117 protein-coding genes and 4 tRNA genes (1 of these 121 running past the window's edge) are annotated in these 115,343 nt (G+C 35.4%); 70 read left to right on the forward strand and 51 right to left on the reverse strand.

Annotated elements, in window-relative coordinates:
* The first annotated feature begins 344 nt into the window (after positions 1-344).
* The 6 genes from thrS to ACFEMA_RS09590 all read left to right on the forward strand — a co-directional run bounded on the left by thrS (position 345) and on the right by ACFEMA_RS09590 (position 7,697).
* Positions 345-2,285, forward strand: coding sequence for a threonine--tRNA ligase (thrS, locus tag ACFEMA_RS09565; RefSeq protein WP_411767927.1), 1,941 nt, complete (start codon positions 345-347; stop codon positions 2,283-2,285).
* Positions 2,286-2,320: 35 nt separating this feature from the next.
* Positions 2,321-2,869, forward strand: coding sequence for a translation initiation factor IF-3 (gene infC, locus ACFEMA_RS09570; RefSeq protein WP_411768208.1), 549 nt, complete (start codon positions 2,321-2,323; stop codon positions 2,867-2,869).
* A gap of 120 nt (positions 2,870-2,989) precedes the next feature.
* On the forward strand, positions 2,990-3,187 hold the full coding sequence (gene rpmI, locus ACFEMA_RS09575; protein WP_411767928.1) for a 50S ribosomal protein L35: 198 nt from the start codon (positions 2,990-2,992) through the stop codon (positions 3,185-3,187).
* A 103-nt stretch (positions 3,188-3,290) separates the two neighbouring features.
* Entirely contained in the window at positions 3,291-3,635 is a 345-nt protein-coding gene (rplT, locus tag ACFEMA_RS09580; protein WP_411767929.1) for a 50S ribosomal protein L20, read from the forward strand.
* A 156-nt stretch (positions 3,636-3,791) separates the two neighbouring features.
* Complete coding sequence (locus ACFEMA_RS09585) at positions 3,792-7,046, forward strand: amidohydrolase family protein (RefSeq protein WP_411767930.1); 3,255 nt, start codon at positions 3,792-3,794, stop codon at positions 7,044-7,046.
* A gap of 18 nt (positions 7,047-7,064) precedes the next feature.
* A complete protein-coding gene (locus ACFEMA_RS09590; protein ID WP_411767931.1) occupies positions 7,065-7,697 on the forward strand; it encodes a hypothetical protein in 633 nt (210 codons plus the stop codon).
* 72 nt (positions 7,698-7,769) lie between these two features.
* On the opposite strand, the gene ACFEMA_RS09595 is transcribed toward ACFEMA_RS09590, so the two are convergent.
* From ACFEMA_RS09595 to tgt, 10 genes are all read right to left on the reverse strand, one after another.
* A complete protein-coding gene (locus tag ACFEMA_RS09595) occupies positions 7,770-8,192 on the reverse strand; it encodes a secondary thiamine-phosphate synthase enzyme YjbQ (protein ID WP_411767932.1) in 423 nt (140 codons plus the stop codon).
* An 11-nt stretch (positions 8,193-8,203) separates the two neighbouring features.
* Complete coding sequence (locus ACFEMA_RS09600) at positions 8,204-9,388, reverse strand: asparagine synthetase B (RefSeq protein ID WP_411768209.1); 1,185 nt, start codon at positions 9,386-9,388, stop codon at positions 8,204-8,206.
* A 147-nt stretch (positions 9,389-9,535) separates the two neighbouring features.
* Complete coding sequence (locus ACFEMA_RS09605; RefSeq protein WP_411767933.1) at positions 9,536-10,270, reverse strand: sulfotransferase family protein; 735 nt, start codon at positions 10,268-10,270, stop codon at positions 9,536-9,538.
* Positions 10,254-11,171, reverse strand: coding sequence for an aminotransferase class IV (locus ACFEMA_RS09610; protein ID WP_411767934.1), 918 nt, complete (start codon positions 11,169-11,171; stop codon positions 10,254-10,256). The genes ACFEMA_RS09605 and ACFEMA_RS09610 overlap by 17 nt, the downstream gene beginning before the upstream one ends.
* A gap of 42 nt (positions 11,172-11,213) precedes the next feature.
* Positions 11,214-12,254, reverse strand: a complete 1,041-nt coding sequence (locus ACFEMA_RS09615) for an AI-2E family transporter (protein ID WP_411767935.1) — start codon at positions 12,252-12,254, stop codon at positions 11,214-11,216.
* A gap of 36 nt (positions 12,255-12,290) precedes the next feature.
* A complete protein-coding gene (dnaB, locus tag ACFEMA_RS09620; RefSeq protein WP_411767936.1) occupies positions 12,291-13,823 on the reverse strand; it encodes a replicative DNA helicase in 1,533 nt (510 codons plus the stop codon).
* Between the two features lie 158 nt (positions 13,824-13,981).
* Positions 13,982-14,935 carry an acetyl-CoA carboxylase carboxyltransferase subunit alpha gene (locus tag ACFEMA_RS09625; protein WP_411767937.1) on the reverse strand — a complete coding sequence of 318 codons (954 nt, stop codon included), beginning with the start codon at positions 14,933-14,935 and terminating at the stop codon, positions 13,982-13,984.
* 49 nt (positions 14,936-14,984) lie between these two features.
* Entirely contained in the window at positions 14,985-15,893 is a 909-nt protein-coding gene (locus ACFEMA_RS09630; protein ID WP_411767938.1) for a DMT family transporter, read from the reverse strand.
* Complete coding sequence (locus ACFEMA_RS09635) at positions 15,880-16,956, reverse strand: LptF/LptG family permease (RefSeq protein ID WP_411767939.1); 1,077 nt, start codon at positions 16,954-16,956, stop codon at positions 15,880-15,882. The genes ACFEMA_RS09630 and ACFEMA_RS09635 overlap by 14 nt, the downstream gene beginning before the upstream one ends.
* A 1-nt stretch (position 16,957) precedes the next feature.
* Positions 16,958-18,088, reverse strand: a complete 1,131-nt coding sequence (gene tgt / locus ACFEMA_RS09640; RefSeq protein ID WP_411767940.1) for a tRNA guanosine(34) transglycosylase Tgt — start codon at positions 18,086-18,088, stop codon at positions 16,958-16,960.
* A 164-nt stretch (positions 18,089-18,252) separates the two neighbouring features.
* Between tgt and ACFEMA_RS09645 the strand changes: the two genes are divergently transcribed.
* Genes ACFEMA_RS09645 through ACFEMA_RS09655 form a run of 3 tightly spaced genes read left to right on the forward strand, consistent with a single transcriptional unit; the run spans position 18,253 to position 20,711 of the window.
* On the forward strand, positions 18,253-19,098 hold the full coding sequence (locus ACFEMA_RS09645; RefSeq protein ID WP_411767941.1) for a transketolase: 846 nt from the start codon (positions 18,253-18,255) through the stop codon (positions 19,096-19,098).
* Positions 19,099-19,116: 18 nt separating this feature from the next.
* A complete protein-coding gene (locus ACFEMA_RS09650; RefSeq protein ID WP_411767942.1) occupies positions 19,117-20,070 on the forward strand; it encodes a transketolase family protein in 954 nt (317 codons plus the stop codon).
* A 53-nt stretch (positions 20,071-20,123) separates the two neighbouring features.
* Positions 20,124-20,711, forward strand: coding sequence for a porin family protein (locus ACFEMA_RS09655; RefSeq protein ID WP_411767943.1), 588 nt, complete (start codon positions 20,124-20,126; stop codon positions 20,709-20,711).
* 43 nt (positions 20,712-20,754) lie between these two features.
* Here ACFEMA_RS09655 and ACFEMA_RS09660 read toward each other — a convergent pair whose 3' ends face one another.
* Positions 20,755-21,813 carry an FKBP-type peptidyl-prolyl cis-trans isomerase gene (locus ACFEMA_RS09660; RefSeq protein WP_411767944.1) on the reverse strand — a complete coding sequence of 353 codons (1,059 nt, stop codon included), beginning with the start codon at positions 21,811-21,813 and terminating at the stop codon, positions 20,755-20,757.
* Positions 21,814-21,929: 116 nt separating this feature from the next.
* Between ACFEMA_RS09660 and ACFEMA_RS09665 the strand changes: the two genes are divergently transcribed.
* The 3 genes from ACFEMA_RS09665 to ACFEMA_RS09675 are packed head-to-tail and all read left to right on the forward strand — an operon-like array spanning position 21,930 to position 23,384.
* Positions 21,930-22,301, forward strand: a complete 372-nt coding sequence (locus ACFEMA_RS09665) for an RNA-binding S4 domain-containing protein (protein WP_411767945.1) — start codon at positions 21,930-21,932, stop codon at positions 22,299-22,301.
* Positions 22,288-22,884: a methyltransferase domain-containing protein gene (locus ACFEMA_RS09670; protein ID WP_411767947.1), complete on the forward strand. Its 597-nt coding sequence runs from the start codon at positions 22,288-22,290 to the stop codon at positions 22,882-22,884. The genes ACFEMA_RS09665 and ACFEMA_RS09670 overlap by 14 nt, the downstream gene beginning before the upstream one ends.
* Positions 22,881-23,384, forward strand: a complete 504-nt coding sequence (locus tag ACFEMA_RS09675; protein ID WP_411767948.1) for a phosphoribosyltransferase family protein — start codon at positions 22,881-22,883, stop codon at positions 23,382-23,384. Before ACFEMA_RS09670 ends, ACFEMA_RS09675 begins: the two co-directional genes overlap by 4 nt.
* On the opposite strand, the gene ACFEMA_RS09680 is transcribed toward ACFEMA_RS09675, so the two are convergent.
* Complete coding sequence (locus tag ACFEMA_RS09680; RefSeq protein WP_411767949.1) at positions 23,376-23,897, reverse strand: shikimate kinase; 522 nt, start codon at positions 23,895-23,897, stop codon at positions 23,376-23,378. The two genes, ACFEMA_RS09675 and ACFEMA_RS09680, sit on opposite strands and share 9 nt — an antisense overlap.
* A 129-nt stretch (positions 23,898-24,026) precedes the next feature.
* On the opposite strand from ACFEMA_RS09680, the gene ACFEMA_RS09685 reads away from it, so the two are divergent.
* The 6 genes from ACFEMA_RS09685 to ACFEMA_RS09710 all read left to right on the forward strand — a co-directional run bounded on the left by ACFEMA_RS09685 (position 24,027) and on the right by ACFEMA_RS09710 (position 28,009).
* Positions 24,027-24,099: transfer RNA gene (locus ACFEMA_RS09685), tRNA-Lys, on the forward strand.
* Positions 24,100-24,151: 52 nt separating this feature from the next.
* Positions 24,152-24,237 (forward strand) — tRNA-Leu (locus tag ACFEMA_RS09690).
* An 88-nt stretch (positions 24,238-24,325) separates the two neighbouring features.
* A complete protein-coding gene (locus ACFEMA_RS09695) occupies positions 24,326-25,225 on the forward strand; it encodes a MerR family transcriptional regulator (protein WP_411767950.1) in 900 nt (299 codons plus the stop codon).
* Between the two features lie 12 nt (positions 25,226-25,237).
* A complete protein-coding gene (locus ACFEMA_RS09700; protein WP_411767951.1) occupies positions 25,238-26,701 on the forward strand; it encodes a phytoene desaturase family protein in 1,464 nt (487 codons plus the stop codon).
* Between the two features lie 6 nt (positions 26,702-26,707).
* Positions 26,708-27,547, forward strand: coding sequence for a phytoene/squalene synthase family protein (locus ACFEMA_RS09705; protein ID WP_411767952.1), 840 nt, complete (start codon positions 26,708-26,710; stop codon positions 27,545-27,547).
* A 15-nt stretch (positions 27,548-27,562) separates the two neighbouring features.
* Entirely contained in the window at positions 27,563-28,009 is a 447-nt protein-coding gene (locus tag ACFEMA_RS09710) for a sterol desaturase family protein (protein ID WP_411767956.1), read from the forward strand.
* Positions 28,010-28,015: 6 nt separating this feature from the next.
* Here the strand turns inward: ACFEMA_RS09710 and ACFEMA_RS09715 are convergent, their stop codons facing one another.
* The 3 genes from ACFEMA_RS09715 to ACFEMA_RS09725 all read right to left on the reverse strand — a co-directional run bounded on the left by ACFEMA_RS09715 (position 28,016) and on the right by ACFEMA_RS09725 (position 31,367).
* Entirely contained in the window at positions 28,016-28,582 is a 567-nt protein-coding gene (locus ACFEMA_RS09715) for a TlpA family protein disulfide reductase (RefSeq protein ID WP_411767958.1), read from the reverse strand.
* Between the two features lie 66 nt (positions 28,583-28,648).
* Positions 28,649-30,175 carry an OmpP1/FadL family transporter gene (locus tag ACFEMA_RS09720; protein WP_411767960.1) on the reverse strand — a complete coding sequence of 509 codons (1,527 nt, stop codon included), beginning with the start codon at positions 30,173-30,175 and terminating at the stop codon, positions 28,649-28,651.
* A 25-nt stretch (positions 30,176-30,200) separates the two neighbouring features.
* On the reverse strand, positions 30,201-31,367 hold the full coding sequence (locus ACFEMA_RS09725) for a hypothetical protein (RefSeq protein WP_411767962.1): 1,167 nt from the start codon (positions 31,365-31,367) through the stop codon (positions 30,201-30,203).
* A 100-nt stretch (positions 31,368-31,467) separates the two neighbouring features.
* On the opposite strand from ACFEMA_RS09725, the gene proS reads away from it, so the two are divergent.
* From proS to rpsT, 3 genes are all read left to right on the forward strand, one after another.
* Positions 31,468-32,946, forward strand: a complete 1,479-nt coding sequence (proS, locus tag ACFEMA_RS09730; RefSeq protein WP_411767964.1) for a proline--tRNA ligase — start codon at positions 31,468-31,470, stop codon at positions 32,944-32,946.
* Between the two features lie 142 nt (positions 32,947-33,088).
* Positions 33,089-33,160 (forward strand) — tRNA-Glu (locus ACFEMA_RS09735).
* A 24-nt stretch (positions 33,161-33,184) separates the two neighbouring features.
* Positions 33,185-33,436 carry a 30S ribosomal protein S20 gene (gene rpsT, locus ACFEMA_RS09740; RefSeq protein WP_411767966.1) on the forward strand — a complete coding sequence of 84 codons (252 nt, stop codon included), beginning with the start codon at positions 33,185-33,187 and terminating at the stop codon, positions 33,434-33,436.
* Between the two features lie 120 nt (positions 33,437-33,556).
* On the opposite strand, the gene ACFEMA_RS09745 is transcribed toward rpsT, so the two are convergent.
* The 6 genes from ACFEMA_RS09745 to ACFEMA_RS09770 form a co-directional block, all read right to left on the reverse strand.
* Entirely contained in the window at positions 33,557-35,827 is a 2,271-nt protein-coding gene (locus ACFEMA_RS09745) for an aconitate hydratase (protein WP_411767968.1), read from the reverse strand.
* A 206-nt stretch (positions 35,828-36,033) separates the two neighbouring features.
* Entirely contained in the window at positions 36,034-37,134 is a 1,101-nt protein-coding gene (locus ACFEMA_RS09750) for an acyltransferase family protein (protein ID WP_411767970.1), read from the reverse strand.
* 30 nt (positions 37,135-37,164) lie between these two features.
* Positions 37,165-38,118, reverse strand: a complete 954-nt coding sequence (locus tag ACFEMA_RS09755) for an AAA family ATPase (RefSeq protein WP_411767972.1) — start codon at positions 38,116-38,118, stop codon at positions 37,165-37,167.
* Positions 38,119-38,124: 6 nt separating this feature from the next.
* On the reverse strand, positions 38,125-39,543 hold the full coding sequence (locus ACFEMA_RS09760; protein ID WP_411767974.1) for a peptidylprolyl isomerase: 1,419 nt from the start codon (positions 39,541-39,543) through the stop codon (positions 38,125-38,127).
* Positions 39,524-40,378, reverse strand: coding sequence for a peptidyl-prolyl cis-trans isomerase (locus ACFEMA_RS09765; RefSeq protein ID WP_411767976.1), 855 nt, complete (start codon positions 40,376-40,378; stop codon positions 39,524-39,526). The genes ACFEMA_RS09760 and ACFEMA_RS09765 overlap by 20 nt, the downstream gene beginning before the upstream one ends.
* Before the next feature lies 1 nt (position 40,379).
* Positions 40,380-42,302 carry a peptidylprolyl isomerase gene (locus ACFEMA_RS09770; protein WP_411767978.1) on the reverse strand — a complete coding sequence of 641 codons (1,923 nt, stop codon included), beginning with the start codon at positions 42,300-42,302 and terminating at the stop codon, positions 40,380-40,382.
* A gap of 292 nt (positions 42,303-42,594) precedes the next feature.
* On the opposite strand from ACFEMA_RS09770, the gene ACFEMA_RS09775 reads away from it, so the two are divergent.
* From ACFEMA_RS09775 to ACFEMA_RS09785, 3 genes are all read left to right on the forward strand, one after another.
* Positions 42,595-43,494 (forward strand): T9SS type A sorting domain-containing protein, encoded by a 900-nt coding sequence (locus tag ACFEMA_RS09775; RefSeq protein WP_411767980.1) that lies wholly within the window; start codon positions 42,595-42,597, stop codon positions 43,492-43,494.
* Positions 43,495-43,579: 85 nt separating this feature from the next.
* Positions 43,580-44,035 carry an SRPBCC family protein gene (locus ACFEMA_RS09780; protein ID WP_411767982.1) on the forward strand — a complete coding sequence of 152 codons (456 nt, stop codon included), beginning with the start codon at positions 43,580-43,582 and terminating at the stop codon, positions 44,033-44,035.
* Positions 44,028-44,264, forward strand: a complete 237-nt coding sequence (locus ACFEMA_RS09785) for a hypothetical protein (RefSeq protein ID WP_411767985.1) — start codon at positions 44,028-44,030, stop codon at positions 44,262-44,264. Before ACFEMA_RS09780 ends, ACFEMA_RS09785 begins: the two co-directional genes overlap by 8 nt.
* Here ACFEMA_RS09785 and ACFEMA_RS09790 read toward each other — a convergent pair.
* Entirely contained in the window at positions 44,252-45,397 is a 1,146-nt protein-coding gene (locus tag ACFEMA_RS09790; RefSeq protein WP_411767987.1) for a lycopene cyclase family protein, read from the reverse strand. The genes ACFEMA_RS09785 and ACFEMA_RS09790 overlap by 13 nt on opposite strands.
* 62 nt (positions 45,398-45,459) lie before the next feature.
* Between ACFEMA_RS09790 and ACFEMA_RS09795 the strand changes: the two genes are divergently transcribed.
* Together ACFEMA_RS09795 and ACFEMA_RS09800 are read left to right on the forward strand one after the other, a co-directional pair.
* A complete protein-coding gene (locus ACFEMA_RS09795; protein WP_411767989.1) occupies positions 45,460-46,182 on the forward strand; it encodes a DoxX family protein in 723 nt (240 codons plus the stop codon).
* Positions 46,183-46,306: 124 nt separating this feature from the next.
* Positions 46,307-46,825 (forward strand): DUF1348 family protein, encoded by a 519-nt coding sequence (locus ACFEMA_RS09800; protein WP_411767991.1) that lies wholly within the window; start codon positions 46,307-46,309, stop codon positions 46,823-46,825.
* Positions 46,826-46,883: 58 nt separating this feature from the next.
* Here the strand turns inward: ACFEMA_RS09800 and guaB are convergent, their stop codons facing one another.
* The 9 genes from guaB to ACFEMA_RS09845 all read right to left on the reverse strand — a co-directional run bounded on the left by guaB (position 46,884) and on the right by ACFEMA_RS09845 (position 57,929).
* Positions 46,884-48,356 carry an IMP dehydrogenase gene (gene guaB / locus ACFEMA_RS09805; protein WP_411767993.1) on the reverse strand — a complete coding sequence of 491 codons (1,473 nt, stop codon included), beginning with the start codon at positions 48,354-48,356 and terminating at the stop codon, positions 46,884-46,886.
* 210 nt (positions 48,357-48,566) lie between these two features.
* The gene (locus tag ACFEMA_RS09810) at positions 48,567-48,815 is read right to left on the reverse strand and encodes a hypothetical protein (RefSeq protein ID WP_411767995.1); all 249 of its coding nucleotides are present in this window, start codon (positions 48,813-48,815) and stop codon (positions 48,567-48,569) included.
* A gap of 134 nt (positions 48,816-48,949) precedes the next feature.
* A complete protein-coding gene (locus ACFEMA_RS09815) occupies positions 48,950-51,415 on the reverse strand; it encodes a TonB-dependent receptor domain-containing protein (protein ID WP_411767997.1) in 2,466 nt (821 codons plus the stop codon).
* Positions 51,396-52,760: an HTTM domain-containing protein gene (locus ACFEMA_RS09820; RefSeq protein WP_411767999.1), complete on the reverse strand. Its 1,365-nt coding sequence runs from the start codon at positions 52,758-52,760 to the stop codon at positions 51,396-51,398. Before ACFEMA_RS09820 ends, ACFEMA_RS09815 begins: the two co-directional genes overlap by 20 nt.
* A gap of 54 nt (positions 52,761-52,814) precedes the next feature.
* Complete coding sequence (locus tag ACFEMA_RS09825; protein ID WP_411768001.1) at positions 52,815-53,939, reverse strand: imelysin family protein; 1,125 nt, start codon at positions 53,937-53,939, stop codon at positions 52,815-52,817.
* An 88-nt stretch (positions 53,940-54,027) separates the two neighbouring features.
* Positions 54,028-55,215: a DUF4856 domain-containing protein gene (locus ACFEMA_RS09830; RefSeq protein ID WP_411768003.1), complete on the reverse strand. Its 1,188-nt coding sequence runs from the start codon at positions 55,213-55,215 to the stop codon at positions 54,028-54,030.
* A 142-nt stretch (positions 55,216-55,357) separates the two neighbouring features.
* Complete coding sequence (locus tag ACFEMA_RS09835; protein ID WP_411768005.1) at positions 55,358-56,221, reverse strand: hydroxymethylglutaryl-CoA lyase; 864 nt, start codon at positions 56,219-56,221, stop codon at positions 55,358-55,360.
* 43 nt (positions 56,222-56,264) lie between these two features.
* A complete protein-coding gene (locus ACFEMA_RS09840; protein WP_411768007.1) occupies positions 56,265-56,885 on the reverse strand; it encodes a LysE family translocator in 621 nt (206 codons plus the stop codon).
* A gap of 3 nt (positions 56,886-56,888) precedes the next feature.
* Positions 56,889-57,929 carry a quinone-dependent dihydroorotate dehydrogenase gene (locus ACFEMA_RS09845; protein ID WP_411768009.1) on the reverse strand — a complete coding sequence of 347 codons (1,041 nt, stop codon included), beginning with the start codon at positions 57,927-57,929 and terminating at the stop codon, positions 56,889-56,891.
* 121 nt (positions 57,930-58,050) lie between these two features.
* Here ACFEMA_RS09845 and ACFEMA_RS09850 point away from each other — a divergent pair, with 121 nt between their 5' ends.
* The 4 genes from ACFEMA_RS09850 (at position 58,051) to ACFEMA_RS09865 (ending at position 61,796) form a co-directional block, all read left to right on the forward strand.
* Complete coding sequence (locus ACFEMA_RS09850) at positions 58,051-58,881, forward strand: universal stress protein (RefSeq protein ID WP_411768011.1); 831 nt, start codon at positions 58,051-58,053, stop codon at positions 58,879-58,881.
* Between the two features lie 121 nt (positions 58,882-59,002).
* Complete coding sequence (pepT, locus tag ACFEMA_RS09855; protein ID WP_411768013.1) at positions 59,003-60,238, forward strand: peptidase T; 1,236 nt, start codon at positions 59,003-59,005, stop codon at positions 60,236-60,238.
* A 5-nt stretch (positions 60,239-60,243) separates the two neighbouring features.
* Positions 60,244-61,185, forward strand: a complete 942-nt coding sequence (locus ACFEMA_RS09860) for a tetratricopeptide repeat protein (protein ID WP_411768015.1) — start codon at positions 60,244-60,246, stop codon at positions 61,183-61,185.
* An 11-nt stretch (positions 61,186-61,196) separates the two neighbouring features.
* Positions 61,197-61,796: a YdeI/OmpD-associated family protein gene (locus tag ACFEMA_RS09865; RefSeq protein ID WP_411768017.1), complete on the forward strand. Its 600-nt coding sequence runs from the start codon at positions 61,197-61,199 to the stop codon at positions 61,794-61,796.
* A gap of 58 nt (positions 61,797-61,854) precedes the next feature.
* On the opposite strand, the gene yajC is transcribed toward ACFEMA_RS09865, so the two are convergent.
* The 4 genes from yajC to ACFEMA_RS09885 all read right to left on the reverse strand — a co-directional run bounded on the left by yajC (position 61,855) and on the right by ACFEMA_RS09885 (position 64,984).
* Complete coding sequence (gene yajC, locus ACFEMA_RS09870; RefSeq protein WP_411768019.1) at positions 61,855-62,139, reverse strand: preprotein translocase subunit YajC; 285 nt, start codon at positions 62,137-62,139, stop codon at positions 61,855-61,857.
* 10 nt (positions 62,140-62,149) lie between these two features.
* Positions 62,150-62,701 (reverse strand): DUF1573 domain-containing protein, encoded by a 552-nt coding sequence (locus ACFEMA_RS09875; protein ID WP_411768021.1) that lies wholly within the window; start codon positions 62,699-62,701, stop codon positions 62,150-62,152.
* Between the two features lie 136 nt (positions 62,702-62,837).
* On the reverse strand, positions 62,838-63,782 hold the full coding sequence (gene nusB / locus ACFEMA_RS09880; protein WP_411768023.1) for a transcription antitermination factor NusB: 945 nt from the start codon (positions 63,780-63,782) through the stop codon (positions 62,838-62,840).
* 98 nt (positions 63,783-63,880) lie between these two features.
* The gene (locus ACFEMA_RS09885; RefSeq protein WP_411768025.1) at positions 63,881-64,984 is read right to left on the reverse strand and encodes a Glu/Leu/Phe/Val family dehydrogenase; all 1,104 of its coding nucleotides are present in this window, start codon (positions 64,982-64,984) and stop codon (positions 63,881-63,883) included.
* Between the two features lie 132 nt (positions 64,985-65,116).
* On the opposite strand from ACFEMA_RS09885, the gene ACFEMA_RS09890 reads away from it, so the two are divergent.
* The 3 genes from ACFEMA_RS09890 (at position 65,117) to ACFEMA_RS09900 (ending at position 69,940) form a co-directional block, all read left to right on the forward strand.
* Entirely contained in the window at positions 65,117-66,874 is a 1,758-nt protein-coding gene (locus ACFEMA_RS09890) for an ABC transporter ATP-binding protein (RefSeq protein ID WP_411768027.1), read from the forward strand.
* Positions 66,875-66,937: 63 nt separating this feature from the next.
* Positions 66,938-67,336 (forward strand): PUR family DNA/RNA-binding protein, encoded by a 399-nt coding sequence (locus tag ACFEMA_RS09895; protein WP_411768029.1) that lies wholly within the window; start codon positions 66,938-66,940, stop codon positions 67,334-67,336.
* 96 nt (positions 67,337-67,432) lie between these two features.
* Positions 67,433-69,940 (forward strand): M14 family zinc carboxypeptidase, encoded by a 2,508-nt coding sequence (locus ACFEMA_RS09900; protein ID WP_411768031.1) that lies wholly within the window; start codon positions 67,433-67,435, stop codon positions 69,938-69,940.
* A gap of 64 nt (positions 69,941-70,004) precedes the next feature.
* Here the strand turns inward: ACFEMA_RS09900 and ACFEMA_RS09905 are convergent, their stop codons facing one another.
* Positions 70,005-70,340, reverse strand: a complete 336-nt coding sequence (locus ACFEMA_RS09905) for a tRNA-binding protein (protein WP_411768033.1) — start codon at positions 70,338-70,340, stop codon at positions 70,005-70,007.
* A gap of 203 nt (positions 70,341-70,543) precedes the next feature.
* On the opposite strand from ACFEMA_RS09905, the gene ACFEMA_RS09910 reads away from it, so the two are divergent.
* Together ACFEMA_RS09910 and ACFEMA_RS09915 are read left to right on the forward strand one after the other, a co-directional pair.
* Positions 70,544-71,098, forward strand: a complete 555-nt coding sequence (locus ACFEMA_RS09910) for a thioredoxin family protein (RefSeq protein ID WP_411768035.1) — start codon at positions 70,544-70,546, stop codon at positions 71,096-71,098.
* A 10-nt stretch (positions 71,099-71,108) separates the two neighbouring features.
* Positions 71,109-71,369 carry a hypothetical protein gene (locus ACFEMA_RS09915; protein ID WP_411768037.1) on the forward strand — a complete coding sequence of 87 codons (261 nt, stop codon included), beginning with the start codon at positions 71,109-71,111 and terminating at the stop codon, positions 71,367-71,369.
* A 23-nt stretch (positions 71,370-71,392) separates the two neighbouring features.
* On the opposite strand, the gene ACFEMA_RS09920 is transcribed toward ACFEMA_RS09915, so the two are convergent.
* Entirely contained in the window at positions 71,393-73,543 is a 2,151-nt protein-coding gene (locus ACFEMA_RS09920) for a TonB-dependent receptor (RefSeq protein ID WP_411768039.1), read from the reverse strand.
* Between the two features lie 195 nt (positions 73,544-73,738).
* Between ACFEMA_RS09920 and ACFEMA_RS09925 the strand changes: the two genes are divergently transcribed.
* Positions 73,739-74,233 carry an RNA polymerase sigma factor gene (locus tag ACFEMA_RS09925; protein WP_411768040.1) on the forward strand — a complete coding sequence of 165 codons (495 nt, stop codon included), beginning with the start codon at positions 73,739-73,741 and terminating at the stop codon, positions 74,231-74,233.
* 4 nt (positions 74,234-74,237) lie between these two features.
* Positions 74,238-74,879 (forward strand): hypothetical protein, encoded by a 642-nt coding sequence (locus ACFEMA_RS09930; RefSeq protein ID WP_411768041.1) that lies wholly within the window; start codon positions 74,238-74,240, stop codon positions 74,877-74,879.
* Positions 74,880-74,892: 13 nt separating this feature from the next.
* Here ACFEMA_RS09930 and ACFEMA_RS09935 read toward each other — a convergent pair whose 3' ends face one another.
* Together ACFEMA_RS09935 and ACFEMA_RS09940 are read right to left on the reverse strand one after the other, a co-directional pair.
* The gene (locus ACFEMA_RS09935) at positions 74,893-75,693 is read right to left on the reverse strand and encodes a lysophospholipid acyltransferase family protein (protein ID WP_411768042.1); all 801 of its coding nucleotides are present in this window, start codon (positions 75,691-75,693) and stop codon (positions 74,893-74,895) included.
* A 45-nt stretch (positions 75,694-75,738) separates the two neighbouring features.
* Entirely contained in the window at positions 75,739-76,380 is a 642-nt protein-coding gene (locus ACFEMA_RS09940; protein WP_411768043.1) for an NUDIX hydrolase, read from the reverse strand.
* Between the two features lie 2 nt (positions 76,381-76,382).
* Here ACFEMA_RS09940 and ACFEMA_RS09945 point away from each other — a divergent pair, with 2 nt between their 5' ends.
* Together ACFEMA_RS09945 and ACFEMA_RS09950 are read left to right on the forward strand one after the other, a co-directional pair.
* Positions 76,383-77,084: a peptidylprolyl isomerase gene (locus tag ACFEMA_RS09945; protein ID WP_411768044.1), complete on the forward strand. Its 702-nt coding sequence runs from the start codon at positions 76,383-76,385 to the stop codon at positions 77,082-77,084.
* Between the two features lie 121 nt (positions 77,085-77,205).
* A complete protein-coding gene (locus ACFEMA_RS09950; RefSeq protein WP_411768045.1) occupies positions 77,206-77,958 on the forward strand; it encodes a DUF6090 family protein in 753 nt (250 codons plus the stop codon).
* Here ACFEMA_RS09950 and ACFEMA_RS09955 read toward each other — a convergent pair.
* Together ACFEMA_RS09955 and ACFEMA_RS09960 are read right to left on the reverse strand one after the other, a co-directional pair.
* Positions 77,948-78,571 (reverse strand): trimeric intracellular cation channel family protein, encoded by a 624-nt coding sequence (locus ACFEMA_RS09955; RefSeq protein ID WP_411768046.1) that lies wholly within the window; start codon positions 78,569-78,571, stop codon positions 77,948-77,950. The genes ACFEMA_RS09950 and ACFEMA_RS09955 overlap by 11 nt on opposite strands.
* A 154-nt stretch (positions 78,572-78,725) precedes the next feature.
* On the reverse strand, positions 78,726-79,454 hold the full coding sequence (locus ACFEMA_RS09960; RefSeq protein WP_411768047.1) for an RDD family protein: 729 nt from the start codon (positions 79,452-79,454) through the stop codon (positions 78,726-78,728).
* Between the two features lie 35 nt (positions 79,455-79,489).
* Between ACFEMA_RS09960 and ACFEMA_RS09965 the strand changes: the two genes are divergently transcribed.
* The 8 genes from ACFEMA_RS09965 (at position 79,490) to ACFEMA_RS10000 (ending at position 87,278) form a co-directional block, all read left to right on the forward strand.
* Positions 79,490-80,473 carry a stage II sporulation protein M gene (locus ACFEMA_RS09965; protein WP_411768048.1) on the forward strand — a complete coding sequence of 328 codons (984 nt, stop codon included), beginning with the start codon at positions 79,490-79,492 and terminating at the stop codon, positions 80,471-80,473.
* On the forward strand, positions 80,470-81,390 hold the full coding sequence (locus ACFEMA_RS09970) for a hypothetical protein (protein ID WP_411768049.1): 921 nt from the start codon (positions 80,470-80,472) through the stop codon (positions 81,388-81,390). Before ACFEMA_RS09965 ends, ACFEMA_RS09970 begins: the two co-directional genes overlap by 4 nt.
* Entirely contained in the window at positions 81,383-82,105 is a 723-nt protein-coding gene (locus tag ACFEMA_RS09975) for a hypothetical protein (protein WP_411768050.1), read from the forward strand. Before ACFEMA_RS09970 ends, ACFEMA_RS09975 begins: the two co-directional genes overlap by 8 nt.
* The gene (locus tag ACFEMA_RS09980) at positions 82,098-83,297 is read left to right on the forward strand and encodes a DUF4350 domain-containing protein (RefSeq protein WP_411768051.1); all 1,200 of its coding nucleotides are present in this window, start codon (positions 82,098-82,100) and stop codon (positions 83,295-83,297) included. Before ACFEMA_RS09975 ends, ACFEMA_RS09980 begins: the two co-directional genes overlap by 8 nt.
* Positions 83,297-84,343, forward strand: a complete 1,047-nt coding sequence (locus ACFEMA_RS09985) for an AAA family ATPase (protein WP_411768052.1) — start codon at positions 83,297-83,299, stop codon at positions 84,341-84,343. The genes ACFEMA_RS09980 and ACFEMA_RS09985 overlap by 1 nt, the downstream gene beginning before the upstream one ends.
* A gap of 47 nt (positions 84,344-84,390) precedes the next feature.
* Positions 84,391-85,674: a DUF58 domain-containing protein gene (locus ACFEMA_RS09990; RefSeq protein ID WP_411768053.1), complete on the forward strand. Its 1,284-nt coding sequence runs from the start codon at positions 84,391-84,393 to the stop codon at positions 85,672-85,674.
* A 131-nt stretch (positions 85,675-85,805) separates the two neighbouring features.
* Positions 85,806-86,222, forward strand: coding sequence for a DUF2141 domain-containing protein (locus ACFEMA_RS09995; protein WP_411768054.1), 417 nt, complete (start codon positions 85,806-85,808; stop codon positions 86,220-86,222).
* Between the two features lie 117 nt (positions 86,223-86,339).
* Positions 86,340-87,278 (forward strand): LysR substrate-binding domain-containing protein, encoded by a 939-nt coding sequence (locus ACFEMA_RS10000; RefSeq protein ID WP_411768055.1) that lies wholly within the window; start codon positions 86,340-86,342, stop codon positions 87,276-87,278.
* Between the two features lie 27 nt (positions 87,279-87,305).
* On the opposite strand, the gene ACFEMA_RS10005 is transcribed toward ACFEMA_RS10000, so the two are convergent.
* The 3 genes from ACFEMA_RS10005 to ACFEMA_RS10015 all read right to left on the reverse strand — a co-directional run bounded on the left by ACFEMA_RS10005 (position 87,306) and on the right by ACFEMA_RS10015 (position 88,990).
* Entirely contained in the window at positions 87,306-87,503 is a 198-nt protein-coding gene (locus ACFEMA_RS10005; RefSeq protein WP_411768056.1) for a hypothetical protein, read from the reverse strand.
* 135 nt (positions 87,504-87,638) lie between these two features.
* Complete coding sequence (locus tag ACFEMA_RS10010) at positions 87,639-88,460, reverse strand: TIGR00266 family protein (protein ID WP_411768057.1); 822 nt, start codon at positions 88,458-88,460, stop codon at positions 87,639-87,641.
* A gap of 74 nt (positions 88,461-88,534) precedes the next feature.
* Positions 88,535-88,990 (reverse strand): DUF4442 domain-containing protein, encoded by a 456-nt coding sequence (locus ACFEMA_RS10015; RefSeq protein WP_411768058.1) that lies wholly within the window; start codon positions 88,988-88,990, stop codon positions 88,535-88,537.
* 148 nt (positions 88,991-89,138) lie between these two features.
* Here ACFEMA_RS10015 and ACFEMA_RS10020 point away from each other — a divergent pair, with 148 nt between their 5' ends.
* The 5 genes from ACFEMA_RS10020 (at position 89,139) to ACFEMA_RS10040 (ending at position 93,617) form a co-directional block, all read left to right on the forward strand.
* Entirely contained in the window at positions 89,139-89,585 is a 447-nt protein-coding gene (locus tag ACFEMA_RS10020) for a DUF4870 domain-containing protein (protein ID WP_411768059.1), read from the forward strand.
* A gap of 134 nt (positions 89,586-89,719) precedes the next feature.
* Positions 89,720-90,061, forward strand: a complete 342-nt coding sequence (locus tag ACFEMA_RS10025; protein ID WP_411768060.1) for a PadR family transcriptional regulator — start codon at positions 89,720-89,722, stop codon at positions 90,059-90,061.
* Entirely contained in the window at positions 90,058-91,920 is a 1,863-nt protein-coding gene (locus tag ACFEMA_RS10030; protein WP_411768061.1) for a PspC domain-containing protein, read from the forward strand. The genes ACFEMA_RS10025 and ACFEMA_RS10030 overlap by 4 nt, the downstream gene beginning before the upstream one ends.
* A gap of 23 nt (positions 91,921-91,943) precedes the next feature.
* Complete coding sequence (locus ACFEMA_RS10035) at positions 91,944-92,672, forward strand: head GIN domain-containing protein (protein ID WP_411768062.1); 729 nt, start codon at positions 91,944-91,946, stop codon at positions 92,670-92,672.
* A 111-nt stretch (positions 92,673-92,783) separates the two neighbouring features.
* Positions 92,784-93,617: a GIN domain-containing protein gene (locus ACFEMA_RS10040; RefSeq protein ID WP_411768063.1), complete on the forward strand. Its 834-nt coding sequence runs from the start codon at positions 92,784-92,786 to the stop codon at positions 93,615-93,617.
* Positions 93,618-93,707: 90 nt separating this feature from the next.
* On the opposite strand, the gene trxB is transcribed toward ACFEMA_RS10040, so the two are convergent.
* Positions 93,708-94,691, reverse strand: coding sequence for a thioredoxin-disulfide reductase (gene trxB / locus ACFEMA_RS10045; RefSeq protein WP_411768064.1), 984 nt, complete (start codon positions 94,689-94,691; stop codon positions 93,708-93,710).
* A 155-nt stretch (positions 94,692-94,846) separates the two neighbouring features.
* On the opposite strand from trxB, the gene ACFEMA_RS10050 reads away from it, so the two are divergent.
* Positions 94,847-95,311: a hypothetical protein gene (locus ACFEMA_RS10050; protein ID WP_411768065.1), complete on the forward strand. Its 465-nt coding sequence runs from the start codon at positions 94,847-94,849 to the stop codon at positions 95,309-95,311.
* A gap of 2 nt (positions 95,312-95,313) precedes the next feature.
* On the opposite strand, the gene ACFEMA_RS10055 is transcribed toward ACFEMA_RS10050, so the two are convergent.
* Genes ACFEMA_RS10055 through ACFEMA_RS10070 form a run of 4 tightly spaced genes read right to left on the reverse strand, consistent with a single transcriptional unit; the run spans position 95,314 to position 96,942 of the window.
* Positions 95,314-96,024 carry an SOS response-associated peptidase family protein gene (locus tag ACFEMA_RS10055; RefSeq protein ID WP_411768066.1) on the reverse strand — a complete coding sequence of 237 codons (711 nt, stop codon included), beginning with the start codon at positions 96,022-96,024 and terminating at the stop codon, positions 95,314-95,316.
* Between the two features lie 46 nt (positions 96,025-96,070).
* Positions 96,071-96,271 (reverse strand): hypothetical protein, encoded by a 201-nt coding sequence (locus tag ACFEMA_RS10060; protein WP_411768067.1) that lies wholly within the window; start codon positions 96,269-96,271, stop codon positions 96,071-96,073.
* A gap of 3 nt (positions 96,272-96,274) precedes the next feature.
* Positions 96,275-96,610, reverse strand: a complete 336-nt coding sequence (locus ACFEMA_RS10065; protein WP_411768068.1) for a hypothetical protein — start codon at positions 96,608-96,610, stop codon at positions 96,275-96,277.
* Positions 96,611-96,612: 2 nt separating this feature from the next.
* Positions 96,613-96,942 (reverse strand): YtxH domain-containing protein, encoded by a 330-nt coding sequence (locus ACFEMA_RS10070; protein WP_411768069.1) that lies wholly within the window; start codon positions 96,940-96,942, stop codon positions 96,613-96,615.
* 171 nt (positions 96,943-97,113) lie between these two features.
* On the opposite strand from ACFEMA_RS10070, the gene ACFEMA_RS10075 reads away from it, so the two are divergent.
* The 3 genes from ACFEMA_RS10075 to ACFEMA_RS10085 all read left to right on the forward strand — a co-directional run bounded on the left by ACFEMA_RS10075 (position 97,114) and on the right by ACFEMA_RS10085 (position 98,886).
* Positions 97,114-98,478 (forward strand): NAD-dependent succinate-semialdehyde dehydrogenase, encoded by a 1,365-nt coding sequence (locus tag ACFEMA_RS10075; protein WP_411768070.1) that lies wholly within the window; start codon positions 97,114-97,116, stop codon positions 98,476-98,478.
* Positions 98,479-98,491: 13 nt separating this feature from the next.
* A complete protein-coding gene (locus ACFEMA_RS10080; protein ID WP_411768071.1) occupies positions 98,492-98,644 on the forward strand; it encodes a hypothetical protein in 153 nt (50 codons plus the stop codon).
* A 167-nt stretch (positions 98,645-98,811) separates the two neighbouring features.
* A tRNA-Pro gene (locus ACFEMA_RS10085) sits at positions 98,812-98,886 on the forward strand.
* 250 nt (positions 98,887-99,136) lie between these two features.
* Here ACFEMA_RS10085 and ACFEMA_RS10090 read toward each other — a convergent pair.
* Positions 99,137-100,054 (reverse strand): hypothetical protein, encoded by a 918-nt coding sequence (locus ACFEMA_RS10090; protein ID WP_411768072.1) that lies wholly within the window; start codon positions 100,052-100,054, stop codon positions 99,137-99,139.
* Between the two features lie 160 nt (positions 100,055-100,214).
* Here ACFEMA_RS10090 and ACFEMA_RS10095 point away from each other — a divergent pair, with 160 nt between their 5' ends.
* From ACFEMA_RS10095 to ACFEMA_RS10120, 6 genes are read left to right on the forward strand one after another with little or no spacing between them, the layout of a single operon-like run.
* Positions 100,215-102,500, forward strand: a complete 2,286-nt coding sequence (locus ACFEMA_RS10095) for a TonB-dependent receptor domain-containing protein (RefSeq protein WP_411768073.1) — start codon at positions 100,215-100,217, stop codon at positions 102,498-102,500.
* Between the two features lie 41 nt (positions 102,501-102,541).
* Positions 102,542-103,666, forward strand: coding sequence for a PQQ-dependent sugar dehydrogenase (locus ACFEMA_RS10100; protein WP_411768074.1), 1,125 nt, complete (start codon positions 102,542-102,544; stop codon positions 103,664-103,666).
* A 2-nt stretch (positions 103,667-103,668) separates the two neighbouring features.
* Positions 103,669-104,100, forward strand: coding sequence for a c-type cytochrome (locus tag ACFEMA_RS10105; protein ID WP_411768075.1), 432 nt, complete (start codon positions 103,669-103,671; stop codon positions 104,098-104,100).
* Positions 104,101-104,150: 50 nt separating this feature from the next.
* Positions 104,151-104,756, forward strand: a complete 606-nt coding sequence (udk, locus tag ACFEMA_RS10110; RefSeq protein ID WP_411768076.1) for a uridine kinase — start codon at positions 104,151-104,153, stop codon at positions 104,754-104,756.
* On the forward strand, positions 104,756-105,082 hold the full coding sequence (locus ACFEMA_RS10115; protein ID WP_411768077.1) for an FtsB family cell division protein: 327 nt from the start codon (positions 104,756-104,758) through the stop codon (positions 105,080-105,082). Before udk ends, ACFEMA_RS10115 begins: the two co-directional genes overlap by 1 nt.
* Positions 105,075-106,460, forward strand: a complete 1,386-nt coding sequence (locus ACFEMA_RS10120) for a methylmalonyl-CoA mutase subunit beta (RefSeq protein WP_411768078.1) — start codon at positions 105,075-105,077, stop codon at positions 106,458-106,460. The genes ACFEMA_RS10115 and ACFEMA_RS10120 overlap by 8 nt, the downstream gene beginning before the upstream one ends.
* A 157-nt stretch (positions 106,461-106,617) precedes the next feature.
* Here ACFEMA_RS10120 and ACFEMA_RS10125 read toward each other — a convergent pair whose 3' ends face one another.
* Entirely contained in the window at positions 106,618-106,677 is a 60-nt protein-coding gene (locus ACFEMA_RS10125) for a hypothetical protein (RefSeq protein ID WP_411768210.1), read from the reverse strand.
* A gap of 427 nt (positions 106,678-107,104) precedes the next feature.
* Here ACFEMA_RS10125 and scpA point away from each other — a divergent pair, with 427 nt between their 5' ends.
* The 8 genes from scpA to lepB all read left to right on the forward strand — a co-directional run.
* The gene (gene scpA, locus ACFEMA_RS10130) at positions 107,105-109,237 is read left to right on the forward strand and encodes a methylmalonyl-CoA mutase (protein ID WP_411768079.1); all 2,133 of its coding nucleotides are present in this window, start codon (positions 107,105-107,107) and stop codon (positions 109,235-109,237) included.
* A gap of 69 nt (positions 109,238-109,306) precedes the next feature.
* Positions 109,307-111,151 (forward strand): hypothetical protein, encoded by a 1,845-nt coding sequence (locus tag ACFEMA_RS10135; RefSeq protein ID WP_411768080.1) that lies wholly within the window; start codon positions 109,307-109,309, stop codon positions 111,149-111,151.
* 3 nt (positions 111,152-111,154) lie between these two features.
* A complete protein-coding gene (locus ACFEMA_RS10140; RefSeq protein WP_411768081.1) occupies positions 111,155-112,057 on the forward strand; it encodes an SDR family oxidoreductase in 903 nt (300 codons plus the stop codon).
* Positions 112,058-112,163: 106 nt separating this feature from the next.
* The gene (locus ACFEMA_RS10145; RefSeq protein WP_411768082.1) at positions 112,164-112,931 is read left to right on the forward strand and encodes a ParA family protein; all 768 of its coding nucleotides are present in this window, start codon (positions 112,164-112,166) and stop codon (positions 112,929-112,931) included.
* Entirely contained in the window at positions 112,931-113,833 is a 903-nt protein-coding gene (locus ACFEMA_RS10150) for a ParB/RepB/Spo0J family partition protein (RefSeq protein WP_411768083.1), read from the forward strand. Before ACFEMA_RS10145 ends, ACFEMA_RS10150 begins: the two co-directional genes overlap by 1 nt.
* Positions 113,823-114,425 carry a DUF5683 domain-containing protein gene (locus ACFEMA_RS10155; RefSeq protein WP_411768084.1) on the forward strand — a complete coding sequence of 201 codons (603 nt, stop codon included), beginning with the start codon at positions 113,823-113,825 and terminating at the stop codon, positions 114,423-114,425. Before ACFEMA_RS10150 ends, ACFEMA_RS10155 begins: the two co-directional genes overlap by 11 nt.
* A 1-nt stretch (position 114,426) precedes the next feature.
* On the forward strand, positions 114,427-115,128 hold the full coding sequence (gene dapB / locus ACFEMA_RS10160) for a 4-hydroxy-tetrahydrodipicolinate reductase (protein WP_411768085.1): 702 nt from the start codon (positions 114,427-114,429) through the stop codon (positions 115,126-115,128).
* 83 nt (positions 115,129-115,211) lie between these two features.
* Positions 115,212-115,343, forward strand: the beginning of a protein-coding gene (gene lepB / locus ACFEMA_RS10165) for a signal peptidase I (protein ID WP_411768086.1). It continues 1,488 nt past the right edge of the window; the window shows 132 of its 1,620 coding nt (coding positions 1-132); it begins with the start codon at positions 115,212-115,214; the stop codon falls past the right edge of the window.

A 115,343-nucleotide genomic window follows, 5' to 3' on the forward strand; every position in this document is an offset into this window, starting at 1 on the left:
AAATATAAAACCCTTTTTTATTTCCTACAACTACAATCCAAAAAAAAATAAATTATTTTTTTTAAACCATAAACATTACCGGAAATGAACTACCACTAACAACCAAAAACCCGTCGCTAACGGGGCGCAAATATAAAACCGTTTTTTGGTTTAGCAACAATAATTTTAAGAAAAAATATCGCTTTATAATTAGGCCTCTTAGTATGAGTAAATTAAAGTTTTAAATTTCTTTAAAAAATACGGAAACTGATCTTTTTAATTAGTTAAACGTTTTATTCAATAACTCTCTTTGAGAGTTGAAGCCTTACCTATATATTTGTAGGCTGAAATTTATACCATATATAATGATACAAATAACTCTTCCTGATGGTTCAGTGAGGTCTTTCGAAAAAGGGGTTACCCCTCTTGGAGTTGCTAAGGATATTAGTGAGGGTTTCGCCCGCAATGTCATCTCTGCAAAATTTAATGATGCGGTTGTAGAAACATCAACACCAATTAATGAAGATGGAAGTCTAACCTTATATACATGGAGAGATGATAATGGAAAGAAAGCGTTTTGGCATTCGTCAGCTCACGTTTTAGCACAGGCATTAGAAGAACTGTATCCAAATGTAAAACTCTGGGTAGGGCCTGCTATCGAAAATGGCTTTTATTACGATGTTGATTTAGGCGAGGATTCTATTTCAGAAAAAGACTTTAAAGCAATTGAAACTAAAATGTTGGAAATAGCTCGTGGCAAACACGACTTTAAAATGAGAGAAGTTTCAAAAGAAGACGCTTTGTCTTATTATAAAGGTAAAAACGACTATAAAGTTGACCTTATAGAAAATTTAGAAGATGGCACCATCAGTTTTTGTGACCATTCAACTTTTACGGACTTGTGCCGTGGAGGACATATCCCTAATACAGGACTTATAAAAGCCGTTAAAGTTTTAAGCGTCGCTGGCGCATATTATAAAGGTGATGAAAATAATAAGCAGCTTACTCGTGTTTATGGTATTTCATTTCCAAAACAAAAGGAACTGACTGAGTATCTTCATTTATTGGAAGAAGCCAAAAAGAGAGACCACAGAAAACTTGGCAAGGAATTAGAACTATTTACTTTTTCTCAAAAAGTTGGACAAGGGTTACCGCTTTGGCTACCAAAGGGAGCTGCCCTACGGGAGCGTCTTGAGAACTTTTTAAAGCAAGCTCAAAAGAAAGCAGGATATGAAATGGTGGTAACACCACATATCGGTCAAAAAGAATTATATGTCACCTCAGGTCATTATGCCAAATACGGTGAAGATAGTTTTCAACCTATTTCTACACCTGCAGAAGGCGAAGAATTCTTGTTGAAACCCATGAATTGTCCGCATCATTGTGAAATTTATAACACACGCCCTTTTTCATATAGAGAATTACCAAAGCGTTATGCCGAATTCGGTACAGTATATCGATATGAACAAAGTGGTGAGCTGCATGGATTAACTAGAGTTAGAGGGTTTACACAAGATGATGCCCATATTTTTTGCACACCAGATCAACTCGATAAAGAGTTTAAAGATGTCATTGATTTGGTATTGTATGTCTTTGGTTCTCTAGGGTTTGAAAACTTCACCACACAAGTGTCGATTAGAGATCCTAAAACCCCAGAAAAATACATTGGTAATGTCGAAAATTGGGAAAAAGCAGAAAAAGCGATCATAAATGCTGCAAAAGACAAAAATCTTAACTATATTATAGAAGAAGGTGAAGCTGCCTTTTATGGCCCTAAGTTAGACTTTATGGTTAAGGATGCTCTTGGACGACAATGGCAATTGGGAACCATTCAGGTTGATTATAATTTACCTGAGCGTTTTGACCTTACCTATAAAGGCAGTGACAACGAGCTACATAGACCAGTAATGATTCATCGTGCCCCCTTTGGAAGTATGGAGCGATTCGTCGCTATACTTTTGGAACATACAGGTGGAAACTTTCCACTTTGGTTAATGCCTGAGCAAGCGATAGTATTATCAATCAGTGAGAAATATGAAAAATACGCTGAAAAAGTTTTAAATTTGCTAGAAAATAACGAAATTCGCGCCCTCGCAGATCACAGGAACGAGACGGTAGGTAAGAAAATTCGTGAAGCCGAAATGAATAAGATACCGTTTATGGTTATTGTTGGTGAGCAAGAAGAGACCGACAACACTATAACAGTGAGAGAACATGGAGGTGAAGATTTGGGCACAATTAATGTAGAGGAATTCACCAGAATAGTAAATGAAAGAGTAAATAAAAGTTTGAAGACTTTTAAATAAATTAATGTTTAATTAAAATTATATAAGCCATAGCAATACGAAGAAACAGAAAGAATTATTCTAGAAGACAATCCCAAGAGGATCAACACAAAATTAATTCTAAGATTAGAGCTCAAGAAGTCCGCGTTGTCGGGGATAATGTTGAAGTAGGTGTTTACCCTATTAAAAAAGCCCTAGAGATAGCTGACGACCAAGGTTTAGATCTTGTAGAGATTTCGCCAAATGCGAATCCACCTGTTTGTAAGGTAATGGATTATAAAAAGTTTCTATACGAACAGAAGAAACGAGAAAAAGCATTAAAAGCAAAAGCATCTAAGGTCGTTGTAAAAGAAATCCGTTTTGGACCAAACACCGATGACCATGATTACGAATTTAAAAAGAAACATGCAGAAAAGTTTCTTAAAGATGGTGCCAAGCTTAAAGCATTTGTGTTTTTTAAAGGACGATCAATCGTCTTTAAAGAACAAGGACAGATTTTACTTTTAAGACTTGCCCAAGATTTGGAAGAGGTTGGTAAAGTGGAGCAAATGCCAAGATTAGAAGGAAAGCGTATGACCATGTTCATTGCGCCAAAGAAAAAATAGCTTCGAGAACCTCAGCTACCAAGCTCAAGGTTTATTGGACTAAAAAATTAAAACACCCACCTTAGCCGCGTGCTTTGGTGGCAAACAATAATAAGCGAAACGTAATTAAAACTAGGAGAAATGCCTAAAATGAAAACAAAATCGAGTGCTAAGAAACGTTTTAAACTAACTGGCACTGGTAAGATTAAAAGAAAGCACGCTTTTAAGAGTCATATTTTGACAAAAAAGTCTAAAAAGCGTAAGCTTAGATTAACTCACGATGCTTTGGTACACAAAGCAGATGAGGACAATGTTAAAACAATGTTGCGTTTAAAGTAACACCGTTTTAACCGGTTAAAATTATTTTATAAACCCTGGAGTTGGGCAAAACTATTTAGCAAGTGTCAATTTATGACCGCCCACTACAAAAACAATTAAAGAAATGCCAAGATCAGTAAATTCAGTAGCAAAGAGAGCCAGAAGAAAAAAGGTTCTTAAGCAAGCAAAAGGTTACTTCGGAAGACGTAAAAACGTTTGGACAGTAGCTAAAAATGCGGTGGACAAAGCGATGCAATATTCGTATAGAGACCGCAGAAACAAAAAGAGAACATTCCGTTCATTATGGATTATGCGTATAAACGCAGGTGCAAGACAGCACGGAATGAGCTATTCAAAATTAATGGGAGGTTTAAAAGCTAATAATATCGACTTAAACCGTAAGGTTCTTGCCGATTTAGCAATGAACAACCCAGAAGCTTTTGAAGCTATAGTAAACAAAGTAAAATAGGGCTTTTAGCCAAAATTAATAACAATACTTCGCTTATGAAACCGATCCAGAAATGGGTCGGTTTCTTTTTTATATAGATTGCTTCCTTAAAATACTATCTGGTATGTTTTTTTAAATAATAGTAGTAACTTTCTGCTCAGCTAAACAACTATTATTATGAAATTTAAAATTCTAGCAGCTATAACTCTATTATTTAGCCTAACTGCACTTTCTCAAGACAAAGACAAAAAAGAATCATGGGACGTTTCAAACCCTGAAGGAGACTGGAACTTTAGTGAACTTAAACTGTCAACGGACGAAGGGACATGGATGAATTTGGATGTTAGTCCAGATGGACAATACATCGTTTTTGATTTGTTAGGTGATATTTACAAAATAGATAGTGACGGAGGAAACGCTACAATATTAAGAGAGGGACTACCTTTTGAAATCCAGCCTAGATTTAGTCCAGATGGCAAATACATTTCATTTACCAGTGATGCTGGTGGTGGAGATAATATTTGGATTATGAAAAGTGATGGTTCTGATGCTAAACAGGTGACCAAAGAAAATTTTAGACTCCTAAACAATGCCGTTTGGACACCAGATGGCAATTATCTAGTAGCCCGAAAGCATTTTACATCGTCAAGGTCATTGGGAGCGGGCGAATTGTGGATGTACCATAAAACTGGTGGCAGCGGTATTCAGCTCACCAAAAGAAAAAACGATCAGCAAGATGTCAATGAGCCATCCATATCACCAGACGGAAAGTACCTTTACTACAGTGAAGATGTTTATCCTGGAGGGGCATTTCAATATAACAAAGACCCTAACAGCCAAATCTATGTGATAAACCGTTATGACATGGAAACTGGTAAAATAACACGAGTTACTGGCGGTCCGGGCGGTGCGGCTCGACCACAAGTTTCTAGAGATGGTAAAAAGTTAGCTTTCGTTAAAAGAGTACGTACAAAATCGGTATTATACATTCATGATTTAGAAACCGGAGAAGAATGGCCAATCTATGATGAGCTTAATAAAGATCAACAAGAAGCTTGGGCTATTTTTGGCGTTTACACCAATTTTAGTTGGATGCCGAATGACGAAGACATCGTTATCTGGACTGGTGGAAAAATCAAAAAGATAAATGTTGATTCTCTCTCTGTTACAGAAATACCATTTCAAGTCAATACTAAAATTAAATATGCAAAAGCCTTAGAGTTTGATACTCCTGTAGCACCCGAGAATTTTGATGCCAGAGTCATCAGACATTTAGTGACCTCACCTAATGGAAAAACTGTTGTGTTTAATGCTTTGGGATATTTGTACAAACAGGATCTACCTAACGGAAAAGCCAAACGTTTGACTAGTGGTACAGATTTTGAGTTTGAACCTACATTTTCCCCAGATGGTAACTCTATTACCTATGTCACTTGGAATGATGAAAATTTAGGTGGTATCTATACAGTGCCTACAATTGGCGGTACACCAAGAAAGCTAACCAAAGAAAAAGGCATTTACAGAAACCCTTCTTACTCAAAAAGTGGAAAACTATTAACCTATAGAAAAGAAGGAGGCAACAACGACCAAGGACGAACCTTCACAAAGAAAACCGGTATATATATTATGAAATCAGACGGAACTGATCCAAAACTATTAACCAGTGAAGGAGGATTTCCGGAATTCAATACGGATGATACGCGAATTATCTATCAAAATGGGGGTATGTTCTTCGGAAATATCACCAAAACATTAAAGAGCGTTAATCTAGAAGGACATGACGAAAGAACATTAGTAAAATCCAAGCATGGCAATCGAATTCTACCTAGCCCAGATGGTAATTGGGTAGCATTCATTCATCTACACAAAGTGTATATGGCTCCGATGCCTTCTGCTGGCCAAACATTGGATTTAACGGATACCTCTAAGTTTGTTCCTGTCACACAACTCTCCAAGGATGCTGGTATTAATTTACATTGGTCGCCGAACAGCAAAAAAATTCACTGGACGCTTGGGAACCAATACTTTTCTGCCGAAGCTTCAGAAGACACAAAACTTATTGAAGAGAGTATCAAAATAAACCTTAACGTAGAAACGGACAAACCTACTGGGAGAATTGCTCTTAAAGGAGCAAGAATCATTACTATGGAAGGTGACGAAATCATTGAAAATGGAACTATTGTTATACATGAAAATAAAATTGAAAAGATTGGAAATTCATCTTCTGTAACAATCCCAAATGATGCAAAAGTTTATGATGTCACTGGAAAAACCATAATGCCCGGCATTGTCGATGCACATGCTCATATTGGCGGTTTCCGTTATGGTCTGACAACACAAAAGCACTGGCAATTTTATGCAAATTTGGCCTATGGGGTGACTACAGCTCACGATCCATCTGCACATTCCGAAACAGTGTTTGCGCTTTCAGAATTACAAAAAAGCGGACAGCTTGTTGGACCACGCCTCTACTCTACTGGCTTTATTCTTTATGGAGCTGATGGAGATTTTAAAGCAGTAATCAATAACTTAGACGATGCGCGCTCTTCTATTCGAAGAACCAAGGCTTTCGGAGCATTATCAGTTAAAAGTTACAATCAACCTAGACGCGAACAACGCCAACAAGTTTTGCAAGCAGCTCGTGAGGAAGGTATCTTCGTCGTTCCAGAAGGAGGTTCTACGTTTTTTCATAATATAACTATGGTTATGGATGGGCATACAGGAGTTGAACACAATATTCCTGTAGCACCAGTATATAAAGATGTTTTAGAGCTATGGGGTAAAACAAATGTGGGGTATACCCCTACCTTAATAGTGAACTATGGTGGTGTCAATGGTGAATTCTATTGGTATCAAAGCACCAATGTATGGGAAAATGAAAAGCTATTAAAATACACCCCAAGAGGGTTGATTGATGCTAGATCAAGACACCGGGTAATGGTGCCAGACGAAGAATACGAGAATGGTCACATACTAGTCAGTGAAACATGTAAAGCACTGACTGATGCAGGTGTTAAGGTTAATTTAGGTGCTCATGGCCAATTACAAGGCCTTGGTGCACATTGGGAATTATGGCTTTTGCAACAGGGAGGTATGACAAACCATGAAGCCCTAAAAGCCGCAACGATTAACGGAGCGCAATATATTGGAGCGAGTAAGGATATTGGCTCACTTAAGGAAGGTAAGTTGGCCGATTTAATTGTTATGGACCAGAATCCACTTGAGGATATCAGAAATTCTGAAAGTATTATTTATACCATGATTAATGGCAGAATGTACGATACTGAAACCATGAACGAAATAGGGAACCACCCTAAAACCCACGGAAAGTTCTATTGGGAAAACAATAAATACAATGAAGCATTTCCTTGGCACGAAGCATCTCAGAGTTTTACAAGAGCGGCTTGTGGGTGTGATGTGGGGTCTCATTGATAGAGATCGTTCCATTTTATGAATAAAAACATAGATAGTGAAATATCAATAAAGCTTAGACAGCAGGTCTACTTGATTCATGAGACTTTAAAATCACTCGAATACTTGATTAATTTTCCTAAGTATCTAAAAGCTGTTGATGATGAAAAACCAAAAGATTTATGGTTTCTATATCATGTTATACGTAACAATGCTGTTTTGAATCTCTATAAATTATACGAACCAAATCAGGACTATTCTTTTGACAAATTGAAAAATCTAGTACTAAAGAAAATAGATCAATCAGAGTTTTCTGTGAAAGAGTATCTTTTAAAACTTAAAGAAGCTAAATCCAAATACACAAATTTGAGAATCAGGGAAATAAGACATACGCACGTTGGGCATTTAGACTTTAATCGTAAAAATGAATCAATTAATTGGAATGACATTTCGGAATTAACTAATCTTTCATGTCAAATACATGATAGTATAAACCTTATTTTAAATAAAGAACAAACTGGTTGGGTTTTAGACTTGAAGATTCTCAATAGAATATTTTCTAATGATTATAAATCTAGAAAACTAATTGACAAGAGAATCGAACTAGCAAGAAATATGGACTCAATGAGTTATGAAGAGTTTCGTGATCTGACAAGGTTAAATTGGCCTTAACTTTTTAAAAATTAATAGCTAGTACAAACCTACTTACGAAAATCCTCGTGGATTTTCTATAAGTAGAACTTATCAATTTCCATAAACCGTCAAAACAAGCTGCCTAGAAGTAGCATTGTTGCGGTGCTCACACAAATAAATACCCTGCCACATTCCCATATTTAGTCTACCGTCCGTAATCGGGATTTGTATCGATGATCCCATCAATGAACTCTTTATATGGGCGGGCATATCATCAGGGCCTTCTAACGTATGCTTGTAGTATGGCTGATTTTCGGGAACCATTTCATTAATATGCTTTTCAAAATCGTGACGAACAGTTGGGTCAGCGTTCTCATTAATGGTTAAACTTGCAGACGTATGTTTTATAAATACATTGAGAAAGCCAACATCAATAGTTTGTAACTCATCAATAGATTCAATTATGTCTTGTGTAATAAGGTGGAAACCTCTTGGTTTGGCTGGAATTTCAATTTCCTTTTGAATAATTCGCATTAAAACAACTTTTAGGTCTTTTGCTTTTTCTTTTTAGCAGCTGGAAATAACACATTATTAAGGATTAGGCGATACCCTGGAGATGTTGGATGCAAATCCAATTCTGTCTTTGGATCTCCTACCCTATGGGTATAATCCTCAGGGTCATGTCCACCGTAAAAGGTGAAGAATCCCTTCCCTTTAATGCCATGGATGTATTTGGCTTCACCATTTGTCTTGTTCTCTCCCATTACCAACACATTGGCTTTTATTTCATCTCGTGTAAAAGACGTCGTTTGACCCATAAACCCTTTAACAAGAGCTGTATGGTTTTGTGTCAACATGGTCGGAATAGGGTCCCATTTGGCAGAATATTCCATCAACGAAAAATAATCGGTTTGCTTGGGTATGTTACGCTTACGCGTCATATCAATTGATGAAAATTCATAAACATTGGGACTCCGTTCTAAAATAAAATCCTTGAAAGCAAAGGTCTTTGAGTAGTCTATTTTATTTTGATATGCAGGGTCGCTACCATCCCCATCAAACATAGGTTCACAGATATCAACGTTTTCAGCTGATAGTGCAATATCAAAACTATCAGTTGCAGAGCACATCGCAAACATAAAGCCTCCACCAGCTACATAGTTCCTTATTTTAAGTGCGACATCCAATTTGGCATCAGATACTTTAGAGTAACCTAGTTTAGCTGCAAGCGCTTCAGCTTCTTTTTTCTCTTCAATATACCATGCTGCAGACCTGTATGATCGATAAAACTTTCCATATTGACCGGTAAAATCTTCATGGTGAAGGTGTAACCAATCATAAAGTAATAATTCGTCTTTAAGCACTTCTTCATCATAAATGGTTTCGTAAGGAATTTCGGCATAGGTCAACACCATTGTTACAGCATCATCCCAAGGTTGTTTACCATAAGGTGTATATACTGCAATTTTAGGTGCTTTCTCTAAAACTACTGCTTCCTGATTCATGGAAGGGCTACTGATACTTTCTAAAATCTGTTCTGCTTTTGCATCAGAAATAACCTCAAAGGACACCCCTCTAATCTGGCATTCGCGCTGAATAATCTCAGCATCAGGAATTAAAAAAGAACCGCCTCTATAATTAAGCAGCCACTTTACTTTTAGCTGACGTTCAAGAGTCCAATAGGTTACCCCATAAGCTTTTAAATGGTTCTCTTGGGTTTCGGCATCCATAGGAATTAAAATATAAGACGCAAAGGATTGCAGACTAAAGCTAACAAGAAAAACAGTTAATATAAGTGACTTCAATTTCATAATATTTAAACGAAATATACCCAATTTTTAGTCTATTCCTAATAGCTTTATTATTCTTTTATGATTTTAAATTGAATGTGCTATCAATTTTTGGTAATGTGGCTCGCATTCCTTTAAAAGTGGATTAAGGTGCATAGGAAATGGGTCATTCTTAGGCTTATAAGGTTGAAAACCACTTGATTTATGCACATTGTCGTACCAATATTTTGCCCAAATACCATCTTCGGGTCTTTTTTGTGGTGTCCAACTCAGCATATTCTTATCAAAAGGGATGTCTATCGCATTGCATAATTTTTGAAGTGTTTCTTTAGGATCTAACAAAACTTTTTTGGAATCCAAAACAACAAAGTCAATGTTATTCTCTTTAAAATGACTTAACAATTCTGAATGCAATGCATAGCCAACATCATTCATTACTGGGTTTTTAATCACCTTATCAAATGAAGGCAACATCTCTTTAGGGTTTCTTGTTAGAATGATATTGACGGTTTTATTTAAAAACGATCTGTCCAAATCTAACAAATGATGGGTCATGTGCTTAAAGAACAAAATAGGCTTTTCAGAATTTGAGAGCATATTCTCTACAACCTTTTCACCGTCAGTTTCCATTGTACTCAAAATGTCTTCTGCCCCTGGATGGTATTTTTGAGCCTCAGGATGATTTTTTAAATAATAAGCATAAAGTGGTTCATCAAAAACTTTACAGTCTTCTCGCTGCGCGAAGGAATACATCAGTGCCGTAGAAATATTGCGAGGGCCAGACCAAAGACAAACTCGTTTAACATTAGTTGTTATTGACATACTCTTGAATTAAATCTTTATACAGTCCACTTAATCTCTTAGTCGTTTTCCCGAAGTTTCCTTGACCTATTTGTCGTCCATCAATTTTAGTCACAGGCGTCAATCCACCAAAAGTACCAGTAACAAAAGCTTCATCGGCTCCGTAAACATCAAAAAGAGAAAAATCTTTTTCTTTACATATAATATCGTGTTTATTACACGCCTCAATGACCTTTGCACGAGTGATCCCATTCATACAATATTTACTAGTGGAAGTCCAGACCTCATCGCCTCTAACTATAAAAAAATTAGTCGCATTACATGTAGAGACAAAACCGTTAACGTCTAACATCAACGCTTCATCTGCACCTGATTCAATAGCCTGTATCAATGCTTGAACCTCGTGTAGCTTACTATGGCAATTTAATCGTGGATCTAAATAATCTGGTGAACCTCGTCGAATCGTTGATGTAAATAATGTTATCCCTTTGTCCTTTGAATCTTCTGAAGCAGTCTTATACTCTGGAATAACAACAACATTGGGTCCAGAAATAGTAAGTCTTGGATCTTGTGATGGTGTCTTCTTTATTCCGCGTGTTACCATGGTTCTCACATGTACGCCGTCATTCATATTATTAGCCTTTAATACATCCCATATTTGATTAGTCAAATCTTCTTTTGTCCACGGGAGAGACATTCCTACAGTAGCAGCTGACTCCCATAAACGTGCGAGATGATCTTCCAAAAAGACTAAGACACCATTATGTAGTCTTAGTGCTTCCCACACTCCATCGCCAACTAAATAACCACTATCAAAAACTGATATTTTTGCTTCTTTACGATCGAAAAGTTCACCATTAATAGAAATTTTTATGGATTCATTTCTTGGGTCATCGATTGCATTGTGTGTACCATGTACCATTCTAAATATTTTATAGAGAAAGATACTAGAATTTGAGAACTTTTAAAGTTTTTCAGGGGCAGTTTGTTTGCCTGAAAGTAAACTGGCAATAACTCTAGTATTAGGGAATTGCTCTAAGATTATTTTGATGAATACAGTAATCGGAATGGCCATTATGAGCCCAGGAATACCCCAAAGAAATCCCCAAAACATTAGCATTACCAAAACCGCTATGACATTAATTGAAAATGACTTGCCCATAAATATAGGCTCTAATATGGCTCCAAATAGCACCTGAACACCCGTAATTGATGCTACGAAGAATAATAAGGTACTAGTTGCCTCAATTTCAACAAAAGCAAAGATGGATAATAAAATAACAGATATAAATGACCCAACCATCTGAACAAAATTTATGGTAAAGGCAAAAAGACCCCAGAAAATAGGAAAGCTGACGTCAAAAAACACACACATCAACCCTGTAAACACACCTGTTAAAAGACTCACTAAAAACTTCACTTTAATAAACTTAATCAAGTCCTTTTCAATCTTCATAAATGTTTTTATCGAAGTATAGCGTTGTTTTAATAATGTACTGTTCAGTAATTTTTGCACATTAATGGATTCAGCAAGCCATAAAACAACAAAGAAGGTAGTCATTAATAAAGTGGTTAAAAATTGTCTTAAAAAACTGACGGTAGAACCTATATTTTCACTTCCTAAGAATTGATTGAGGAAGTTTTTATCATCTTCGAACTCAAATCCAAAATTATGTGTAACGTATTCTTTTAGGTTATTTAACTTTAGCTCGGCTTTATCAAAAAATTGCGTATCACTAGCCAAAATTTGCCTGCTAGACAACTGAATAAGCTCAACTCCAATCCATACACCACCACCAACTAAAAGTAAAACTATAATAATACTAATGAATTTTGGCACTTTCAGTCGTCCTAAAGTACGCATGAGCGGCAAAAACAACAACGCTATAAACATTGAAAAAATCAGCGGTATAAATATGAAGGAAAGGATCTTCAGCAGATAGAATACTAAAGGAATTGCTATAATCAACAAAAGGATATTTGTTGTCCGTCTTTTATCTAACATGAGGCTATTTTTCTTGCAAAGAAAAGCTATTAATTTTTAAAACGGAACTCCATCATCCTCAGGTGCATCAAATGCATCATCTGCAGAAGGGAAATGATCTGTCTTAAAGGTATCATCATTGGCCGCAGCATTCATTTTAGAATGGAATTCACCAAATGGAGTATCAAAATCATCAAGATTATCGAATTTACCTAAATGCCCAATGAATTTCAGTCTTAAATTATCCAATCCACCGTTTCTGTGTTTAGCGATAATAAATTCTGCTTGTCCCTCTGTTGGTGAACGTTCTTCATCATCCCATTCATCAATTTTATAATATTCTGGACGATAAATAAAGGAAACAATATCGGCGTCTTGCTCAATCGCACCAGATTCACGTAAATCTGATAATAATGGGCGTTTGCTTCCTCCACGCGTTTCTACAGCACGAGACAATTGTGATAAGGCAATAACAGGGACTTCTAGTTCTTTAGCCAAAGCTTTAAGGTTTCTAGAAATTGTAGAAATTTCTTGTTCTCGGTTACCTCCTTTTTGACTACCACCTGCTGTCATTAACTGCAAGTAATCAATGATGATCATTTTAATACCGTATTGCGAAGCTAATCGTCTAGCCTTTGCTCTGAGGTCAAATATGGATAAAGACGGAGTGTCATCGATAAACAAAGGTGCCTTTTCCAAGGTTTTTACCTTAACGTTTAATTGCTCCCATTCGTGCTTTTCGAGTTTACCAGTTCTTAACTTTTCAGAAGAAAGGCCTGTTTCACTTGAAATTAATCTGGTGATTAACTGTACAGAGGACATTTCTAACGAAAAGAAAGCCACTGGGATGTTGCTGTTAACGGCAATATTCCTAGCCATGGATAAGGTCAATGCCGTTTTACCCATACCAGGACGTGCTGCAACAATGATTAAATCACTAGGCTGCCATCCAGAAGTTAACTTGTCCACTTTATCAAATCCTGAAGGGATTCCTGAAAGCCCTTCTTTATTGGAAATTTCTTCAATCTTTTTCTTGGCTTGGATCACCAAACTCTGAGCAGTCTCTGTTGATTTTTTTACGTTACCTTGAGTAACTTCGTAAAGTTTTGCTTCTGCATTATCTAATAAATCAAAAACATCCTTTGTTTCATCGTAAGCCTCCTCAATAATTTCGTTTGAAATTTTAATTAAACTACGCTGTATAAATTTTTGAAGGATAATGCGTGCATGAAACTCAATATGCGCTGAAGAGGATACACGTTGGGTCAATGAAATCAAATAAAAATCACCGCCAACAATATCTAATTTTTGATCCTTTTTTAATTGACTAGAAACCGTTAATAAATCCACTGGTTCGCTATTTTCAAATAATTTGAAAATGGCTTCGAAGATATATTTATGGGCATCTTTATAAAAAGCTTCTGGGCTTAATATATCGATAACCTCATCGACCCCTTTTTTGTCAATCATCATAGCTCCAAGCACAACTTCTTCTAAATCAAGTGCTTGAGGTGGCAATTTACCTTTCTCAAGATTGATTATAGACGAAGTGTCTACCTTATAGCCTTTAACGGGGTTGGGTTGTTTCATAGAGTGCGAATGTAAATAAATTGTTAAGACCAATGAATTTGTAATCTTAACAGGTCTTCAACAATTGAACTGTTGATAAGTCTATTTTATTGTTAATAAAGCCAAAAAAAACTGAAGATAAAAACTTCAGTTTTTAAGTTCTCTTGATTTCAGTGTGTTTAAGATTTATAAACACCCATTTCATCATATTTTTTCATACGATTTTCTATCAATTCTTCTGGTGATAAGTTTTTAAATTCCTCGTATGATTTTTCAATGGCATTCTTAACTGCCAAAAATGTTTTTTCTCTATTGGTATGAGCTCCACCTAATGGTTCTTTAATAATTTGATCCACTAGTTTCATACGCTTCATATCCTTAGCGGTTAACTTTAAAGCCTCTGCTGCTTGTTCTTTGTATTCCCAGCTTCTCCAAAGTATAGAAGAGCAGGATTCTGGTGAAATCACCGAATACCAAGTATTTTCTAACATCATGACTTTATCGCCAACTCCAATACCTAAAGCACCACCTGAAGCTCCTTCGCCTATAATGATAGTCATGATAGGCACTTTTAAACGTGCCATTTCCAATATATTTCTTGCTATGGCCTCTCCTTGTCCTCGTTCTTCAGCTTCAAGCCCTGGGTAAGCCCCTGGTGTATCAATTAAGGTTACGACTGGGATACCAAACTTTTCAGCAGATTTCATTAATCGTAAAGCTTTTCGATAGCCTTCGGGATTAGACATTCCAAAATTTCGATATTGTCTTGTCTTAGTATTATAGCCTTTTTGCTGGCCTATGAACATATAAGATTGGTCACCAATTTTTCCGAGACCACCGATCATGGCTTTATCATCTTTAACATTTCTATCACCATGAAGTTCTAAAAATGAATCTCCACAAATAGCCTTAATATGGTCTAAAGTATAAGGTCTATTTGGGTGGCGAGATAACTGAACACGCTGCCAAGCTGTAAGATTTTTGTATATATCCTTCTTGGTATCAGCTAATTTTTTTTCGATTTGCTTACACGTCTCTGTGACATCAATTTCACTTTCATCACCAATAAGTTTACACTTGTCTAGCTGTTCTTCTAGTTCTTTTATAGGTAGTTCAAATTCTAAATATTCCATACAATTTGACGTTAGTTTTTTAATTAGTTAGTATGCAAATATAAAAACTTTAATCGGGTTTGGATTTACTTTTACTCCTTCTTAATCTGTAGTTTTTTAAAACACCATCCATTATTACAGCAGAAATCACCAACAACGCTCCAATATAAAACTGTGTTGACATTTGCTCTTTCTCAGGAAATAGTAGTACAGCAATTGCAATACCATATACTGGTTCGAGATTATAACTAAGAATGACCGTAAATGGCGAAATATACTTCATCACCTCAACGACAGCTATAAAAGCATAGGCTGTACAGACCGTAGCCAGAATTAATATGTAAATCCAATCTGAACTTGATAACTTAAAAAAGTCCGCATCAAAACCACCTCCAAAAAGTGCAATGAATAAACTCAGGAATAACACACCACTCAAAAATTCATAAAAAGAAATTACTGTGGCCTTGTGTTTCTCTATAAATCTTCCATTAATAACTGCAAACAATGTTGAAAACAAAGCACTTGAAAGACCTAAAACAATGCCGTTGATATATTTTAATTCGCCTTTTGTAATCAAATAGACACCAAGAATGACAATGAGGCCGAATAGCATTTCATACCACAATATTCTCCTGTTAAAAAATATGGGTTCAATAAAAGAAGCAAAAAATGCACCTGAAGAAAACATGGCCAAAGCAATAGAAACATTTGATTGATTTATGGATTCAAAAAAAGTGATCCAATGTAGGGCAATGATAATCCCGGCAATAGCAAATTTAATAACAACTCTTCGTGATACTTTAATATCTAACTTTATCGCCTTAATAAAGATGAACATAATTAACCCAGCAATCAGCATTCTATACCACACCAAAGCCAATGACCCTATTGTGATTAATTCTCCTAAAATTGCAGTAAACCCTGCTATTAAAACCAGAAAATGAAGATGTAAGTAGTGCTTTAAGTTAGCGTTTGGCATTATACAAAAGGTATATGGCTAATATACCAAAAATGATATTGGGAAACCATACCGCAACAATTGGCGGAAAGTCTGATTGTTCTGCCATAACACCAAAGACCTTGTCAAAAAAGACGTAAATCATGGCAATGGCAATACCAAAGGCCAAATTCACTCCCATACCACCACGACGCTTAATTGAAGACACTGCAACAGCTATAATGGTCAGTATAAAAACAGAAACTGGCAAGCTCCATTTTTTATATTTCACCACTTCATAACGTCCGATATTGGATGATCCCCGTGCCTTTTCCTTATTTATGAATTTTATTAAATCGTGATATAAAAGTGTTTCAGCATGATATTCAACTGGTGTTAAATCTTCAAGGTCAAACGAAAACAACGTATCCAAACGTCTTTGATTTTCAATAATTTCCTTACCATCAACAAATTTACGTTTATGATAAGTCGTTAATCTATAAATAGAGTCATCTTCAAGATATCGAATATTATTGGCAAAGATCTTGTACTTTAATTCATTCCCTTCAAAATGCTCAAAAGTAAAATTCTGACCTATTTTATTTTTCGGATTAAAGGAACTCACATAGACATAATCATTATCGTTAATCTGCCGAAAGACATCTTTTGTTTGTTGAATATTATTATTAGTTCTTAGATAGGTGTATTTAAATTCATTGAAACCTTGACTTGCTCTTGGCGCTAAATAAAGGCCCAAAGCCAATGCAAAGATGGCAACAATACCTGCACCAATCATATAAGGTCTCAAGAAACGAGAAAATGATACTCCAGAACTTAAAAAAGCAACAATCTCCGTATTGTTCGCTAACTTAGATGTAAAGAATATAACAGATAAGAATAAGAATAACGGGAATAATAAGTTAGCAAAGTAAATAGTGAAATGGTAGTAGTACTCAGCAACTTCAACAAAAGGAACGTTCTTCTCTAAAATTTTACCAATCTTTTCCGCAAGATTTACTGTAATCCCAATAGGTATAAACAAGAGTAGCATCATCAAAAAGGTGAAGATGTATCGCTTTAATATATACCAATCGAGTATTTTCATTCTACAAACGTTTATCCATTTGTTTTACCATTTTATCTTTCCATATTCTAAAATCGCCTTCTATAATATGCTTTCTTGCCTCTCTAACCAACCACAAGTAAAACCCTAAGTTATGTATGGTTGCTATTTGTTTTCCTAATAACTCATTTACCGTGAACAAATGTCTTAAATAGGCTTTACTATATTCCGTATCTACAAACGTTATCGCCATTTCATCAATGGGCGAAAAATCACTTGCCCATTTTCTGTTTTTAATATTTATTGTGCCATGAGCGGTAAACAACATACCGTTCCTTGCATTTCTTGTCGGCATTACGCAATCAAACATATCTACACCTAACGCAATATTTTCTAAAATATTTATCGGAGTACCTACTCCCATTAAATATCTAGGCTTTTCAGACGGTAAAATATCACAAACAACTTCAGTCATTGCATACATCTCTTCGGCCGGTTCGCCAACAGAAAGACCACCGATGGCGTTTCCTAAAGCCCCTGAATTTGCAATGTATTCTGCAGATTGCACTCTAAGGTCTTTATACGTACTTCCTTGAACGATTGGAAAAAATGTCTGGTTATAATCATATTTTAAAGGAGTCTTTTCAAGATGGTTGATGCATCTATCCAACCAACGATGGGTCATGTGCATAGACCGTTTTGCGTAATTGTAATCACATGGATAAGGAGTACATTCATCAAAAGCCATAATAATATCTGCTCCAATCACCCTTTGGATTTCCATCACATTTTCTGGTGTAAACACATGAGTACTTCCATCAATGTGGCTCTTAAACTTAACACCTTCTTCTTTTATTTTTCGATTTGCAGACAAGGAGTAGACTTGGTAACCGCCTGAATCAGTAAGAATATTGCGGTCCCAATTCATAAATTTATGTAATCCACCCGCTTTTTCTAAAATTTCAGTCTGTGGGCGTAAATACAAATGATAGGTATTACCAAGAATGATATCTGGATTAATATCATTTTTCAATTCCCTCTGGTGGACTCCCTTAACACTAGCTACAGTACCAACAGGCATAAAAATAGGTGTTTCTATTTCGCCATGGTCGGTTGTAATCACACCTGCTCTTGCCTTGCTATTCTTATCGCTTGATTTGAGTTTAAAATCCATAAATATGTAGTCGATGGCAAATATAAATAACTCTATTAGCATTACTTCTTAATAAAAATAAAATTGTTAGCAAATCCTGTAAATCGTTAATAAGTGAAACTTTTCTTGTTTTGCCACAGTGCTAGAATAGCCTATTTTTGGACTTTCAAATTAACAACGACATAATGCCTAACATTCAACACTTAGAAGATTTAACAACCCAAGTAAGACGGGATATCTTAAGGATGGTCCACAAGGTCAACTCTGGTCACCCAGGTGGCTCCCTTGGTTGTACCGAATTTTTTGTATCTCTTTATTCTGAAATAATGGAAACCAAAGACCATTTTGATATGGATGGTAAAGATGAAGACATTTTCTTTCTTTCAAACGGTCATATTTCTCCAGTATTTTATAGTGTTTTAGCACGTTCTGGTTATTTTGACGTTGATGAATTAAATACGTTTAGATTGTTGGATTCCCGTTTGCAAGGTCACCCAACCACACATGAAGGCTTACCTGGAGTAAGAATTGCATCTGGATCTTTAGGGCAAGGTATGTCAGTGGCTATTGGTGCAGCTGAGGCCAAGAAATTAAATGGTGATACTCATCTTATTTATTCACTTCATGGTGATGGCGAATTACAGGAAGGCCAGAATTGGGAAGCAATTATGTATGCCGCCGGAAATAAGATAGACAACCTTATATCTACTATAGACTTAAACGGTCAACAAATTGATGGCTCAACTGAAAATGTTTTGCCTCTAGGAAATGTTAAAGCTAAATTTGAAGCTTTTGGTTGGATTGTTTTAGAAATTGAAAATGGTAATTCCATTGAAGCAGTCCTTAATGGTATGGCTAAAGCAAAAGATAAAACCGGAAATGGAAAACCAGTTTGTGTACTATTAAAAACAGTTATGGGCAACGGTGTGGATTTTATGATGCACACGCATGCATGGCATGGTAAAGCCCCAAATGATGAGCAACTAGAAATTGGATTAGCTCAAAACCCAGAAACTTTAGGCGATTATTAAGATTACGATACAGATTTTATGAAAACATACGAAAACCAAGGTAATAAAGACACACGTTCAGGATTTGGAGCTGGACTCACAGAATTAGGACAAACTAATGAAAATGTTGTTGCTCTTTGTGCTGATTTAACAGGGTCATTAAAAATGGACGAGTTTAAAGCCAATCATCCTGATCGCTTTTTTCAGGTGGGTATTGCCGAAGCAAATATGATTGGTATGGCTGCTGGTTTTACCATCGGTGGTAAAATTCCATTTACTGGGACATTTGCAAACTTTTCTACAGGTAGAGTTTACGATCAAATTCGCCAAAGTGTAGCTTATTCTGGAAAAAACGTAAAAATTTGTGCATCCCACGCTGGTATTACTCTAGGAGAAGATGGTGCTACTCACCAAATTCTTGAAGATATCGGATTAATGAAAATGCTTCCTGGTATGACGGTTATCAATACCTGTGATTTTAATCAGACAAAAGCTGCAACCATTGCAATCGCTGCACACAACGGTCCTGTTTATTTACGTTTTGGACGCCCAAAAGTGCCAAATTTTACTCCAGAAAACCAGACTTTTGAAATTGGTAAAGCCATTCAATTAACAGAAGGAACTGATGTCACTATTGTAGCAACAGGGCATTTAGTATGGGAAGCCCTTGAAGCTGCAAAAGTTTTAAATGAAAAAGGTATTTCTGCTGAAGTCATAAACATTCATACCATAAAACCTTTGGATGATAACGCCATTCTTAACTCTGTTAAAAAAACAGGATGTGTAGTAACTGCCGAAGAACATAACTTTTTAGGAGGTCTTGGAGAAAGTGTTTCTAGGGTTTTAGCGACCAATCTACCAAGCCCACAAGAGTTTGTTGCAACACAAGATACATTTGGAGAATCTGGCACACCAGCTCAGCTTATGGAAAAGTACGGGTTAAACAGCTCTGCTATCGTTTCTGCAGCTGAAAAAGCAGTTCATAGAAAATAATTGCCGTTTGGCAGCGTTTTTGATATACAATTCTAAATCAAAAACGAATACTTATGAAAAATTTATTTTTAACAGGTTTAATCTGTTCATTATTTACGGTTACGGCTTTTAGTCAAACAGGAAGTGCCTTTGGTATTAAAGGTGGACTTAATTACGGCGGTAACGGTGACTACTTCGACTCCATTAGTGAAAATTCGCAAGAACCAGACAACAACATTGGTTATCACTTAGGTGTCTTTGGGAAAATCGGTAACAGACTGTACCTAAGACCAGAATTAGTGTATACCAAAACAAAGAGTGATTACGATAATGGATCTTTTGATATGCAAAAATTGGACCTTCCTTTATTAGTTGGCGTTAAGGTATTAGGGCCTATAAACGTCTTTGCGGGTCCAGCATTTCAATATATTTTGGATACAGAGTTTGACAACCTAAATGTCGACGATGTCGAAAACGATTTTAGTGTAGGCCTCAATTTCGGCATTGGTTTGTCTTTTAATAAATTTGGTGTTGACCTAAGATATGAACGCGGCTTTAGTGATAATGAAGCTCGATTTATTGACAATAACAATTTAATGTCCATGGATCGACTAGACACAAGGCCAGAACAACTCATACTGAGTTTGTCACTCACATTATAAAACTAAAAAAAGCCGCTGATTAGCGGCTTTTTTTTATATCTAATTAGGAGTTGTCACTATAGTCAATTGTAATATTTGGATCTAGATAATTTGGTATATTATTATTATCTGAGTTATCGGTGTCTATTATTGTAACAGTATTAATAGTTATAATTCCATTTGATTCACTTCGGCTTCTTTCAAATTCATTATCTGCCAATTCAGGTTCTTCTTCACCCATACTAGTATCGACAGTATAAGTCTTCGGTAAAAGCTCATTAATAGTTAAAACTCCGTCTCCATCATCATCTGTATCAATATAATTTGCAAATAGATCACCATCAGTATCATCGGTAAAAGCATCTAAATCATTATCTAAATCTTCAAGGTAAGAAGGCACTCCATCATTATCGTGATCGTTTTCCTCTGTTTGGTATAATGCAAACTTAAAAACCAAATTTGAATAAGATGGCACACCAGATATGGTTCCAGTAGAAAAATATGCTAATCCTGAAGGTATAAACATTACACCTAAACCAAAATCATTGTAATTAACGCCATTGGACCCTGTAGTAAAATCTAGGGCCGTATTAAACTCAGGTAGCACATATTGCCATCCCTTGATTAAGCCTCCTGCTCCAAATCCAACTAAATCAAAATCTAAAGGTGTTGGTGCACTATCAAATACGCTTGAATCAGAAAGTAAACTTCCCTCATATGCAACCCGTACTTTATCGGTAAAATTTGGAGATTCACTCCCGCCACCCTCATTAAGCAATAAATAATAATATGTATATGTTGTTTCTTCGAAAAGTTGCTCTGCTTCAACTAAGTTTGGTGAGTCAATAAGCAAGGTGTGTCCATCTGGCACAGATTCTCCATCTTGTAATTCTGTTATGAAAATATCATCCACAGTGTGATTTGTTCCTGTTTCAAAAAAACCACTATTATAGTAATGTGTACTAAGGTATGTTTCAATTAGGGCAATATCAGTAGCTTGTTGTTCTCCCCTGTCATTATCTGGAGCAGGTATAAAATCTCCATCATCGTCACTAGAGCAAGCAGCAACTACCAATAGGGTCCCGAATATACTTATATATCTAAAAATTTCCTTAATTCTCATATTTTAGTGTATAAAGAGCTAATTAATATTGCGTCAATTAACGTTATTTTAAGTGCCGCAAGATACAATAATATAATACTTTTGCACAAGGACATTAACGTACTTTTAGTTAAAATATGCGAGTAGATAAATATTTATGGTGCACACGGTATTTTAAGACCCGTAGTTTAGCAACTACGGCATGTAAAAAAGGACACGTTAAAATAAATGATATAGCTGCAAAACCAAGCCGGGAAGTTTTTCCATTAGATATTATTGACCTCCGAAAAAACCAAATTAATTATAAATTAAAAGTCAATGACATCCCACCAAACCGAGTTGGTGCAAAACTAATTGATATCTATAGAACTGATATCACTCCAAAAGAAGCTTTTGAAGCACAAGAGCTATTAAAATACAGTAAAGACTACTACAGAAAAAAAGGTACAGGAAGACCAACCAAAAAGGATCGAAGGTCAATTGACTACTATATAAATGAAGAAGAATAAATTTGATGAAAGTTATTGGGAAAACCGTTATCAAAACAATGAAACAGCTTGGGACATTGGACATATTTCCACTCCATTAAAAGAATATTTCAATCAACTTGAAGATAAATCTTTAAAAATACTAATCCCTGGTTGCGGTCATGGCTATGAAGCAGAATACCTTTTTGAAAGTGGATTTAAGAATGTATTTACAATCGATCTGGCATTAGCTCCTTTAAAAAGCTTTAAGAAGAGAGCGCCTTTATTTCCGGATTCTCAAATTATCTATAGTGATTTTTTTGGCTTACAAATGTCCTTCGACCTTATTATTGAGCAAACCTTCTTTTGCGCATTGCACCTTGGGTTTAGGATAAATTACGTTCGCAAAATGCATAGTTTGCTTAATCCAAATGGTAAGCTAGTAGGTCTTTTATTTGATTTTCCATTAACTGAATCTGGTCCACCTTTTGGAGGTGATGCAGAACTTTATAAAAGTTATTTTCAAAAGCATTTTTTGATTAAAACATTAAGTCCTTCATATAATTCCATTCCTTCAAGAAAAGATAAAGAACTCTTTTTTATCTTTGAAAAAAAGCAACAATGACAACAAGCAAAAACATTATTCTCAACCACAAAGAAATTCAAAATAAAGTAAGGCGCATTGCCTATCAAATTTATGAGTGTAATGTTGACGAAAAAGAGTTAGTTATCGCTGGAATTGAAAAAGGAGGTTATGCGCTAGCCAAGATGGTTAAAAAGCAGCTAGATAAGATTTCAGCTATAGAAAGTAGCCTATGTAAAGTTTCATTGGATAAAAAAAATCCTTTAGAGAGTGTTCAAACTTCTATGTCTCCCGAAGACTATACTAATAAATCTATTGTTCTTGTTGATGATGTTCTAAACTCAGGCAGTACATTAATGTATGGAGTCAAACATTTTTTAAATGTGCCTGTCAAACAATTTAAAACCGCTGTATTAGTTAATAGAAATCACAAGAAATTTCCGGTAAAAGCTGATTTTAAAGGTATTTCATTATCAACTTCTTTGAACGAGCATGTTAAAATCAATTTATCCAAACAACCCTACGAAGCCTTCTTAGATTAATTTAGCTACGACTTCTTCAACTATTTGAGCTTTTGTTTTATTATCGGTTGTTATTGTGAAGTCGCTTTTATCATAAAATGCTAACCTTTCGAACAAATGTTTCCCTATGAACTCGGTTAAATCGTCCATTGTGTTAAGGTGACTTATTAGTGGTCTTTTCTCTCTTTCTGGAAAAAGTCTCTTAGCCAACTCAGAAATAGAAGTCTTTAAGTATATTGATCTTGTGCGCTTATGATTAATTATAAAATCCGTATTAGAACCGTAACAAGGAGTTCCTCCTCCAACAGCTACTATTTTCGAAGTGCTTTCATTTAATAATTCTTTTAAATATAAGGTCTCTTGTTTTCTAAAGTATATCTCTCCTTTAGAATTAAATATGTCAGAAATTGAGCGTTCTTCCTTCTTTTCTATATAATCATCTAAATCAATACATTTATAGCTTAGAACCTTTTGAAGTTCCATAGCGATTGTAGATTTTCCAGAGCCCATATACCCCATTAAAACAATGTTCATTTTACCTTAGTTTTTGATTGCTAGAGTGTTATTTTTTGTACCTCAAAAAAACGGAAATTTAAATAAAAAAAGTATTGTTTTATTAATTAATCATTTTATATTTGCACCCTCGTTAGAGAAACACTTATTGACCGGGTAGCTCAGTTGGTAGAGCATCTCCCTTTTAAGGAGAGGGTCCTGGGTTCGAGCCCCAGCCCGGTCACAAACAGTTAAGCTTTTGCTTAACTTTTTTTTTATCTTTATTCAACTATTTTGCGCACGTGGCGGAATTGGTAGACGCGCTGGCTTGAGGGGCCAGTGACCGCTTTAGGTCGTGGAAGTTCGAGTCTTCTCGTGCGCACATTTTCCTTTCATTTACTTAAATTATGTTAAATACGCTTGGCGTATGTATTTATATTCTATTTTTGTTTAAACATTTTTTATAAAAAATGAACAATATTAAAAATGAGTTTAGCATAAAAGACCTCGAAAACTTAACAGGGATAAAGGCTCATACTATCAGGATCTGGGAAAAGCGCTATAATTTACTATCCCCAAAACGCACAGACACTAATATACGCTATTATGATCTAGGGGACTTTCAAAAATTAATGAATGTCAGCTACTTAAACAATAATGGCTATAAGATATCTAAAATAGCGACATTAGATGACAAACATATTCCTTCTTTAGCAAATGAAATTGCTCAAAAAGACCAAACGGAAAATCATGCTATCAATGCGTTTAAGTTAGCTATGATCAATTTTGATCAACATCTACTCTATAAAACTTATGATTCCCTTTTAAAAGAAAAAACCTTCAAGGGCATTTTTTATGATATTTTCATTCCATTATTAAATGAAATTGGTCTATTGTGGCAGACCACAACAATCACTCCAGCGCACGAGCATTTTTTAGTCGCTTTTATAAAGCAGAAAATCTTACTAAACATTGAATTGATACAATCAAAACAATCTCAATGCTCTGAAGAAACATATGTGTTATATCTGCCAGATAATGAGATCCATGAAATAGGATTGTTATTTATTAATTATGAAATAGTATCTAACAACCATAGGTGTATATCCTTGGGGGCAAGCGTGCCAATGGATAACTTATCAGAAATACTGAAGTACCATGAAGATGTCACCTTTATATCCTACTTTACCGTAAAGCCAGAAAAAGAAAAAATTAAAAAGTATCTTTTAGATTTCAATAATACACTACTTAAATCTACAAAATCAAAGCTTTGGGTCTTAGGTAAAATGCTAGAGCATATTGACACCAAAAGTCTGCCAAATAAAATAGAAGCTTTTACTTCTATTAAAGAAGTTGTTAAAAAACTATAGCACTTTGGTGGAATGAAAGACAATGTTACTATAATTGGCTCTGGCTTTTCCTCTTTATCGGCTGCATGCTATTTGTCAAAATACGGCTTTAATGTCAGTGTTTTCGAAAAGAATAGTACAGTAGGCGGCAGAGCAAGGCAACTAAAAAAAGACGGTTTCACTTTCGATATAGGTCCTAGTTGGTACTGGATGCCAGATATCTTTGACCATTTTTTTAAAGATTTTGAAAAACAAACTTCAGATTATTACCAATTAGAAAAATTGAATCCAGCTTACAAGATTTTCTTTGATGACGACACCATTACCGTCGGCGACACCATGGACAAGATTTGCAATGAGTTTGAGCGCATAGAAGCTGGAAGTTCTATTCCGTTGAGAAAATTTATTGCTCAAGCTCAAAAAAATTATGACATAGCTATCAATAAGATTGTATTAAAACCAGGTTTGTCACCTCTAGAGCTTGTAACCAAAGATACCATAACGCGCGTTGATCAATTTTTTAAAACTATAAGTTCAGAAGTAAGAAAACGGTTTAAAAATCCAAAGCTGATTTCTACACTAGAATTCCCAGTACTTTTCCTTGGAGCCAAACCTAGCAACACGCCCTCTTTTTACAGTTTTATGAATTTTGCCGATTTTGGCCTAGGTACGTGGCACCCAAAAGGGGGCATTTACCAGATTGTGCTCGCTATGGAATCTCTAGCTGAAAGTTTAGGAGTGAAAATTTATACTAATAGTCCTGTTGAGCAAATTGTCGTTGAAAATGGAAAAACGACTGGTGTTATAATTAATAATGAATTTATTTCTAGTGATTTTGTTCTAAGTGGTGCTGATTATCATCACTCTGAAACCCTATTAAATAAAAAATATCGGCAGTATTCTGAAGGGTATTGGGACAGTAAAACCTTTGCCCCTTCGTCTCTGTTATTCTATGTTGGTTTTGATAAAAAAATTAAAGGCATTGAACATCACAACTTATTTTTTGATACTGATTTTGAAGCTCATGCAGAATCCATTTACGACCGAAAAGAATGGCCAAAAAATCCTTTATTTTACGTTAATTTTCCTTCCGTAACTGACTCCTCTATGGCGCCAGAAAACTGTGAAACAGGTTTTTTTCTTATTCCAATAGCCCCAGGCATAGAGGATACCGAAGACTTAAGAAATACTTATTTTAATATGATAATTGATCGCTTTGAAAAGAAAACCCTACAGGATGTAAAAAATAATATTATATTTAGAGAGTCCTTCTGTATCAATGATTTTATTGAACAATACAATTCATATAAAGGCAATGCTTACGGAATGGCAAACACGCTTAAACAAACAGCATTTTTAAGACCTAATTTAAAAAGTAAAAAAGTAAAAAACCTCTACTTTACAGGACAATTAACAGTACCAGGACCGGGAGTACCACCAGCCATTATTTCGGGAAAACTAGTAGCAGATTTAATTCAGAAATATCAAACAACCTAAAGAGCTATGAAATCTATTTTTGATAACGTATCCCGAAAATGTAGTAAGATAGTAACCACGTCTTATAGCACTTCATTTTCAATGGCTACAAAAATGCTTTCGGAAAGTATTCGGCAAGATATTTATAACATTTATGGTTTTGTAAGGTTTGCTGATGAGATTGTGGACACTTTTCATGATTACGATAAAGAAACACTCTTTTCTAATTTTGAAAAAGATTTAGACCAAGCTCTAGAAATGAAAATCAGCCTCAATCCCATATTAAACTCTTTTCAAGAAACATATCACAAATACAATATAGAAAGACACCTTGTGGAGTCTTTTATGAATAGTATGCGTTTAGATTTAACTAAACAAAAATACCTTACAGAAGAAGAATACAAGCAATATGTGTATGGTTCAGCAGATGTGGTTGGGTTAATGTGCCTAAAGGTTTTTGTCAGCGGGAATCAAGAAAAATATGAGGAATTAAAACACGCTGCAATGAGTTTGGGTTCTGCTTTTCAGAAAGTCAATTTTTTAAGGGATTTAAAAGCAGATTACGAAGATTTAAATAGAACTTATTTTCCAAATACCGATTTATCCCAACTTGATGAAACATCAAAATTAGTAATCATAACCGAAATTGAAGAAGATTTTAAACTTGGACTAGAAGGTATCAAAAAATTACCTTTAGAAGCTCGTTTTGGTGTGTTTATGGCCTATCGTTACTACAACAAATTACTAGAGAAATTAAAGAAAACTCCTGCTTTAGATATAAAGTCAGCACGGATTAGAGTTCCAAACTATAAAAAGGTAGAACTGCTGACACGGAGTTATGTAAAATATCAATTAAACCTTATTTAAAATTTAAATAATAAAATGCAAACCCTTTATTGGATACTTATCTTTTTAGGCACTTTCTTTATGATGGAGTTTAATGCATGGTTTACACATAAATATATTATGCACGGATTTTTGTGGAGCCTTCATAAGGATCATCACAAAAAAGATCACGATAGTTGGTTTGAGCGCAACGACGCTTTCTTTATCTTCTATGCTATAGTGAGTATGGTTTGTTTTTACCTCTGGAGTTATGAAGATGTCTGGTTTGCTTTACCAATTGGTTTAGGAATATTAGTCTATGGAATGGCTTATTTTATTGTACATGATATTTTTATCCACCAACGTTTTAAATGGCTGAGAAATATTGATAATAAATACGCTCGTGGAGTAAGGCGTGCACATAAAATTCACCATAAACACTTAGGAAAAGATAAAGGTGAAAACTTTGGGATGTTGATTGTACCTTTTAAGTATTTTAAGTAATTCTACTTATTGTTTTAACAATTCATCCAATTGCTCTTTTACCGATTCTGAATACCAATCCACAGCACCAGACTTATCTATAGCTACTTTACCAGATTTGTCTATTACAAAGGTCCTTGGGATTGATTTGACGTCAAATAAATGAGATGAATCTGTTTTTGGTCTGTACACTTTAAAAGTATAGTCATTCTTTTGATTAAATTTTTTGACTAAGTCAAAATCATCATTGGTTACAAAAAGAAATACGATTTTATCTTGGTAAGTATCATACAATTTCTGCATACTTGGCATTTCAACAATACACGGTGGGCACCAAGTAGCCCAAAAATTAATTAAAACTACTTTTTCCTTGGCCTCATTAAAGTCGTAAAGGTTACCCGAAGCATCTATTAACTGCCAATCATAATTAGTCAATGCCATTCTATCATCTGGCATGTCCGCTTCTACTGTCCTCACTTTTGAAATTAGTTTATGAAATACTATTTGGATAGGAGTTCTTGTCTGAGGTATAACCAAAATGACTATAACCACAAGAAAAATAAATGAGCTTATTCTCGATTTGGTGAGTTTCATATAGATTAGAATGTATTCAAATTTAATTCAAATTTTCTTGTCTTCCTATGCTAGAGACACATTGAATTAAATTGAGAATCCAAGAGTTAATAAGAAATTATTTTGAGTTTCATCAATCGTTGTAGCACTAGTAAACTCAAAAGAATTAGAATATAGTTGATACCCTACATCACGTTGCGATGAGCTATATGAAACGTCAACTGTCATGTTACCAAAATTGACACCTAGACCTAAAGAATAACCGGTTAAGTTTCCGTAGAAAGAATCATCTTTATAAGGGCTTTCTTCAAAACGATAACCACCTCTAAAACTCAATTGCTTATGTCTGTATTCTGCTCCAAAACGGTAGGTAGCTGCTGTATCAAAAATATTCTCTATCAATTCATTTTGAAACATGTAATAATCATCAGAAGTTGGTCTAAATTTTATACTGCCGTAATCTTTACGAGAATAGTCAAAACTAATTAAGCCTTGGGGACCAAAAACATAAGCCAAACTTCCTGTAATCTTCCCTGGTGTTTGCAATCTATATTCTGGGTAAATATTTATAATATTAGGATCTATAACTTCTGTTATGGTACTACCGTTATCATTTCTGGTGGCATCAACATATTGAGAACCTTCCTCAGAAATTGAAAACCAAGTTGGAGAATCATAAGCCAAACCTGCTCTAAGTTCATTTGTTAATTTAAAAATACTTCCCAATTGAAATGAAAACCCGCTACCGGTTGCACGTAAATAATTTTCAAAATTAACATTGATGATAGAAGTTCCAATATTATTATTAAATTCATTCAACAAGGTAAAACGCTCATAATTAATAAAGTGTGAGTTAAGATTTAGACCTAAATGAAGTCTATCCTCAAACTGTGTAGCAAAATTAAAAGCTAACTTTCCGTTATATCCTGTTGCATTATAGTCAAACCTTTGGTCATAGTCACCACCAGTGATATTATTGATATAATTAGTATTGTCATCAGTATTCATCTCTGGATCTAAAATAAAAGATTCGTAACCTAAAAAGGCTTGTTGATTACCAAACCCAAATACTTCCCCAATTTCAGCATATGCTTCCGAAATTGTCTCACCAGAAAAAGCAGAAATTTCATCTAACCTTTGACCCTGAGCAAATTCTAAAAAATATTGTCCGATTGTATTAAATCTATTAATACCTTCAGCTCTCCAAGAATTCTCAAAATTTTTAGTTCGGTCATAAGCAATACTTAGGGCAAACTTACGCCAAGGCGAATTTAGATTTGAATTCTCAAAAACAAATGAAGCTCCTGTTTGTAATAAGTCAAAATTTGATATTTTAGAAAAACGTTCACTACCAAAATAAGATGTCATGTTTTTCTGTTTTTGGTTACCCAATGTAAGATTTGCTGTACTTTGAGCAAAAATCACTGAGCCTGCTGGATTTATACTTATGGCAGAAATATCTCCACCAAGTGCACCAAAGGCACCACTTAAAGCATTGAACCTTGCTGTTCCCTGAATGTTTTCTTGAGAATATCTCAGTGCATCTGTATAATCCTGAGCATTAATAAAGAGCATAGTCATTAAGCCTACACCAAGTAGGAATAGTTTTTTCATGATGAATTTTAAATTTAAGTTAGGATTATCCGCGGCCCCCTCTAGATGACGATCTTGAACTACCTCTTGATGAAGAAGAGCTACCCGAACTTCTTGACGAGCTTGAACTAGATCTTACATTACCAGAACTTCTAGACGAACCTGAAGAACGGCGAACAGTTCCTCCTGAACTTCTTGAAGGAGTTGATCTTCTAACAGTTCCGGACCTACTAGAACCTCTTGATGAAGAGGGTCTAGAGATTCTTCCTCTTGTAGATGAACTAGAACCTGGCCTAACTGTTCTTGTTCGTGTTCTTGTTGAACCTGGCCTTACATATCTAGTGTTAGAGCTACCTGGTCTTACATATCGTGTATTTGATCTTACTCTTGTTCTATCATTACCAGATCGAACACTTCGAGATAATCGACTAGGTCTATTTACACTATTGATTGCTGTTGTTCTTCTAACTGAATTATTTCTAGAAGTTACTCTAGAGCGTCGATTGATAACATCATTTGTGGATCTACCAAGGTTAGCAACAGACCTATTATTAAGGTATGAACTCGATCTGCCATAGCTTGCACCTCTACGCCCATAATTATATGCTAGAGAGTTATATCCGTTATAACCATTAAAAACGCCATGATTGTTGTAAGGAGGACACCAATAATAAGGACTTGGATATAATCCACCTGTACCTAAACCCCAACCAAAGCCGTACCAATTATTCCATCGGTTCCATCCCCAACGATTCCAACCCCAATTATTTAGAGGGTGTAAGGGAGTATAAAACCTATTCCAACCCAAGTAATTAATACCCCAATTGTTCCAACCCCATCCCCAGTTGTTCCAGCCATTATCATAAATATTGATAACCACTTGGTCATTTACTTGACCCCAACCAGCGTAATTGATTTCAGCTTCTTCAGTAACTTCTCCATTTCCTTCGTAAGAATCTATATCAGTAAAAACGTCTGACTCAGAATTGATTTCCGCAATCTCTTGGGCCTCACCTGAAAAATAGTTTTGATAATAATCAGAATTGTACGGTGCTGCACGTTCAACCTCTACAACCACAGGCCCTTCTGCACCGTAAATACCATCGTTATCGTAACCAACATATTGGTACGAACCACAAGAGGCCAAAAGGAGGAATGCCCCAACTGCAGTTAAAATTGGATTAATATTTTTTTGTCGAGTAATAAATCGCATATCTGTTTGATTTAATTGTTGAACATTACAAAAATAGTTAGTTTTGCCGTACTATCTTTTTATTTAACAAAGTCACAAATTCTGTGCCAAAACCCTTAAGATGAGCAAAAATCTAACTAAAAGAGCTGAAGATTACTCCAAATGGTACAATGAGCTCGTTGTAAAAGCCGATTTAGCAGAAAACTCTGCAGTAAGAGGTTGTATGGTAATTAAACCATACGGCTATGCTATTTGGGAAAAAATGCAGGCACAACTGGATAAGATGTTCAAAGCTACTGGGCATCAAAATGCCTATTTTCCACTTTTTGTTCCTAAAAGCTTGTTCGAAGCTGAGGAGAAAAATGCTGAGGGGTTTGCTAAGGAATGTGCAGTAGTGACGCATTACCGATTAGAAAATGACCCTGATTCACCTGGAAAGTTAAGAGTGGATCCTAATGCGCGATTAGAAGAGGAATTAGTTGTAAGACCAACTAGTGAAGCCATTATTTGGAACACCTATAAAAACTGGATTCAAAGTTATAGAGACCTTCCCATTCTAATCAACCAATGGGCCAATGTTGTTCGCTGGGAAATGCGCACCAGGTTATTTTTAAGAACGGCAGAATTTTTATGGCAAGAAGGACATACCGCTCATGCCACTGAAGCCGAAGCCGTTTCTGAAACAGAGCTAATGAATGACATCTATGCGACATTTGCACAAGATTTTATGGCAATACCTGTGATAAAAGGCATTAAAACAGAGAGCGAACGTTTTGCAGGGGCACTAAACACACATTGTATTGAGGCTTTAATGCAAGATGGTAAAGCCTTACAAGCTGGTACTTCGCACTTTTTAGGACAGAATTTTGCAAAGGCATTTGATGTGAAATTCACAAACAATGATGGAAAACAAGATTATGTTTGGGCCACATCTTGGGGCGTATCTACACGTTTAATGGGCGCATTAATAATGACACATAGCGATGATAACGGATTGGTACTCCCACCAAATTTAGCACCATTTCAAGTCGTTATTGTTCCTATTTATAGATCTGACGAGCAACGTGAGGCCATAAGAAACGTTGTAGATGAATTAAAATCTCAATTAGAAGATAATAATATCAGTGTAAAATTTGACGATAGGGACACACATAGACCTGGAGCAAAATTTGCACAGCACGAATTACAAGGTGTTCCTCTTAGAATTGCTATTGGCCCAAAGGATTTAGAAAATAAAACTGTTGAGTTAGCTCGAAGGGATAATTTGACTAAAGAGATTGTTCCTATTGATGGTATAGCTACTCATATCAAAGTTCTTCTAGAAACTATTCAATCTGACTTGTTCACTAAAGCTCTAAAATTTAGAGACGATCACATTACGGAAGTTGACACTTTTGAGGAATTTAAAAAAGTATTAGAAACAAAAACTGGTTTCATATCCGCACATTGGGATGGTACCTCCGAAACAGAGACAAAAATCAAAGAGCTTACAAAAGCGACAATTAGATGCATTCCTAACGATTTAAAACTCGAAGATGGTACTTGCGTATATAGTAGCAAACCCTCTAAACACAGGGTGCTTTTCGCCAAGGCGTATTAATTTTGAAAAAAAATTAATTTGATGTTGCAACATTTAAAAATAGTTGTATTTTTGCATCCGCAATGGAAACATTGTCTGTTCATTTAAATTAAATTACTTCCAAAATCATTCAATTTAGACTAGGAAGTTTGTGTTAATAAATGGCCCGTTCGTCTATCGGCTAGGACGCCAGGTTTTCATCCTGGTAAGAGGGGTTCGATTCCCCTACGGGCTACAATTTTTAAAAAGAAAAAATAAAATGGCAAATCATAAGTCAGCCTTAAAAAGAATTAGAAGTAACGAAAAAAGACGCGTTCTTAACAGATATCAGCATAAGACAACTCGTAGTGCTATTAAAAAGCTACGTGAGGTTACTGATGCTAAAGAAGCTCAAAAAATGTTACCTAACGTGCTTAGCATGATTGATAAATTAGCTAAGAAAAATATTATTCATGCTAATAAAGCAGGGAATCTAAAATCCCAATTAACTCTACACGTTAATGCTTTATAATTAGTATTGAAGTAAAAATTAGAGCCTTTTCGATCGAAAAGGCTTTTTTATTTTATATATGAGAATTAAAAAAGGTCTTAAAATTCAAGACCTTTTTTAAGTTTAATACATTAAGTATGTTTAGGCTGCATTCTCCTTTTTTATAAGATTCAATGCCGAACCTTCATTATACCAAGCTATTTGAGCTTTATTATATGTATGGTTCAATTTAATAGTGTCTTTAGAACCATCAGCATGAACTACTTCAACATGCAAAGGCTTATCCTCTTCAAACTGATTCAAGTCTAAAAAGTTAAAGGTATCATCTTCTTGAATAAGATCGTAATCACTTTCATTTGCAAATGTTAAACCAAGCATCCCTTGCTTCTTAAGATTGGTTTCATGGATACGGGCAAAAGATTTCACAATTACTGCCGCTACACCCAAATGTCTTGGCTGCATTGCCGCATGCTCTCTTGAAGATCCCTCTCCATAATTATGATCACCAACAACTACCGAAAGAATACCTTCCTTTTTGTAAGCACGTTGCACATCTGGTACGCCTCCGTATTCACCAGTCAACTGGTTTTTAACGAAGTTTGTTTTCATGTTAAATGCATTTTCTGCACCTATCAACGTATTATTTGCAATATTATCTAAATGACCTCTGAAACGTAACCATGGACCTGCCATTGATATATGGTCTGTTGTACATTTTCCAAAAGCCTTAATCAACAGTTTTGCACCTTTGATTGTATTTCCTAATGGTTCAAAAGGTGTTAATAATTGTAATCTTTCAGAGTCATCACTCACCTTAACTTCTACACCACTACCATCTGCTACAGGTGCCAAATATCCATTTTCTTCAACCTCAAAACCTTTAGGTGGCAATTCCCATCCTGTCGGTTCTTCAAACTTAACTTCTTGTCCTTCTTCATTGATTAAAACGTCTGTCATTGGATTGAAATCTAATCTCCCAGAGATTGCTATAGCAGCTGTTAACTCTGGAGACGCAACAAAGGCGTGCGTGTTTGGATTACCATCTGCACGCTTGGCAAAGTTTCTGTTAAAGGAATGAACTATACTATTTTTTGGTGCATTCTTTGGGTCATTATATCTTGCCCATTGTCCAATACATGGTCCACAAGCATTTGTGAATATTTTAGCATCTAATTTTTCGAAAATCTGAAGGATACCATCACGTTCTGCAGTAAATCGCACTTGCTCAGAACCTGGGTTAATTCCTAGTTCGGATTTCATTTTTAACCCTTTATCAATAGCTTGTTGCGCAATTGAAGACGCTCTAGACAAATCTTCATAAGAAGAGTTAGTACAAGATCCTATCAATCCCCATTCAACTTGCATTGGCCAGTCATTTTCTTTGGCCTTAGTTGTCATTTCTTTTCCTGCTGGAGTAGAAAGATCTGGAGTAAAGGGCCCGTTTAATAATGGCTTTAACTCATCTAGATTGATATCTATAACCTGATCGAAATATTGCTCTGGATTTGCATAAACTTCATCATCAGCTGTTAGGTAGGATTTAATTTTGTCAGCAGCATCGGCGACGTCAGCTCGTTCTGTTGCTCTAAGGTAACGAGACATAGAGTCATCGTACCCAAAAGTAGAAGTGGTAGCACCTATTTCAGCACCCATATTACAAATGGTACCTTTACCAGTACACGACATTGCTTCAGCACCTGGGCCAAAATATTCCACTATTGCTCCTGTTCCGCCTTTTACGGTAAGAATTTCAGCTACTTTAAGTATAACATCCTTTGGTGCTGTCCAACCAGAAAGTTTCCCTGTTAAACGTACACCTATTAATTTAGGGAATTTAAGCTCCCAAGCCATGCCTGCCATAACATCTACTGCATCCGCACCACCAACTCCAATAGCAACCATTCCCAAACCTCCGGCGTTAACAGTATGTGAATCTGTACCAATCATCATTCCACCAGGGAATGCATAATTCTCTAATACCACTTGATGAATAATACCTGCTCCCGGTTTCCAGAATCCAATTCCGTATTTGTTTGAAACAGATTCCAAAAAGCTAAAAACTTCACTACTAGTTTCGTTAGCATGTTTTAAATCTGCTGCCGCACCAGATTTAGCCTGGATTAAGTGATCACAATGCACTGTTGTCGGAACAGCAACTTTTGGCTTACCAGCTTGCATAAACTGTAACAATGCCATTTGAGCCGTTGCATCTTGGCACGCCACTCTATCTGGCGAAAACTCTACGTAATCCTTTCCTCTAACGTAAGCCTTGGTAGGCTCGCCATCCCAAAGGTGAGAGTATAATATTTTTTCAGAAAGGGTTAAAGGCTTACCAACAATTTCTCTGGCAGCATCTACACGAGCTTCCATGTTAGCATAAACCTCCTTTATCATATCAATATCAAATGCCATATTTTTCTATTATAAGTTGATTATTCAAGTCTTGCAAAATTACGAATTATTAGTCGTTTTTGAAAATTATGTAATGAAAAGGATTAATCTTTGAATTAAATATATCAAAACACACTTTATACTTACTCAAATTTAATTATTATCAGAAAATCAACATTTAAATTAAATATTCGATAAAATTTTAGCCTGAATTTTAACTCTAAAAGTTATAATCGGGATATATGATTTTCCCTAAATTTTAAAAAAGGTTTTTCTACCCATTGATAAAGGCACTCAGAAGCTAAAATTGTAGCCATCAAATAGAATGGAATACCTAAAAAGGATGCTTCAAAATACTCTTGGATTGTCAATAAAATCAATGAATAATTTACAAGGTAGATTGCATAAGATCTTGTACTTATATAAAATACCAACCTCTGACCGATTTTAGGTCTAGATAAGCTTGTGAAAAAAGGAAATAACAACACTAAGGAAACAGACAGCAGTAATAGGTAAATAATACTATAGAAAAACGGATAATCTTGAGGCAAAGCGTTGTTTTCAAAAATGAAACCATGCAATGCTATAAAAAGTAATAACCCTATTCCCAATAGCCAATATCTTAATTTTATAAAATAGTCCTTGTAAGCTTTAACAAAATATATCAATACAAAACCGATGTAAATGCTATCTACTCTATAAATAACAACTTTTCTGAAGCTACTACTCCACTCTTTGTAACTATTAATATCATATTTGAAATAAAATAGAATTTTTAAAACAAAGAGACCTAAAATTGTGATAAGTGTCACTTTAAGAAACAAACTCTTAGGTTTCGTTTTCTTAAAAAAAGACAATGCTATAAAAATGAGGAACGGTAAAAACAAATAGGCATATTCTTCAATAGACAGACTCCATGCCTCGGTAAAAAAGTCTGGATGAGAAGAAGAGAAATTTTGGATAAAGAGGAAAAACTCCCATACTCCTGGAATAATCTGGTCTTCTAGAATATACAACAATACACAATTTAAAATTAGAACCACCATATAATTTGGCAAGGTGCGTAACCACCGTCGTTTCCAAAAACGAAAGAGGTCTTTAAATGAGGTTTGGTTTCTTTCTAGATGCTTCAACAAGATGCCTCCTATAAGATATCCACTTAACACAAAAAATAAATCGACACCAATGGCACCAAAGGTTCTTATAGCAAGAATTAACTGGGAGTCTGACTGTGGAATTAAATATGTACAATGGGAAACAACGACCAACGTGATAGCAAGTGCACGTAGCACATCTAAACCGAATATTCTATTGGGATGGTTAAACATAGTGCTTGTAAAACTATGCTTATCTGAGGTTTAAAACAAGCTTTTAATAATCTGCTGATCTGTAATATTCTCAGCCTCTGCTTTGTAGTTTTTAATAATTCTATGCCTTAAGATAGAGGTTGCCACCGCTTGTACATTTTCTATGTCTGGTGAGAACTTCCCTTTGGACGCTGCCTGTGTTTTCGCAGCCATTATTAAATTCTGCGAGGCTCTTGGACCTGCACCCCAATCTACATACTCCTTAACTAAATCAGCTGCGGTTGATGCATTAGGTCTTGTTTTACTAACCATATTGACCGCATATTCAATAACATTGTCAGCTACAGGAATACGCCTAATTACATTCTGAAAATCGATAATTTCCTGAGCAGTAAATAAAGGGTTAATGGTCTGGGTTACATCCGTAGTGGTAGATTTCACAACCTCAACCTCTTCTTTAAATGAAGGATATTCCAAATTAATGGCAAACATAAAACGGTCTAACTGAGCTTCTGGCAAAGGATAAGTTCCTTCCTGTTCTATAGGATTCTGAGTCGCTAACACAAAATATGGTAGCGCTAACTTATAACTTTGACCTGCAACGGTTACCACACGTTCTTGCATGGCTTCCAGTAACGCTGCTTGAGTTTTTGGTGGGGTTCTATTGATTTCGTCAGCTAAAATAATATTGGCAAAAATCGGACCCTTAATAAATTTGAAGTGTCTGTTTTCATCTAAAATTTCACTCCCCAAGATATCACTTGGCATTAAATCTGGAGTAAATTGAATGCGTTTAAAGTCCAATCCCAATGCCTGGGCAATAGTATTGACCATTAAGGTTTTTGCGAGGCCAGGAACTCCAATTAACAAAGAATGACCACCAGAAAAAATAGAAATAAGAATTTGGTCAATAACCACTTCTTGGCCAACAATGACCTTAGCGATTTCTTTTTTTAAGGCAGCATATTTTGAAACGAAATTTTCGATGATAGCAACATCAGACATAGACTCTTATTTTTTTAACCAGTTACTAGTAAAATCACAATCCCTGTATTCTCCATTGATTTTAATATAAGTATCTTCAATGGTTGTTTTTTGCCACTTGGCAACCTCCTGGAATTGCTTGTCTTGAAGTGCTAAATTTTTAATTTTTAAGTAATCTCTAGAGAAGTTTGCTTCGTGCTCATCTATTCTGTCAGAAACAGTAATGATTTTAAATTTGATTCTATTAATACGGTCTTCATCCTGAAGCACTTCACTTATTTCCCCATCTTTTAAATTTTGAATTTGTGCATACACCTCTGGTTCCATTTTAGTGAGTTCAAAATTAAAGTCTTGTGTAATTGGATTGGTTAATTTACCGCCTTCAAATTTTGTCTCTTTTTCATCACTAAACTCACGCGCAGCGGCTGCAAATTCAATGTCCCCATTAACAATACTTTCTCTTACTTTATCTATCTCATCTTTTGCTGCTTGTATAGCTTCTTGAGTGATATCTGGTCGAATTAAAATATGTCGGACCTCGTATTCTTGACCCCTAATCTTTTCAAGTAAAATAATGTGATACCCAAAGTCTGTCTCAAAAGGTTCGGATATTTCACCTTCTTGGAGAGAGAAAGCCACATCACGGAATTCTTTTACCATTCTAGGTTGTTTACGATTTAAGATCATCTTACCACCGGTACGTTTTGAGCCACTGTCGTCAGAATACACTAAAACCTTGGATGTAAAGCTTGCTCCGTTATTTTCAATATCATCTTTAAAGCCTTTGAGTTGATCAATTGCTTTTTGCTTGGCCTCCTCTGTAACTTCTGGGATGATGACAATTTGAGAGACTTGTAATTCTGTACCAAAAGTTGGTAATCCGTCTTCTTTTAATTCATTATAGAATTCTCGAACTTCTTCTGGAGTAATTTCTAAATCAGCTATAATTTTCTGCTGCATTTGGCGCGCCAAAGATCCGTTTTTATTGATTTCAAACATCTCTTCCCTCAACTCCTCTTCGGATTCTTTTTTGTACAACTCTAACAGATCATTCATGCTGCCACCATTAGATTGAGCCAAAAATGCTTCAATTTGTTGCTCGATTTGGTTTCTTATCTGTAGTTCGTTGACGATAATACTATCTTGAATGGCCTGATGTGCGTATAATTTTTCCTCAAGTATACTACCAAACAATTCGCATCTAGAGACACCGTCCAAATTTCCTCCTTGTGCAGTTATTTGGTCTATTCTACGGTCTAAATCAGAATCTAATACTATAAAGTCTCCAACAACTGCAGCAACTCCATCAGCTTTTATTCTGTTACCAGTTTTTATGGTTTCATCAACCTTGGCAACCTCTTCATCTTTAATAATCTCTTGTGAAAACCCTGAAAAGCACACAAGTGCAAAGAAGATATATGTAATTTTATTTGTTGTAGATTTCAAATTGTTTGTTTTTAATAGCATCTTTAGTAATATCATTTTCCAATTGCTTAATTAGCTCTAACTTCCTTTTATTAATTACGATTGTTTTAATTGAAGGTTTTACATACTCCAAGGGAGCATAGTCGTTGCGCAGAAGCACCTCATTAATTTGCATCAAATATAGGTTTAATGAATCTTTGAGTTGTATAAAATTAGATTTTTTTAACAGTTGGTCTTTATTGTTTGCATTAATGACTGGCACCTTTTCTGCAACCTGACTTGCTTTTACCCAAACGGAGTCGTTTAATGCATAACTATTAAACTGAACTGCCAAAGAATCGAGAAACTGCTTGTCAGTATTGTTATAGCGTGTAAAGCGTTGTTTTACTTCTGCTAGGTTAATGGCGTTTTGTGGCAAACTGATATATCTTAACTTTAACAGCTCATCATTTAATTTAAAAGATTCCTTATTGATTTCATAAAACTCATTAGCCTCATTAGAAGTAACACTTGTGTCTATGTTTTTTAAAACAAGAGCTTCTAAATAAGCTTTGGTATAGAGGTCAACTTTATACTCTTTAACCAGTTGCTCAAACTCTTTTTGCTTATTCTCCGGTAAGTTTAACAATGCATTTTCTAATAGCATTTGACGTGTTGCCCACTTGTTTATGTAATTGTTTACTATGGTTAGGCTATCGGCCTCACTAGCATTTTCGGGAACTATGCTTTCTAAATCCTCTGGAAACAAATACATATTATTGACCCGAGCAATCGCATTAGTTGTGTCAATTGTATTACCAGAGTTGCAAGCAACCAGCAAAACAGTAAAACATAAAATTCCTGTAAAATATTTCATATTATTTTAAACTCTCAAACACTTTTTTATTGACATTAACTGTATAGCGATTTCTTAATGTCTCTAACCATTGCTTTTCTAAATGGTTTTGATAATCATTGATTACAGCCCCTTTAATTTCTTCAAAAGGTCTAACTTTCTGTGGAATGGTCTCATTTACTTTTATAACATGAAACGATTCATTATGATTTAAAACCTCGGACACTCCTTGTTCAAATTTAAAATCTGATGGAAATTTTTCGTCTGATTTTTCAAAAACCCCTTTGGTGAAAACAACCTCTATTTTACCGTCTTTTGAAATTATCGTTTTAATCTCTTCTTCTGTCTTACCAGATTTAAGCAATCCTCTTACGGCAGTTGCCTGAGCTTTATCTGGAGTTGAAGCCATAAAAATAGCAACACTCTCTTTTGATATATAGTTTGATTTATTCGTGTCGTAATAGTCCTTAAGACCAGTCGTATCTTTTGCTGCTTTGTTCCATATTTCTTTCTCCATTAAATCAAATAACAATAAGCCATCCCTATATTCTTTTAAAATTTCAGCGAACTCCTCATCCTCTTCCTCCAAATGCTCTTTTCTGTAGTCTAGAATTGTGTTTTCAATAAATACCTTGTATTCATTTTCGATAAGGGTATTTATACTAATGGGCTTATTATAGTAACGTCTTTGCGCACTTTTTAAATGGCTGATAAAATCTTTATAAGCAGTGGTTTCACCATTGATATTTATTAGTGACTTGTCGGCATTAAAGTTCTGAGGGAGTTCTAATTTACCCATAAAATAATCTTGAGTGATTATAGTTTTAAAGTAGGGTTTTGCGTTTTTATCTTCTTCTATACTATAGCGGCTTCTCAACTCATCCACCATAGCACTATTGATGAGTTTTGAGCGAGAATCTCTTTGCACCTGACTTACCAAATTTGATCTTACCTCTTCAAAACTAGGAATAGGCTTCTTTTCGATAAGCTTAATAATATGGTATCCGTATTGTGTCTTAATAGGTTTAGAAACATCTCCACTGTTTTCTAATGCAAAAGCGGCATCTTCAAATTCTGGCGAACTTAGTTGACCACTTTTAAAGGGGGCTAACTTTCCGCCATTACGCGCAGAACTTTTATCATCAGAAAATTGCTTTGCCAGAGCGTCAAAAGATTCCCCAGATGTATATTTATTGTAAATGAGTTCTGCTCGTTCTTTAGGGATAATGGTACTATCAGTTTGTTTATTAGATATCATGATATGCCCTACGGTTACCGTACCACGAGAAGGTCTTTTATCTAAAACTTTGACTACATGATAACCAAACTGAGTGGTAAATGGTTGAGACACCTCACCGACTTTAGTATTGTAGGCAGCTGTTTCAAAATCATAAACCATTTTAAAGGTTGAAAAATACCCCAAGTCCTCAACAAAAACGCTCGCTCCATCATGAAGTGCTTTTTTGGTAGCATCAAAACCCTCAGTAATTAATTGATCTCTATATTTTAAAATTTGATTGTAGGCCTTAAGTGTATCTTGAGCGTCTGGATTATCCTTAATTAAAACATGTACAGCTTTAACATCGTATTTCATACGGTCATAAGCTTCTTCTACTAAAGCGTCGGTCACTTTGTTTTCAGAAATATAATTTTTTACCAGTTGGTTTTTATAGTTGCCAAATTCTCTTTGATATTTGGGCACGGTATCTAACCTCAACCGTTTAGCTTCTGCTAATTTTAATTTATAATTGATAAATAAATCGAGATAATTCTCAAGGTCTTTTTGGTTTTCGTCCTTTACCAAATCAAGGTTTTTATTATACACCCTTAAAAATTCGGACACCTTAATGAATTCATCACCAACAGTAAGCAAAACTTTGTCTTCCTTTTGCGCATAAGACAGCTGTAAAACTGATAGAAATAAGAGAGCGTATTTTAATTTCATGGTTATATTAATATTCTTATAAGAACGGTTAAAATAAGTAATAATTACATGGTAGTAATGCTTATAAATCCTATTATTCTGAATGCATCAAAAATAATACAAATAGACTATTTTACAAGGTGAGGTTAAACTATTCACTTTGATAAATTAGTCTACCATAGAAATCCTAAATAAAAATACGCCTTATTTGATATTCAACATTTTATTAACACGAAAACGTTGTAGTTGAATATTATTTAACTAGATAAAGCAATAATTCTTAATTTTAGGAAAACACTAAACTAAAATTATTATGGTTAAAAACTACTTTTTTTTATTTACACTATTATTAGGTCTATCCTGTTTAGGTCAGGTTAACTATTCTGGTAATGGCAATACTGGCTTTGGTGGGGTTATAGGACCAAGTACACTCTCAGTCAATGACGATGGAACCACAATTACCTTTACCCTTACAAAAGGCGGTGGAGATTTTAATGATGCTTTGGTTTTATATATAAGTACTGGTGCATCAGGACGAACAGTAATTGACGGGGATGTCAGTGATGCTCAAGACGACTTGAGACGAGCCATCTCAAACACAGACCCATCTAACTCTACAACAATTAATTTCCCTGCTGGGTTTGAAGCAACTCATGCAATTGCAGTAAATACATCTTTCGCTGGTATTTGGGAAATACCTGACACAGGTGTAATTGGAGATAATGGCTTACCATATGTTGCTTCTGCAAACTCGACACTAGTTAATACAACAGATGCTGTCTTTACTTTTGAGGTGACTTGGGCGCAATTAGGGTTAACCTCTAGCGACGCTTTTGATTTTGTTGGTGTTTACCTAAATGCAGGAAATGCATTTACATCTGACGAAGGCTATGGTACTGGCTTTCCAAATACTGGAAATCTAGGTGGCGGTACGTTGACATTTACAGGGTCAGAAACGTATTCTCAGACTCTATCAAGTCCAGAATTGAATACCAATACAATTAGCCTATTTACCACTAACAAGCAATTGAAGATTGAAGGCGTAGATTCTCAAACTAATGTTGGAATTTATAATATTATTGGACAAAACGTTTTGAGAACAACAATATCAGGTTCAAAAATTATTGATTTAAGTAATCAGTCAAAGGGCGTTTACCTAGTTAGACTAGAAATGAATGGTAGAAGCAGCACAAAGAAAATTGTTCTTAATTAAATAGCACCTACAACTAAAATCTAAAAAAAGCATCTGTATATACAGGTGCTTTTTTTATCTTTAGCTTACGAGAAAATACCAACCTATGCAATACACAACCGAAATACTCATTGACAAGCCCCGTAAAGAGGTTATTGAAAAAATGGACTCCGTTGAAAACATGAAACATTGGCAAGCAGGACTTGTTTCAACTGAACATCTATCTGGAACACCAGGTGAATTTGGAGCTAAAATGAAATTGACTTATGATTTTGGCAAACGAAAAATGGAACTTGTAGAAACCATTACAAAACGCAACTTCCCTGAGGAGTTCCACGCTACTTACAATGCCAAGGGCATGCACAATATTCAACAAAATTATTTTGAAGAAGTCTCTGATCAGCAAACCAAATGGGTCTCAAAAAGTGAGTTTTTGCCTACCAACTTTTTTATGAGGATAATGCTAATGGTAATGCCAAGTGCTTTTAAAAAACAATCGTTAAAATACATGACTGATTTTAAGAATTTTGTAGAAAATGGCACCTCTGTAGCTAATGCGTAAACTCAAACTTATTTGGGATTTTAGAGGGCCTGTTGCCGAACAAACGGCAAAGCACCATGTCATCCATTTAAAAGATTACATTAAACACCATCAATTAGATATTGAAATAACAGGAATTGAAACAATTTCAGACATGCACAGTTATGCATTTATGGTAGTGGATGAACCACAAATGCCAAAAATCAGGGATGACCTTAAACCTCATCGTGGGCAACTTTACCAACCTTGAAATAACCGCCTAAAAAAAGCATGAACAAAGCGTTTTGGAGGTACAGAAGAAATAACCTTTATATCTTGTTTAAAGCTAGATGTTTCATCTAAAAATCTAAAAACCGTATGTATCGAGCATTTTTTAAATAAGCTTGAAAATAGCTTAGCTCCAAAACTGTTATCACTAGCAAGAACATCCAGAAAAATCAGATCATAAAACCAATATTTTGAAGACCTGTGGAACTTTCTTAAATCAGATTGGTCTTTTAAAAATGAAATAAGGCTTTGAGTTTTTTTACTTGTATTCATAAATGTGAAGCCTGTACTGGCTTTTGTCCAACCACCAGCAGTCCCAATATTTAAAATGTTTTTAGTGTTGTGCTTGTGGAATTTATAGCTTGTCATTGGGATAACACCATATTCTTTTTCGGTAATGGTATAGTTATCAATACTCTTGCTTTTTAAATACGCTTGAATTTCTTTTTCATATTCTGATTTCTTCAAAAGATCTTTTGAAAATAACGTGTATTCAAACAAGGCTTCTTTTTTACTAAATGGCAAGACATACATAAATCGGGTATTTCCGTTTTGGGGAATGTTGAAATCCATAAAAGTCGCAACGGTATCATCAAAACAATCTGTTTCCGTTTTTATAAACCAACCCAAAAAATGCTGATTGAGAACAGGATACTTTTTTTGCTGAAGGTATTCCGAATCAACAATACTATTAAAGAGTTTTTTTCCTTTGTACTCTTTATGTTTCGTTTTTATAACTACCGAATCAGCATTGTCATAAAAACTTAGTACATCATCTTCAATAAATTCAATATTAGGCTTGCTTTTTAATACAGTCCAAATTTTATTATAAAAATCCTGAGAGCGAATCGTTTTGTATAGGTATGGCGTTGCGTGGATTGTATCCGAAAACCATTCACTACCAAAATAAATGTAAGACCAAGATTTGTAAACCACATCATCCCACTCACCAGAACCTTCTTCCCAAAAAGACCATGTGCGGTCATTGCCTTTATCCTTAGATCTGTCTATCAGCAAAATAGATGTACCATCAAAGTAAGAATCATTAGCCATACGGTAGGCTGTCATTAAACCTGAGGCACCAGCACCCAAAATAATAAAATCGTAATGTTTCATTAGGTTTGTAAAGATAAGCTCAAAACTCTTAAATTTGACTAATTTCTAATTCGTAATTTTAGTTGAGTCTTCTTTCCAAATTTGAACAGCATTATATCAAGATTAAAGGCAACCGCTGGTATTGGCTATTCTCTATTTTTTGTAGGGTTTCCTTAGCCTATGCGTTTATCGTTGCTGGCTTGGTGAAAATTGTTGGCGAAAGATTTGCCAGTGGCTTATCAGTCATACACCCCATGGGTTCTTATCTCGAAGCTCTTCACCACACAGGGTATTATTACACTTTTATCGGTATCGCTCAGGTGGTTGCTGCTATCTTACTTTTAATTCCAAGGACCGTCACTTTAGGAGCGCTTCTGTACTTTCCAATAATCGTAAACATTTGGATACTTTCGTATGCACTGCGTTTTGATGGTTCATTTATGACTGCCCCCCTAATGGTACTGGCAAACCTATTTTTACTGGTGTGGAATTATGATCGACTCAGATATATATTACCTTTTAAGTCCTTTTCTAATCTTGGCATATATATAAAGCCGAAAAAATACAGCAATAAATTTCCGTTTCTTTTCTTCACAGGGGTTTTAACTACCACTGTATTGGTTGTTGTCTTCTTCGTTTTTGCTCATCCCATAATGCCAAGAAACTCATTGAAGGATTGTAACATGCAATTCGAAAATACTGCAAATAATAAGGAGACGGGATTAACATTTTGCGAATGTATTCATATTGAAGGTAAGCCCTTAGATGCCTGTCTTGAGGAATTTAAAAATTCGTCAAGTAATTAATTCTTATATACCATTATTGCAAGTACGGTTAAATACTTACCAATAAGAAGAACATTGTACCCATCATAAATTTAAGTAACTTACGGTCACCATCTTATGATAAAATCCGAAAAAACACGAACTCATGAAAACTAAATATGTTTTAGTTATTTGTTTCTTTTTATGTCTTATAAACTGTAAGAACAACCCTAAAAGTTCTAGTGAAAGATCTATAGAAAGTGATAATACTATATCCGAAGTAGAAAAAACGTATTATGATTTTGGCATGGCCTACACTGATGCATGGAATAGTAAAAAACCGAATTTGGTGGCCTACTTTTTTAGTGAAACTGGGACATTAACTGTTAATAACAACAATCCTTTAATTGGCAGAGCGCAAATAGCTGAATTTGCAAATGGATTTATGACTGCTTTTCCTGATATGAAATTAACAATGGATAGTCTTGTTGTAAAGTCAAATGCTACAGAATACCATTGGAGGTTTAAAGGCACAAATACAGGTCCTGGAGGCACAGGAAACACAGTTGATTTTAGTGGTTTTGAACGTTGGATTTTTGATGAAAATGGTAAAATTCAGCAATCCATGGGTAGTTTTGACGAAGAAGAATATGAACGTCAAGTTATTGGTGACACCCTTAATTAATCTCTAAACTATTTTATTTGATTTTAACAGATAAGATGACCGATAGATCTATACAGTTTTATCGCGAATAATTCGGAGATTCCTTAGTAATAGTCACATCATGTGGGTGGCTTTCATTAATACCAGAACTGGTAATTTTTACAAATCGTCCAGATTCTTTTAAAGTATCGATATCCTTTGCTCCGCAATACCCCATACCAGCTCTAAGACCACCGATAAATTGATGAATACTTTCGTATAACTCTCCTTTATAAGGAACACGTCCAACAATCCCTTCTGGCACCAGTTTTTTAATATCGTCCTCAACATCTTGAAAGTAACGATCCTTACTTCCTTGTTTCATGGCTTCAACTGACCCCATACCACGATAAGACTTAAATTTACGCCCCTCATAAATAATAGTTTCTCCAGGGCTTTCTTTTGTCCCTGCTAAGAGTGAGCCTAACATTACGGTATCAGCACCTGCAGCAATTGCCTTCGGGATGTCACCAGTATAGCGAATGCCGCCATCAGCAATAACCGGAACGCCTGTTCCTTTTATAGCAGCTGCTACTTCCAAAACTGCAGAAAACTGTGGAAAGCCAACACCTGCAACAACACGCGTTGTACAAATTGAGCCTGGACCAATGCCGACTTTTACAGCATCTGCTCCAGCTTCTACTAAATATTTTGCAGCTTCACCTGTAGCGATATTCCCTACTACAACTTCTAACTTTGGGAATTTTTTCTTAATGTCTTTTAAGACCATAACCACACCTTTAGTATGACCATGAGCAGTATCGATAACAACAGCATCAACACCAGCATTTACCAAAGCTTCTGCCCTATCTACAGCATCACCAGTAACACCAATAGCAGCAGCAACACGTAATCGACCATAAGTATCCTTATTTGCAATAGGCTTTTGGGTTACCTTGGTAATATCCCTAAATGTAATGAGTCCAACTAATTTATAGTTGTCATCAACTATCAATAATTTTTCAATCTTATTTTCTTGGAGAATGGTCTCTGCATCCTTTAGAGACGTACCAACAGCGGCAGTTACCAGATTTTCACTGGTCATCACTTCAACTATTGGGCGGTCATTGTTGTGTTCAAATCTTAAATCGCGATTGGTAACTATACCCTTAAGACTTCCTTGATCATCAACAATCGGAATACCCCCAATCTTATATTCTGCCATACTATTTTTGGCATCCCTAACGGTTGCATCAAGACTTAAAGTTACGGGATCGAGAATCATACCACTCTCGGCACGTTTTACACGACGAACTTTTGCAGCTTGTTGCTCAATGGTCATGTTTTTGTGCAAAACACCAATGCCGCCTTCGCGTGCCATGGCAATTGCCATTTTGCTCTCAGTCACCGTATCCATAGCAGCTGAAACCACAGGGATATTTATGGTGATGTTTCTCGTAAATTTTGTTTGAATATTAACTTCCCTAGGAAGAATTTCAGAAAAGGCCGGTACTAAAAGTACGTCATCGTATGTAAGACCTTCTCCTAGTATTTTATTTTCGTGTGCAGTCATGGCAATTAAAATATAATTGCATGCAAAGATACGACTAATAATTGATTTATTCTGTTGAATTTAAAAAGCAAAAAAGACAACTAATTATCATAATTACTAAGACAAATATCCATTCATCTCTAAAGTCAGTAGATTAATTTCTACGTAGGGTTCCACAAAATAAAAAGACCAACATTTCTGTTGGTCTTTAAAGTTTTATATACTTTCTATTTACGCTTGTGCATTCTGTGGTGCCCAATGTGAGCACAACATACCTGGTGTTGCTTTTTGTGGGTTGGCACAAGTGGTCGTTTCATAACGTGCACAGTTACCACAGTTTGGATCATTCTTTAAAGCAGCTTTCATATTAAAACTATCACATGTGTAATTTGTTGCCACTTTGACCCCATGTACTTTACATAGCTTATTTGTGCTTAAATTTTCACAGTTTATACAACTATTTCCTATCCTAATCGACATAACAATTCATTTTGGTTACTCATAAAGATAAGAAATATTCATGTTAAATAAATTATAAATATCTGAAAAACAGATATTTATATTTAGACTGCTTTAAAACAAGATATGTATATCACTGTATGTCAATACCTTAATTAAAACTTGATTTGTAAGGTTGTATAGAAATTACGAGGTGCAGATGGAATAATCCCAGGACCTGGATAACCTGTTGCTCTCCTTGTAAAGTACGCATTATCTAAGACATTATTTACACCAGCTTCAAGCTTAAACATTTTGTAATTATAGGATAATGAAAAATCAAGAACATCATATTCTGGTATTTCACCAATGACACCACTGATGTTTGATTCCTTCGAATTTGTAGCATCAGTAAATTGGCGACCCAAATACGTGTATTGCACATTAGCCATAATATTTTTAAAACCAAATCTTAAACCTGTTTTTAGATTAAGGTCTGGCACAAATTCCACCTCATTACCTTCGACATTATTTTGCTGGGAATTTGTGTACTCGGATTGAATGAATGATGTGTTTATAAAATAATTAAAACTGAAATCATTATTCATTTTAAAAATCTTCTTCAAATTGAAATCAAACAGCGATTCCACTCCGTACATTACGGCATCACCAACGTTCCCTCGTTCGCTTATCACACGACCGTCATCCAAGCCCTTTTGAATAAAACCGATACGATTGTTATAAAATAAGGCGAACGCTCCAACATCATAAGACAGAACTCTTTTGTAATTACCCCGCAAACCCAAATCCAATGTATAACCATCCTCATCTGTTATATTGGGATTTATGGCAAAAGCTGGATTAGATATATTGATATCCGTAAAAGTTACAGACCTATAGTTTTGAGAGGCGTTAGCATACATCTCTAAGGCAGTTGAAGGTTTATAACTTAGACCTAAACCTAATAACACAAAATTACGATCAAACGTACGGTTGTCCTCTACGGTTTCTTCAAAAATAACATTACCAGCTGCATCAGTATTTATACGCTTGTAAAACCCATCACTTTCGGTTTTAATATATTCGAACCTAAAGCCTGGTGTAATAGAAAACTTCTCATTGACATAAAAGATGTTTTCGCCAAAAACAGCTACATTTAAATTTGGGAAATCAAATTCTGATTGGTCAGGGTAATTAGGATATTCGTCAGTCCTGATTTTAAAATCCGGTCCAATACCATCGGATCCTGGCCCCTGTTGTTGACTATTATCTGCATCGTAAAATTTAGTTCCAATTAAAAATGTCGTTTCTTTATCAAAGAGTTTATAGTCACTTAATAATCGAGCTTCAAAACCATAATTATTAAAGTCTCCTTTTATTAAATCACGCTCATTACCAGGGTCAACTTGGTCTACACGGTTAGTTCTAAAACCAAGAGCATTCCGTGTGGCATTTAAACCAAAAAAATTAAATGTAAAGGTCGTTTTGTTTGAAAACTGATGTGCCAACTTAAAGTTGTATAGCAACCAATCGACTTCAAACCAATTACGTGCTCTGTTACTTTGATATGGGTTTTGGTTAAACTGATTATCGGTTAAACCACCCGCTTGTTGCGCTAAATAATCAAGATATGTCAACTCACCTGAAAGCTTTGTTTTTTCTGAAAGTTGATACCCAATATGCGCAAAGATATTTTTAGATTCGAACTCAGAGTTTGGTCTAAACCCATCCCCTTTTTTATAGTTGAAAAACGTATAGTAGCTCCACTTATTTTTAGTGCCGCTCACGCTCGTAAAGTTGGTGTATAAACCAAAACTGCCTAAGGTATTCCTTGTAATCAACTCAAACGGTTTATTTGGATTGGGTTCTTTCATTACAAAATTAACGAGCCCTCCAAACTGTGTACCATATTGTAATGACGCTGCACCTCGCACTACTTCAATTTGCCTTAAACCTTCTGATGCTGGCGAATAATAACTCTCAGGATAACCAAGAACATCAGCACTAATATCGTAACCATTTTGTCTGGTATTGAAATTTGCCGTTCGGTTTGGATCCAATCCACGGCCGCCAATATTGAGTTGTAATCCGGCATCATCATTCTGATAAATATTTAGACCTGCAACTTGGCTGTAAATTTGTCGTGCATTATTGGTCGCTAGATTTGCCATGGACTGCTCTACCAATACCACTTCCGTTTTTTTACCTGCATAGATAGCAGTTTCTTCAACATCCCTAAGTCGGCTTAACTCAAAGACTTTACTTTTTCTTGCTGTGATTTCCACAGCTGTTAATTCTTCACCTAATAATTGGAGCTGCTGATTTAAGACAACATCGTCATTAATTGTAATTTCAGTTTCAGCAATTTGAAAATCATAAGCAAAAAACACCAAATTTAGTGTTGTTGCCTTTGTTGAAAATTCATAATAGCCATCACTATTGGTTTTTGTCAATAAGCCAGAGGCCTTATCATAAACCTCAACACTGTTTAAAAGTTGCTGTGTAGCTTTACTCGTAACAATACCTGATACTTTGTTTTGTGCTGATCCCATAAAAATAAACAGAAACAACAGAAGACACGTTAATCTAAATCTAAGCGTCAGTTTTTTAATCAATGATAATTTATAGTCCTTTAATCTCATCCTTAAATGGTAAAATCCAGTTTTTGGGTTTAAATGATTCCGTTTGTTTGGTTAAGTCTGTTTTTGGATCAATGTAGCGTTGACTTCGTCTGCCATTTAATGCGACAAAACTATCTACATAAATTTGGATATTTTGATGGCCCTGCGACCTAAAATGCTCTTCTAAATAATGGGCAAATTGTAAAATAAAATCGGGTTGTGTGCTCATTTCCTTTTCTTGCAAAGGGGTGAGAAAATCTGAATTGTCCACCAAAAAAGAATGACCCGTTTTACCATCCACAACTTTAAATTCGGCATACCCAGTTTTTTCTATCAGCATAACTCTCCACGAAAAACGATAGCCTTCTTCAGTCCAAAATAATTCCCCCGGATACAATGTATAACGCCATGGCAAAAGTAACTGAATGCCAAAAAATACCATCAAAATTGAGAGTATGATCTTTTGGTTTGAAACGTTTAATGTTTTAACCTTTAAAATTTTTGATTTTGGTTTCAAAGGTTTGAAAAGTTTTCGGAACAGGTTTAAAATACCCTCGTGAATATTGGCATCAAAAAATATTAAGGCCGACACAATCATTATATACGGGAACATACCGATTGGAAACAGTACTCTTGTAAACACATGAAAAAACACGACCAATGCAAAGGCAAACCACCTAGTTTTACGATATAAGAGTAAAAATGGAATACTCAAATCATATAACATACCAGACCAGCTCATTGCTACATGAAACCAATGCTGTTGCATAAAACTTTCGCCTATAAATGGTAGATCATATTTTGAAGGCAACCATATTTTTAGTGGCATAGCATTGAACAACCAGTCACTATTAATTTTTGCCAAACCTGCATAAACGTAAACCACAGCAATTAGTGATTTTATACTGTCAATTGTCCATTTTGGTATCTGCGAATACTGCTTTTTATTAATTAAATTATCAATGGAATAATAAGCATTGGCAGGCAGAAAACACATTAAAAAACTTAGGACACTTATAAAATAATAGTGGTTGAGATACGTGGTTTTATCCATCAACTCAATGTAAGTGAAACTTAAAAAGAAGGTGATAATAGCTATTCGGTATTTTAACCCTAAAGCCACAAAAAATGCTGCTACGCCACAGATGACAAATAAAAGGTAAGTATAGTTACCAAAAGGGTTTATCCATTCAAATCCATAATAGTTGAAATGAAATTTAGGAAGACTATAAAACCGTTCAATCCAACCATAAGACCAAAATCTTATAATGCTTATCAGCATCATAATACCAAAACCAATCCTAAACACAGCTAATGGTGCTGCAGATGTTTTTGTGTTTATGTATGATGATATGCTACTTTTCATTGGACAAAAAAAGGATTCCCAATACAGGAATCCTTTAATTACTATTCTTTAAAATTAATCTCCGTCGCTATCTTCAAAGTCAACTTGCACATTAAACAAAGAGACCATATCTACTTTTAACAACACAACAGCTTGCTGCAACAAATCATAAGCCTGTGTCATTTGTGTGTTATCTTCATTAACTTGTTGGCTAAAACTGGTATTTAGTGTTGTTATTTTTTCTCTTGCGGCTTGAAACTGTGCATTGATATCATTTTTCAATGGTGTATTCTCTAAATAATCCAAATAGGATGCAAAACTTTCGCCCGAAGTGGATGTTCCTGTCAAAGACTGGCCATTAAAAACTTTTTGAATAGCTTCTAATCCTAGAAGAGCCAATTCTCTCGAGACGTCATTTTTGTAAAACCCTTCTACTTTATCAGGAAATGTTTGACCCGCAGAAAAGTTACCTGCAGGTGTGCCTATTTTATTGGCTCTTAGTCCCTTTTCATAATAGTACACATAATCATTGACTAATTTACTGAAAGAGCCCGTCGCACTTGAGGATGTATTGTTAATATATTCATCTCTATATGCACCCTGCCAATCATTAACTATAGTATTTATAGTCGCATTCATTTTAGAAACCACATTAGACATATAATCAACATAACCATTAGCATTGGTGTTAGTGGTAAACTTATCTAAAGGTGTTGAGTCAGAATCCGCTATACCGTGAATTAAAAAATCTAACGCTGGAAACCCTTGTGCATCATAATACTCAGTAGCGTTTAAATCGTAACTACCAGTTGCAGCACCTGACTGAATGTCTGAAACAGTAACAGGGTACCTATTATATACAACTACAAAACCACTTGTATCAATAGACTGTGTCTCCGCTATACCAATATTAAACATCTCGATATACTGCCAAGCTTTATAACCCTCTAACCAGGCGACACTCAATGCATCCAGATTGGCTTGATTAGTATCATTAATAAAATTATCAAGCGCAACATCTAAATTTGATTGTTTGGATTGAAAATTCTCTAAAGCAGGAATGATAATATTGTCCGCGTAATTGGTCAATAATGCTGTTCTGTCAAAATTATCAGTATTGCCAGTATCACTATCATCCGAAGAAGTACAAGCGATTGCGACAGCTACAATAATTATTAAAAAAAATACTTTTTTAAACATAAAATTAAATTTTTTCTTTTTCGGCTGCAAAGATAAATAAGCATAAGCTTGCAACCTAATGAAGCTTATGCTTTAATGGTTTATAGTCTTAACTGCTAGCCTGCTCAACCGTAAAGTTAAATCTGGCAGCAATATCTTGAGATATAGTATCTAAAGTTGTTGGTGTAACATCCCAGAAGCCATTACCAGCCATTAATTGTGCTAAATACGCATCAACTTCTGCCTTTGTAAAGTAAGGCTCATTAGTCCCAGGCTCTCTAGTAAATTGTAAGCTCATTACAAAACCAAAGCCTTCTGATAAATCGTGAAAAGCACTTGCATTATCAGTTCCTAAAACGGACTTTACAGACTGTAAGTAATAGACAGCTCTTATTCCGATTATTTCTGAAACTCTTTCTCTTATAATTTCTGCTTGGGCATCCCTTACTTCATAGTTTTTTTCTACAATTGCAGCTCTTCCTAATTTAAAAGCATCGTAGATCTCTTGAGCAATCCCAGCAAAATCCTCGTCATTTTCTACACGAGAAAGGTATTTATTTAAAAAGCCATCTTGGTTCAATTGAGGTGCCAACGGATCGTCTGTACCATATAAGTAACCAAATGCTTCATCCCATTTGTGCTCCATAGTCGTATAGTTTTTCCCTTCTGCTACACTATCAGCATCGTTATCAGCTCTATTGGTACCAGCATCTAAAACAGAGGTACTTAAATAATTGTTCAGCATTTGATCTACCATTAAAGCTCCTATTAACCCTTTGTTTATCGCCTGATTGTACTCTAATCCCTTGCCGCTAACGTAACGGACAGACCCACCAGCTTCTTGCAATTGCCCTGCATTACCAGCCGTAGCAATTGTTCCCCAATTTGGGAATACCTCGCTTACTTGGCTTTCTATGTAGCCATCAAATTGGGCTTTAATTTCGTTAGCTGTCGTTGTATTTGCTGAAAAATAGTCACTAGAAGCAGCCGTTTTACTTCTAATATTTTTGGTAGATTCATTTAATTCGGTAGTAGAAAAGTAGTTTCCGGTATTGGTAAACATCCCATCTAACTCAGCTTCAGCTTTTGTATTGTCAGTCAGCGCGCTTAAAAATTCTGCCCCCATTTGTATTCTAGTGGTTTGGCCACTGTAACTTACCGTTGAGCTTCCATTTCTTTGAAATTGATAGGTAGCTGGAGCTTCAACTTGAGGTTCAGAAAGTGTATTGTCATCATCTTTTGTACATGATGTAAAAATAGTACTGAGGATAAATAAATTTAAGGCAATTCTCTTCATTTTTGGTTGTTTTGTTATTCTTATTTAGACTTGTTACAAATAATTTATGCAAAAATAAGATTGAAAGAGAAATTACCAAAATTTATTTAGATTAAATTTAAATAAACTTTTTAATTACTGAATATCAATATTTTACCATGATTTAATGGTATGTAGAAAAGATTTTAGTAGCCTCATTATAAGCACTCTCAAAAGACATGGCGTTGAGATTCTGTGCTTTATGTTGCGTGAAATATGACAATAATTTCTCGGTGGGCATATTACCCGTCAATTCATCTTTTGCCATAGGGCAACCCCCAAATCCCTGAATGGCTCCATCAAAACGATGACACCCTGCTTTATATGCAGCATCAACTTTTTCGAACCAAGTCGTTGGAGTTGTATGCAAGTGAGCCCCAAATTCTATATTGGGATATTTGGGAATTAAGTTTGAAAATAAATAATCTATGGTTTCTGGGTCTGAGCTTCCTATGGTATCACTTAAAGACAAAATTTTAACACCCATTTTTGCCAGTCGTTCTGTCCACTCTCCAACTATCTCAACATTCCACGGATCCCCATACGGATTTCCGAACCCCATAGAAATATAAACCACGACTTCTTTACCACTTTTGTTGGCTATCTCCAAAATTTCTGAAAGCGTCACTACAGATTGCTCAATAGTTTTATGCGTATTACGCATCTGAAAGTTTTCTGAAATAGAAAATGGAAACCCTAAATAATCTATCTCAGAATGTTGTGCTGCATCATTTGCCCCTCTTACATTAGCAATGATTGCTAGTAATTTACTTTCGGTTTTACTCAAATCTAACTGAGCTAGGACCTCTGCAGTGTCTACCATTTGTGGAATGGCTTTAGGAGAGACAAAACTGCCAAAATCAATGGTATCAAAACCAACACGGAGCAAGGACTGAATGTATTGCACCTTTTTTTCAGTAGGAATAAAATCCTTAATACCCTGCATGGCATCTCTTGGACATTCAATAATTTTTATAGGTGCTTTCATTTTTTCAAAGATAGGGTTTACCAAGAGTAATTCATAACGACAACTATGGTAAGAGAATAAAAATCGCTATACCCACAAAGACAGTAATCTGAAGCCATTTAAAAACCATTCCTGAGTTTTTATGACGTAATAACCGCTCTTTAATACTTCCTGCTAAAATCGCAATCACCGAAAAAATGATAAAAGACACCAACATAAAAACACCACCCAAAATATAAAACTGCCAAACCGTGCTTAGGGTTTCACTAAACAAAAACCCTGGAAAAAATGCCAAGAAGAAAATGGTGACTTTTGGATTCAGCACATTCATAAAAAACCCTTGAACAAATAACTGCTTTAAGCTTTTTTTGGGCGCTGCAGTATCTCCAATATCAATACTACCATCAGAAGTATAAACCTTGTAAGCTAGGAATAACAGGTATATGGCTCCAAGTATTTTAATTCCTAAAAATAAATTCTCATTATTTGAAATAATGGCCGAAACACCAAAAGCCAAAAGCGTAGTATGTATAATACAACCTGTTATTAAACCACTAACCGTTGCCAAACCATAGGCTCTACCGTTAGTAATACTTTGTACTAAAACGTAGATATTATCTGGTCCAGGCGAGATAGCCAAGGCAGCAGTAGCCGTAATAAACAAGAAAATGATTTCGTAATTCAAAACTTAGGAGTCCTTTTGAGCTAAAATAGCGGTATTGATGGATTTTATCAGTCGAGGGCCTTCATAGATAAATCCAGTATAGACTTGCAACAAATCTGCACCTGCCTCTAATTTTTCTAGAGCGTCTTCAGCGGAATGAATCCCTCCTACTCCAATAATCGGGAACGCCTTATTACTTTTATCTGACAAATATTTTATGACCCTCGTCGATTTAGATTTTATGGGTTGTCCGCTCAATCCACCATTACCTATTTCCTTTAATCGCTTATCGGGTGTTTTTAGATCATTTCGGTCTGTAGATGTATTGCTTGCAATAACGCCTTCTAAATTAGTCTCTATGACTAACTCTATTATCTCGTCAAGTTGGGTGTCATTTAAATCTGGTGCTATTTTTAAAAGAATTGGTCTTTGCACTTCAAAGCTATGATTAGCCTTTTGAACCTCACCAATGAGTTCCACCAAATAGTCCTTATCGTTCAATTTGGCATGGCTATCTACATTTGGGCAACTGACATTCAGTACAAAATAATCAACATAAGGATGAAGTGCATTAAAACATTCAAGATAATCTTTAGTATAATCTTCAGGTCTAGTTGCCGTGTTCTTACCAATGTTTCCTCCTATAATAACTTTTCCTTGATTCTTCTTAAGTTGAGTAATTGCTGCCTCAAGGCCTTCATTATTAAAGCCCATTCTATTAATAATACCCTTATCATCCTTTAATCTAAACAGTCTTTTCTTTGGGTTTCCTACCTGACCTTTTGGAGTTACTGTTCCTATTTCTATAAATCCAAACCCAAAATTGGCTAATTCATTATACAACACAGCATTTTTATCGAACCCAGCAGCTAACCCGACTGGATTATTAAACGTCAGTCCAAATAAATTTCTTTCTAATTTAGGATTTTCGACAACATATAAAGTTCTAAAAAGACCAGATACACCAGGAATCTTAGAAAGATCCTTAATTAAGGAGAATGTAAAATGGTGGACTTTTTCGGGATCGAAACAAAATAATAGAGGCCTTACGATCTGTTTGTACATGGGCTTATTTTCTTCGACAAAAATACCACTAAAAATCCATATTAAAAAGCCGCTATGAACACAAGATTTATCCAAAGCCCAAACTTTTTCGCTATCTTTAAGTCTATAAAACCAGTCTATTATGAAACGTATTATCCTACCCGTCGATTTTTCTAAGCATTCAGAATACTCATTAGAAGTTGCTGCAGCATTGGCAAAAAAACACAATTCTGAATTGATTGTGATGCACATGTTAGAGCTATCAGAGTCTATCTTTACCGCAACAAATTCAGATAAAAGTGAAGAAACCGCATTTATGTTTATGTTGGCTAATAAAAAGTTTAACGCATTTTTGGACAAGCCTTTTCTAGAAGGCATCTCTGTAAAGCCAATGATAAAACACCATAAAGTGTTAAAGGAAGTTGATGAAGTTGCCAAAGACATCAATGCCGATTTAATTATTATGGGATCACGTGGAGAAAATGTCGATTTTAGCTTTTTTACAGGTTCTAATACCGAGAAAATTATTCGCTATAGTGACACCCCTGTTTTGGTGGTTAAATCACGATTAGAAAACGTTAATTTTAAATCAATCGTTTTGGCACTTAATTTTGAAACTGAAAGCATTGCAGCTACCAAGAAAGCTGTAAAATTGTTGTCTGAATTGGGCAGCGATATTCATCTTTTACATGTTAATCTGCCCGGAACTGGATTTTTAAGAACCCCAGCAAGAAAAGAAAAGGTCAATACATTTTTAAAATCTGCAGATCTTGAACACCTTAAGGACAAGGTCGTTTACATTTCCGACTATAGCGTTGAAGACGGTGTGTTAAGCCATGCCGAAGGCATTGATGCCAGTGCCATTGCCATGGTAACCCACGGTAGAACTGGTTTAAGCCATTTCTTTGAAGGCAGTATTTCAGAAGATTTAGTAAGCAGTGCAGAGAGGCCTGTTTTTACATTTAAGCAGTAATTTATAGACCAACTAATGCCCATTTTTCCTAATCATTCAGAGTGTAAATCATTCTGAATACAGCATTATTTATGTATTTTTGAAAGAAGAATTAACAAATCTCTTCAGTTTAAAAATCAACATGAAAAAAATAATAGAGCGCTTTATCTCTTATATAAAAATAGATACAGAATCAGACCCAAACTCTACAACAACTCCAAGTACGGCAAAACAATGGGTATTGGCTCATAAGTTAGTCGATGAGCTCAATGCTATCGGAATGAGCAATGTCAGCATTGATGACAATGCCTATATCATGGCAACTTTACCCAGCAATGTGGACTATGAGGTACCAACCATTGGGTTTATTTCGCATTTTGATACGAGTCCGGATTTTACTGGAGCCAATGTCAATCCGCAAATTGTAGAAAATTATGACGGAAAGGATATTATTCTAAATAGAGGATTGGATATTGTACTCTCACCCGATTATTTTGAAGACCTTTTGCAATACAAGGGTCAAACACTAATCACTACTGACGGTACAACCCTTTTAGGAGCTGATGACAAGGCTGGTATTACAGAAATTGTAACGGCTATGGAATATCTCATTAAGCACCCAGAAATTAAACACGGCACCATAAAAGTAGGTTTTACTCCCGATGAGGAAATTGGTCGAGGTGCTCATAAGTTCAATGTCCAAAAGTTTGGTGCGGATTGGGCCTATACGATGGATGGTAGCCAAGTTGGCGAATTAGAATTTGAAAACTTTAATGCTGCTAGTGCAGTCATAACTGTAAAAGGAAAAATTGTACATCCCGGTTATGCCAAAGGTAAACTGGTGAATTCAATGTATTATGCCGCAGAATTTATTAATGCTTTACCTCCACTAGAAACACCAGAACACACAGAGGGCTATGAAGGATTTTTCCATTTGCACGATATGGAGGGAAAAGTAGAAAAAACCATATTGAAATATATCATCAGAGATCACGATAAAGATAAATTTGAAGCTCGAAAAGCCCTTATGGAAAAAGTGGTTTTTGATTTAAATACCAAGTTTGAAGCTGAAGTTTTTGATATTGAAATCAAAGATCAATATTTTAATATGAAGGAGAAAGTAGAGCCTGTAATGCATATTGTGGATATCGCTGAAGACGCAATGAAAGCTATCGATATTACTCCGATAATAAAACCGATTAGAGGTGGCACAGATGGCTCTCAACTCTCTTATATGGGATTACCTTGTCCTAATATATTTGCAGGTGGACACAACTTCCATGGTAGATATGAATATGTCCCCGTTGAAAGCATGGAAAAGGCTGTAGAGGTCATTTGTAAAATTGCAGAGTTGACAGCTGAGAAGCACAAAAATTAACCAATATGAAGTTATACAAAATACTCCCGCTTTTAGCAGTAATAGTTTGTTCTTGTAAAAACAAGGAAGTAAAGCAAGTTGATTTTGAATTAAGTAAGCAAGTTGAAGCGGTCACCCTTATGGGAGACAGTATATACAGCCCTGAGTTAGAAGAAAATCAAGCCTTTAAAAATTATCAAGCAGCAAAGAAAGCTTATGAAAGCAATCCACAGAACATAGATTCAATAATTTGGTTTGGTAGGAGAACTGCATATTTAGGTTATTTTAAAGACGCTATTTCAATTTATTCTAAAGGCATTGAGTTACACCCTACAGAACCTCAGCTCTATCGCCATCGAGGACATCGTTATATTTCAACGAGACAATACGACAAAGCCATTGCTGATTTTGAGAAAGCAGTCACTCTAATTGAAGGGAAGCAAGATAACGTTGAGCCCGATGGATTACCAAACTCCAGAAATATTCCGTTGAGTACGTTACACGGTAATATATGGTATCACTTAGGATTGGCGTATTATTTAAAAGGTGACATAAAAAATGCTCTAAAGGCCTACAACAACAGATCGATCACTGAGAAATACCCAGACAACTTAGTGTCTGGTGGCTATTGGCAGTATATGATTAATCGAAGGCTGGGTAACGAAGAAGCGGCTAATACAGCCATTGAAAATATAACCTCAGATATGGATATTATTGAAAACATGAGTTACCATACCATGTGTTTGCTTTTTAAGGGCACGATTAATAAGGATAGTCTTAATACAGACCTTATCGGCACCTCCTCTAGTGATGTTCTAAGCTATGGCCTTGGCAATTGGTATTTGTTTGAAAAACAAGACACGCTTAAAGCAAAGGAAAACTATAAACGTCTATTGGAGAACGGCAACAAATTTTCTTTTGCCTACTTAGCAGCGGAATCCGACTGGAAAAGACTCTTAGAGAAGTAAAACCTATTGATATGAAAAAAGTATCCTCCGTAGAAGATTATATCGAAAAAAATAAGCACTGGCAAAAGGAATTGGAATTGCTACGTGATATCATCCTTAAAACAGAGCTCAACGAGTCCATTAAATGGGGAGCTCCAGTTTATGATCTATCTGGTAAAAATGTTGTAGGTCTCGGTGCATTTAAGCAGCATTTTGGCGTGTGGTTCTTTAATGGTGTCTTTCTTAAGGACGAGCATAATTTATTGGTCAACGCCCAAGAAGGAAAAACCAAAGCCTTACGACAAATGCGTTTTGAAAGTTTTGGTCACATCAATGAAAATGCAGTTTTGGCTTACGTCAAAGAAGCTATTGAAAATCAAAAAGCAGGTAAGGAAATTAAACCGCAACGAAACACAAAAAAGGTAGTGATACCAGAGGAATTGAAGTCTGCATTAAACAAAAACACAAAACTTAACGAAGCGTTTAATGGATTGACACCTTCCAAGCAAAGAGAGTATTGTGAGCATATCCAAACTGCTAAGCGAGAGGCTACAAAACTATCTCGATTAGAAAAGATAACACCAATGATTTTAGAGGGAAAAGGACTTCATGATAAATACAAGAACTGCTAAAAATCAAAAAGCCACTTCAAAATTGAAGCGGCTTTCTTATGCTTTAAAATGCAGGCAATTATTTTGCTGGTGCATTTAGTTTATTGCTCATCTCCATTGAAATAGCAGAACGATCAAACTTAATTTTACCAGCTAATGTCTCGATGACACAACTGTTATCCTTATCGTTTAAATCTGCTACTTTACCATGCATACCACTTTTGGTAATGACACGGTCACCACGTTTTAACTCTGCTGCAAACTTCTTTTCTTTTTTTGCACGCTTCATTTGAGGTGCAATCATAAAAAAATAAACAACAGCAAACATAGCCACAAATGGCAATAGTGAACTTAAATCTCCCATTTAATGGTTTTTATTGGTGGTTATGACCTTCGTGCCCTGGTTGAGTACTTGTTTGTTGCGTTGTCATAATAGACTGTCCGCTTGTTGCAGTATTGGCAGCTGGCTTAGCAGCGTTAGGATCAGCCTCAACAAAAGCTGAAATCTTAACTTGCTCATTACCTTTAGCCGTATTAGTAGTCATAGTAATGGTTTTAGACACTTTGTTACCATTACCTTTACCATTAAACTCAACTGTAAACTGACCTGTTTCACCTGGTGCTACTTGACTAGTGTAATCCTTAGGTACTGTACAACCACATGTACTCTTAATATCACTAACAACTAACATCGTATTACCAGTATTGGTATATTGAAATACTGTACTTACAGGAGTTCCGTTTTCGATAGTACCGAAATCGTGCTCTGTTTTGTCAAATGAAATTGCAGGAAAATCTCCAGCATTTGCATCTCTCTCTGCAGCTACAGCTACATTTTCAGATTTTACTTTACTTGCCGCATCATCTTTACAAGATGTAAATGCAACCATACATAAGGCACCAAGTCCTAAAATTACTTTTTTCATTGCTTTAACTTTATAAATTAATAAGTAGATTTTTTGTATCAGGGGCTAAATGTAGTAATTATTTACACGAATTGAAACTTTTAAGGATGTCTTAACAGTAATATCCGTTGAAAACAGTACCCTAAGCTATAGAGACTTACATCAATCCTCTCCCCACTTTATTATGTTTATTTGCTTTTTGGTACTCTTTAACCGTCTTATCTAAGATACCGTTGATAAAAGTGCTACTTTTTGGTGTGGAATACTCCTTTGCTATTTCTAGGTATTCATTTATGGTCACTTTTACAGGAATAGATGGGAATTTCTGAAATTCGCATAATGCCATTTGCATCAACACACCGTCTAAACTGGCCAAGCGTTCTGCATCCCAATTGGTCGTTTTTTGTGCAATTTCATCATAGAATTGGGATTGATTTAAAAGTGTCTTTCTAAATAATTCTGAAGCAAATTTTTTATCATCTTCGTCCTTGTACAATTCTGGAATTAAAAATGAGTCGGGCTTCGTTAATTTAAGTTTCCTAAACAACTTAATAATTAAGGTGTTTACAACAGGAAGGTCATCTGCCCAGGTCAATCGCTTATCTTCAAAATAATCGTACAATTTTTCGTTCGGGGCAATGATTTCAGTGTAAACATCTATCATAAAATCTTTATCTTCCTTTAGGGTTGAAGGTCCCTTGCTCATGTAATCTGAATAGATCTCACTATCCTGAATCTCTTTCAATACAATATCGACATATTCAAAATCCATATCCCAGAAATTGAGTTTTCTTTTAGAAATGATAGTCTTTAACTGTTCGTTACTACTAATAAATTCTAATACAACATTATCAGCAAACTTTCTGTTTGGATTGATGTCCTCGGCTGTTGCCAATAGTTTTTTTTGGGATTTTTCGAGACGTGTATTGGCTTTCTTCTGAACTTCTACAAGAAGTGCCATTATTGAAAAATAAAGATCTAACATGCTATCGATACTATGAAAAAGAAATTTTTCGTCTTTTGAAAAATCATCACTTTCCGTACCCTTATAAGCAAATAAGGCTTGCATAACTTTAATACGGATATGTCTTCTATTTAGCATGTGTAAGAACTTTTGTTGTTATTTTAATAAATATTAAAAAGGTGAAAACCATTCCGTTTTCACCTTGCAAAAATACCATTAATTATTTCGCAAAAAAATTATTTGATGTTTTCTCGTTTGCGAGTAGCAATACGCTCTTTTGCAATGTTAAGAGCTGCAGCATGTGTCGTTATTTTATTGGCTTTGGCGTTGTCCAAAATCTCAAGTGTGGTATTGTAGATATTCTCCGTTTTACGCATAATTTCTTGACGGTCATAGTTTTCTAATTCAGCGTAAACATTAATAATTCCACCAGCGTTGATTAAAAAATCAGGTGCATAAACAATTCCTCTTTCTTGCAAAATAGGACCGTGCACATTCTCATTTTCTAATTGATTATTGGCTGCGCCAGCTATAATCTTAGCTTTTAGCTTATGAATAGTATTATCATTAATCGTCGCACCTAAAGCACAAGGTGCGTAAATATCCATAGGCTCGCTGTAAATATCATTTCCTCCGTAAATAGTAACACCATACTTAGAACGCACCTCCTCTAAACGATCTTGACTGATATCGCTAATGGTTACTTGTGCTCCTTCATTGACCAAGTGTTCTACCAACCCTTCTCCTACATTACCAATGCCCTGTACATAAACTGATTTGTCCTCTAAAATATCTGATCCAAATTTATATTTTGCTGCTGCCTTCATTCCCATAAACACTCCATAAGCCGTTATTGGGGATGGATTACCTGCACCACCTTTACTTTCAGAAATTCCAGTAACGTAAGGAGTCACCTCACGTACCAAGTCCATATCTTCAGTTTTCATACCAACATCTTCAGCAGTAATGTATTTTCCACTTAGAGAATGTACAAACTCCCCAAAGCGTTTCATCAACTCAGGTGTTTTTTGGGTTTTGGCATCTCCGATAATTACCGCTTTACCACCACCAAGATTTAGACCTGTTATCGCAGATTTAAAAGTCATGCCTCTAGAAAGTCGCAATACATCATTTAAAGCTTCCCACTCATTGGCATAAGACCACATACGTGTACCGCCTAAGGCAGGTCCCAATACTGTACTGTGAATTCCAATAATTGCTCGTAATCCAGTATCTTTGTCGTTGCAAAACACAATTTGCTCGTGATCGTCAAAAGAAATTTGACCGAAAACAGGATCAACTTTTTTTAAATCCTCTGCAGGAATTACTTCTGTTACCATAATTTAAAAATTAATACTGTTTGAAAAGTTCTTAAAAACAGCGTGCAAAAATAAATTAATAATGAAGCATTAGCAAAATATTAACTATAAAATAGGATTATGATAATAGTTTTGCGTTACCAACTTTTTTGAATGAAGGCACTCAAACATCTCAATAAATATTTTTACAAATACAGATATCGACTAATTGTCGGTATTTTTATTACTGTTGTTGCCAAAATTTTTGCTCTTTTTACTCCTCGTCTTATTGGAGCGTCTATCAACGTAGTTTCAGATAAATTAAATGGCACCATTACAGAAGAGGTGTTTCAACAAGAATTGATGCTCAATATTTTATATCTCGTTGGGGCAGCAATTTTAGCAGGTATTTTCACCTTTTTAATGCGACAGACCATAATAAATGTATCTCGATTTATTGAATATGATCTTAAGAATGAGGTCTATAAGCATTATCAAATCCTGTCCTTAGAGTTTTACAAGTCTAATCGTACAGGTGATTTAATGAACCGAATAAGTGAAGATGTTGGTAAAGTGAGGATGTATGCAGGCCCAGCAATAATGTACAGTATCAATACCGTTACTCTTTTTGTAGTTGCCCTCATTTATATGTTCAGTCGTTCTGTTGAATTGACCCTATATACAATTCTTCCGCTTCCTGTACTATCTATTTTTATTTACAAGATTTCACAAATTATAAATAAACGAAGTCGAATTGTGCAAGAATCACTTTCAACTTTATCTGCCTTCACGCAAGAACATTTTAGTGGGATTTCGGTCATAAAATCTTATGGTATTGAACCAAGGACTAACGATAATTTTGAAACCCTTTCTTTGGAAAACAGGCAAAAACAAATTGACCTGGCTAAAATTCAGGCATTGTTCTTTCCATTAATGATTTTAATTATAGGTTTAAGTACTATTATAGTAGCATACATTGGTGGTACACTCTATATGGAGGGCAAAATTGAAGACATCGGTACCATTGCTGAGTTTTTAATTTATGTAAATATGCTAACATGGCCAGTTGCCGTAATTGGTTGGGTGACCAACTTGGTGCAGCAGGCTGAAGCTTCCCAGAAAAGAATCAATGAATTTTTGGAAACACCCCCAGACATTACAAATACCAGAAACGAACCAACACCTATCACTGGGAATATTAGTTTTAAGAATGTGTCATTTGTATATCCAGATACCAATATTCAAGCCTTAAAAAATGTAAGTTTTGACATTAAAGCTGGAGAAACATTGGCCATTTTAGGAAAAACAGGTTCAGGAAAATCCACAATATTAGATCTTATCGGGAGACTTTACGATATTGAAAAGGGAGACATTTTAATTGATGGTATCCCTATAACTGAAGTCAATTTAGATAGCCTGAGAGAAAGTATAGGTTATGTACCACAGGACGCCTTTTTGTTTTCGGACACCATAAAAAACAACATCCGATTTGGGAAAGAGGACGCAAGTGAAACCGATGTCATAGAAGCAGCGCAAGATGCTAAGGTGCATAAAAACATTATCGGTTTTAAAAACGGTTATGATACCGTATTGGGCGAAAGAGGGATAACATTATCCGGTGGACAAAAGCAACGTATTTCCATTGCACGTGCCATTATAAAAAACCCACAAATATTGCTATTCGACGATTGCTTGTCTGCTGTAGATACGGAAACTGAAGAAAAGATTCTAAAAAACCTCAACAAGCTTTCCAAGGAAAAGACCTCTGTAATAGTAAGCCATAGGGTGTCTTCGGTAAAAAATGCAGATCATATCATCATACTCGAAGATGGACAAATCACCCAACGCGGATCTCATACAACCCTTATAAACACTGAGGGTTACTATAAGGACTTATATCTTAAACAACTCGCCGAAAAAGAAATTTCATAAATTGTTGGTTACTATACATTTTTTTTAGATTTTTGGATGCGTATAAAAAATTGATATTTAATTATGAGTGATAACGGAATGATGGATAAAGAAGAAATTTATTCGAAAGTATTACGAGCAGGGAGACGTACATATTTCTTTGATGTGAGATCCACTAAAGCTGGAGATTATTATTTAACGATTACTGAGAGTAAAAAATTTACAAATGCTGATGGGTCGTTCCATTACAAAAAACATAAAATCTATTTATATAAAGAGGATTTTGCTGAGTTTAATGAGCTTGTTCAAGAGATGACAGATTATATCATTTCAGAAAAAGGAGAAGAAGTCATTAGCGAACGTCATCAAAAAGATTTTAAAAAGGAAGATGATTCTTTTCAGGCAGCAGAAGGTAAAACTAAAGAAGATTCTGATTTAGATAGTGCTGAAGCCTTTACAGATGTAAAGTTTGAAGACATCTAAAACTTAATTAGCTGTTAAATATTTAGAAATCCACTACGCTTCGTAGTGGATTTTTTATTTTTGAGATAATTCAAAAACAATTTAAACTAACCACCAATGATTAAACTTCGTGTTCTTCTTGTTTTCCTATTATCAGTTTCTACACTTTTTTCACAATCCGATGTAGATCTTTCGTATTACTTACCAACCGATGTTGAGTACAATCCAAATATTCCCACACCAAAAAGTGTTATAGGTCACGAAGTTGGCGAATGGCATATCACACATGATAAATTAGCAGAATACATGAAAGCTCTGGCGAAAGCTTCGGATCGTATTACGATTGAAGATAGAGGCAAAACCTTTGAGGACAGACCGCTTTTGCTATTGACCATTACATCGCCAGAAAACCACAGCAATCTAGAAGCCATAAAAGCAGCACATATCGAAGCTACAACATCGGTGACATCAACGGATAGACCAATTGTAGTATATCAAGGGTTTTCCATCCATGGAAACGAGCCAAGTGGTGCTAATGCCGGCTTGGCAGCAGCCTATTATTTAGCGGCAGCACAAGGCCCTAAGATTGATGAGATGCTTAAGAATACAGTAATTCTTTTTGATCCTTCGTTTAATCCAGATGGATTACAACGCTTTGCCTATTGGGCCAACACCAACAGAGGTCAAAACTTAAATCCAGACCCTAATGACAGAGAATATAGTGAGGTTTGGCCAGGTGGACGTACAAATCATTATTGGTTTGACATGAACAGGGATTGGTTGCCAGTGCAGCTACCTGAGTCTAGAGCGCGTATTAAAACCTTTCATGATTGGATGCCAAATATTTTGACAGACCATCATGAAATGGGAACCAACAGTTCCTTTTTCTTTCAACCTGGGATTCCGTCTAGAACCCACCCTTTGACTCCAAAATTAAATCAGGAATTGACAAAAGGCATTGCGACATACCATGCCAAGGCATTAGATAAAATTGGCTCTTTGTATTATTCTGAAGAAAGTTTTGATGATTTCTATTATGGAAAAGGCTCTACGTTCCCAGACATTAATGGAAGTATCGGTATTTTGTTTGAACAAGCCAGTTCTCGTGGCCATGTGCAAGAAAGTGATAATGGGTTACTAACCTTTCCTTTCACGATACGAAATCAATTTACAGCAGCACTTTCAACTTTAGAAGCAGCAAATGCTATGCGGGAAGAAATTCTTGATTATCAGCAAAACTTCTTTAAAAATGCGCGATCTGAAGGGGCTAAACAAGGGAATAAAGCCATTGTTTTTGGAGATGAAAAAGATGCTGGAAAAACGTTTCACTTAGCAGAAATCTTAGAGCGCCATCAAATTACCTTTCATGAGCTAAAAGATGACGTGACGTTAAACGGAAAACGTTACACAAAAAATCATGCCTACGTTGTTCCTAAAAATCAGAATAACACACGTTTGATAAATGCTATGTTCGAGAAGCGTACCACCTTTCAGGATAGCTTATTTTATGATATTTCTGCATGGGCTTTTCCTTTAGCATTTAATGTTGACTATACAGAAACTACAACTGCAAATGCAGGTGCTAAAGTTGAAGACTTAAAACTATTAGAAGGAAAAGTAGCCGCTAAAAGCGACTATGCATACTTAATGGAATGGCACGAGTATTATGCTCCTAAGTTGGTTTACAAACTACTGCAAAAAGGTATCCGTGCCAAAATGAGCATGAAACAATTCTCTGCAAATGGCAAGAATTATGACTATGGGACAATAATGATTCCAGCTAAAAACCAAGACTTATCACCATCCGAATTATATGCACTTTTACAGGATTTGGCAAAGGAAAGTCATGTTTCGGTCGATGCTGTTTCAACAGGGCTTAATAATGGCATTGATTTAGGAAGTAATAATTTCAGGTCTTTAGAATTGCCTAAAATCGCACTACTTGTTGGTGACGGAATGACCTCTTATGACGCTGGTGAAATTTGGCATTTATTAGATACACGCTATGACGTGTTGGTCACAAAATTAGACACTAAAAATTTTAATAGAGCAGACCTCAGCAGATACAATACCATTATTATGGTGAATAGTTATTCGCCATTAGATGAAGGGCAAACCAAAAAACTACAAGGTTGGATTCAAGGTGGAGGCACCTTAATTGCCTACAGAAACGCACTTCGCTTTTTAAACAATAGAAAACTGATGAAGATTGATTTTAAATCTTCAGAACTTAAAGCTGAAAATATTTCGTTTGAAGAACGTGGTGATTTTAGAGGAGCACAAGTCATTGGTGGAGCCATTTTTGAAACAAAAATAGATCGCTCCCACCCTATTAATTTCGGGTTAAAGAATGATCGTTTACCGATGTTCAGAAATACAACTTTGTTTATGAAGCCAAGTAAAAACAGTTACGATAACCCCATTCAGTATACTAAAAACCCATTATTAAGCGGTTATATCTCTAAACCAAATTTAGATAGTTTAGCGACGACTGTACCTTTAAAAATAGATGGTATGGGAAGAGGCTCTATTGTTGCGTTTACGGACAATACTAACTTTAGAGCGTTTTGGTACGGCACCAACCGACTATTATTAAATGCTATTTTCTTTAGGGAAGAACTTTAGATTTAGTTGGCAGTTTTTTAGTAGGCAGTATTCAGTTAGCAGTATTCAGCCTCAGTCGCATAAATTAGTTAACAGTTGTTCCATTTTTAACTTTAGTCTCTGGGCCGAGTAAAAACACATCGTCCTCCTTTACTGCTCCCATGACTAAGCACTCGCTCATAAAATTGGCGATTTGCTTTTTGGGAAAGTTAACCACGGCCACAACTTGTCTATTGAGCAATTGTTCTTTAGTGTATAGCGTTGTGATTTGTGCGCTCGACTTTTTGATGCCTAGGTCACCAAAATCAACTTTTAACTGGTATGATGGGTTACGCGATTTCGGGAAATCCTGAACATCAATAATGGTGCCTACACGTAAATCGACTTTTGTAAAGTCATCGAATGTTATTATCTTATCCATATTATAATTTTATTGTCAGGTCGAGCACCCGCCAGAACCAAGTCGGGCTGGCAGTCGAGACCTTTACAAAAATAATTTTAAGACCTTTCGACTTGTTTCACAAGCTACTTTCAAACAAAGTATATTTGTTTTATAGCAATTCTCAAGGTGACAAAACTTAGACTATTAGAACATTTTTCAAACACTAAAAATAACAAAAAATAATGGCACTAACACCTTCAAATATGCTCCCTTTAGGCACAAAAGCACCCGATTTTAATTTAGTTGATACCGTCGATGATAAACAAAAGAGTTTAGAAACGCTTAAAGGTCAAAAGGGTACATTAATTATGTTTATCTGTAACCATTGCCCTTTTGTAAAACATGTTAACGCTGAGCTGTCTCAATTGGCAAAAGATTATATTAGTAAGGGTATAACCTGTATTGCTATCTCAAGTAATGATGTAGAAAATTACCCTCAGGATGCTCCAAATAAAATGAAAGAAAATGCCATAGAAAATGATTTCATCTTTCCTTATCTATACGATCAAACACAAGATGTGGCAAAAGCCTATGACGCAGCTTGTACACCAGATTTCTTTTTGTTTGATGAGAATTTAGAATTGGTGTATACGGGGCAATTGGATGACTCTAGACCAGGAAATGATATCCCCGTAACCGGGAAAGATTTGCGCGCGGCTATGAATGCTTTGATTGAAGGCACAGACATAAACAAGGACCAAAAGCCAAGCATGGGCTGTAATATTAAGTGGAAGTGAATCATTTTTAATGAATGAAGATCAAAAAAATTCAGAACATCTTAAATCTATCCCATTAACAAATTCTGAAATCTTATTATTCTTTTTTCTTCCGTTTCCTTTTTTTGGAGTGATTAAAAAAAGAAAAAATGATTTCAATGAGTCTGAGATTAAAAGGTTTAGAAGATATGGTTATGATTTAAAAATTAAACAAGCCGAACAAATGACTATTTATGGACGAATCTTTTATGTAGCCATAATTATTATTACAACTTATTTACTGAACACCTAATCTTGTTTCACTAAACTTTTATATTACAAATTATCCAACTGATTATCCGTACCTTTTTCACTAATCGTCCAAAAGAAGCCTACAAAGAAAAACTGATCTGCCGCTGGTACTAAAGCTCTACGATTAAATTCCCCATTCATATCTGGCGTATTGGCATATTGGTAGCCATTGATGTTTTTAAAGCCAAGCACATTATTTACAGAGAAATATAAAATCTTTTGCTGATCGATTAAGTACGCCCAATTAAGGCTTAGACTATTGAAGCTTTTAGTGCGCTCCGCTAAAAAGGCTTCTGTATTTGGATTATCGTAGGGACGGCCAGAACCGAACGTGTACGAGAACCCTATTTGGCTTTTCCAGTCTTCTACCCAATACTTCCCTACTACAGACAAATTATGCTTGGTTGCAAAGTTTGGTGTTGCAGCGTTTTCAAAATTTCTATGGTCTCTTTCTGTATCCAAGAATGAATAGCTTACCCAATAGTCCATATTTTTAATACCGGTATTGTCGCGCCAAAACAAATCTAAGCCTTGAGCATATCCATCACCATTTGCATTAAATTCACTTTCAAAATTTGGAAAACTACCAGAAAACTTCATCAAGTTGCTATACTCCTTTCTATAGCCTTCAGCTCTAAATATTTTCCCATTATTGACATATTGATAGTTTAAAATATAATGAGATGTGTTCTGAGCTTTTAAATCATTCGTGAATTTTAAAACCTCTGAAGATGGATTCTGATAGAATTGCCCATAAGCCACAGACAATTGGCCATTCTTAGACGTCTTGTAAGCCAAAGATGCTCTTGGCGCTATCTCGGTGGACTTAAAAATAGAACTATAATCGGCTCTTACCCCTAGTTTTAATGCTAAAGACCTTGAAAAAATAATATCCGATTCCACAAAGCCTGCCCAAATATTATTATTAAAACCATATTTGGTATCTATATCATCTTCTTGAAAACGTTCTGTAAAATCAGTAGCGAAATATTCTGAGCCAAAGTTGAGTTTAAACCGACTGCTAAATCGCTTTTTAAATTTTAATTTAAAGTGGGCTGAATTTTCATTATCGGTAATCTTAGCCTCTTCAACTCCGAGTTTTGAATTTGCAATGGTGTAGCTCATTCCTGTGGATATTGCCCAACCATTACCTAAAACGCCATGATAAGAGGTATTTGTGTAGAAATTATTGTTATTCAATTTAAACTGAAAGCCATCTGCTTGATTAATATCGTCTTGGGTCAATTCAAAATTAGCTGTATCAAAAGCACTGTAAAACTTCAATAATCCAGAGTTGGTTTTTAATCTGTAAACCGCTTCGCCTTGAGCGCTTTCAAATGGTTTTTTCCAATCGTTTCTGTCTTCAAAAGCCACTAAATAAGGTGCTAAGTTGATGTAGCTGGCATTAACACTTAAGGAAGACTTTTCCCATTTTTGCGTATTACCAAGCGTTGCCCCTACCGTCATTATCCCAATATCTGTTTTGTCCTGATCTGGTTCGTCAATAGTATTTAAAAGCAACACACTAGATAATGCCTGACCATACTCTGCCGAATACCCGCCTGTAGAAAAGGTAATACCATCGAACAAAAATGGGGAATAGCGCCCACGTGTCGGTGTATTATTTGTTGTTGGCGAATACGGTGTAAATACACGAGTACCATCAATAAATATCTGTGTTTCATCAGCGTTTCCGCCTCTTACAAACAAGCGTCCATCTTCAGCATTTGTAGACGTTCCTGGTAAGGTTTGTAAAGCTCCAAAAACATCGCCTAAAGCACTGGCTGTAGTCACAACGTCTAAAGAGTTTAAGACAGAAACCTTACTATTATCATTGGCTTCAAACGTTCCTGCAGATATAACTACAGTATCTAGAGTATCGACATCATCTTTTAGTTTTATGATGATTTTGGACATTGCTTTTACATCGTCCTCTATGGCTTTAGTTTCATAGGATAAGAATGAAATCACCAATTTCTGAACACCAACTTCTGAAGTTTCAAAACTAAACTTTCCAAATTCATCAGTTGTGTCTCCATCATAAGTCCCTTCTAAGTACACATTAGCACCAGGAATAGGTTCGCTTTTTTGATTGACAACAGTTCCGTATACCAGAGTTTGTGCTTGAATACTGACTATGAAGAGAAAACTTATTAGAGTTATAAGAGATTTCATGATGGTTTGTTTTTTGTAATTGATGGTACAAATCACCATAAAACAAACTGGCATAAAAATTCTAATGTTCTGAACTGTATAATTTCATTTCCGAATTGTATATTTTTGAATCATTAATTAATTCTTTAAGAAAATACTGTAACAATTGTCCTTCTTTATATACCTATTGATTGACTAAACTAACTAACGCAACTATTGAACAAGGAACTTGAACATAGCTTTATAGAACAGCTCAAGGAGAATCAAAATATTGTCCATAAAGTCTGTAGACTTTATACCAATAACCAAGATGCCCATAATGATCTGTTTCAAGAAATAACTATACAGCTATGGCGAGCCTACCCAAAGTTTAGAGGGGATTCAAAATTCAGTACTTGGATGTATCGTGTGGGGTTAAATACTGCCATTACTTTATATAGAAAATCCAAGCGCAGGGTTAAAACTTCGGACTTTGATGCCTTACAATTTAAGATAAAGGCAGAGGAATACGATGATACGGAAGAGCAACAACTAAAGGTAATGTACAAAGCGGTACAACAACTGAATGATATTGAGAAAGCTTTGGTTTTTCTCTATTTGGAAGATAAAGATTATAGAGAAATTAGTGAAACACTAGGTATTAGTGAAGTCAATGCTCGGGTAAAAATGAACCGGGTAAAAAAGAAATTAAAGAAAATCATTAATCCGTAGACTTATGGATGAATTAGAATTATTAAAACGAGATTGGCAGACTTCTAATGAGAAGTTTCAATCCTACAGCGACAAGGACATCTATAAAATGAGTCATAAAAAGTCCTCGTCTATTGTTAAAACCCTGTTTTACATCAGTATTGCTGAGCTTGTCTTTTGGATATTGGTAAACACCCTTCCTGCAATACTCTCTGACAAAATGAGAGCGCAAATGGAAGAAATGATGCATAGCTCCATCTACCTCACCCTAACTATAATGGGTTATGTCATTATCTTGCTATTTGTCTATTTACTATGGAAATCCTACACCTCCATTTCCGTTACGGACAACGCAAAAAAACTAATGGAGAGCATCTTAAAAACTCGAAAGATCATTAAATATTATGTACTCTATAACTTAACAATTGCATTTATCAGTATTCCGGTAAGTTTCTATTTAACCTTACAGGACCACCCTGAAATGGCTGAAAAAATAGCTGAATTCAGTAATATGCAATTGGTTGTTTTAGTAGGTATAATTACTGCTACTACAGGAATATTCCTTTTATTAATTTGGTTATTTTACAAATTAATCTACGGTATTTTAATAAAACGATTGAATAAGAATTATGCCGAGTTGCGAAAAATAGAAGACTATGATGAGTAGTTCTAAAATGGCTTTACCAATCCCTAAGTTCTTTATTTAATCGCTCTGCCTCCATTATTTCTTCTTGGGGAATCACCTTTAAGAAAGAAGGATGTTGCTCTATAGCATATTCTATTTTTTCGACAATTTCAGGAATTGATTCGTTTTCATAATCAATCTCTAGCGGTTCTTTTATTTCAAAGGATTGATAGATATTCTTCTTCTTTACGCGCAAGCCCTTCTTATCAAATGAGCGTCTAAAACCATCAATAACTATAGGGACTACGGTAGGCTTATAATGTTTAATAATATGTGCTGTTCCTTTTCTAATCGGCTTAAATGGTGTTGTTGTCCCTTGTGGAAATGTAATGACCCAACCATCATCCAAGGCCTTTTTAATGGCAGTAATATCGCTCATTTTCACCTGTCGCTTAACATCCTTTCCTTGTGCCCTCCATGTACGCTCAATACTTATTGATCCTGTATAGGCAAATATTTTTGGTATTAATCCAGACTTCATGGTTTCCTTAGCAGCAACGTAATAAATATTCAACTTGGGGTTCCAGAGATACCCTACATTCTTTATATTGTCTAAGCGTCCACTGAGGCTTGCGTTAAACACATGAAACATAGCAATTACATCGGCAAAATAGGTTTGGTGATTAGAGATGAATAGTACATTGGTGTCTGGTAAATTTTTTATGATTTCAGAACCTTCAATTTGTAGCTCGTTAAAACCTCTAAATCGACGATGCGTAAAAAGGCCCAATATTCTAATGAGCCATTTTTTAATAAAAAGTATATGTCCAAAAGGATTTTTCTTAAATAATCCCATAGTAATATTAACGGTTAGACTACAAATGTAAGAAATAACCCTAGTTTACCTGACCTCATTCAATAGGAGTTTTAATTCACTTAGCATCATTGCCGTGGCTCCCCAAACAATATAACCGTTGAGATAAAAAGCTGGCACCTCAATATCAACCTTATAGCTTGTTGCCACTTTAGTTTGTTTTACATTGGATTCATCCAAAAAATCATCTAGGGCAACCTCAATTATGGCCTCAACTTCGGCTTCTTCTTTTATAAAGTTTGGCCGAGACCCAACATAGCCAATAAATGGGTGGACTATAAAATTACTTGGTGGAATATAAAGTGGAGACATCTCCTTAACAACTGTAACAGCATTAATGTCAACATTGATTTCCTCTTCGGTCTCCCTCAAGGCTGTATGCTTTAAATCTATATCTCCATTTTCTACCTTACCACCAGGGAAGCCCACTTGTGCGGAATGTACACCCTTATACGTTTTTCTAAGAATTAAAACGAGATAAGTCTTTTGATGCTGATCTGGATAAAACAAAGCCATAACAGCGGCATGTTTGGCTGTTTTACGTTTTTGTGCCATTTGTTCTGCCAACTTTAGGCGATATGGCGGAGACATTTTGGCGTGAGCAAATTCACCTAAAAGGTCTTTATTTTTTAACTTTACCAAAGATTCTAAAAATGTACTAAAAACCATTTATGAGATATACCTGTATTGTATTACTGCTATTATTTTTGAATTGTGAAGATAAACAAACTTCAAAACAAACAGAATCTTCAAAAAAAGATACGACGGCAGTTGTTGAAAAAAAAGAAACAAAGAAGAAAGTTGCCCAAAAACGGAAGTATCCAAAATTGACGGATGATAACGCTATGGACTTTTTTTTGGAATACGAAAAGGAACATCCTGAAACAAAAGTGAGACTGACTACCGATTTTGGGACCATTGATATAGAGTTGTTTGAAGAAACCAAGTTCCACCGCGCTAATTTTATCTTTTTGGTAAAACAAGGGTATTTTGACGGCACCCAGTTTTACCGGGTGGTGAATAACTTTGTGATACAAGGTGGCAGTAGCGATGACTATAAGGTCACAAAAAAACGACGAAAGATAGGGCGTTATTTACTCCCAAAAGACACGAGACACGGTTTTACACACGACCGAGGCGTTTTGTCCACTCCAAGTGGTGATATTTTAAACCCCTATAAAATGGCTTCACCATATCAGTTTTTTATTGTTCAAAAACCCGGGGGTACACATCATTTAGATGGTGATTACACCATTTTTGGACGTGTTATTGACGGAATGGATACAGTAGATAAAATTGCAGCTGTACCAACTGATGAGGGAGAATGGCCATTAAAAAACGTGTATATCTGGAAGGCTGAGATTATAGAGTAACCCCTAGTTTTACTTCTGATTTTCAAATAATTAAATTACCTATATTTGAATATATAGGCTTTAAATAATAACCTTCCATTCATAGATGATAAAATTCTTCAGAAAAATACGATATAAATTAATGAGTGAAAATAAAACTGGGAAATACTTCAAATACGCTATTGGTGAAATCATCCTAGTTGTTATAGGCATATTAATCGCATTACAAATTAATAATTGGAATGAAGCTCGGAAAGAACGCGCAATGGAAGTCAGCTACTTAAAAAATTTGAAGGCAGACCTGATAAATGAAGTTGAAAACGCAGAAGAATTCAGAGCAATTCATTTTGGAAAAGCTGAGGCCTCCTCCTTTTTGCTTAACTCCGATCTACCAACGACTATTCAAGATGTAGAAAACTATACTAATAAATACGAGACGGTCTTTATCTGGTTTGAATTCGTCCCAAACAATAACACATTTAAAGAGCTTCTTAGTTCTGGGAATCTTAGTCTCATAAAAAACGATTCAATTAAAAATGGGTTGCTAGAATTAGATAAGCTTTATGCACAAGTCGCCTCTGGAGAACATCACATGCGTAGAGAATATGAAGAATACCTCTATGATATCAATATTAAAAATACGAGCGCACTTGGGTTTTTCGATATTACTGAATCAAAGTATGGTTTGCTCAACAGGCTTTCATCTAAAGATATACCAGAGAGTAAGTATCAAAAACTAATTGAAGATTCGCAATGGCAGCACAATAATCAAACGTTTCAAAATGGATTAAAATTAGCCATGATGAACAATAGTTTATTAGCAGAAAAGCATAGAAATTTGGTTGATTATATACGTGAGTTGCTAAAAATAATTGAAGAAGATATCAACGTTTAGAACCTTCTTCATTCTTATATAAACTTGGTAAAGAAATTTTAAACTTCACCGCTAAAAGTCGAGTAACAATAACTATCCCACCAGCGATAACAAACACAAAATTGGTGTCTTCTAAAAATTGAAGTAATAAAAAGTATGTCAATCCGCCTAAAATACAAGCCGTAGCATAAATTTCCTTTCTAAAAATCACAGGGATTTCGTTACATAAAATATCTCGTATAACACCACCAAAGCAGGCTGTCATTGTCCCCAATGCAATACAGATTATAGGATGAAGCCCTGCCACAATTCCTTTTTCAATACCAACTACTGTATAAAGCGCTATCCCAATGGTATCGAATAAAAAAAGAGAGGTTCTTAAATAACTTATTCTTCGTCTGAATATAACCGCAAATATTGCTGAACCAATAATAACGTAAACAAAGGTCATATTTCGCATCCAGGATACAGGTTCTAAACCAATCATAACATCACGTAAAGTACCTCCGCCTACTGCCGTAACAAATGCTATAATCAACACCCCAAAGGCATCCATGCGTTTATCCATAGCCACGAGTACGCCCGAAATTGCAAAAGCTATGGTTCCTAAAATATCAACAATATGAAAAAACATTTCTAATTCTTATTTGTTATTCTCTTTGGTCACTGAGGTTACTCGAAGTGACATCGTAATTTATTTTTTTCTTTCCTTGGTCACATCGAGAGCACTTTGACAGGCTCAGTGTAAGCGATTCACACAAATTCACACCGTGAATATGGTTCTCTGCTTACATGTTTTGGGTATAGTAGTTATAGTCCTTTAAAATGGTATCAATAAACTCTATGTCATATAAATTGGATTCAACCTGAAGAATTGAAGCTATTTTTTTTCTCAAAACGGTCAAGGTCTTGTAATCCGAATTTCGCTTTGAAATTAAGAAGGCCTCCTTTACAATACGTATATCCTTATCTGAAAGCTGTGTTACATTACTAAAAACGGGCTGATAATCATCATTAATATCCTCTAAAATAGTACTTGTTATTTTGTGTTTCTTCTTGTTACTTATCACAACTGTCCCAGCTGCAGAATCACCAACACGTTGCTTTTTATCTGAAAGAAGAATACTTAAAATACCAATGGACGAAAAGAAAAGCCAAATATCAACTATCCTTAACATCCAACGCACCAATAAATTATACCATTGCGTAGGAGCTCCATCGAGACGAACAACTTTTATTTTCATAATCATTTTCCCTATGGTTCTACCATCGAAAATAATATGGCAAATCAGGGAATAAAAAAATGCCGGCAAATAAAACAGACCTAAAAATCCTGTTTGTGTCCAACTATCAGCTCCATCAAAAACTTTTGATATTTCCATAAGGTTTTCCATTATGGTCATATATGTCAGTAGAATGATACCATCAATTAAAAAAGCTACCATACGCTCTCCCAGACCGATAAGCTTGTAATCTAAATTGACATTTTGAGCAGTGTTAATTGCTAATTTCCCCATGGAACTGTATATTCGTTTAAATTAAAATTGGATATATGCGCGAAGCTTCATTTGTGAGGCAAAATAAGGAAAAATGGATTGTATTTGAAAAAGCATTAGATAATAATGTAAAAATAAGTCCCGATGATCTAGCATCATATTATATACAACTCACCAACGATTTAGCCTACGCACAGACCTACTACCCTGATAGTAAGACCTTGTTGTACCTTAATTCGTTAGCATCACAGGCGCATCAAAAAATTTACATTACCAAAAAAGAATCTAAAAATAAAATCATTTCATTTTGGAGAGATGAGTTTCCGTTGTTTTTTCGACAATATCATAAGACACTACTTTACACTTTTTTAATCTTTATGAGTGCGGTAATTATTGGAGCAGTATCTACTTTAAATGATGATTCTTTTGTTAGATTAATCCTAGGTGATGGCTATGTGAATATGACACTAGAAAATATTGAGAACGGCGAACCTATGGCCGTTTATAAAAGTGGAAGCAACATTGGGTCTTTTTTGGGCATAACTATAAACAACATAAGAGTTGCCATTATTGCATTTGCGTTCGGCATCTTTTTTAGTATTGGAACCATCTATATTTTGTTTAGTAATGGTATAATGTTAGGTGCATTTATCACATTTTTTTACAATTACGGCATACTTGAAAAAACCTCGACAGTATGGTTACATGGTACTATTGAAATTTCTGTTATAGTTATAGCGGGCTGTGCAGGTTTGGTAATGGGAAATAGCTTCTTGTTTCCTAAAACGTACTCTCGTAGAGTGGCCTTTATGAAAGGTGCTAAAGATGGGCTTAAAATTGTAGTGAGCACCATACCGTTTTTTATAATAGCTGGGTTTATAGAAGGGTTTATAACACGTTATGGTGAGCAAATGCCAAATCTTCTAGCCTACGGAATTATATTTTTATCTCTTTTTATAATTGTTTACTATTACATTTTTTATCCAATAGCCTTAAATAAGTCTATACAACAAAACATCCCCAAATTACAATTAGCGTGACAGAAAAATATATAGAATTTAGAAACCGAAGCAGTTTCGGAGACATTATAAGTAACTACTTCCTTTTTTTAAAGTATAATTTTAAGAAATACACTAATCTATATGTAAGATATAATGCTATTAGTATTGTACTTACACTTATAGCAGCTTACCTGTTAGTTACTGGTTTTATGGGGCTAGCAAGTCGGGATTTTAGATTTGGTATGGGAAACAATATAGCTACCGAAAGCTATTTTATTTCTGGAGCTATAATTCTTTTTCTTATTGTATTTATAACATCGTTGATTAATTACAGTTTTTCAAGTGCTTATGTCTCACAGTACGTAAAAACCCAAGGACAAGTAGAATCGAAACCAATCTGGCAACAAATAAAACAAAATATAGGCACCATTGTGGTATTCGTCCTTTTAGGTGTTGTTGTATATGTGGTTTATATTATAATTTCTCTTTTGGTCTCTTTTATTCCTTTACTAGGGATGATTGTCCAATATGGACTAAGCTTTACACTTTCAGCTGTTTTTGGCCTTACTTTTATGTCTATATTTTCGGACAATAAAGGGTTTGGCGATGCCATTTCAGAAGGTTTTAACTTTACATTTTCCAATTTTTGGCGCGTTATTTTATTTGGACTGGTAATAGGCATTTTAAACCTTATGATAACAGCGCTTATACTCGCCATACCTGGATTTATATTAGGTTTTTATCTTTATTTTTCTGCTGAGAGCAATGTGGATCTCATTGGCAGCACATTCGCAACCTTGGTTTTTACTTTTGGGTTTGCCATGTTTTTATTGTCATTTATTTACACTCAGGCATTATCCCAAGTAGCCTATGGCGTATTGTATTATAACCTTTACGAAAACAAATACAATGTGTATTTACAACATAAAATTGATCAGATTGGTGTAAATGAATAGTACCTTTCAAAAACATATAACCTCCTTACTTTCCTTTTTTGGTGCGATTACAATTTACGCTCAAGAATCGGTAAAAAAAGACTCTTCAAACATAGAGATCACCCGTTTTAAAGAAAATATTTCGGAACGTTATTCTGGTGATGAGTTTAACTATTCCATTAATGACTCTGGTGGAGTAAATCTTGTTCAACAAGTGCTTAGGAAGTTTTTTGGGTGGCTTCAGGATTTATTTGGATTTGATATAGATTATATTGATTATCAAACTCTAGAGTATATTATATATGGCATTTTAGGCTTGGGAGTTCTTTACTTACTAGCCAAGTTTCTAATCCAGAATTCCATAAGCTCAGTGTTTAAAACAGAAACAAAAAAAATAGATGGGTTTAATTATGTGGAAGAGAATATAGCCGACATCAATTTTGATAAATTGATTAAAAAAGCATTAAAGGCAAATGATTATCGTTTAGCAACACGCTATCTTTATTTAAAATCGCTCAAAGTACTTTCTCAAAGGAACACTATAGATTGGCATTATGACAAAACCAACTTAGACTATATAAATGAAATAAAAAATGAAAATGTAAAGACACTTTTTAAGCGTGTTTCTTACATCTACGATTATGTTTGGTATGGAGAGTTCTTCATTAATCAATCTGATTATGATAAGAATAAAAAAGATTTTGACCATTTAATATCTTCGAATTTCAATGGATAAAAAATCTAAAATAGCACTATATGTTATAGCTGGTGTCATTTTGTTAATGATGATAGCCGAGGTAACAAAACCCAAAGCTATAAATTGGCGAGATTCATACTCATCTACTGACAAAATTCCTTTAGGGTGTTATGTGTTATTTAATGAATTAGAAACATTTTCCACAAAGCCAATTATAACGAGCAATAAAACTGCCTATGAATTTTTTGGAAATCGTATTGACACATTAAGTGCTTCGACTTTAGTCCTCATCAACAATTACATTAGTCCTACACCAGAAGATGCTGACGCCATCTTAGATTTTGTAGATAGAGGAAACTCTGTGTTTATAAGTACCAAAGTACTTTATGGAGAGCTAAGAGACACTTTAAATATATCGGCCTATAATGGCTACGATGAATTTTTTAGAAAACCATCCGTCCATTCTTTTACTAGTCCCAACTTAAAGGAAAAAACATACATCTTTAGTGATGTTATTGAAAATAGTTTTCTGACTTCGGTCGATACGCTTAACACAACAATTATTGGCACCATGTCTTATGAAGACGACGTAGAAAAGGAGCCAAATTTTGTCAAGATAAATTTTGGAGAAAATAATGGTGCATTTTACATACATACCAACCCTTTTGCATTTACCAATTACCATCTGCTAGACACTAAAGAAGATTATGCCGCAACGGTTCTTTCTTTTTTACCAAAGCAACAGATTATATGGGATAATTATTACAAGTCTGGGCGCAAAGTTATTTCTAGTCCATTACGTTATATTCTTAAGAGTACGGCCTTAAAATGGGCATTTTACACAAGTGTTTTTACACTTTTGCTGTTTGTGATTTTTAGGGGTAAGCGTACACAACGTATTATTCCCGTGGTAGAACCTTTAGAAAATTCTACCGTAGAATTTACCCAAACCATAGGAGAGTTATACTATCAATCTGGTGACTACACTAATATTATAGCGAAAAAAATCAAATACTTTTTAGAACTAATACGCACAAAATTTTACTTGAATACAGACGTACTCAATAGTTCGTTTGTAAAAAAATTAGCCAGTAAATCTGGGAATACAATTGAAGAGTCAACAGCTCTAATAGATTATATTGAACAACTAAAAGCTAAATCTTTTCATTCTGAAAAAGATTTGATTGCACTTAATAAAAAAATTGAAAAATTCACAAACAAAACCAAATAATGGAAGAATATAAAGATAATTTGGAACCTGAGGGTAAAACAAGTAACCCAGCTAACGAGTCACAAGAAACCGAATCTAACGATTTTAAAAGTAGATTAGATTTAAAGCCTCTACAGGAAAGTGTATCCCAAATAAAAAATGAGATTGCAAAGTTTATTGTGGGGCAAGAAGAAATGGTTGAACTACTCATCATATCCATTCTTACCAACGGACATGCCTTAATTGAAGGTGTCCCTGGAGTTGCAAAAACCATTACAGCTAAAATTCTTGCTAAAACATTGGATGTCGATTTTAATCGTATTCAATTTACACCAGATTTAATGCCTAGTGATATACTTGGCACCTCTATTTTTAATGTAAAAACAAATGAATTTGAATATAAGAAAGGACCTGTATTTTCTAACATCGTTCTTATAGACGAGATTAACCGGGCACCAGCTAAAACCCAAGCTGCCTTATTTGAGGTTATGGCTGAGCGTCAAATAACGATGGATGGCACCAAATACAAAATGGATTTACCGTTCTTAGTGTTTGCTACTCAAAACCCCATTGAACAAGAAGGTACCTATCGATTGCCAGAAGCACAGTTAGATCGTTTTTTGTTTAAAATTAACGTGGACTACCCGTCACTTGAAAATGAAGTTCAAATTTTGCTAGACAATCATCAGAGGCAAGATGTTATGGACTTCGGAACCATTAGTTCTGTTTTAAATTCCGATAGTATTATAACCTATCAAAATCTCATTAAGCAAGTTGTTGTTGAAGATAACTTACTAAATTATATTGCATCCATAGTACATAATACACGTACCAATGCTAACTTATATTTGGGTGCATCTCCTAGAGCATCATTGGCAATTCTCAATGCATCCAAAGCCAATGCCGCAATTAACGGAAGGGATTTTGTGACACCAGACGATATAAAACGTTGTACAAAAGCAGTTTTAGAACATAGGTTAGTATTGACTCCTGAGCGCGAAATGGAAGCTTTTACTGTCCATAAGGTAGTTGATCAAATTCTTGAAACCATTGAGATACCGAGATAGTGAAACAACTTTTTAGACAGACATATTTAACATTCAGGTTTTTTATAGTGGCTTCAGTTCTAGTGGGGCTTTATATTCTATCCTATCAATTTCCAGGTCTCTTCCCTATCGTTAAAATGCTGTTTTTTATAGTATTAGGTCTTATAGTCCTAGATTTTATATTACTATACAAGCAAAAAGGTATTGATGTACAACGTTCTTTACCAGAAAAATTGAGTAACGGAGATGACAATCCTATCCTTATAGGACTGACTAACAACTATAATTTTAAGACCTCATTAACCTTAATTGATGAGTTACCGTTTCAGTACCAAAAACGTGATTTTGAGATAGAAACAGTCCTCAATAAGCACCAGCAAAAGAAAATAACTTATAATCTACGTCCACTTGAGAGGGGTGAGTACTTTTTTGGCTGTCTTAATGTGTATATAAATTCACCTATTGAATTAGTAACTCGTCGTTTACAATTTGATAAAGATGCCATGGTACCGAATTATCCTTCATTTCTGCAATTGCGGAAATATATGCTCTTGGCGTTTTCAAATAAATTGTTTGAGTATGGTCTTAAAAAAATTCGTCGTATTGGTCATACCATGGAATTTGAGCAAATCAAGGATTATGTAACAGGAGATGATATAAGAAACATTAATTGGAAGGCTACGGCAAAGCGTAATCAACTTATGGTCAATCAATACCAAGACGAGCGCTCGCAACCTATTTATAGTGTTATTGATAAAGGCCGAGTTATGAAAATGCCTTTTGATGGCTTAAGCCTTTTAGACTATGCTATTAATGCCAGTTTGGTTATAAGCAATGTCGCTCTAAAAAAGCAAGATAAAGCTGGGATGTTTACTTTCTCCAGAAAAGTAGAGAATAGAGTCATCGCAGAGCGGCGACCCTCTCAAATGAATATGATATTAGAAAGTCTTTATAATGTCAATACCGATTTTTCTGAATCAGATTTTTCGAGATTATACGTAGATATCAAAAGAAATATTAAACAAAGAGGGCTACTGCTTTTATATACTAATTTTGAAACCTTAGACGCCCTACATCGTCAGTTACCATACCTACAAGCCATCTCTAAATATCATCTGCTTGTTGTTATCTTTTTCAAGAATAGTGAATTGCAAGATTTTGCAGATAAAAAAGCGTCAACTACGCATGAAATTTTTCAGAAAACCATTGCAGAAAAGTTCATTTACGAAAAGAAATTGATAGTTAACGAACTTCAGAAATACGGTATTCAGTCTATTCTTACCACTCCTGAAAACCTTACAATAAATACCATTAACAAGTATCTTGAAATTAAAGCTAGAGGTCTTATTTAGTTTTTTTTACAATTCATCTTCGTTTTATAACAGTTCGGTACATCTAATTATTAATGGGTGTTGCTTTGTAGGATATTTGAATCATCAAACAAACACAAAACAATTCTAATATCATTTAAAACACAACTATCATGAAAACTTTAATCTTAACTTTAACACTTATTCTATCTTCTTTATTAGGCTCTGCACAAGACAAAGGACAAAACATTACCGTAACCATAGACAATGTGCAAGGGGATAAAGGAAAGGTATCCTTTGCCTTACATACCAAAGACACATTTATGAAAACTGCACCCGTTGCTACACTTGAAACTAAAATTGAAAATGGAAAAGTAAAAGTAGTCTTTAAGGATATAGAACCAGGAGAGTATGCCATCCTTGTGCTACACGATGCCAATGAAAATGGCAAAATGGATTTTCAGGAAAATGGAATGCCATTAGAAAATTTTGCGGCATCAAATAATACTATGAGCTATGGACCACCGCAATATAGTGACGCAAAGTTCACTTTAGGAGCTGAAGATTTAAAATTAAACATCAGATTCTAACCAATCAAATCATCAATCAACTCGAAAAAAAGGCCATTATTTAATGGTCTTTTTTATTTCCATAACTATAGTTTTTGCAAATACTTTTTTGTATTTTTATAGTTTAAACAAATATCTATGACGATTACTCAATTAAAATATGCACTTGCTATTGCGGAACATAAAAATTTTACCAAAGCTGCAGAAAAATGTTTTGTAACCCAACCAACCTTAAGCACACAGATACAGAAACTAGAAGATGAATTGGATATATTGATATTCGACAGAAGTAAAAAACCTATTGAACTTACCGATGTTGGTCGAAAAATAGTGTACCAAGCTCGAAATATTGTCAATGAAGCAGACCGGATTCAAGACATTGTTGACCAACAAAAAGGTTTTATAGGAGGTGAATTTAGATTAGGAATTATTCCAACAATAATGCCAACACTACTTCCAATGTTCCTTAAAAACTTTATCAATAAATACCCCAAAGTAAAGCTGAAGATTGAAGAATTAACTACTGAGGAGATCATGTCTCGACTTAGTGATGGACATCTAGATGCTGCCATTGCGGCAACTCCGTTAGAAAGTGATAACATTAAGGAACGCGTCTTATATTATGAGCCTTTTGTGTCCTACATTCCTAATCATCATAGGCTCAAAGACAAGACAACGATTGATGCATCAGATCTTGACGTTGATGAGATACTATTGTTGGAGGATGGTCATTGCTTTAGGGATGGAGTTATAAATCTCTGTAAGACTTTTAAAGATCACCCTGAAGATAAATTTCACCTGGAAAGTGGAAGCATAGAAACTCTTATTAAGCTTGCTGATGAAGGCATGGGAATGACACTTCTTCCCTATTTACACACTCTGGATGTAAGCACTAAAATGGAAGGAAACCTTAGGTACTTTAACGAACCGTCCCCAGCTAGGGAAGTCAGTTTAATCTATCATAAAAGTGAATTAAAAATGCAAATAATTGATGCTTTGCATAGTGTGATTTCTGGAGTTGTACGGGGCGCAATAGCCTTTCAGAATGTAAAAATCATTAGTCCATTACCTAAATAAAAAAGCGACCTAACGGTCGCTTTTCTTTTATGGTTTTAGATATATTAAACATTGATTTAGTTCTGGGTTCTGATGTATTAAACTCTGTATGAAGACCTTTAACTCTTCCAATTCATAAGGCAATAATCGTCTTACTGCTTTTTGAACCTCTTTACAAAATAACGTTGCATCAAAACTCACTTTGCTAAGTACAGTTTTAGTGTACTCAAACATTGCTCTGGCCATAATTAAGTTAGATTTAAATAAAGGTAGTTTTTATTATAAGCACTAATTTTATTTCGATTGAAGATAGAAAAAAAATCGATACGATTAAAATTAAAGCCTAAAAGTTTAACACCGTGTTATGTTAAAAACTTTGTTTTAAAACCTATTATCACCATCGAGTAAATCACCTAACCCTCCTAAAATACTGCCTTCTCCTTTATCTTTACCACCTCTTGGTGCTGAAGCTAAAACACGACCAGCTAATCGACTAAATGGAAGCGATTGTACATATACAGTTCCTGGCCCCTGAAGCTTAGCAAAAAACAAGCCTTCACCTCCAAAAATGGTGTTTTTAAATCCACCTACAAATTCTATATCGTAATCTACATCTTGCGTAAACCCAACAATACAACCTGTATCCACACGCATAGTCTCACCCGCTTGCAATACTTTTTTAGCCATTGTTCCACCTGCGTGGACAAAAGCCATTCCGTCTCCTTCTAATTTCTGCATTATAAATCCTTCACCTCCAAAAAGTCCTCTTCCTAATCGTTTACTAAACTCAATGCCAACTGAAACTCCTTTAGCTGCACATAAAAATGCATCCTTCTGACATATAAACTTTCCTTTAAAATCCGTAAGGTCAATAGGGATAATCTTTCCTGGATAGGGTGAGGCAAAAGAAACATTTCGCTTTCCTGTAAGATTATTATAAAACGCAATCATAAATAGGCTTTCCCCGGTAAGGATTCGCTTTCCTGCTCCTAATATTTTCCCTAAGAAGCCCGAGTCTTTTTTGGAACCATCTCCAAAAATAGTTTCCATTTTTATACCCTCGTCCATCATCATAAAGCTTCCGGATTCTGCAATGACACCTTCTTCTGGATCGAGTTCAATTTCTACAAATTGCATTTCCTCTCCATATATACGGTAATCTATTTCGTGGGCATTTCTGTCAAAGTCTGGTAATCTTTCCATAATTTATTATAAGTTTTTTGTTTGATGTAACTATAGGTAGATTGATTTTAAAATTTGTTACAAGCTTCGCTCTTTTAAGTTTTAACTTTCAATGTCCATTCAAAATTAAAATCAGATACCTCTACCCCATCTTTATTTATACCTTTAGAATTTAACCATACGGTTTGTCCCTCTTTGGTAGCAATTGCCTTTTTTATAGCCTCATCAATTTTAGAACCTTCTGTACAAGAGAATGTAATGCGTCCAGTGGCTTTTTTAACAAAAGTAGCATTGTTATTAGCAACCAACATGGATATTTTTAGTCCACTTTCTTTAATTTTTGTCATGACTAATGCTCCTGTAGTCAATTCGGCAGCCATTCCTTGTACTGCCCAAAACATAGATTTAAAAGGATTTTGATTGATCCATTTGTACCTAACAGATACGCTACATTGCTCATCATCAATAAACGTGGCTCTTACGCCGGTAAAGTAGGCTGCTGGTAACTTAAAGAGCAAAAAGGTATTGAGTTTAGATGGTGTTAATTTCATATAATATATTCTAATAAGCATGTAATGTAATTCAAATATTCACCTTTTACTAATGTTAATATTATGTTAAATTTAAGTACTATGTTTTGCATAATACCTTTTTTTGGATATATATTTGCATAAGAAACTATTATATACTTTTACAACCATGCCAGATAACCACCATAAAAACATAGCAACTTTTATCCATCTATCTACCTTTTCAAGGTTTTTAATTCCTTTTGGAAATTTTATAGGACCAATAGTATTATGGGTTACCAACAAAGACAAATCAGAATTTATAGATGCCAATGGTAAGCAGGCCATTAATTTTCAAATTAGCATTTTGTTATATGCCATTATCATCGGTACGATAAGTATTCCTTTTTTCATTTTCAAAATATTTAAAGGCATCGATTTCTTAGATTTTAATGGATGGCACGATTTTCATTTAAATATCGGCGAGCCTTCACCTCTTTTATATATCGGTGGCGGTTTGGGAGTCTTAGCCTTTTTAGCCTTTCTATTGGAGCTAGCCTTTATCGTAAAAGCAAGTTTAGCTGCCAGGGACGGAAAATTATATAAGTACCCTTTAACCATCAATTTTTTAAAATAATTAATCATCATCAATCAATTTATCAATCAAATCATCAACCAATCAATCAGCTGTTATCATCCCGAAGCAATTCGGGGTAGTAACAGTATCAATCAACAAACGAACAGTTTTAATTCATTAAAGTACACACACGTATGAAGATAGAAAACACAAAAGCACAAATGCGTAAAGGTGTTCTAGAATACTGCATATTATCCATCCTTAAAGATGAGGATGCCTATGTTGCTGAAATTTTAGAAACACTAAAAGACGCTAAAATGCTTGTTGTAGAGGGTACAATATATCCGCTGTTAACAAGACTTAAAAATGCTGGACTTCTCAATTACCGCTGGGAAGAATCCACCTCTGGGCCGCCAAGAAAATATTACGGTCTAACCGAAACAGGGAAACTGTTTCTTAAAGAATTAAACGGCACATGGAGTGATTTGCAGAATGCCGTAAACCTAGTAACCAGTACAAAAACAACTAAAAAATGAATAAAACAGTCAATATAAATTTAGCAGGTATATTTTTTCATATCGATGAAGATGCGTACTTAAAATTGCAACGCTATCTTGAGGCTATAAAACGTTCATTTACAGACTCTCAAGGACGTTCTGAAATTATTTCGGATATCGAAGCTCGTATCGCTGAATTATTCAGTGAGCGCATACAAAATGAAAAACAAGTCGTTGGCATTCAACTTGTCGATGAAGTCATCAGCATCATGGGGCAGCCCGAAGATTATTTGGTCGATGACGAGATTTTCGAGGATGAGCCACAACCAAAACAACGCTATAGAGCTACAGGTCCAACTAAAAAATTGTATAGGGATACTGATAATTCTTATATAGGTGGTGTTTCCGCAGGTCTAAGCCACTACCTCGGCATAGATATGATGTGGGTACGCTTACTATGGGTGTTGTTTGCCTTTTTGTCTGGTGGTACATTTATCTTTATCTATCTTTTGTTCTGGGCATTAGTGCCAGAAGCTAAGACTACGGCCGAAAAGCTAACCATGACAGGCGACCCTGTAAACATTAGCAATATCGAAAAAAAAATTAAAGACGGTATTGATACTGTATCCGAAAAAGTTAAAAATGTAGATCTTAAAAAACATGGTGACCGAATAAAAGAAGGGTTTGAAAATGTTTCTGATAACATCTCGGACAGTGTAAAAAAAGCTGACCTTAATAAGCAAGGAGATCGCTTAAAATCGAGCTCAAGAAACTTCTTTGATACTCTTGGGGATGTCATAATGTTCTTTCTTAAAATCTTTGCCAAATTTATCGGGGTTATTCTAATCATTACAGGTATTAGTGTTTTAATCGGACTAATTGTAGCTTTCTTTACTGTTGGTATTACAAATGCCGTACATTTCCCTGGTATTGATTTTCTGCAAGCAGCAAATCTAGCAAGTGTTCCAATCTGGCTAATGTCCTTACTGATATTTTTTGCCATAGGTATTCCATTCTTTTTTGTGTTCTATTTAGGGCTCAAAATATTGGTCAACAACCTAAAGTCTATTGGGAACATTGCAAAATTTACGCTACTAGGTATATGGTTTGTATCCATTATCGGTATCATAGTAGTCGGGGTTAAACAAGTCACGGAATATACAAGTGAGGCTTCTTCCTTTAATGAAAGTGTTTTAAACATTAAAAAAGGGGACACACTAAGTCTTAAAATGGTGACTGATAAAAACATCAACCGTAACTTTTACAGAAATACCCATGGCTACAAATTGTATCGAGGTAAGAGTGACGAAAAATTGATATCAACTACCGATGTACGCTTAATTGTTAGGTCTACAAAAGATTCGTTAGGACGTATCGAAATTGAAAAATTTGCCCATGGTAGCGATTATGATATCGCAAAAACACGAGCAGAAAACATCAATTATAATTATGCCTTTTCAAAAAATGAATTAAGATTAGACACTTACTTAACCACTGATGTAAAGAATAAATTTAGTGATCAACATGTAGAGATCATCCTTTACTTACCCGAAGGCTCATTTTTGTATGCTGATGATAATACGAGGAGTTTCCATAGAAATTCGAGTTACTACGATGATATTTTAGACAACGGACAAGAAGAACATTATTTAGAGATTATAGAAGATGATGTCATTTGTTTAACATGTGATGATGACGGTTTTAAAGTCAATGTAGATATCAATGGCGAAAAAGGGTCCTTCAAGTTAAATTCTGAAGCAGGTCTTAACATTTCTAAAGACAGTCTAAGTATAAAAATCAATGGTGAAGGAGTAAAGGCCAACAACTCTGATGTAAAAGTTAACATTTCTAACGAAGAAGGTGTTAGCATAACTACAGATAGTATCAATAAAAATTAATCAACTCTAAAAAATCAATCATTATGAACACATTAGCAAAATTAATAACCAGTAGTATTTTAGCATTATTGATGCTTTCTTGCAACTTCGACTTTGACATTGGAACAGGTGTCACAGGAAACGGAAACGTCCTTACTGAGGACCGAATTTTAAATGACGACTTTAACGCCATTGAAGTCAGCAGAGGATTAGATGTCTATATAACTCAAAGCGGCGATTATGGCCTAAGCGTTGAGGCCGATGAAAACTTACACGATATTATACTTACTGAAGTTGAAAACGGAACTCTAAAAATTACAACTTCGGATAATATTCGTAAATCGAAGTCGCAAAAAGTGATGGTAAATGCCAAAAATTTAGAAGCCATTAAAGCTACAAGTGGTAGCGATGTGTATTCTGAAGGACTTATATCTGCCTCAAACTTAAAATTAACCGCTAGTAGTGGTGCCGATTTAAATGTAGAGGTAAAAGCAGATCAATTAATCTGTTCAGCATCTAGTGGAAGTGACATAAAAGTAGCGGGGAACACAACTAACCTAGAAGCCAAAGCCACAAGCGGAAGTGATATCAATGCTAAAAACCTAATTGCAGAATATTCTGATGTTGAAGCCAATAGTGGTGCTGATATTTCTGTACACAGTTCTAAAGAACTTACTGCAAATGCCAATAGCGGTGGAGATGTAAGATATTACGGAAACCCCGAAAAAGTAAACAAAACAGATGGTGTTTCTGGTAGTGTTAGAAAAAACTAAACTATAGCTGGGTTTAGACAATACATCTAAAAAGCATAAATAGACCATTTCAAAATCTATATAGAGTTTGGGATGGTTTTTGTATATATTTGTTTTACTAAATGAAAACAAATGAAGAATGCCCTTTTAGTGTTGTTAGTAATAATAGGTGGTTGTTATCTAGGCCAAGCCCAAGATGACAAAGTTAAAGGAGACAGAAATGTTACTGTAAAGCAAACCTATGTCAATGAGTTTACAGGATTGGTGGTGAATAATGATTTTGAAGTTGATATTGTATTTAACAGCAAACCTTCTGTTGAAATTGAGGCAGATGACAATTTGCACGAAGTCATTCAGTTCGATGTTAACAATGGTATCTTAACCTTTACCGCTGGGAAACGTATTACCTCAAAACGCAAACTACATATTACTGTTAACTATTCTGTACCCTTAACTTTCATTGAGGTTAATGAATCTGCAGAATTACGATCGCTGACTTCTTTAGAGTTAGGCGATTTAGAATTAAAAACAACAGGAAATTCAAGGACCTACCTAAATGTTAATGCAAAACAATTCAGTTATAACGCCATTGATAAATCTAGGATGCGCTTAAATTTAACAGCTGATTCAACTGCATTTATTCTCAGTGATGATGTGAAGGTAGATGCGTTGGTGAATAGTAAAATCACAAAATTTGATTTGTATCAAGATGCGGATGCCACTATTGAAGGTACTGTAGGGGCTGGAGAGCTTAGATTAGATAATTCTTCAAATTTTAACGGAAAAAACTTTACTTTAAAAACAGCCAATCTGTTGGTTGAAGGCAACAGTGACCTAAGCATTATGGTCACTGAAGACGTTGTACTCTCTGCTTCTGGAGGCTCAGAGGTTTATTTATACGGAGAGCCTAAAATTACACTTCAGAAATTTACTGGTACGGCAAAATTGCAGAAGAAAGAATTGTAACACAAAGAATTATAACACATAAATTTTAATAAAAAAAAAGCCATTACATAGATATAGTAATGGCTTTTTTTATTTATAATTCTAGCTATTCTAGTTATATGTCGAGGTGGCCACCTCAAAATCAGCATCCTTTGCTGCTAAATAACGCTCCGCATCTAATGCCGCCATACAACCAGTCCCAGCTGCTGTAACAGCTTGTCTATACACATGGTCAGCAGCATCTCCACTTACAAAAACACCATCAACATTAGTTTTACTTGTTCCTGGTTTTGCATTGACAATATATCCTGTCTCATCCAAATCTAAGTAATCCTTAAAAATGTCTGTATTAGGTTTGTGACCAATAGCTACGAAGAACCCTGTAGCAGGAATTTCATTTTCTTCACCCGTTTGGTTATTCTTTACCCTTACACCAGTAACGACTTGGCCATCTCCTAGAACCTCTTCTGTTTCGGTGTGGTATAGAATTTCTATATTCTCTGTATTCTTAACTCGGTTTGCCATAATTTTTGATGCTCTAAATTCATCACGGCGTACCAACATGGTTACTTTTTTGCAAAGCTTTGATAAGTAATGAGCTTCTTCACAAGCGGAATCTCCTGCACCGACAATGACCACATCCTGATTTCTATAAAAGAAACCGTCACATATAGCACAAGCAGACACACCTCCACCAAGCTTTAAATATTTTTGTTCAGACGGCAATCCTAAGTATTTAGCAGAGGCACCTGTAGAAATAATTATCGTGTCTGCATGTATTTCTTTTTCATCATTGATCCAGGCTTTGTGGACATCACCCGAAAAATCAACTTTGGTGACCCAACCGTGTCTTACATCAGTACCAAAACGTTCTGCTTGTTTTTGAAATTGAATCATCATCTCTGGGCCGGTTATGCCATCTGGATAGCCAGGAAAATTCTCTACATCATTTGTAGTGGTCAGTTGACCACCCGGTTGCTCTCCTTGATACAAAACAGGAAACATATTTGCTCTAGCTGCATAAACTGCGGCTGTATATCCTGCAGGTCCAGAACCTATAATTAAACACTTAATTTTTTCAATTGAATCAGACATATGTTCTTCTTTATTTATACAAGCAAAAGTAGGATTTTTGTCTAAAAACTTACATAGAAGTTATTAACAGCAACTATCTTCAAATAGAAAAAATAAATACTATCTCGTTAAAATTTTGTACCTTTTATAAGTGCTAATCAATAATTCCTACATTTATGAAAAATTCAATCATCATTTTTATCCTCTGTGCAATATTAGGATCCTGTGAATCATCAGTGAAAAAAGAAACTGAAGCGAATGAAGAAAAAGAAGAGTTAACTATTGAAGGTAATTGGGAATTGGTCAGTTTTTATAATTATCAAGATAACCAAGTTGTAGATTCTTTTAAAACCAACGAAGGTTACAGACAAGTGAAAATGTACCAAAATGACAAAGTGATGTGGAGTAAATTAGTCCCATTGGATTCTACAGATTGGTTTGGTTATGGAAATTATACGGCTTCTAATGACACACTTATTGAAGTCTTAGAATATGGGTCTAAAATTATGAATCAAGTTATAGCTGAGAAAAAACAATTTGTTCATAAATTAATCCTAGAAAAGGATAGATTTATTCAAATTGAACTGGATGAAGATGGCAACTATGTTTATTCTGAAAATTACAGGCGAATTGCCAATTAACCTTACCAAACAACCGAGAGCTTAGGTAAATTGTCGTAATGTTTTGGTTTGAGTACATTTTCTGATTTATGGCCCTCATTATAAATCTTCCTGGAAATAGGGTGCACTTTTAAATCCGGTCTTTTAAATTCATCTAAATTAAGACTATTGAAATTTAAATCGTCGTCCAACCAATCTGTGTAATGTTCAAAATGTAAAGCAACAGGAAATGTTTTTCCCAAATTATGTATGCTCTCTATTGTCCTATCAGATGTTTTTGCTGTTAATAAACTAACGGTTAAAAACCCATCATCTAATTGAGAAAACATACCTGCCAAAGCAAAGGGTTTATTATTTTTTTCATAAACATAAAATGGATAAGACTCGCCTTTATAGAGGTAAGACGTAAAAAAGCCAGAAACAACAATAGCGCAACGTTGACTGCTGAACAATTGCTCTATCCAATCTAGTTCTTCAATTTGTTTAAAGGATATATTTAAGGTATTACTTAAATTTTGAAAATCTTTCCACCCCTCTCTATATTGCTGCGGAAGAAGACCCCAAATTGCAAATCGAATTGTTTCCGTATCCTCCATACAAATAATTGGGAGGTTACGCTCGTCAAAACCATTGATCAATACCTCTTTAGTGTACAATTCAGGATATACAAATTTAGCATCAAAACTTTCTTCAATCGAAAATTTTTCGGCAGTATTTGAAAGTCTATAAAACATAGTAGTTTAGAATCATTGCTTTTAGAGGTTAGGGGTGTCAAAAAAGTTATTTAAAAATTCGCTTTAGCATCATAAATAAGCCATACTTAACAAAACCTTTACCAATGGCACCAAACCAATTTGGTAAAGTTAGTTGTTCTGAAAATTCATTCTTTGTCAACTTTAGCTCTTCCCATGCAATCTGTTGTTCTAATTTAAGTTGCTCTAAATCTAATTTTAGCGCTTCAAAAGAGGTGTAATTTTTCATGGTCTAAAAGTTTTTTGAAAGCTTGGAAAGGACAAGAGCATTGATGCGTTTCCTAAGTCCATACGTTAAAAAAGCAATTAATAATGCTATACTTCCAACTATTAAATATCCTAAAGCAGTGTTATCTAACCAATCACCTAGCAGTATAGCACCACTAATTGAAAAGAAAAGAAAAGCGATAAAAACAAAGCTACCAACTGCCATTACTTTACCAACCAAACTTATAGAAATGGCTAGTTGTTGAAATATCTTAAGTTCGATATATCGTTTCGAAGTATCAATATACTTCTGCCCTATTTTTACCGCTTTATCTGAAGTTTCATTTAAGCCTTCTAACATGCTTAGGCTTTTTGATATTTTTTATTCTTTGCTTTTAAATCTTTTAGTTTGGCTTCCAAAGAAGTTATAACATCTTCAGCCTTATAGCTAGCATCAGATACTATTGCGTCCATTTTATCATCTAAGGTTTCTTTGTTAGCAGATACTTTTTCTCCAACAATATCTCTCCACTCGCTGGCTTTTGTTGCTAGATTATCCTTTGCACTTACAGCTTCATCCGCGATTCGTTGTCGTGTTACACTACCACGGTCTGGCGCAAATAGAATGCCTAAGGTTGCACCGATGGCAGTTCCTGCTAAAAGTCCTAAAAATGTATTACTGTTATCACTCATGTTCATTATAGTTTTTTGTTTTTTAATTCATATTCAATATCAGTGTTTACTCCCGAATTACTTAACGCATTAGAAACAAATATTGACTGATTTGGGCCATGGCTTTAAAGTTAAAAATCAGTCTGATTGAGATAATTCCTTAAAATGAATTAGATTATGTTTATAAATACTATGAAAAATACTATCCAAACCATAAACCCCTACACAGGGAAGGATTTAAAAACTTACTCGCTAGACTCCCAAGAAGAGGTATTATCAAAACTTAAAAATGCCGATAAGGCCTTTATATCCTGGAAGACAAAAAGTATCAGTGAACGAACTGAATACTTAAAAAACTTAATCAGACAATTAGATGAAAATAAGGCGACCCTAGCAAAACTGATGACTCAGGAAATGGGAAAACCAATAATCCAAAGTGAGGCTGAAATCGATAAATGCATCTTTTTAATTGAGTTTTATATTGAGAATGCTGAAAACTTCTTAGCCGATGCCATTATTAATACTGATGCTGAAGAGAGCTTTATCAGTTACGACCCTTTAGGAGTCATCTTAGCAATAATGCCTTGGAATTATCCATTTTGGCAGGTTTTTAGATTTGCCATTCCAACAATAACAGCAGGGAATACAGCCCTTTTAAAACACGCATCTAACGTAACGGGATGTTCTATAGCCATTCAGCAACTTTTTGAAGGTGCAGGGTTTCCCAAAGGGTGTTTTACTTCACTAATAACAAAACATGAGGTTATTGAAAATGTATTGAGTGACGACAGGATTAAAGCCGTTTCATTGACAGGTAGCGAGAAAGCAGGCAAAAGTATTGCCGAAGTTGCCGGAAGACATTTAAAGAAGTGTGTTTTAGAACTAGGGGGAAATAATGCCTGTATCATTCTAAAAGATGCCAATCTTAATAAGCATATGGATACAATCGTTAATGCCCGAATGCAAAATTCAGGACAAAGTTGTATTGCTGCCAAACGATTTATTGTAGAAAAAGACATTTATGAAGATTTTATAAAGCGATTTATTGATAAAATAAGTGAATTGAAGTTTGATAACCCAGAACTTACTGATACGACGATAGGTACTCTAGCTAGGGAAGACTTAGCCAAAACATTGAAAGAACAAGTAGAAGACTCCATAAAGAAAGGAGCCAAAGTCCTTTATGGAAATACGGTAAAAAAATCGTATTTTCAACCAACAGTGATAGAAAATGCACAACCTGGTATGCCCGTTTTTGATGAAGAAACCTTTGGACCAGTAGCTGCTATAACAAAAGTTAATAATAAAGAAGAGGCATTTAAAATAGCCGCTGAAAGCCGTTTTGGGTTAGGCACCATGGTATTTACCAAAGATGTTGAATATGCTACCAGAAAAACTTTAGAAATCAACGATGGAGCCTATTTTATCAATGAAATGGTAAAATCAGATCCTAGATTGCCTTTCGGTGGTACAAAAGCCTCTGGTTATGGAAGGGAATTATCTAAAGAAGGAATTTTAGAGTTTGTAAATAAGAAAACAGTATATATCAAGAAATAAAAAAACAGTTACCATGAAATTTGTAAAAGACGAAGACGAAAAAAGAGATGATTATATTTTCCAAAAAGATAAAATAACCAAAAAGACAGCCAAATTTGTAATCATTGCCTTAATTATCCTAATTATAGCGGTTATTGCTTCTGGTGTTCACTTCGGATATTTTTAAATCATCTTCTGTTGTGTATTGTAACTAAATCTCTATATTTGCAGTCTCAAAAATTTTAAACATGTAAATGCTTAAAATTGGGATTGAAGCTAAAGAATTGAGAAGCCTATGCGCCAGCTGGCTCTTTCACTAAAAATGTCTTCAAGACATTTTCTTTACGCTCAGCCCGGGGTGTAGCGTAGCCCGGTTATCGCGCCGCGTTTGGGACGCGGAGGTCGCAGGTTCGAATCCTGCCACCCCGACAAACTAAAGTAAAAAGAGTTCTCGTAGAAAATTTATTTTCTTAAGAGGACTTTTTTAGTTTAGATAAATTAAAGTAGAGCTTTAATTTGCAACATATCCCTGTCAGGATCACTGAATAAAATGAGGTAATCCTGCCACCCCGACCAAGATTGAGGTCTTCATGTCAAAAACGTGAACCCTCCGACAATAATTAAAAAACCTCTTTAGAAACTAAGGAGGTTTTATTTTTTATAATAATTTAACAGAATGTTATTGTGTGTTTGACCCAGTTTTAAACTTAAATGTGACACCTACATTAAAAATATTGGAGTCACCTACATTTCTTCCATCCACTACTGTACCATATCCTGCACTTACGCCAAAGCACGAGCTTAAGGGCACATATGTACTTATTCCCAAAACCGTATAATCAACCTGAGTTTCTGGAAATCTACCTCCAAAATCATCATCACTAATATCCCTTCCATCACTAGAGGATTGATAACGCACATAGGCATCAGCATAAAACCCTTTTGATGTATATCCTAATTTACCGTTTAAAAGAAAAGCATTTGGAACATCTAAATCATCACCGCCATTGGTTCCCAAGTTATCCACTGCGTTACCACGAAAACTATATCCTGCAATTAACGACGTAAAAAGCCCCACATCAGTATTCCATTGTCCTCCCAAACTTAAGTCAGTATTAAAAGAGCCGCTTCCGTTAGATAACAAACCATTAGGCTCGTAACCAAGTGGAATTGAAAAACCAAAACCAGCTAAATAATTGATATTTCCTCCTGAAAAATCAGATTGGGCAAATCGATATTTTGCATAGATGCCTAAGTCTTGGAAATCGTTCTGCTCTGTCTGTCCGTTGACTGGATCCGCACCTCCTTCGCCGCTCGAGGCAATATAAGGTAGATTCACAATTAGTCCTAAATCATCAGAAAGTGCGTAAGTGCCATACAACGAAAATATATTTTGGCTTATCTCATTGTGTACAGGTACAGGACCTACTTTCATTTCTCCCACGTAAAACTCATCGAATGTAGAGTTGCCGTATGATGCTGTTAAATTTAATGTCCCTTTTTCAGTAAAAAAACCATCTATAGGCATTTGTGCAAAAGCAATAGACGTTGAAAAAAGGAAGAGAATAAAAAACTTGGTAATTGTATTGTTGTCCATGGTTATAAATTTGATTAGATTCGTTTCATAAGTCTTTCAACCTCTACCAGTCTTACAGCAAAGCTGTTAAAATATTGTTAAGAGGTCGCTTGTTTTAAGTTCTAAAAAAATCATACTTAAATTTAAGGACTGCATAATTTTACTTGCCCAAAACCCAAGAATGAACCGACATCTCCTTTTTATTAGCCTCTTAGTTGCTTTCAATACCAACTCATTCTGTCAAGATATAATTAAAGGAAAAGTAGTCGACCAGCAGACTAGTATAGCATTAAACGGTGTTGAAATTGTAAATGAATCCTCAAAAATATCTGTATTTACTGATTCCCAAGGACGATTTACTCTTATTGCATTCGGAAAATATCTATTCAAAAAAAAAGGGTACATATCCAAATCAATAAGCGTTACCACCACATCAAGCCTAATAATTCCTTTAGAGGTTTTGCCATCTGAACTCGATGCTGTTTTGGTTACTGCAAATCAGATCCCTGCTAGTATTAAGAATTCAACATCGTCAGTAGCAGTTATTTCTCAGGCAGATATCAACCAAAGCAATTCAACGAACATTGCTCCAGTTTTAAATCGTGTACCAGGAGTGTATATGCAAAGCGGAGCCTTAAACACCAATAGAATTACTGTAAGAGGAATCGGCGCTCGTAATGCTTTCGGGACCTCTAAAATAAGAGCCTATTTTAAGGATATACCATTAACCAATGGTAGCGGCGAAACAAACATCGAGGACTTTGAGTTAGAAACCATCAGTCGAATTGAAATTAATAAAGGAAGTGCCAGCACCTATGGAGCAGGCCTTGGAGGTACCATTCTTTTAAGTCCGTTTCAATCTGAATATAGTCAGTCACAATTAAAATCTCGTTATACATTTGGTTCTTTTGGGTTGCATAAAGCGTCTTTTGTTCTAAGTCATGGAACCAACTCCCATAATCTTAATATGGCTTACAGCAATACTACAAGTGATGGCTATAGAGCGAATAATACTTATAACCGTCAGACTTACACCCTTAATACAAATCACTTTTTGGGGAAGAATGATGAAATTTCGTTACTAGGAAGTTATGTAAATCTCAAAGCCTTTATCCCAAGTTCTTTAAACGAAGACACATTCAATAATAATCCGCAATCAGCAGCATTTACCTGGCAGCAAGCGCAAGGATTTGAAGATTCAGAGAGAGGAATTCTCGGACTTAATTGGACGCACAACTTTTCAAGCCAATTAAATGTAATCACAAGTGCTTTTGGTACAATCAGAAAAAATTATGAACCAAGACCTTTCAATATACTATCTGAGGACACCAAAGGCTTTGGTCTCCGGTCCCGAATACTTGGCTCATTATTTAATGAGCAACTCAACTATACCATAGGCGGAGAATACTTTAGGGATAACTATGGTTATTCCACTTTTGAAAACCTCTATGAAGATTTCCCTTCAGGCACTGGAAGCGTTCAGGGCGAACAGCTATCTGATTTTTCAGAGCAACGACAATATATCAATGCATTTGTTGAAACAAAATATAATTTGAAGACAAATTTGATTTTCACTTTGGGACTCAACTTTAACACAACTAGTTATGAATTAAAAGATGATTTTCCCGCAAGTGAATCTAACCCGAATCAATCAGGCACTTTTAACTATGATAACATCTGGTCACCAAAATTCGGGATATTATATCACTTAAATGACAGAACATCTTTGTTCGGGAATGCGAGTCATGGTTTCTCACCATTAACCTTAGCAGAAACCTTATTGCCAGACGGACAAATCAATACTAATTTAAAACCAGAAACTGGTTGGACTTATGAATTCGGAACACGAGGCACATTTTTTAATCAGAAATTAGCTTATACTATAGTACTTTTCAGAATGGATATTAAAAATTTGTTAGTATCCCAACGCATAGCAGAAGATCAATTTATTGGCATCAATGCAGGCAAAACACAGCATGATGGAATTGAACTTAGCCTCAGCTGTAATCTTCTAAAAAACGAAAAATTCGACCTTTCAACGTCTTTCAACTATAGCTTAAACAACTTTAAATTCAAAGAATTTATAGATGACGATGAAGATTTTTCTGGAAATGACCTAACAGGCGTTCCTTCAGATATTTTGAATTTAGGGATGACTTTTAATTCACATATAGGGTTATCAGCTAACATTAATTTTCAACATGTTGGGCAAATCCCAATAACAGATAGTAACAGCATTTATTCTGATAGCTATTCGCTTTTAAATACTAAAATCAACTACCAATTTAAAGTTCTTAAATCAATAAACGCAAATGCGTTTGTTGGTTTCAATAACATTACGGACACTAAGTATTCCTCTCAAGTATTAATAAATGCTTCAGGTTTTGGTGGAAGTGCCCCTCGGTATTTTTATCCAGGAAATCCTTTCAACTATTATTCGGGTATAATCCTTAATTATAGTTTTTAAACAATTATCCGTATTTTAGGATAATAAAAATTAATATGAAAATGAAACACTTAATATGTATTTCAGTAGTGGTCTTATCTTCTTTAATTGCTTGCGGGCAACAAGAAGAATCTTCAGTTTCTGCTGAGTCACCAAGCGAAATAAATTATACCATGGAAGTTGTTGTTCCAGAATTAAATATTCCATGGGGTATGGCATTTTTACCTGACGGCGCAATGCTCATTACAGAAAAATCTGGTGAACTCATCCATTATAAAAACGGTGAGAAAACTATGATTTCAGGTTTGCCTGATGTTTATGTTAGAGGTCAAGGTGGACTAATGGATATTGAACTTCACCCAGACTATGAAACGAACGGTTGGATATATTTGTCTCACGGCTCGGATGAAGGTGACGGAAATGGCGGTAATACTGCAATTATTAGAGCAAAATTACAAGGCAATAGTCTTGTTGACGTAGAGCAGCTTTACAAAGCCTACCCCAATTCAACAAGAGGGCAACATTTTGGATCTCGATTAGAATTTGATAATGATGGTTATCTCTATTTTTCAATTGGAGATCGAGGCAACAGGGATGTTAATCCACAAGATGTCACTAGAGACAATGGCAAAGTGTATCGCCTTAATGATGATGGTACAATCCCAACTGATAACCCATTTGTAGATACCGAAAATGCTAAGACTGCCATTTTTAGTTATGGTCACCGTAACCCGCAAGGTATGGTAAAGCACCCTGAAACTGGTCAAATATGGGTACACGAACATGGCCCTCGTGGCGGGGATGAGATTAACGTCGTTGAGAAGGGCAAAAATTTTGGGTGGCCAGTAATAAGCTACGGCATCAATTACGATGGCACTAGCTTTACGGATAAAACAGAAATGGAAGGCATGGAACAACCTCTATTTTATTGGGTACCATCTATTGCGCCTAGTGGTATGGACTTCGTCACCTCGGATATTTATCCAGATTGGCAAGGCAATCTGTTAGTGGGATCACTGAAGTTTCTATATATAGAACGCTTGGTCATTGAAAATAATGAAGTGACAAAACGTGAAAAATTACTAGAAGGTATGGGTCGCGTCCGTGATGTAAAACAAGGTCCGGACGGATACATCTATGCGTCGTTAGAAGGTCTTGGTATTGTTAAAATTGTTCCTGAAGATTAAGTATGAAATATATTATTAGCCTCATTTCTTGTATTGCAATCGTCTTTTTAATTAGCGATTGTCAAAATAGCAATGCCACTACCCCAGTTGAACAAAATAAGCAGCTTGAAAAAAGCATCGCTCAGGGCAAGGACATTTACAACGATTTTTGCATGTCTTGCCACTTACCCTCCGGAGAAGGCATAAAGAACATATATCCGCCTTTAGCCAATTCAGATTACCTGAAAGAAAACCGAATGGAAAGTATTAAAGGAGTAAAATATGGTCAACAAGGCAAAATTATAGTTAATGGAAAAACCTATAATAATGTGATGACTCCCATGGGCTTAACCGATGAGGAAGTCGCTGACGTCATGAATTATATCAACCACAGCTGGGGCAATAATTACGGAGAAATAGTCACTGTTGATGAAGTTTCAAAAATCAAGAAATAAAATCGCTTTAGATTAGTTAAATTTGTACCTTATAATTTAAACAACAATTCATGCTAATTATCGGAATTGCTGGTGGTACAGGTTGTGGTAAGACCACGGTTGTCAATACTATTGTCGATGAACTCCCAGAAGGGCAAGTTGTAGTCATCTCGCAAGACTCCTATTATAAAGACACGTCTCACCTTAGTTATGACGAACGTGTAAAAATTAATTTCGATCATCCTCGTTCCATAGATTTCGACCTATTAGCAGAACATCTTGGCGAGCTCAAAAAAGGCAATACTATTGAGCAGCCTGTCTATTCTTTTGTTAAACATAACCGAACAGGCGATACAATATTGACCAAGCCAAGAAAGGTTGTTATTGTTGAAGGTATCTTGATACTAACAAATCCAGAAATCAGGGATTTATTCGACATTAAGATATTTGTGCATGCTGATAGTGACGAGCGTCTTATAAGGCGTTTAAAGCGTGATATTTCTGAAAGAGGTCGAGACATTGATGAAGTCTTAACACGTTACCAGACAACATTAAAGCCAATGCACCAGCAATTTATTGAACCCATGAAAGAATATGCAGATATCATCATCCCAAATAATAAATACAATACAGTAGCAGTTGATATTGTAAGAACAATTATAAACGAACGCTTGTAATGGCTAAATGGAATAAAAAATATCTAAAACCCTTTAAGAACATTTATGTGTTGAGCCTTATCGGTTTTGCTATATGGATGCTGTTTTTTGATGCGCATTCTTGGCTCTTGCACCACGATCTTAATAAAGACATTGAAAGTCTCGAAAATGAGAAGGCCTACTATAAAAGCGAAATGAAGAAAGACAAAAAGTCTATTGACGAGCTTACCACGGAAGAAGGACTAGAAAAAATGGCTCGTGAAACCTACTATATGAAGAAACCAAACGAAGATATTTATATTATAGAATACGAAGACAGCACTAAAACCAAAGAAGATAATGAGTAAGCCGTTGTTTAATGAGTTTCAGCCTGTATCTTCAAAAGCCTGGAAACAAAAAATACAATACGACCTTAAAGGTGCGGACTATAATGACACCTTAATTTGGCAGTCAAGAGAAGGAGTTGACGTTAAACCATTTTACCATTCAGAAGATTTTGAAACCCTTCCTGAGGTTTCAAATATAGAAGCAACCAGCTGGAAAGTCGGGCAATACATTGAAGTTCTAGATGCTAACAAAGCTAATGTAACAGCAAGGGATGCCATTAATCGTGGTGCAGAAAGTATTATATTTCATGTGCCGTCTGAAACTGTTAATATAGAGGAACTGCTTCAGAACATTGACCCAATAACAATTCCCATTCATCTTAAATGTGATTTTATTTCTGAGGGTCTTTTAAATAATACTTTTGTCATTTCGAACGGTAGCGCGAAATCTCATGACCAAATCTTCTTACACACAGATATCATCGGCAACCTAGCCAAAACAGGGAATTGGTTCTCCAACTTAAAAGAAGATCATTCAAGCTTTGAGTCTATTGTTAAGCAAACCAACCAGCTGAGTATAGATATGGGCTTATATCAAAATGCAGGGGCAACTATGGTGCAACAATTGGCTTACGGTTTAGCCCATGCCAATGAATACCTCAATCATCTAGATGCAATCATTGGTAGCGACACTAAACAAACACTACAGGTTACTTTTAATGTCGCGGTAGGCTCAAACTACTTCTTCGAGATAGCCAAACTTAAAACACTACGACAACTATGGGCATCATTGGCTTCAGAATATGGTGTCAACGAAGAATGTCAAATAATTGCAACCCCAAGCAAACGCAATAAGACCATTTATGATTATAACACCAACATGTTGCGCACAACCACTGAATGTATGAGTGCCATATTAGGTGGTGCAAATACAATTCACAATTTACCATACGATGTATTGTATCATAAGTCGAATGAATTTGGAGAACGCATATCTAGAAATCAGTTATTGGTTTTAAAACACGAAAGCTATTTCGACCTCGTTAATAATCCTTCCGATGGGAGTTATTATATTGAAAATCTAACTCAAGAATTAGCAGAAAAAGCACTAGATATTTTTAAAACCATTGAAACTTCGGGAGGCTTTTTAAGCCAATTAAAAGAAGGTACAATTCAACGAAAAATTAAGGAGAGCGCAGCTAAGGAACAAGCCGATTTTGATGCAGGAAAGCTGACACTTTTGGGAACAAATAAACATCCAAATCCTGATGATAAAATGAAAAATGACTTAGAAAAGTCACCATTTTTAGAAAAAAAGAAAAGAAAAACATTAATTGAACCAATAATTGAAATAAGAATATCAGAAAAATTGGAAATCAATAGATTAAAAGAAGAATAAAACATGGTATTGAAAAAATCTATAGTAGCTTTTTTAGCAATTTTTGCTCTTTTTTACACCTCTTGTAAAGATGTAGAAAAAGAATTGAGTAGCTGGACAACAACAGAGAACGTTTCCTCCGTTGAAGGTAACACACATTACCTAAATGATGATGGTATTAAGATTGTTTTACCAGAATCATTTGAGCGGTTTTCAGCAGCAGAATATGAAAAAACAATCAACGAAGTTTTGCCAAAAAAAGATCGTAAGCCAGAATTAGATCGACTGCGAACATTACGAAATATGGATGGCAATTTTTACATCTTTTTCGACAAGGAAAGTTACTCCACCTATACTGCAAATGCAATTCCATACAATCCTATTTCCCGAAAAGATGCTACCAACCTTTTAGCACTTATTCGTGAAAATCAAGAAAAGGCAACCGAGAATCGAAAAGTCAAAATATCCAAAGTCACAGCCAAATATAATGACAGTGGATTGGCTCAAGTATTTAAAGCAATATTCAAAATTGAAGATTTAAAATCAGATCGAGAATCCTATCAAACGGCCTACTTTATTTCTTCTAATGACAAAACGGTATTAATTCAATTATCAACACCTATTCAAGTTGATTTTGATCCTTATCTCGAAAAGATGGTCTTTTAATGGGTAGAAAAAATCTTCAACATATAACACTAAAGACGGAGGCTAGAAGTACAAAGCCCGAAGCAGAACACCAAAACTCAAAAGCCAACACGGCTGAAGACATTTTGGTTAAACCCTCCTATTCTAAGGAAGATATAAAAGGCTTAGAGCATTTGGACTTCGTTGCTGGCATTGCACCAAACCTACGTGGACCTTACTCCACAATGTATGTCCGACGACCTTGGACAATTCGTCAATACGCAGGCTTTTCAACTGCCGAAGAAAGCAACGCCTTTTATAGACGTAATCTTGCAGCAGGTCAAAAAGGCTTGTCCGTTGCTTTCGATTTAGCGACCCACAGAGGCTATGATTCCGATCATGAGCGTGTGGTTGGCGATGTTGGTAAAGCGGGTGTTGCCATTGATTCTGTTGAGGACATGAAACTATTGTTCGACCAGATTCCATTAGATAAAATGTCAGTCTCCATGACTATGAACGGTGCTGTGTTACCAATTATGGCGTTTTATATCGTCGCTGCTGAAGAGCAAGGAGTAAAACCAGAACAATTAACAGGAACCATCCAGAATGATATTCTAAAGGAGTTCATGGTACGCAACACATACATCTATCCACCAACCCCATCTATGAAAATCATTTCAGATATTTTTGAATACACGAGCAAAAACATGCCGAAATTCAATAGTATCAGTATTTCTGGTTACCACATGCAAGAAGCTGGTGCCACCTGCGATATTGAATTAGCCTATACCTTAGCGGATGGCTTAGAATATATAAGAAAAGGGTTGCAGGCAGGCATGGATATCGACACCTTTGCCCCTCGCCTCTCATTCTTTTGGGCTATTGGCATGAATCATTTTATGGAAATTGCCAAAATGCGTGCAGCGCGTATGTTATGGGCGAAATTGGTAAAACAATTCAATCCAAAAAATGAAAAATCATTAGCATTGCGTACACATTGCCAAACGTCGGGCTGGAGCTTAACAGAACAAGACCCTTTTAATAATGTGGCGAGAACCTGTATAGAAGCTTCCGCTGCAGCCTTCGGTGGCACACAGAGTTTGCACACCAATGCCTTGGATGAAGCTATTGCTTTACCGACAGACTTTTCAGCTCGTATTGCACGTAACACACAAATTTATCTTCAAGAGGAAACCCAAATCACTAAAACTGTTGACCCTTGGGCTGGCAGTTATTATGTTGAAAAACTAACCCATGATATTGCACACAAGGCTTGGGATTTGATACAAGAAATAGAAGATCTCGGTGGTATGACCAAAGCCATTGAGGCGGGTATTCCAAAATTGCGGATAGAAGAAGCTGCAGCTCGCAAACAAGCTCGTATTGACTCAGGTCAGGATATCATTGTCGGGGTTAATAAATACCGTCTCGACCAAGAAGATCCTATTCAGACTTTAGAAGTGGACAACCAAACCGTTCGCAACCAACAGATAGAACGCCTAAACCGTATCAAGTCCACTCGAAATAACGGAAATGTCGAGAAAGCTTTGGCAAAATTGACTGAAGCCGCAAAGACAAGTCAGGATAATTTACTAGCTTTAGCTGTAGATGCAGCACGTAAACGTGCAACTTTAGGTGAAATCAGTGATGCCTTGGAAGCTGAATTCGGACGTTATAAGGCACAAATAAAATCATTTAGCGGAGTGTACAGTAAGGAAATTAAAGACGATAGCAGTTTTAAACGCGCACGAGAATTGGCAGATCAGTTTGCTGAACAAGACGGCCGAAGACCTCGTATTATGATTGCTAAAATGGGGCAAGACGGACATGACCGTGGCGCAAAAGTAGTCGCTACAGGTTACGCTGATGTTGGTTTTGATGTGGATATAGGCCCATTGTTTCAAACCCCAAAAGAAGCTGCAAAACAAGCTGTTGAAAATGATGTCCACATTCTCGGGGTATCCTCTTTAGCAGCAGGTCATAAGACCTTGGTACCACAAGTCATCGAAGAACTCAAAGCTTATGGTCGTGATGATATTATGGTGATTGTTGGTGGAGTAATCCCAAAGCAAGATTATCAGTATTTATTTGATGCTGGCGCTGTTGCTGTGTTTGGCCCAGGGACTAAAATTAGTGATGCTGCGATACAAATCCTGGAAATTTTAATTGATTAAATTTCAATTAATTAATGCCAATTATTTTAACTATTTTAGAGCTTAACCAATTTTAATGAGCTTTAAAATATGAAATTAGAAAGCATCCTTGACAAATTAGGATCAATTGAAAAAAACTCCTTTATTAAAGTTATTGACAACATAATCAATAACAACCCAAAAAACTATAAGCAGATTGACAAAATCCTTGTATCATCCGACAAGGGATTAAAATCAGTGGATAATCAAAATATTGCCAAAATATTTGAGTTGACTTCTGATGAATTTCAAGAGTATGTGAAATGTGAATTTCAAGACATAACCTCTCAACTAGACATACTAATAGATATTATTATTAGAGATGGAAACTGCATCATGAAACAAGATTGGTTCTCTAGGTTATATGAAACAGAAATAAAAAATCTAAAAAATAAAATAAAAGCATTAAACTTAAGTTTTGAAAATCCAAAATCTGACTTAAGCAGTTTAAGGAAAAGAGATTACAAAATATACAGAAGTTGCCTTCATACGGCATATTATAACGATGTTGAAAATAATAGAGACTCAAAAATCACATCAGATGAACTTTCTATAATTCTAACTTTATCAAAACAACTGGGACTTTCTCAGGAGGAAGCCAAACTTATTAATTACTCTATTCTACCCATCAAAAAACTTGATATTCAAGAGGTCATTAAGAATTTAAAAAGTATTGGCGTTATTTTTTATTCCAATAAAGAAAACACAATATATGTTGCAGATGAAATGGTTCGTCTTTTACGTAAAGTCCGCAAAAAGGAGGTAGCTGAAAAATTCTACAGAAGAACTTTGAAACTGTTGAGAGCACCAATTATAAATAAAATATCAAGAGATCATAATATAGATAGGTCTTTATCACATTCTAAAAAAATTGAAGAGATAATCAAAGAAGGTGTTTCTTTTACCGACCTATTAATGGAAGAAATCCATAAGCCCGAAAGCACTTTAACTGAACGCAAGAGAACACTTAATGAATTATGTGAAAAAGGCTTAGGAATAAAAAACTTGAGGGGTAGTGTTTTAGACGAAAAAATTGAAAATTTAATAAAACATTTTGAGCATGTTGAAATTGATGAGAAAGTTGGGATTTCTATAGATGGTTTTGAAAAATTATTATCCGAACTAAATCAATCATTAGCTAAATTAAATAAAGAGATTAAATCTCAATTTGAGTTACAGGAAGAATTTGTTCTAATAGCTGATTATTTACTGGATTATAATATTAAACCAAGGGATATTTTAGATTTAATATCAAAAAGCGATCTAACAAAATTCATCAAAGATCACGGCATTAAACAAAGAGGTGATGATATATTAAATATTCTTGAACATTATAAAGACGTTGAAAATCTATATTTAGAAAATTACGAAAATGTTGCATACAGAAACCTAAACACCCTTAAGGACAATGGTATCGTTGTTAAAGAAAGTGAATTAGGTATAAAGTTTGAAGAGCTAACTAAAATAATTTTTAAAGGATTAGGTTTTAATGTAGATGATGATTTTAAAAATCGTTTGAACACCAGAAAGGATATAATGGATATCCTATTAGATTTAGGCAATGATGAAATAATTATTGTAGAGTGCAAAACTCAAAAAGAAAGAGGATATAACAAATTTAGCACCGTTTCAAGACAACTAAAATCATATCAAAACTTAGCTCTTAAAAATAATCTGAGAATAGTAAAAATTCTTCTGGTAGCACCTGAGTTTAGCGATGATTTTATTACAGATTGTGAAATGGATATTGAGATGAATATATCCTTGGTCACAGCTTCTACTCTTTCAAACATATTCAATGCTTTTAAAGACTCTAAGTTTGATGTTTTTCCACATGTTTTATTTCGAGACATAGTGCTTAATGAAAAAAGAATATTAAAAGCTTTAAGTAAATAGTTTATGAAAAATACCGATAGAATGCTCAGAGACGACGCCCTTAAAGGAAAGTCCATAGTCGTTACAGGTGGAGGCAGTGGCTTGGGAAAAGCCATGACCAAATACTTTTTAGAGTTGGGAGCTAATGTCGCAATCACATCACGAGACTTAGACAAACTTAAAAATACCGCAAAAGAACTCGAAGAGTCTACCCAGCAAACGGTTGGACAAGCTGCTGGTAAATGTTTGCCTTTGCAATGTGATGTTAGGGAATTTCATCAGGTTGAAGCCATGCGGGATGATGCCGTTAAGGCATTTGGTAAAATTGATGTGTTGCTTAATAATGCTGCTGGTAATTTTATTTCGCCAACAGAGCGCCTATCACCTAGAGCCTTTGATGTCATTATAGACATTGTTTTAAAAGGTACCAAAAACTGCATCCTGGCATTTGGAAAACATTGGATAGACACCAAACAGACCAACACCAACGTTCTCAATATCGTCACTACCTATTCCTGGACGGGTTCTGGCTATGTGGTACCAAGTGCTGCTGCCAAAGCAGGAGTCTTGGCTATGACACGGAGTTTGGCTGTAGAATGGGCAAAATACGGCATGCGCTTTAATGCTATTGCACCTGGCCCCTTCCCTACCAAAGGTGCTTGGGACCGGTTAATGCCTGGAGACCTTCAGGAGAAGTTTGACATGGCGAAAAAAGTGCCATTAAACCGTGTTGGAGAGCATCAAGAGTTAGCGAATCTCGCTGCCTATCTTGTATCAGATTTTTCAGCCTATGTTAATGGAGAGGTAATCACCATTGATGGTGGTGAATGGCTAAAAGGTGCCGGAGAATTTAATATGTTGTCTGACATTCCAGAATCGCTATGGGATCAGTTAGAACAAATGATTCGCGCCAAAAAGAATAAGTAATCCTATACTATTTCATGCGTGCTTTTGTTGACTGAATGTTAACAAATTCACTTTTATTCCCCATAAATAATCGTATTTTTAACCCTTTAAATAACCAAATCATTTAATGGGTAAAATTATTGCCATTGCAAACCAAAAAGGAGGGGTTGGCAAAACAACAACTTCTGTTAACCTAGCCGCTTCTCTCGGGGTGTTAGAGAAAAAAGTACTACTTATTGATGCTGATCCACAAGCCAATGCCAGTTCTGGTCTTGGTCTCGATGTAGAAGGTGTAGAAATAGGGTCTTATCAAGTTTTGGAACACACCGTTTCGGCCAAGGATGCTATTGTAGCTTCTAACGCTCCTAATGTTGATATTATCCCTGCCCATATTGATTTAGTGGCTATAGAAATTGAGCTTGTCGATAAGGATGAGCGTGAGTATATGCTCAAAAAAGCAATTACAGATCTAAAAAAAGATTACGATTATATCATTATAGATTGTGCGCCGTCTTTAGGTTTATTAACACTAAATGCCCTAACTGCTGCAGATTCGGTGATCATTCCTATTCAGTGCGAGTATTTTGCACTCGAAGGTTTAGGAAAACTGTTGAATACCATAAAAAGTGTTCAGAAAATCCATAATACCAATCTGGATATTGAAGGCATGCTATTGACCATGTTCGACTCTCGCCTTCGTTTATCTAATCAAGTGGTAGAAGAAGTTCAGAAACACTTTAGCGACATGGTCTTTGATACAATCATTCAACGAAATGTGCGTTTAGGAGAAGCCCCTAGTTATGGAGAAAGTATTATCAATTATGACGTGAGCAGTAAGGGAGCATCTAATTATTTGAGCCTGGCAAAAGAGCTCATTAAAAAGAACAGTAACTGATGGCAAAGGCAACAAAAAAACAGGCTTTGGGACGCGGACTTTCAGCATTGTTGAAAGACCCTGAAAATGATATTAAATCTGCTGAAGATAAAAACGCAGACAAAGTCGTCGGCAATATTGTGGAGCTGGATATTACGGATATTGAAATCAACCCTTTTCAACCAAGAACTAACTTTAATGAAGAAACCCTCCGTGAGTTGGCGTCGTCTATCCGAGAGCTTGGTGTAATTCAGCCCATAACGGTTCGTAAATTAGCATTTAATAAATACCAGCTCGTTTCTGGGGAACGCCGTTTTAGAGCATCTAAACTTATTGGAAACACTACGATTCCTGCCTACATCCGAATAGCCAATGACCAAGAATCTTTGGAAATGGCTTTAGTGGAAAATATTCAACGTCAGGATTTAGATCCTATCGAGATTGCATTATCCTACCAACGCTTAATTGATGAGATTCAATTAACGCAAGAGCAAATGAGTGAGCGTGTTGGTAAAAAGCGATCCACCATTGCCAATTATTTAAGATTATTAAAACTAGACCCCATTATCCAAACCGGAATGCGCGATGGTTTTATCTCGATGGGTCATGGTCGGGCAATGATCAATATTGAAAAACAAATAGATCAGCTTGAAGTTTACGAAAAGATAATCAGTAATAAATTGTCTGTTAGAGCTACAGAGGCTCTAGTGAGAAGTTTAACTGACGGCTCAACAAGTAGCACTAAAGCTACACCACCTGAAACTCCTAAATACATTAAGAAAGGAGTCAAAGAGTTTTCGCAATACTTTGGACATAAAATTGACGTTAAGGTAGGAAAGAATGACTCAGGTAAAATCAGTATCCCTTTTCATTCTGAAGAAGATTTTAATCGCATCCTAAAACTTATTAAGCGTGCTAAGTAAGCGAAATGGCATCACCTTTTTTTTATGTCTATTTTTAATTTCGGCATTTGCCCAAACTGAAAAAGACAGTACTGTTACGGATATCCCTGAGGGTTTTAAAGTCACAAACAATGCCGTGACTAAAAAAGAAATTGATCCTTTGGCTCCTTCAAAAGCCGCCTTTTATTCTGCTGTACTGCCCGGACTAGGACAAGCGTACAATAAAAAATACTGGAAAATACCCATCGTAATAGCAGGAATCACCGGAGGCATATTGGTCTACGATTTTAACACTAAACAATTAAACCGCTATAGAGATGCCTACAAAAGACGATTAGCAGGGTTTACAGATGATGAATTTTATGGGCCAGGAACTACGCCTCAAATTTCTGATGATGGATTGATTAGAGCCCAAAGGCAGTTTAGGCGAAATAAAGACATTTCATTATTAGTAACAATTGGCATCTATGCACTCAATATTATCGATGCCAATGTAGATGCACATTTATTACAATACAATGTCGATGAAAACTTGGCCATTAGACCGCACATACAATACAATGAAATGGAGAACTCATCAGACTTAGGACTGACCTTAAATTTTAAGTTTTAATATGAATATAGCACTACTCGGTTACGGCAAAATGGGAAAGATGATTGAGCAGATTGCCATTGATAGAGGACATAGTATTTCATTTAAGACCAATGACCCTTTTTCAGCTAATGATTTAGCTTCCTCAGACATTGCCATAGATTTTAGCTTACCAGATGCGGCAGTTTCAAATATTAAAAGTGCAATAGATGCTGGTATCCCAGTAATTTCAGGGACCACTGGTTGGTTAGATTCCTATGATGAGGCGGTCAACTATTGTAATTCTCACGATGGAGCGTTTATATATGCTTCAAATTTTAGCCTTGGAGTTAATATATTTTTTGAAGTCAACAACCTATTGGCAAAACTCATTGGCACGCATGAGGATTACAAAGCAGATATCGAAGAAATCCACCATACCCAGAAACTTGATGCGCCAAGTGGTACAGCCATAACTTTAGCAGAAGGTGTTATTGAAAATACAGAATACACAAAATGGACACTAGATGAACCAAAAGCTAAAGAGTTACAGATAGAAGCCAAACGCATTGAAAATGTACCAGGCACGCATGAGGTTAATTATAATTCTGAAGTGGACTCCATCTCAATAAAGCACACAGCTCATAATCGCAAGGGTTTTGCACTTGGTGCTGTTGTAGCTGCAGAATGGCTCATTGGAAAAAAAGGCGTGTTTACTATGAAAGATGTCTTAAACATTGGTTAATTTGTCAAAATTTTGAAACAAATTACAATAGTTTTATACTTACAAAATAATTAAGCAAGCTGACTTAAACTAAATATCAACTTATGACCTGGACACAATGGCTCATTTTTTTCTTAATCGTACAAGTTATACATGGACTTGGGACTTGGAAACTTTATATTAAAGCAGGCCGTCAAGCTTGGGAAGCCTTTATCCCAGTTTACAATGCCGTTATT

The sequence above is a fragment of the Winogradskyella sp. A3E31 genome (assembly GCF_046720935.1).
Classification (GTDB): Bacteria; Bacteroidota; Bacteroidia; order Flavobacteriales; family Flavobacteriaceae; genus Winogradskyella.

Excerpts from the sequence above, each read along its gene's own strand:
- ACFEMA_RS09915 (WP_411768037.1), top strand. The coding sequence starts at position 71,109 with ATGAATGAAGATCAAAAAAATTCAGAACATCTTAAATCTATCCCATTA.
- ACFEMA_RS10095 (WP_411768073.1), top strand. The coding sequence starts at position 100,215 with ATGAACCGACATCTCCTTTTTATTAGCCTCTTAGTTGCTTTCAATACC.
- ACFEMA_RS09680 (WP_411767949.1), bottom strand. The coding sequence starts at position 23,897 with ATGAACATTGTTTTAATGGGGTATATGGGCTCTGGAAAATCTACAATC.
- thrS (WP_411767927.1), top strand. The coding sequence starts at position 345 with ATGATACAAATAACTCTTCCTGATGGTTCAGTGAGGTCTTTCGAAAAA.
- rplT (WP_411767929.1), top strand. The coding sequence starts at position 3,291 with ATGCCAAGATCAGTAAATTCAGTAGCAAAGAGAGCCAGAAGAAAAAAG.
- ACFEMA_RS09945 (WP_411768044.1), top strand. The coding sequence starts at position 76,383 with ATGAGATATACCTGTATTGTATTACTGCTATTATTTTTGAATTGTGAA.
- ACFEMA_RS09590 (WP_411767931.1), top strand. The coding sequence starts at position 7,065 with ATGAATAAAAACATAGATAGTGAAATATCAATAAAGCTTAGACAGCAG.
- ACFEMA_RS09820 (WP_411767999.1), bottom strand. The coding sequence starts at position 52,760 with ATGAAAAGTAGCATATCATCATACATAAACACAAAAACATCTGCAGCA.
- ACFEMA_RS09625 (WP_411767937.1), bottom strand. The coding sequence starts at position 14,935 with ATGGAATATTTAGAATTTGAACTACCTATAAAAGAACTAGAAGAACAG.
- nusB (WP_411768023.1), bottom strand. The coding sequence starts at position 63,782 with ATGCTAAATAGAAGACATATCCGTATTAAAGTTATGCAAGCCTTATTT.
- ACFEMA_RS09800 (WP_411767991.1), top strand. The coding sequence starts at position 46,307 with ATGAAAACTAAATATGTTTTAGTTATTTGTTTCTTTTTATGTCTTATA.
- ACFEMA_RS09835 (WP_411768005.1), bottom strand. The coding sequence starts at position 56,221 with ATGAAAGCACCTATAAAAATTATTGAATGTCCAAGAGATGCCATGCAG.
- ACFEMA_RS09750 (WP_411767970.1), bottom strand. The coding sequence starts at position 37,134 with ATGTTTAACCATCCCAATAGAATATTCGGTTTAGATGTGCTACGTGCA.
- ACFEMA_RS09725 (WP_411767962.1), bottom strand. The coding sequence starts at position 31,367 with ATGCGATTTATTACTCGACAAAAAAATATTAATCCAATTTTAACTGCA.
- ACFEMA_RS09585 (WP_411767930.1), top strand. The coding sequence starts at position 3,792 with ATGAAATTTAAAATTCTAGCAGCTATAACTCTATTATTTAGCCTAACT.
- ACFEMA_RS10090 (WP_411768072.1), bottom strand. The coding sequence starts at position 100,054 with ATGGACAACAATACAATTACCAAGTTTTTTATTCTCTTCCTTTTTTCA.
- ACFEMA_RS09985 (WP_411768052.1), top strand. The coding sequence starts at position 83,297 with ATGGAAGAATATAAAGATAATTTGGAACCTGAGGGTAAAACAAGTAAC.
- ACFEMA_RS09965 (WP_411768048.1), top strand. The coding sequence starts at position 79,490 with ATGCGCGAAGCTTCATTTGTGAGGCAAAATAAGGAAAAATGGATTGTA.
- trxB (WP_411768064.1), bottom strand. The coding sequence starts at position 94,691 with ATGTCTGATTCAATTGAAAAAATTAAGTGTTTAATTATAGGTTCTGGA.
- proS (WP_411767964.1), top strand. The coding sequence starts at position 31,468 with ATGAGCAAAAATCTAACTAAAAGAGCTGAAGATTACTCCAAATGGTAC.
- ACFEMA_RS09645 (WP_411767941.1), top strand. The coding sequence starts at position 18,253 with ATGCCTAACATTCAACACTTAGAAGATTTAACAACCCAAGTAAGACGG.
- ACFEMA_RS09610 (WP_411767934.1), bottom strand. The coding sequence starts at position 11,171 with ATGGTACATGGTACACACAATGCAATCGATGACCCAAGAAATGAATCC.
- ACFEMA_RS10140 (WP_411768081.1), top strand. The coding sequence starts at position 111,155 with ATGAAAAATACCGATAGAATGCTCAGAGACGACGCCCTTAAAGGAAAG.
- ACFEMA_RS09920 (WP_411768039.1), bottom strand. The coding sequence starts at position 73,543 with ATGAAATCTCTTATAACTCTAATAAGTTTTCTCTTCATAGTCAGTATT.
- ACFEMA_RS09770 (WP_411767978.1), bottom strand. The coding sequence starts at position 42,302 with ATGAAATTAAAATACGCTCTCTTATTTCTATCAGTTTTACAGCTGTCT.
- ACFEMA_RS10115 (WP_411768077.1), top strand. The coding sequence starts at position 104,756 with ATGGCTAAATGGAATAAAAAATATCTAAAACCCTTTAAGAACATTTAT.
- ACFEMA_RS09710 (WP_411767956.1), top strand. The coding sequence starts at position 27,563 with ATGCAAACCCTTTATTGGATACTTATCTTTTTAGGCACTTTCTTTATG.
- ACFEMA_RS10080 (WP_411768071.1), top strand. The coding sequence starts at position 98,492 with ATGAAATTTGTAAAAGACGAAGACGAAAAAAGAGATGATTATATTTTC.
- ACFEMA_RS09595 (WP_411767932.1), bottom strand. The coding sequence starts at position 8,192 with ATGCGAATTATTCAAAAGGAAATTGAAATTCCAGCCAAACCAAGAGGT.
- rpsT (WP_411767966.1), top strand. The coding sequence starts at position 33,185 with ATGGCAAATCATAAGTCAGCCTTAAAAAGAATTAGAAGTAACGAAAAA.
- tgt (WP_411767940.1), bottom strand. The coding sequence starts at position 18,088 with ATGGATTTTAAACTCAAATCAAGCGATAAGAATAGCAAGGCAAGAGCA.
- ACFEMA_RS10060 (WP_411768067.1), bottom strand. The coding sequence starts at position 96,271 with ATGAAAAATTACACCTCTTTTGAAGCGCTAAAATTAGATTTAGAGCAA.
- ACFEMA_RS09635 (WP_411767939.1), bottom strand. The coding sequence starts at position 16,956 with ATGAAAATACTCGATTGGTATATATTAAAGCGATACATCTTCACCTTT.
- ACFEMA_RS09825 (WP_411768001.1), bottom strand. The coding sequence starts at position 53,939 with ATGTTTAAAAAAGTATTTTTTTTAATAATTATTGTAGCTGTCGCAATC.
- ACFEMA_RS09995 (WP_411768054.1), top strand. The coding sequence starts at position 85,806 with ATGAAAACTTTAATCTTAACTTTAACACTTATTCTATCTTCTTTATTA.
- ACFEMA_RS09670 (WP_411767947.1), top strand. The coding sequence starts at position 22,288 with ATGAAGAAGAATAAATTTGATGAAAGTTATTGGGAAAACCGTTATCAA.
- ACFEMA_RS09720 (WP_411767960.1), bottom strand. The coding sequence starts at position 30,175 with ATGAAAAAACTATTCCTACTTGGTGTAGGCTTAATGACTATGCTCTTT.
- ACFEMA_RS10035 (WP_411768062.1), top strand. The coding sequence starts at position 91,944 with ATGAACACATTAGCAAAATTAATAACCAGTAGTATTTTAGCATTATTG.
- ACFEMA_RS10055 (WP_411768066.1), bottom strand. The coding sequence starts at position 96,024 with ATGTTTTATAGACTTTCAAATACTGCCGAAAAATTTTCGATTGAAGAA.
- yajC (WP_411768019.1), bottom strand. The coding sequence starts at position 62,139 with ATGGGAGATTTAAGTTCACTATTGCCATTTGTGGCTATGTTTGCTGTT.
- ACFEMA_RS10150 (WP_411768083.1), top strand. The coding sequence starts at position 112,931 with ATGGCAAAGGCAACAAAAAAACAGGCTTTGGGACGCGGACTTTCAGCA.
- udk (WP_411768076.1), top strand. The coding sequence starts at position 104,151 with ATGCTAATTATCGGAATTGCTGGTGGTACAGGTTGTGGTAAGACCACG.
- ACFEMA_RS09600 (WP_411768209.1), bottom strand. The coding sequence starts at position 9,388 with ATGGATGCCGAAACCCAAGAGAACCATTTAAAAGCTTATGGGGTAACC.
- ACFEMA_RS09895 (WP_411768029.1), top strand. The coding sequence starts at position 66,938 with ATGAGTGATAACGGAATGATGGATAAAGAAGAAATTTATTCGAAAGTA.
- ACFEMA_RS09745 (WP_411767968.1), bottom strand. The coding sequence starts at position 35,827 with ATGGCATTTGATATTGATATGATAAAGGAGGTTTATGCTAACATGGAA.
- ACFEMA_RS09705 (WP_411767952.1), top strand. The coding sequence starts at position 26,708 with ATGAAATCTATTTTTGATAACGTATCCCGAAAATGTAGTAAGATAGTA.
- ACFEMA_RS09700 (WP_411767951.1), top strand. The coding sequence starts at position 25,238 with ATGAAAGACAATGTTACTATAATTGGCTCTGGCTTTTCCTCTTTATCG.
- ACFEMA_RS09695 (WP_411767950.1), top strand. The coding sequence starts at position 24,326 with ATGAACAATATTAAAAATGAGTTTAGCATAAAAGACCTCGAAAACTTA.
- dapB (WP_411768085.1), top strand. The coding sequence starts at position 114,427 with ATGAATATAGCACTACTCGGTTACGGCAAAATGGGAAAGATGATTGAG.
- ACFEMA_RS09830 (WP_411768003.1), bottom strand. The coding sequence starts at position 55,215 with ATGAAGAGAATTGCCTTAAATTTATTTATCCTCAGTACTATTTTTACA.
- ACFEMA_RS10005 (WP_411768056.1), bottom strand. The coding sequence starts at position 87,503 with ATGGCCAGAGCAATGTTTGAGTACACTAAAACTGTACTTAGCAAAGTG.
- ACFEMA_RS09955 (WP_411768046.1), bottom strand. The coding sequence starts at position 78,571 with ATGTTTTTTCATATTGTTGATATTTTAGGAACCATAGCTTTTGCAATT.
- ACFEMA_RS10065 (WP_411768068.1), bottom strand. The coding sequence starts at position 96,610 with ATGTTAGAAGGCTTAAATGAAACTTCAGATAAAGCGGTAAAAATAGGG.
- ACFEMA_RS09960 (WP_411768047.1), bottom strand. The coding sequence starts at position 79,454 with ATGGGGAAATTAGCAATTAACACTGCTCAAAATGTCAATTTAGATTAC.
- ACFEMA_RS09815 (WP_411767997.1), bottom strand. The coding sequence starts at position 51,415 with ATGAGATTAAAGGACTATAAATTATCATTGATTAAAAAACTGACGCTT.
- ACFEMA_RS09910 (WP_411768035.1), top strand. The coding sequence starts at position 70,544 with ATGGCACTAACACCTTCAAATATGCTCCCTTTAGGCACAAAAGCACCC.
- ACFEMA_RS10010 (WP_411768057.1), bottom strand. The coding sequence starts at position 88,460 with ATGGAAAGATTACCAGACTTTGACAGAAATGCCCACGAAATAGATTAC.
- ACFEMA_RS09655 (WP_411767943.1), top strand. The coding sequence starts at position 20,124 with ATGAAAAATTTATTTTTAACAGGTTTAATCTGTTCATTATTTACGGTT.
- ACFEMA_RS09905 (WP_411768033.1), bottom strand. The coding sequence starts at position 70,340 with ATGGATAAGATAATAACATTCGATGACTTTACAAAAGTCGATTTACGT.
- ACFEMA_RS10015 (WP_411768058.1), bottom strand. The coding sequence starts at position 88,990 with ATGAAATTAACACCATCTAAACTCAATACCTTTTTGCTCTTTAAGTTA.
- ACFEMA_RS09780 (WP_411767982.1), top strand. The coding sequence starts at position 43,580 with ATGCAATACACAACCGAAATACTCATTGACAAGCCCCGTAAAGAGGTT.
- ACFEMA_RS09850 (WP_411768011.1), top strand. The coding sequence starts at position 58,051 with ATGAAACGTATTATCCTACCCGTCGATTTTTCTAAGCATTCAGAATAC.
- ACFEMA_RS10000 (WP_411768055.1), top strand. The coding sequence starts at position 86,340 with ATGACGATTACTCAATTAAAATATGCACTTGCTATTGCGGAACATAAA.
- ACFEMA_RS10020 (WP_411768059.1), top strand. The coding sequence starts at position 89,139 with ATGCCAGATAACCACCATAAAAACATAGCAACTTTTATCCATCTATCT.
- ACFEMA_RS09975 (WP_411768050.1), top strand. The coding sequence starts at position 81,383 with ATGAATAGTACCTTTCAAAAACATATAACCTCCTTACTTTCCTTTTTT.
- ACFEMA_RS09660 (WP_411767944.1), bottom strand. The coding sequence starts at position 21,813 with ATGAGAATTAAGGAAATTTTTAGATATATAAGTATATTCGGGACCCTA.
- ACFEMA_RS09675 (WP_411767948.1), top strand. The coding sequence starts at position 22,881 with ATGACAACAAGCAAAAACATTATTCTCAACCACAAAGAAATTCAAAAT.
- ACFEMA_RS10025 (WP_411768060.1), top strand. The coding sequence starts at position 89,720 with ATGAAGATAGAAAACACAAAAGCACAAATGCGTAAAGGTGTTCTAGAA.
- ACFEMA_RS09665 (WP_411767945.1), top strand. The coding sequence starts at position 21,930 with ATGCGAGTAGATAAATATTTATGGTGCACACGGTATTTTAAGACCCGT.
- ACFEMA_RS10070 (WP_411768069.1), bottom strand. The coding sequence starts at position 96,942 with ATGAGTGATAACAGTAATACATTTTTAGGACTTTTAGCAGGAACTGCC.
- ACFEMA_RS09900 (WP_411768031.1), top strand. The coding sequence starts at position 67,433 with ATGATTAAACTTCGTGTTCTTCTTGTTTTCCTATTATCAGTTTCTACA.
- guaB (WP_411767993.1), bottom strand. The coding sequence starts at position 48,356 with ATGACTGCACACGAAAATAAAATACTAGGAGAAGGTCTTACATACGAT.
- ACFEMA_RS09890 (WP_411768027.1), top strand. The coding sequence starts at position 65,117 with ATGAAGGCACTCAAACATCTCAATAAATATTTTTACAAATACAGATAT.
- ACFEMA_RS09860 (WP_411768015.1), top strand. The coding sequence starts at position 60,244 with ATGAAGTTATACAAAATACTCCCGCTTTTAGCAGTAATAGTTTGTTCT.
- ACFEMA_RS10075 (WP_411768070.1), top strand. The coding sequence starts at position 97,114 with ATGAAAAATACTATCCAAACCATAAACCCCTACACAGGGAAGGATTTA.
- ACFEMA_RS09785 (WP_411767985.1), top strand. The coding sequence starts at position 44,028 with ATGCGTAAACTCAAACTTATTTGGGATTTTAGAGGGCCTGTTGCCGAA.
- ACFEMA_RS09630 (WP_411767938.1), bottom strand. The coding sequence starts at position 15,893 with ATGCCAAACGCTAACTTAAAGCACTACTTACATCTTCATTTTCTGGTT.
- rpmI (WP_411767928.1), top strand. The coding sequence starts at position 2,990 with ATGCCTAAAATGAAAACAAAATCGAGTGCTAAGAAACGTTTTAAACTA.
- pepT (WP_411768013.1), top strand. The coding sequence starts at position 59,003 with ATGAAAAAAATAATAGAGCGCTTTATCTCTTATATAAAAATAGATACA.
- ACFEMA_RS09885 (WP_411768025.1), bottom strand. The coding sequence starts at position 64,984 with ATGGTAACAGAAGTAATTCCTGCAGAGGATTTAAAAAAAGTTGATCCT.
- ACFEMA_RS09930 (WP_411768041.1), top strand. The coding sequence starts at position 74,238 with ATGGATGAATTAGAATTATTAAAACGAGATTGGCAGACTTCTAATGAG.
- ACFEMA_RS09935 (WP_411768042.1), bottom strand. The coding sequence starts at position 75,693 with ATGGGATTATTTAAGAAAAATCCTTTTGGACATATACTTTTTATTAAA.
- ACFEMA_RS10120 (WP_411768078.1), top strand. The coding sequence starts at position 105,075 with ATGAGTAAGCCGTTGTTTAATGAGTTTCAGCCTGTATCTTCAAAAGCC.
- ACFEMA_RS10030 (WP_411768061.1), top strand. The coding sequence starts at position 90,058 with ATGAATAAAACAGTCAATATAAATTTAGCAGGTATATTTTTTCATATC.
- ACFEMA_RS09615 (WP_411767935.1), bottom strand. The coding sequence starts at position 12,254 with ATGTTAGATAAAAGACGGACAACAAATATCCTTTTGTTGATTATAGCA.
- ACFEMA_RS10100 (WP_411768074.1), top strand. The coding sequence starts at position 102,542 with ATGAAACACTTAATATGTATTTCAGTAGTGGTCTTATCTTCTTTAATT.
- ACFEMA_RS10050 (WP_411768065.1), top strand. The coding sequence starts at position 94,847 with ATGAAAAATTCAATCATCATTTTTATCCTCTGTGCAATATTAGGATCC.
- ACFEMA_RS09605 (WP_411767933.1), bottom strand. The coding sequence starts at position 10,270 with ATGTCAATAACAACTAATGTTAAACGAGTTTGTCTTTGGTCTGGCCCT.
- ACFEMA_RS10105 (WP_411768075.1), top strand. The coding sequence starts at position 103,669 with ATGAAATATATTATTAGCCTCATTTCTTGTATTGCAATCGTCTTTTTA.
- ACFEMA_RS10135 (WP_411768080.1), top strand. The coding sequence starts at position 109,307 with ATGAAATTAGAAAGCATCCTTGACAAATTAGGATCAATTGAAAAAAAC.
- ACFEMA_RS09765 (WP_411767976.1), bottom strand. The coding sequence starts at position 40,378 with ATGAAATATTTTACAGGAATTTTATGTTTTACTGTTTTGCTGGTTGCT.
- ACFEMA_RS09940 (WP_411768043.1), bottom strand. The coding sequence starts at position 76,380 with ATGGTTTTTAGTACATTTTTAGAATCTTTGGTAAAGTTAAAAAATAAA.
- ACFEMA_RS09790 (WP_411767987.1), bottom strand. The coding sequence starts at position 45,397 with ATGAAACATTACGATTTTATTATTTTGGGTGCTGGTGCCTCAGGTTTA.
- ACFEMA_RS09980 (WP_411768051.1), top strand. The coding sequence starts at position 82,098 with ATGGATAAAAAATCTAAAATAGCACTATATGTTATAGCTGGTGTCATT.
- dnaB (WP_411767936.1), bottom strand. The coding sequence starts at position 13,823 with ATGAAACAACCCAACCCCGTTAAAGGCTATAAGGTAGACACTTCGTCT.
- ACFEMA_RS09775 (WP_411767980.1), top strand. The coding sequence starts at position 42,595 with ATGGTTAAAAACTACTTTTTTTTATTTACACTATTATTAGGTCTATCC.
- ACFEMA_RS09715 (WP_411767958.1), bottom strand. The coding sequence starts at position 28,582 with ATGAAACTCACCAAATCGAGAATAAGCTCATTTATTTTTCTTGTGGTT.
- ACFEMA_RS09650 (WP_411767942.1), top strand. The coding sequence starts at position 19,117 with ATGAAAACATACGAAAACCAAGGTAATAAAGACACACGTTCAGGATTT.
- ACFEMA_RS09950 (WP_411768045.1), top strand. The coding sequence starts at position 77,206 with ATGAGTGAAAATAAAACTGGGAAATACTTCAAATACGCTATTGGTGAA.
- ACFEMA_RS09865 (WP_411768017.1), top strand. The coding sequence starts at position 61,197 with ATGAAAAAAGTATCCTCCGTAGAAGATTATATCGAAAAAAATAAGCAC.
- ACFEMA_RS10145 (WP_411768082.1), top strand. The coding sequence starts at position 112,164 with ATGGGTAAAATTATTGCCATTGCAAACCAAAAAGGAGGGGTTGGCAAA.
- ACFEMA_RS09845 (WP_411768009.1), bottom strand. The coding sequence starts at position 57,929 with ATGTACAAACAGATCGTAAGGCCTCTATTATTTTGTTTCGATCCCGAA.
- ACFEMA_RS10040 (WP_411768063.1), top strand. The coding sequence starts at position 92,784 with ATGAAGAATGCCCTTTTAGTGTTGTTAGTAATAATAGGTGGTTGTTAT.
- ACFEMA_RS09875 (WP_411768021.1), bottom strand. The coding sequence starts at position 62,701 with ATGAAAAAAGTAATTTTAGGACTTGGTGCCTTATGTATGGTTGCATTT.
- ACFEMA_RS09755 (WP_411767972.1), bottom strand. The coding sequence starts at position 38,118 with ATGTCTGATGTTGCTATCATCGAAAATTTCGTTTCAAAATATGCTGCC.
- scpA (WP_411768079.1), top strand. The coding sequence starts at position 107,105 with ATGGGTAGAAAAAATCTTCAACATATAACACTAAAGACGGAGGCTAGA.
- ACFEMA_RS09810 (WP_411767995.1), bottom strand. The coding sequence starts at position 48,815 with ATGTCGATTAGGATAGGAAATAGTTGTATAAACTGTGAAAATTTAAGC.